Source organism: Parabacteroides sp. HGS0025 (assembly GCF_000969845.1).
In the GTDB taxonomy this organism is placed as follows: Bacteria; Bacteroidota; Bacteroidia; order Bacteroidales; family Tannerellaceae; genus Parabacteroides; species Parabacteroides gordonii.
This window is the reverse complement of sequence record NZ_KQ033902.1, coordinates 1,621,470-1,736,812: the sequence shown is the minus strand read 5'-3', so window position 1 is coordinate 1,736,812 and position 115,343 is coordinate 1,621,470. Positions and strand designations below refer to the sequence as shown.

Below are 115,343 nucleotides of genomic sequence, written 5' to 3'. Positions count from 1 at the left end.
TCTTTCCAGCGTCCATCGGAATAGCGGGGACGGGCATAACCGATACTGGTATCGAATACGTTGGCATAGTTCATGGCCCGTTTCTTGTAACGGTCGGCCACTTCACGGTTTCCGGCCAGCAAGGCGGTGTTGTAAATCGTCCAGTCGTCGTAGGAGTATTCCAGGGTCAGGGATGCTGCACTACCGCTACGCTCAAGGGGGACATATCCTTTTTCCATCAATTCTTTTGTTCCGTCGTAATAAGGGATGGTAGAACTGCTCACCATTGCTTTCAATACTTCTTCCTTATCCAGCGGCAATCCTTTTGCTACGGCATCCGCCAGTACGGAAACAGAATGATAACCGATCATGCACCAGTTCTCGTTTGCCATGTGGCTCCATACGGGAAGCGCCTTGTGTACGCTCTGCTCACAGTGTTTCAACATGGAGCGGGCAATATCCGTATTTACCTGGCGGTTGATGATGTTAAACAACGGATGCAGAGCACGGTAGGTATCCCAGACGGAGAATACCGTATAGTTCGTGAAACCGTCCGCGGTATGAATATTCCCGTCCAACCCGCGATACTGTCCGTCTACATCGGTATATACACAGGGGTTGATCATCGTATGATATAAAGAGGTATAGAGCATGGCCATCTGGTCGTCGCTGCCTTTTGCCTCGATAATGGAAAGTTCTTTGTTCCAGGTATCCGATGCACGGGAAGCCAGCTGGTCGAAATTGTAGCCGGACGCTTCCGCCCGCAGGTTCTTCAGGGCACCGTCGGTACTGACACCGGAAAGGGCCACTTTCACCTCCAGCTCGCCGGAAGAGGCCGGGTCGAAATCGAAATAAGCGACAATCTTCCGGCCGCCTATATCGGGGAAGTTCTCTTTCATATTGAACTTGCCATAGCCACCGCGGTAGTCCACTTTCGCCTTTTCATCGCATCCGTAATGGATAACGGGTTTGGAGAAAGATAGGGCGAAATAGGTATAGTTGGTACGTGCCCAGCCGTTCGTTATGCGGTAGCCGGTGACGAGGGTATCGTTTTCTACACGGATGTTTGTCCACAACACTTTGCCGTCGTAGTTGTAAATGCCATGTATCATATCCAGGATGATACGCTGGTTCTTGCTGTCTTGCGGGAAGGTGTATTTATGGACTCCTACCCGCTTGGTGGTTGTCAGTTGGGCTTTTACCCCATAATCGGCGAGCATCACCTCGTAATAACCGGGACGGGAAATCTCCGTATCGTGTGAGAAACGTGAACGGTAGCCGCCGTCGGGATGGGTGGCTGTTCCGGGATTCAGTTTCAGGCTGCCCGTGGTCGGCATGATCAGGATATCACCCAGATCCGAATGCCCGGTGCCGCTGAAATGCGTATGGCTGAAACCGACAATACTACTGTCTTTATGCTGATAACCGGCACAATATTCATAAGAGCGGGGTTGATACTTTCCATCTACATTATGAGGGATCGTATCCGTATCAGGACTTAACTGTACCAGGCCGAACGGCACACATGCCCCGGGAAAAGTATGTCCCATCCCGTTCGTTCCGATAATCGGATTCACAAGAGATACTTTATCCTGCTGGGCAAATAAATTTCCTCCTGCCAGTAAGGCGGACAGAAGTAAGGTTAAACATGTTGAAGACTTCATATTATATAATGTATTTGTTATTTCTCAAGGAAAGCCTGGTATTCGTTCCACATCCCTTCGATACTGCTGTCTTCGCCGAAGATACTCTTTATCGCTTTGTCGAAACTCCATACCTCCAGGTCGCGGACGGTCAGATGCAGTTTGCGTATCGCGTCGGGGTCTTTGGTGGTGAGCCACTGGAAGAAAAAGCCGGTCGTACGGTAACCGTCCATCCAGTTACCACCGGGTTTACGGGTGCTCCAATCGAAAAAGCCTGCTTCCGCCCTCACAGCGTCGGCCATTCCTTCGATGCATGCCCAGAATTCCTTATTAGTAGAGTAGCTGCCGATGCCTTTCGGTTCGAACTGATAGGCATGAACCAGTTCATGATATAAGACGCCACGTGTTTCAAAGTCGAGCTTATACAATGACTCGTTGGCCGATTTCTCAATATGCTGTGTACTATACACGATGGAGATTACAGGTGGGTTTCCTGATTTAGCAGATACACCGTCATAATCTTTCAGGGTATATTGAATGGTCTGCACATCATTCATCGTATCTTTTGCGGTATAGAAAAGGATTTCCGCCACCTTTTCAGCATGATATTTTATATAGGCATCGGGATCCTGCACCAGGTCGGTATAGATGGATGCCCCTTTTGTCTGCGGATCGAGCACTTCGAAATCGACCGCAGGATAGTTGAACTCTTTCCAGTCTGTCAACAGATTCTTTTCGGAGAAGGAAACATCTCCCAATATCAGTACATCATTGCCGGCGGTAGAAGCTTCCAGCATATACTGTTTATAATTCGAAGGAACAGCTATCGTGCAAAGTATCTCCTGGTAACGTGAGCAGAAACGCTGGTCGTTGCGCTCGTCTATTACCACCCATTTCGTTCCATCGTAGGAGCCTTTCAGCACCCAGCTTACCGGGTCATGGGCAGGGGCTTCGCCGGATGAATAGAGTTTGTAACTTTGGATAGGAATGCTGGATTGAGTATCAAAAACGATTTTATTTACTCCCTGCGCTCCCGTATAATAAGTGGTAGGATCTCCGTCCGATAATTCCGGAACATTTACTGAGATATGATCCCTACAAGCAGAGAATAGGAATAAGAGTAAGCTAACTACTACATTTACATATTTAATACAACACAACTTCATACTGTTTACTCAATTTTGCATTCACTATCCAAAGAAAACAACTCCCTAATATCCCTTTGTCTGAAAATGCCCGACAGACAAAGGTTTGTGATAATTATCGAGTGCAATATTAGCGGTTTCCCTCTTTCGCAGGTTACTACTCAACGACCGGAAGAGTGTCATAATCTACCTGTTGCAGATTATGACACTCTTTTGGTAATTTATGACACTAACAAGAAATCAGCCACTTACTGCTTATTCCGGTACTCCATAGGTGTTTGATTGTACCTGGCTGCAAATTCGCGATAAAAATAGGATTTGTTGGAGATACCTACCTTATAGATGATCTCCTGCACATTCAGGTTGGTGGTCACCAGTAACTGGGCGGCATAAGTCATCCGGTAATCTTTGATGAAATCGGAAGGGGTGAGCGGAGAGATTTTCTTGAACCGGCGGTAGAGCGAACGGGTGTTCATCCCCAGCTTCTCGGCTATCAGTTCGGGACGCAAGGTTTCCTCCTCGAGATTTTCCCTGATAATGGAGATGACTTCATCCATAAATTCTTTATCCTCCTGATGGATCAGTTGACCGCCGGATTGTTCGTAGGCGCTTTCCGGCGAATAGTAGTACTCTTTCAGTTCTTTCTTGCTTGTCATCAGACGGTTCACGACAGAGCGGAGCACGACCGAAGAGAAAGGTTTGGTCAGATAGGCATCCGCACCCAGGTCGAGCCCTTCCGCCTGGTCGCTCTCCGAGATACGGGCCGAGACGACAATCAACGGGATATGGCGGGTAAACTTATCCGACTTGACCCGGCTGATCAGTTCCAGGCCGTCTATGTCCGGCATCATAATGTCCGTAATGATAAGGGCGGGTGTTTGCTTTTCCATCAGGCAGAGAGCTTCTTCCACACTGAAGGCTTCTTCTATTGTATAGGCAGAAGACAACGACTCTTTGATGAGCCAGACAATATCTTTATTATCGTCTACCACAAGGATAGAAGGTTTGTTGCCGGAGGGATCCGCTTCCAACACCACAGACTGATCTGGAGAGGGAGAAGATAAAAGCTGCGACTCTTCGTTTTCATACTCTTCCGTCCTATCGTCTTCATCCAGTTCCAGATAGGGCAAGCGGACGGTAAATTCAGCAAACTGTCCTTCTTCACTCTTTACTTCTATCGTGCCATGAAGGGATTGCACCATGCTATGGCAGATAAACAGGCCCAATCCGTTTCTTGAAGTCGTCTGGGTATAATTGTTTCCATCCAGGTCGCCCAATATACGGTAACGGTCAAAGATCGTTTGCAGGTCTGTTTCCGATATTCCTTTACCTGTATTATACACGCTGAAGATGAGCGATCCGTCCTCTATTGCAGCCGAGATACGTATGCAGCCTGTCTCTTCCGTATATTTAAAGGCATTGGATATCAGGTTGACCAATATCTTCTTCAGGCAGGTCGGATCGGTATTCCAGGTAAGCGACTCCGGCAGGGAGACTGTAAAGTTTATTCCGTTCTGCTCTGCGATAGGGGTAAAAGAGTCGTATTGCCGGCGGATAATATCAGAGACAGAGGTCTTCCGGATACTGAAATAGTTCATGCCCGCTTCCTCTATCTTCCGGAAGTCGAGGATCTCCTGGATCAGTTCGTTGAGGCTTATTACGTTATCCCGCAGGATACGGATATATCTTTTCAGTTTGCTATCGGCTGTATTCTCCGCGTACGTATGAATATAATCCCCTACTCCGTTGATCAGCGTCAGCGGCGTACAAAGCTCATGCGTGATATTGGCAAAGAAGTTGAGTTTTGCCTCATACAGCTTTTCCTTTTGTTCTTCCCTGATCTTCCGGGCAACAAGGGCTTGCTTTTCTGCCATCCGGCGGTTCAGGCGATAAAGGAAGGCTCCGACAAACAGAAGGAATACAAATACATATAATACGATAGCCCAGGTAGAACGGTACCAGGGCGGGAGTACCCTCAAAGGCAACAGGTATTCGCGGGCATTCGAGTCGTACACATCGTTTTTGTAACGTACTTTCAGCATATAGTTGCCATAAGGAAGCTTGGTGAACGATATTTCGTTATTCTTTTGTAGCTCTGTCCAGGTGGTGTTATAGTTCTGCAACAGGTAAGAGTATTCATAGTTTTCCCCATGAATATAGTCTGTTGCGACAAACGAGATGGTGAATGTCGATATATCCGGGGGAATGGTGACCAGAGTTGCTTCTGTTTCCATATAATCATCCAGGCTAACCGTCTCCCCTCCCATCTTCAGTTCAAAGAAATGGAGATCCGGCCGGTAGTTTTCCAACTGGTCGTTCTGGGGATCGATCCAGACCAGACCGTCGATACCTCCGAAGAACAATCGCCCGGTATACTGGCATGTCCAGTACGCATCGTCCGAAAATTCCGTGACCATCAACTCCTGCTGGCCGTAGTTATGGAAAAAGCTGTTGTGGGGGTTGTATTTTGTCAACCCTTTATTGGTGCTTAGCCAGATACATTCGTCCCGGTCTTCCAGTATGCCGTGGATCATGTCGTTGCTGATACCGTCGCTCCTGTCGAACTGCCTTACGTCGCAGGCACCGGACACATTACATTTCATACGGGTCATGCCGGAACTGGCTCCCAGGTAGAAAGTGGAATCGCTGCTGTAATACAGGCTAAGAACGTCCCCGATAGCCTGATTGGAAGAATTGTTCATCGACATAAAATCATATTCTCTTGTAACCAGGTCGAAACGCGCCATTCCATACCCTCCGCGGCTACCCAAGTATATGGTCGATCCTCCATCGTAATACATCGAATAGAATTCGTTACAGACTTTCCCTTCCTTTTCCAATATATAGGATTCGATATATTTAACGACCAACCCAGACTGGCTTTTCTCCAAAACGACTTCTATCAACCCGTCTCCCGTAGTTGCCATCCACAAAGTGGAGTCGTTCACCTCACAGATAGAATGGACATATCTTATTTTCGTATCGATCTTACTTGGGAGTGTATGGACTTTCTCATCTTCATAAGAATAGTAAGACAGGCCGGGGCCATCCGTACCGATCCAGACCAACGAATGGAACCGGCTCTTATAAAAACAATATACACGATTATTGGAGAGCCCGTCAGCGGTTGTGAAACGGGTGATCTTGTCGGAAGGTATCTGCTTGCCTTTAAAAGAGTCGTATTCCTTTATGCGGACAAAGCCATCCCCTTTCGTCCCAAACCATAACGTATTATCTTCGTCCGTGTAGACGGAACGCACCGGGTTTCGCATCACAAACGGCATGTCTTCCAACGACAGACCACCAAAACGATTATGCTTATCGTAAAGCATCCGGACTCCTTGGCCATCGGTTCCGATCCAGAGAATATCCTGCTTCCTGTCTTTAAGCATACTGAAGATACCGATATTCAGGTCGGAAGCTCCTTCCGGATCGGTCATATCCACTAACAGGCCATTCCTGAATGCCAGATATTGCTTGTTCTGAAAAGAAACGATACGGGATACATTACCGTATTTCTCCATCCAAACGGAAAGGTCGGACAAATATCTTTCCGTATTGTCTTCCATCCGGTATTGGTAAAGCTTATTTTCTGTATCGACATAGTAGAGAAGTCCTTCTTCGTAAAAGGCCTGCCCTATTTGCTTATCATGTATTTTGTTTTCGGTTATCTGCAAAGTCAAAGGCAAGGTGGAGTAGTCCGGAACGACCTTCTTCAGAAAACCATCGTATGAAAGGAGATAAAATTCTCCCTGCCGACCGGGAAACAACACCCTGACCGTTTCCGGAGATATCCCCTGTGTATAAATATCCTGGAAAGAGCCGGCACAGGACGTATAGCAGGAAATAAAATTCTTCTGGCTGACCAGCAAAGAGTTTTCCAAAGAGTCCGTAGCGATCAGCCGGCATTCGGGGTATTCCGGATATGATTCCGTTACCTTGCGGTCTTTGAGGGAGAATCTGTTCAGTCCCATCGAGGTGGATATCCATAGATATGCGGGGCCACCATCCGAAATCTTATGTATGATGTTACTGCAAAGCGTATATTTATTATCAGGTTCAAAGCGATAAACATAGGTGTTCTTCCCATTATACAGATTTAGTCCGTCGTAAGTTCCGATCCACATATAGCCATGGACATCCTGGTACATATCAATAATAGCATTATTCGACAAGTCGATATTATTCGCCTTATGCAAAGTAATGGATGCCACTCCCTGAAAAAAAGGGAAAAGCAGGAACAAACCGAATAACAGAAACTTTATAAAAAGCAACCGGATCAGTGTATGTTTATTCTTATTGGTCTGAGTCATTAGTATTCATTTTGTAGTACAATAACCTGATATTCGCCTGATAAAAGCCCGGAATATCGATCAGACGACAAATATAATCCATCTTTTCCGTAATATTAGAACTTTTTAAGCCTAAAGAAATAAAGGATTATTAATAAAGCGATAACTTCGCGTATTCCATGGTAATGACATCGTTTTAACACATAATAATATATGAAAAAGTATCTACCTATTGCTGCCTCTGTACTGCTTCTCGCAGCCTGCAGCGAAAAACCTGGTTACGAAATAACCGGTACAGTTTCAAACGCCGATCTGAATGGACAGTATGTATATCTTTATGAATACGGAAATCCGGACGTCTTACCTTTCGACAGCGCATTGGTAGAAAACAATGCTTTCAAGTTTACGGGTACGCAGAATGGCTCTCTTTTGGCAACGCTCCGGTTCTCGACCGATGTTGTTCCGGAGGAACGTGGTAAACCTAATTTATACCGGACAACGTTCACACTCGAAAACGGAAAGGTCGTTGCAAACCTCGATACATTCTCGGTTGTGACCGGCACTCCGGCCAACGACGCGGAGAAAGCATTGAAAGATCAAATTGCTCCGTTCTACGATGAAATGAGTAAATTAGGTGATGAAATCCGTTCCGAAGATCAGAATATAGTAAAGGCGGCTGAAAAGAAATATGACGAGATCAGCGAAAAGATCACTCAGACGATCTGCAACTATATCCTGGCACATATGGATCAGAAAATGTCTGCCAAATATATGTTCGATAACCGCTACAGCCTGAGCGAAGAACAGCAGAACGAGATCCTGTCGCAGGCAGACTCCACTTTCAAGGCTTTCCCGGGTATCGACAAGATGATGAGCCGCCTGGAGATATTAAAGAATGTAGCCGTAGGCAAGAAGTTTGCCGATTTTGAAATGGCCGACCCGAAAGGCGAAGTTCATAAACTGTCTGAATTCGTCGGCAACGGAAAAGTGGTATTGATCGACTTTTGGGCTTCCTGGTGTCCTCCCTGCCGCAAAGAAACGCCGCATCTGGTTGAGCTTTACAAACAATATAAGAATAAAGGTTTCGAAATTGTCGGTATCTCATTAGACAGCAAGCCGGAAGCATGGGCCAAAGGGGTAAAAGACCTGAACATCACCTGGACGCAACTGTCCGACCTGAAGGGATGGCAGAATGCAGGTGCCGCTTTATATGGCGTCAATAGTATTCCTCATACCGTATTGGTCGATAAAGACGGAACGATCATTGCCAAAAACATTCATGGTGATGAAATCGATGCCAAACTACAGGAAGTACTAAAATAAATAAGGAACGATATGCCTGCTCAAATCACTCTCGACTGGAAAAAGGATTCCACCTTTGAAACCCAGCTGGATGGTCATACAGTGTCTATCGATACCAGCAAAGAAGACGGCGGCACCGACTCAGGTGTCCGCCCGAAAGCTTTGATGCTGGTTGCGATGGCCGGTTGCAGCGGTGTTGACGTGATCTCCCTTTTCAAAAAGATGAGAGTCCGTTTCGAAAAGCTGTCGATCGACGTCAAAGCAGAGACTTCCGATACCATCCCGATGCTTTATACGGCTTTCGACGTAACATATCATGTCACAGGAAACGCCGACGACAGCGCCCGGATAGAAAAAGCGATCCGTCTCTCGCAGGAAAAATACTGCGGTGTAGCGCTTATGATGAAAAAGATAGGTCCTATCACCTACCGGATACTGCTTAACGGCACCGAACTTAATATTCAGTCGACCGACAAATAACGAACTTTGCGTCTTGCATGGCTGGATTAAAAATTTTATCTTTGTGCGGTCTTTTGGAAGGCGATATTACATATAAATTAGCAAAAAGTTTTATTATCACTTTAATATAATAAATTAGCGATTATGATTTATTCACATGAAGTTCAACACATGTGTGTTGTAAAGAAGGGAGCCAACCATCCTTGTGCTCCGATTCCTGAAGAAGGAAAATGGGTTAGATCTACTCAGATCACTGACATTTCAGGTTTGACTCATGGTGTGGGTTGGTGTGCTCCTCAGCAAGGTGCATGTAAACTGACACTGAACGTTAAGGAAGGAATCATTCAGGAAGCACTGGTAGAAACTATCGGATGTTCTGGTATGACTCACTCTGCTGCGATGGCATCAGAAATTCTTCCGGGCAAAACTCTTCTGGAAGCATTAAACACTGACCTTGTTTGCGACGCTATCAACACAGCAATGCGCGAATTATTCCTGCAGATCGTTTACGGACGTACACAGTCTGCTTTCTCTGAAGGCGGTCTGCCTATCGGAGCTGGTCTGGAAGACTTAGGTAAAGGTCTGCGTAGCCAGGTTGGTACTATGTTCGGTACTTTGGCAAAGGGCGTTCGTTACCTGGAAATGGCAGAAGGTTACTGTACTCGTATGGCACTGGATGCTGACGATCAGGTTATCGGATATGAATTCATCCACCTGGGTAAGTTCATGGATATGATAAAGAAAGGTATTGATGCTAACGAAGCACTGGAAAAAGCGAAAAGTTCTTACGGTCGTTTCAAAGAAGCTGTAAAATATATCGATCCTCGTAATGAATAAGAAAACACTGACACGCGTCCTGATTGGGCTGATCATTCTGACTGTTATCGCGACGGTAATCACCTACTTCGTCATGAAGCCGGACCGTCCCTGGATGGCATTCTATATGGCCTGTTGCGGCGGTGTACTTGTTTTCAACTTTCTAATATCTTTATTCCTGGTAAATAAGAATTTAAAAAAGTAAAAATAATATGGCTTTATTTGAAAGTTATGACCGTCGTATTGATACTATCAACGCGGTTTTAAAAGAATATGGTATCAACGGTATCGAAGATGCAAAAACTATCTGCGACGCTAAAGGTATCGATCCTTATACAATGTGTAAGGAAACTCAACCGATCTGTTTCGAAAATGCATGTTGGGCTTACGTTGTAGGTGCTGCCATCGCTATCAAGAAAGGTTGCACAAGCGCTGCTGATGCTGCTGAAGCTATCGGTATCGGTCTGCAGGCATTCTGTATCGCTGGTTCTGTTGCTGACGACCGTAAGGTGGGTATCGGCCACGGTAACCTGGGTGCACGTCTGCTTCGCGAAGAAACAAAATGTTTCGCATTCCTGGCTGGTCACGAATCTTTCGCTGCTGCTGAAGGTGCTATCAAGATCGCTGAAATGGCAAACAAAGTACGTAAAGAACCGCTTCGCGTTATCCTGAACGGTCTGGGTAAAGATGCTGCTATGATCATTTCACGTATCAACGGCTTTACTTATGTTCAGACTCAGTTCGACTACGGAACAGGTGCTTTGAATGTTATCAAAGAAACTCCGTATTCAACAGGTCTTCGTGCAAAAGTAAAATGCTACGGTTGCGACGATGTTCGTGAAGGTGTTGCTGTAATGCGCGCTGAAGGTGTTGACGTATCTATCACAGGTAACTCAACTAACCCGACTCGTTTCCAGCACCCGGTAGCCGGTACATACAAGAAAGAATGTATGGAAAACGGTCACAAATATTTCTCTGTTGCTTCAGGTGGTGGTACAGGCCGTACCCTGCATCCGGATAATATGGCTGCCGGTCCTGCTTCTTATGGTATGACGGACACAATGGGCCGTATGCACGGTGACGCTCAGTTCGCTGGTTCTTCATCCGTTCCTGCTCACGTAGAAATGATGGGATTCCTGGGTATGGGTAACAACCCGATGGTAGGTGCTACTGTTGCTGTAGCGGTTGCTATCGAGGAAGCTATGAAGAAGTAAGTAATTTTTCTTATATAAGAAGCTCCCTCAGTTAATAACTGTTGGGAGCTTTTATTATAAAATCAACTCAAGTAACCTTATGCTCTCTAAAATACTACTCAATTACGAATTCAAATTTATACAAAACTTATCTCCTGAAGCTAATGAAAATGGAGATATAATTGAATTTAGACCTCAGGAATTATTTACTAAAAAAGATATAATACCGCTTCACAAACATGGAAGTGGAACATTTTGTCATTTTTCTATTGACAAGAAATGGAATGGTCTTTCGGGGGTGTATGCTTTTTACATAGATGACCAAATGATTTATATTGGTAAATGTCAAGATTTAGGAAATCGTTTCAACCAGGGATACGGTTGCATTTCTCCCAAAAATTGTTTCCAAGGAGGACAGTCTACTAATTGTAAACTTAATAAAGTAATATTGGAAGCCATAAAGAAACAGCAGACTGTTACTGTATACTTTCATGAAACTCCTAATTTTTCTGTTATTGAATCAGATTTAATTAATTACTATCATCCAATGTATAATATCCAAATTCCAAACAAAGTATCGATGAATAACAAAAATAATATCATTAATAAAACTCCAATGCTTATCAGAATAAAAGAAATAATAGGATATATCAAAAAATATATCTGTAAAGATAAATACATAAAAAGTCAAAACATCATAAAAAAACCTCAAGCAAAAAAAACTAAAAATGCTTCTGTAGAGAATGTAAGAGAATATATCAGAAACAGTATTAATAAAGCCAAGAATTCCGGAGAAAGTGAGATCAAACTCAAATCTGGCGATATTCATAAAGAATTGAAAATGAATAATGCAATGCCAACAGTTTGTAACGCAATGAAAACATTAGGGTATGAATATTCTTTTGAAATACAGCAGCAACCACCTAAGGGTTATGGTTCTAATTTGATTATTATGTATAAAATTCAATAGATTCGTCACCCTTATTAAGAATTGAAATTAGACACGTATTACTGAACTAAATATCAATTATTAACTTATAGTAATCAGACTAATTATCTGTCAATTAAAACAAAGAACATGATCAACTCAACTTATTAATTCTTACAAGTGGTAACATTCTAGAATTATTATTACATTTGTTCCATACAAATTAAATAGCAGGCTATACGGACAGAACTTACATTAATGAATTTCATAGAGAATGGATAGAGAGCACTTGACGGTCAATTGAATTTCGAGAACAGTAGCCTATATCCGTAAAAGATGTAAAGAACTGCAGGAGATGTTGATCAGTAGTAGAAGGCTACAAGAGAAAGCAAGCTGAAAAGCTAAAGTTGTTTGCATCCTCTAACAAATTTTGGATAGATTTCAATAATCCATCTGTTACTTTTATAGCTAAAGGTAGTAATGAAATCTTTTATAATAACAATATTGTAGTATCTAAATAGTAAGTGTAAACAAAAAAAGATGATTTATCAATATGAGAAATAATGGATTTATTTATCATGATATAAACAATTCAGAAGAAATTTACAGTTGGAAACATCTTCTATCAAACTACTCTCTAGAAAAGATTAATAGCTATTTTGAAAATTATAAAACATCTTGTTTATATTATTCGACGAATTTCAGTAGAATTGAACAAGCTGTGAAATTCTTATTCACAATAGAAGTTCAGGGACATGAGTTTTCTCCCAATTTTAAGAATAGCATTTTCCCTGAAAAGAGGACATCCAATATGCCTTATTATTTTTTTAGAATTCGCAAGATAGAGAAAGATACTAACATAAATAATTTACAAGACATCTGGGAAAGACCATCTAATCAAATAACTAATTTTCAACGATTAAGTAAACCTAAACATTCTGTACTATACACGAGTCTTATGCCCTCTACGGCTATGCTAGAAACTAATATACAAAAGGATGATACATTTATCTTAATTGTTTATAAATCCATTAAAACATTTTGCTACAGCGACTGTTGCTCTTTTTTATATTACAACGAATTAACTGAAGAGGAAAACATGAAAAGATATATAATGTTTCAATTACTTCGCAACGAGTTTACACGTATTTTACCATCTTCATATAATGGAGAAAATCAATATTGTGCAGCATATAATATTAGTAATAAATTTTTCATTGCAGAAGACGCCTGTGCAATACAATACCCCTCTACTCGTGGATTAGGACATAAAAACTTTGCATTCCTAAATAATATAAAAGAAAACTTAGAATTTATAGGGTTTAGAGTCTGTTATTTAGAAGAAAAAATAGAGACATTACATAATTGCAAAATAATTACAGATGGATTCTGGGATAATGAACAAAAGCAATTTATCTACTTTACTCCAAATTCAGAGAAAAGCAAATCCATATTTGAAAATTTCTATTTAAAGACTATGATGTCAAAGTAATGTTCAATAGAAGTAATGCAGAATATAACATGAGTTTAAAGTACAGCAACACCATAACAAACTACATGCAGTGGAATAATTTAATTATCAACTATAACATAGCTGCAGTTCCTGCTTCTTATGGTATGACCAACACAATGGATCGCATACACGATAACGCTCAGTTTGCTAGATCTTCATCAGCTCCTGTTCACGTAGAAATGATGGAATCCTGGGCAAGGGTAACAACCCGATGGTAAGCGCTACGGTTGCTATCAAGGAAGCTATGAAGAAGTAATTTAAATTTCACAATTTCATCAAAGCTCTTGTTTCAAGACATGAAGACAAGTGCTTTTTATTAAGAGATAAATACAATTTATAAATTATAATCGAAAACTCATTATTATTTAAAACAACTTCAATTAAATGATTACACAAATATTTGGAACAAACAATGCACTCCTTTATCCTTATGTTCAATTAATACTTAAAGAGAATATTGGTAAAAAATACTTTTTTATCAATGAAGAAGAATGGAAGTTAAGAATGGATGAATCAATCAATCAAGGTAACAAAATTTTCTGGCTAGAACTACTAAATAGAGTTCATTTTTGTTCAATTACAAATTTACTAAGAACTCAAAAATGGATCGATGCACTTACCTTAAGTTTTGAAAATCAGAATCTACTATCTTTTTGCACATCAATGAGAGGACTTATTGAATTTGCAACAGATTCATATTATACATTTGCAGCCATCCCATATCACCTAGCAGATATATTTTCCGAAATTGAATCGATATTTGATACAGAGAAAAAAGAAATCGTCATAAATCAAGCTCTTGAAGATGCTTTGCTTCATTATACATTTGCAGGAAAGCACAGAAAAAAAGATAATCGTTCAAAAATTTATAATGCGAAACAGATAAAAGATTATATTAAATACGCAGATGAAAGTGGTAAAATCCAAGCTTTATATGAACATTTATCTGGATTTACCCATCCTTCAACAGAATCAGTAACATCATTTTTAAAAATACAAAAACATGAAATTGGTGAATATTTAGAAGTCATAGATCAAGATGAAGAAACAATACTTAAACTAGTTAAGAATAATCAAAAATTATTTGATAATATTCTTTGCTTATCTATTTATCCATCACTTTTCAACCTAAAAATATTATCAATGTTTAAAATCGAAAACTTTAAAAGCAAATCTATCAATTCATTAAACTTCGATCAACTTACAATATGGAAGGATATAAAATCAAAAATAAAATAATATAACTAAAAGTTTCCCATTTCTACTACGCATTACAAAAAAGTATCTATTTTGAATAAGACTTATTGTCTCCGTCCCCCATTCCTTCCGCTTGTATTCGATCTGTCATTCGTTTTTGACTGACTGTTTGTTGGATTGGTGTATTGTTCTGTCCGGTTACTTGTTCCGCTGTTTGAGGGGCGGGTTACTTCTGAAGGCTTCGTCTGTGGACGGCTAGTTTCAGGACGACCCGGACGGTTGGATTCAGGACGATTCGACTCCGGACGATTGGATTCAGGGCGGCTGGGTCGGTTCGATTCCGGTCGACTCGGACGATTCGGACGGTTGGGTTTGTTCGGACGATTGGGATGGCTGGGATGATGATCTGGTGGATAAATGTAAATCGGACGGCCATAATCCGGGAATACCATAGGAGGCGCTGCCGGTGGCAGGTAATTTACATCGTCATACAGATACTCGTAACCCGTCAGGTAGTTATCCCAGAACTCCAGGGCATATACTTCATTTCTGCCTGTCCGGTACTCCAACACTTCCTGCACATAACCATCTTTCTTGTTGACAGCCAATACCCGTTCGGGAGGCCCCATAAGGTTCTCCACTTCGGCAATGGTCATCCCGGTAGTCAACATCCCCAAATCGAGATATTTGTAGGCACCACAGGCAACCAACAGGAAAGAGGTCAATATAACCAAACTTAATTTCTTCATGATTACTAAGATATTAAAGACTCCAGATACTCCACGAATTCGGAAGTCATCCAGTTGCCGTCATAGAGTTCTCCGTTAACGAAGAATGTCGGTGTTCCCTGAACATCGTTCTCTATACCGGAGTCGTAATCGTCTTTCACCTTCTGGTAGAAACGATCTTTACCGAAATCCGCTTCAAAATCAGCGGCGCTTATCCCCAATTTCTTCGCATATTCCAATAAGTAATAGTCATCCAACGCATTCTGATGCTCGAAAAGGAGATCATGCATCTCCCAGAATTTGCCGTAGGAACCGGCTATCTCCACAGCGATAGCTGCATGCAACGCATGCGGATGCAATTCTGTCAGAGGGAAATTACGGAACACATATTTAATCTTGCCGCCGAACTTCTTCTGTATCTCTTTGACTATATGATAAGCTTTTCCGCAGTAAGGACACTGGAAATCCGCATACTCAATTATTTCTATCGGTGCATTGACCGAACCTTGAACATGATCGTTCTTATTTACTTCCAAATACATATCTGTTACTATTTGATTTCTAAATAATAACATTGCTACCATTTCTTTTGTTGCTTTATTAGCATTTCATTAACTGATTTGATTTTGTTTTTTATTTACCTTCGCATATATGAAACGAGGTACAGCTGATTTACCATTACACTACGGAACAGTCCCACCCTGGCTGGCTCAACGGATGAGTTTGCTTGGAGGAGCTATCGCCGAAGCGATCGTCATCGAATACGGCCGCCCGGAATTATTACGACGATTAAGCGATCCTTTCTGGTTCCAATCGCTGGGATGTGTACTCGGTATGGACTGGCATTCGTCCGGCATCACGACATCTGTGATGAATGCGTTGAGGAAAGCGATCAATTGCCGGTCGGAAGAACTGGGAGTCTATATTTGCGGAGGAAGAGGTAAGTTTTCGAGGGAGACGCCCAACCAACTTCTGGAAGTAGCCGACAAGACCGGGTTGAATGGAAACGAGTTGGTCAGACACAGCAAACTGGCAGCCAAAGTAGATAATACAGCCGTACAGGATGGTTTCCAACTTTATCTGCATACATTTATCGTTACTAAAGAAGGGGAATGGGCGGTTATACAGCAAGGGATGAACCCGAATGAGCGTATGGCTCGCCGCTATCATTGGCTTTCTTCCTCCCTGCGTTCTTTTATGGAGGAACCTCATACTTCTGTTTGTGGCAGAAATCAGGGATTGATACTCAACCTGACGGATAAGTTGGCTGCTCCTACCAAAGACGGGATTGTGGAATTGACCAAAGAGACACCGGATAAGCTGATGCGCGAGGTATCCATTATTCTGCCTAACCACCATGAGGTGAAAGCGGAAGATGTGAACCTGAAACGACTAGGTGCCGCCTTGCTTCTGGCACACGAGACGAATGTAACTGATATGGAGTCGTTGCTTTTGCTGGAAGGAGTCGGCCCGCGTACGTTGCAATCACTTACGTTGGTCAGTGAAGTGATACATGGGACTCCCTCCCGCTTCTCTGATCCGGCACGTTTCTCGTTTGCTCACGGAGGGAAAGACGGGCATCCGTTTCCGGTTCCGACAAGCGTCTATGATGAGACAGTCGAGGTATTCGATAAAGCGATACGCCAGGCGCGTCTCGGCGATAAAGAGAAATCGGATGCTTTAAAGAATTTATCCAAGATATCCCAGGAGATGGAAAAAGGATATACTCCGAGTAATTACTTCGACGACTGGGTACAGCATGAACGGGATACTTCCTATAAGTATGGTGGAAAGACTGTTTTCGGCGATGCGAAAAAGCCTTTAAAGAAAGAGGATAAAGGAAAGGGAGGAATACAATTAAGTTTATGGGATTGATTATTACTTTTCTCTTGAAAGAAAAGTAACCAAAAGTTCAAGGCTGCACCGGCTTCGCTGCTACGGCAAAAGACTACGCTGTCGTCTGCGAACTCGCTACGCTCAAACAGCGCAGTCTCCCGAACGCTTCGTCTTTCACCTTCGCGGACGCTCACCCGCTGAGGCCTTTCCAAGAACGCTCCGCGTTCTATGGGGATGGCCGATACTACCTGTTCTACAGATACAGCCTGTTCTACCACAGTCCTGTCATCCCGTGCTTGACACGGGATCGCTAAAAAAACAGACGGTGTCGGCAATCCCCACAGAAAGCTTCGCTTTCTAAGAGAGGCCTCAGCTGGTGAGCGTTAAGCGCAGCAGCCGGAGTGAGCGCCCGGAGCATCCGCTGTTTGAGCGAAGCGAGTTCGGAGGCGACAGCGAACGCAGGATGCGGAGTAGCGAGCCAGGTGCAGCCTTGATCTTTTGACTACTTTTGGATCAAGCCAAAAGTAGATTACCTTCTGACTAACGTATATTTATAAGCCGTCTCCGTACAATCCTGGATAAACAATGTATCGCCACTGATTGCTAACGGGTAGGAAGGGTTGGTTGCATAAAAGACATCCATCAGGTAAGCTTCATAGCCGGCACCCGTATCAGACTTTCGCCAGTTCAGGTCGCCGGGTTCGTCTTTGTTGTCTTCCGTCCAGACATATTTATCTCCGTTGAATCGGATAAAAGTGTTTTCAAACTCGCAGGTTTCGCGGGCATTCTGACCACTGACCAACTCCCATTTACCGTCCACCAATTCTTTGATTTCCGGTAATGTTTTATCATAAAGAGTTGTATTAACAGAAGCTTGCGCTTCAAGTTTTACCTCTTTTTGTCCCGATTTGCCTTTGCAACCGGTTGTTCCCAGCAGGCAAAATCCCAGCATGGCTACAATAAAAACACTTTTCACCTTATTCATATCCGGTATTTATTTACAATGTTCTTTTATCAGTCGTTCTGCCAACGGGTCACCCAACTCTTTTGCTTTGTTCAATGCTTCACAAGCTTCGGCTTTCTTTTCCAGACGCACATAACAGATACCTTTCAGACGATAGCAGGCTGCAAAATCGGGAGCTACCTTCAAGGCATTATCGATACTTGCCAATGCGTCGTTATAGTTTTTCATGCGGACATAGACGGAAGCCTCTTCGGCACGATAGTCGGGAACATCCGGACTCAGGCGGATCGCCTCTTTGATATCGGCCAGGGCACCTTCCAGGTCGTCGGAACGGAATTTAGCCTGTTCGCGATAATAGTAGAAGCTGCTGCCCACATCACCATTCATAGCCTTATAATACAAATCGTAGTCGGCAATAGCGGCATCATATTGAGACAGACGAAGTTTCCAGTCGATACGTTCGAGGATATAAGGGCCGGCTTCGGAAGTAAGCGGCAAACCGCATTTATCGATCGCACCGTCCAGAAGGGCAATGATATCACCGATATTGAAGCCTGTAATATTTTCTTTCGCTTTAGCAGCCCAGTAAAAAGAAGTGGGCGATGCCAGATCGCTGTTGTTCACGATCATATATTCATTATATGCCTGCTCGAAATCACGCTGGAAGAAATAGATATCACCGGATAACTGATGATAGACGGGAAGGTCTTCCTCCTCGATCGCTTTCCGGATTGTTTCCTGTGCAGCCTGTACAGACCAGGTTGGATCGGTCAAAGTGGTATCTCCGGCGGCTACGTTATAGATCAGTTTTGCCTGGTTGTAATAGACATCGCCTTTTTTGTCGCTATATTTTGAAGCGGTGTTGATGTCTGCCAGGGCCATATTGAGATATTTTGCCTGTTCAGCCGGTGTGGAAGCCAGTTCTGCACGGCGGCTGGCATAGTGGGAAGCACGGTTCAGGTAGCCGTCTGCCGAATTCGGGAAAGTGGCGATGAAATCATTCAACGTTTCCAGATAACTTTTAGCATCTTGTGTGCTGCCTTTCAGGAATAAAGCGACCTGGGCTTGTTCCACATCGGCGGGCCATGCTTTTTTAATACCTATATTATTATAAACCGTATTCAGGAAATCGGTAGATGCGATAGCCAGGCTATTGACATACGAAGCAGAAACGGCATACGAAACGTCCTTTTTACCGGTAGCGTCCGCCTGTGCCAGTCCGAACACCCGGCCTTCGGCATCCAGGATCGGTGAATTTACCCGGTCATCTTCCAAAGGGATAGACAACTTATAATAGCTGTAAGGATCTTTCAACTTACTGACTTCGGTGATTGCGCCTTGTGCAAAGACTGCGTTTTTAGCCGTATTGTAAGTCAACAAATAGGCTTCCGTCCCCACTGCCAGCGGATCGGAAGCGATCGGCAGGAACTGAACCTTCTTGGGTGTTTCGGCTTTTACTTTTATAACGTCGTATAGCTCGTCGGCACCGATAACGGTTGTCACCGGATATGTTTTGCCTTCCGTATCGGTTGCGGTTGCTTTTTCCGCGCCTTTAAACAGATCGTAAGCGGCAAGGATATCACCCGTTTCAGAAACAAAAAAACCTGTTCCCGAGGTCAGTTTGGCTCCGTCTTTTCCGTATGTAGTGATTAAGACAACGGCTTTTTTACTTTTGTCCATCCATTTAGGGGCGTTTTTCTGTGCTGTTACCGGCAATAGATGGCAACAAATCAAAATAAATAGTAGTAGTGTTCGTTTCATTTCTTTTCTCATGTTATCAGATATGCCGACAAATGTAATACTTTATTGCCTTCGTAGACCTCCAACAGGAGAAAAAGATCGTGTCATGTCATTTCTACTTACATGAATTTATATTTACATCATTTGAAAGTATAATTCTTATTTATAAATTTATATTTTCACTATTCGAAGATATAAATCGATTTTATAGATTTATACATACATCATTTGAAGATATAATTTTATTTATAGAATTTATATTTACACTATTTAATAGTATAAATTCACAAAATGAAATTATACTTTAAACACGTATTGATATAAAAATGTATCTTTGTAACGAATTAATACCCTATAAAGATGAAAAGGAAACCGCAATTTACCGTCCAGCAACTATTCGTACCTCCTTTTACGACCATGCGCCGCTATCACGAAGACGGGACATACGAATACGTTCCGCTGCCGGACACCCGCATCCACACAGGGCTCGATGTGTTCGACGAGATGATCTCCCTCATGAGCCGCCAGGTCTATTCCGCACGGCAACTGGCCGTCAGGCTGGGCGTGAAAGAGCCCGACCTCAGCGGCCTTGTCCGTATCGCGACCGGCCTTTGCCTTTCGGAGTTCGTTGCGGCCTGGCAATTGCTGATGGCGGACGAACTGTTGCGCTACACCGACCTGCGCATGACTGAAATCGCCCGTTATTGCGGCATGGGAAAAGGTGTCAACTTCACGAACCGCATCGTACGTGCCCATAAATGCCCTCCACTGACCCGGCGATGGGAACTGCGCCAAAAGAACGACCTGGGGCGCTTCAAATTACCGTCGTAAAGAAGCTCCCCCGGATCTGCGCAATCAGCGATGCGATTTCCTTATATTATACCGGTATACCAGGCAGGCTAACACGAAATAAACGGCACATTGTATCCATAGCGTAATATATTCCGTATGAATCCCGGCCATCGAAGCGCCCATCGAATTCAGCTTCACATACGCCAAGGTTGCCGGGGCCGCCGGGATGAGATAATGCGACAGTTTCCAATACCAGGGCATCAGTTCCAACGGATAAGACACTCCGGAAAGGAAGATCAGGCCGACGGAGAAGAAGGCGATCATCAGCAGAGGTGCATCCGAGTCTGTAAAGAACAGCGATGCCGTCAGGCCGAAGAAACTGGTAGCCATCAGGAACGGGATAAGCAGCATGATGATATTCCATACATTCCCTATGTCCGGCAGATCGAAGATCAAAGGGATCAGTCCCAATAAGAACAGGGAAAAGACGGCATACAGCAGCATATAGACAAACGTCTTTCCGGCGACAAGCCGCATGGCCTGCCCCAGCGAAGGCGAATAGTTGCGCAAGAAACGGAATTGCCGCTCGTCGCCGCTGACCATACCGATCACCATCAACAATGTCTGGAACATAATGACGATCAGGACAGCCGGGATCAGATAAGTTCCATAGCCTTCCGTATAATTATACAGGGCGGTTCCGACCACATTGATAGGCTGCACAGAAGCCAGTTGCGCGGCATCTTCGGAAGGAAGGAAGACCAGCATTTCCGGGCGGAAACGATCGTTAAGCGCCAGCATGGACGAAGCCGAAGCCTCCTGCATCGCCAGGTAGTAAAGGAAAGCGCTGGTCGTTTCATACATGATAAAGACCGACTCGTCGCCACGGGAAACGCGGTCGGTAAAGTCGTATGGCAAGTAGAGGATACCGGCCGCCTCGTCCATTTTCATCAACTCTTTAGCTTGTACGTTATCCTCGCCCGTAGCGATCACATCTACCTGCGGCGTGGCATTGAGCAAGCGGATATATTCGCGGCTCAGGGCTGTTTTGGAATTATCGACAACAACGACCGGGACGTTACGAACCAGGTCGGGGGCATACATATAATTATATAGCAGCCCGTACATGAATATCCCTCCCATCAGGACAAGCACAATCGCAAAACTACCCGCAATCGTTTTAAACTCTGTCCGGATGATAGAGGATATATCGGCCAGGCCGGCTTTTATGTTATTTAATATTTTCATACTTATGACTTAATATAGCTCTTTTTAAATGTGGCAATATCAGCAATGCCACGAGTATAAAGCAGAACAGGGCGCTGAAGTTCCACCAGGTATAGGCAAACCCGTAATCTCCGTAAAGCAGGTTCTGGTTGATCTCGACAAAATGACGCACCGGAAACAGGAACGAAGCATAATACACCGGGGCATACATGGCCGCAGCCGGGAAAGTAACGCCCGATAAGGTGGCTCCCAGCGAGCCGACCATCGACACGATACTGATGATAATACTGATTGCCGGAAACAAGGAGAACAGAAAGACGGCCAACGCCTGCGTTGCTATCACAAACAGGACGCTCGTCAGGTTCAACGGCCAGAAACCGCAGGAGAAAGGGATATTCATCATGCCGAACATGACGTAATTCCCCAGGATGCTCATCAGGGAGAAGATGACGGTATAGGGCAACAGTTTCCCGAAAAGGGCTGTCACCATATTCATGCCGGCAGTCTGTAACCAGTCGTCGCCGGTACCGAATTTGATTTCGCTACCTACGGCATAGACCGTAACCAGCAGGATAATCACCTGGAAGAAGATGAAGAAGAACGGATTGCTCAGGTAGACGGAGTAATCAAGATCGGGATTGAACAATGGATGGTTCTGTGCTTCGATCGGCACCAGAAAGGTCGTTACCTGCTTCTGGTTGATTCCCATAGCAACGGCCTCTGCAACGATCGGCGACATAGAGAGCGTCCGCAGCACAGTCTCGAAAGCACCTCTTACCTCACCTCCCACACTCAGCAAGGCGTAGTGATAATAGTAGGATAAGGTGGCCTGTCTCCCACCCGTCACATTGGCTTCAAATTGATCGGGGATCACCAGATAGCCATATATCTCCTTTGCCTGTGTCGCTTTACGGGCTGTCTCGGCGTCGACATAATGCCGTGTCACCCGGAAAGTGGGGACAGCCTCCACCTGGCGGATCACCTCACGCGACAAGGCTGTCTGATCCTGATCGACAATGCCCACCGGAATGTTCTCCATCTGCCCGTTTCCGAATATGGTGGACATGAAGAAGATGCAGAACAGAGGCAGCACGATACAGGCTCCGAAATACAGCCGGCGCGAAACCATCCGGCGCAGTTCCCGGTGAAGTACGTTGTAAAAAGGACTATGTTGTTTTTTATTACTACTCATAGACGGCACCGATTACTGTTCTCCCAAGTTAACCAGGACTGACATTCCCGGGCGTAGTCCGTCGACCGGCTTTACGGGAAGGGCATGGATTTCGAATGTCCGCAAGTCGTAGCTTCCGGTTTGTTTAGTCGATTTCCAGGTGGCAAAACTGCCCAGGGGACTGACATAATTAATTTTAAACTCAATATCTTTTGTTGCGATAGCGGGAACATCCGCTTTAAAGGTTCCTCCCATTTTGAATAAGGGAAGGCGGTCTTCACGCACATTCAGTACGACGTGTACATCATCCAGTACGACCAGGTTCATGATAGGCATACCGGCTCCAACCAGTTCACCACGTTTCGGGAAGATAGTGGAGATCTGACCGGACTCGGGAGCTACCAGGCGGGCATCCTGCAAAAGGGCTTCCACTTCGTTTACGGTACCCTGTGCGGCTGTCACCAGCGAACGAGCGCTTTCTTTATCCTGTATCTGTGCACCGTCCAGCGCCATCTGGTATTCATTATAGCACGCCCGCTCGTTGGCGACGGCGGCATTATAGAGGGCTTCCACTTCGTCTTTGCGTTGGGAAGTGACTACACTGTCTTTATAAAGAGCCGTGATACGGTCGTAAGTTGTTTTAGCCAGCTGAAGGTCGGATTTCGATTTGTTCCACAGTTGAAGCACAGAGGCGACGATCTGCTTCCGGGTTCCCTGGTCTATCTTTTGATTCTGGAACCGGGCGATGTTCTCCAATGCATTCACCTGCTGATATTTTGCCATGGCTTCGGGACTATTGATCACGACAAGCGTATCGCCGGCCTTTACATTCTGTCCTTCTTTCACCAGAAAGGTATCGATTCGTCCGGGCAGTTTACCGGATATGCGTATTTCGGTCGCCTCGATCTGGCCTTGCAGGATGACCGGCTTCTTCTTCAACAAAAGCATTCCGACACCGGATATGATTATGACGGCGATCAGCACCACGATAAAGGAGATCGTCAGGTATTTTTTTGTATTATCCATAATTATTATTTGTGTTTAGTTTTATTCGATTTGTTTCATATTATCTCTGTCGTTCCTTCCAGCCGGTACTGATGGAATGCTTCCGGGATACCGCAGATAGACAGCAGGTTGATCAATGCGACATCATACTGGTAATAGGCCAGCAGAAAAGCGGTCTTTACCTTCGACAGCATCACCTCTGCATCCACCACCTCGGTAGAGGTCGCCATTCCTTCCTGAAAAGACTTCTGGCGGATACGAACCAGTTCGTTACTCATTTCGAGCGTTGTATTCAGGGCTTTTACATTATCGAGTGCATTCTGGAGTTGGGTGTAGTACTTGTCTACTCCTACCTTCAGATCCGTCACCGCTTTGTCTTTCCCGATAGCCAGCGTCTGGCTGGTCAGACGGGCTTGGCGGATCTTCTTTTCGCGGTTCAATCCGTCGAATATATTCCAGGTAAAGCCGATACCTATCATTGTGCGGGGCATCAGGTATTTATCCACGCCATGCGAGTAAAGCGTTTGCTTTCCGAACAAAGCGATTTCCGGGAGATAACCGGAACGGCCGATCTTCAGTTCATTCCCTGCTATATTTTCCTGTAGTTTCAATTGGTTGACCAGATAGTTGTTGGCGGGGACTAACTCTTTAAAGTAATCGGCGGAAGGGATGTTCTCGTTTATAAACAGGGAGGTCGTCGTGCTGATTTCTTTTCCTTCCTCCATATTCAGCAGACTTTTCAATGCCTGTGCAGCAACCTCCAGATCCTTGCGGGAAGACTCCAACTCGCGCTTGGCCTCATCCATACTTACCTGGGCAAAGAGACGTTCGGCACGGTTTATCATTCCGTTCTGTTCCAGTTTGAGAGCCTGGTCGTAATGTGTTTTCAGGGAATTGTAAGTGGCTTCCTTCACGGCAACCACCCGTTGGCCGAGACGCAAGCCGAAATAACTTTCAATCAGCAACGATTGCTGATTGGCATTTACCTGTTCACGGTTGACTTCGGCTATATTGACCATCGTCTTTCCGATCTTACTACCCCAAATACGTTTTCCCCCGGTGAAAAGCGGCCAGGTAACATTGGCATCGACGGACGTGATATTCTGTGAGATAAGCGGAAGTGTCAATGTGTTCTGCCCGATCTTATCCAGAATAGAGGAAATAAACTGGTCGTCAGGGATAATGGAATGAACAAAATCTTTTGCAGGGTCGGTGAATTGATCCAGCGGCTGTCTTACCTCCACCGGATTCGACATATGTACAAAGGCACCGGCTGCACTGACGGAAGGATACCAGAAAGAGTTCAGCTTCTGGTGTTCGTTCTTTGCTAACTCCACCTCTTTTCCTGCTATCCGAATGCTCCGGTTCTTCTTTTGAAGCAGCTCCATCGACTGTTCCAGACTCAGGTCGACAGTCTCTGTCTGGGCAAAAGTAACGGCAGGGAAAAAGAGTAGCAAGCCAATACTGAAATGCGTTAAGTTATTAATCATAAATGCGTTTAAATTTAGTTTGTGCGAAATTTATGATTAATAACAAAGCCCTCTCGGGTATTGTTCAGCGGGCTAACTTCCTTTTTTAGAGGCTTTCTTCAAGTCGGGCAAAAACCAGGTGACCAGCCCGATCAACGGCATATAAGCACAAACATTATATACACTTTCAATACCATAATGGTCGGCCAGATTCCCCAATACAGCCGAAGCGATCCCTGCCACGCCAAAAGCAAATCCGAAAAACAATCCGGAAATAAGTCCCAGCTTATAAGGCAGCAACTCTTGTGCATAGACCAGAATAGCCGGAAAAGCAGAAGATAAAGTCAGTCCGACACAAAAACTAAGTACAGCCGTCAGATACAAGCTATGTACATGCGGCATCAATAAAGAAAAAGGTGCCGCCCCCAGGATGGAAGCCCAGATAACATATTTACGTCCCACCTTATCACCGATCGGCCCTCCCATCAGTGTACCAAGCGCAGTCGCTATCAGAAAGATAAATAAGAACAACTGCGAAGACTGAACACTCACACCGAACTTCTCGATCAGATAGAACGTATAGTAACTGTTCAGGCTGGCCATGTAAATATATTTGGAGAAGATCAGGATCAGCAGGATGGAAATGGAAAAAACAGTTTTCCCCAGAGGTAACGGCATTTCGACATGAGACTTTGAAGAACCGACATCCTCGCGCTTAAACCGCAGAAGCAAGCCTTTGTACCAACGTCCTACCGAAGTCATTATCAGAATAGCCACAAAAGCAAGGATAGAAAACAATGCAATATGCTTTCTCCCGTAAGGAGCCACCAGAATAGCCACCAGCAACGGCCCCAACGACCCTCCCAGGTTCCCTCCTACCTGAAACAACGATTGTGCCAGTCCTCTCTTCCCTCCCGAAGCCAACGATGTCAACCGCGACGCTTCCGGATGGAATATCGACGACCCTACCCCGATCAAAGCGACAGAACACAGCACCCAATGTAAGGAGTTGGCAAACGCCAGACTGAGCAAACCGATCAGAGTAAAACTCATCCCGATGGGCAACGACCACGGAGAAGGATGCTTGTCGAAGTACAACCCGGTAAGCGGCTGGAAGACGGAAGCTGCGGATTGATAAACCAGTGTAATCAATCCGATCTGTGCGAAACTCAATGCCAGATCGTCTTTAAATAACGGATAAACTGCTGTAATAACAGATTGTAACGAATCGTTTATACAATGCGATATGCTCAACGCAACTAAAATCCGGAAGGTAATCCCACTTGCCGACTCTACCTTATTTTGTCCCATTTGTAACCTCTATTGCCTATTGAGCCGCAAAAGTACATATAAAATAATGGATAAGGAACCTTCCGTCCGGTATAATTAGACGAAATAGTAAGTCAGAAGTGTTAAAAAGAGGCAGAAATCAATTGTGAAAATATTCCAATTAACATTTAGATTTACTGCAAGAAAGGAGTTCCCAGCTTTGGTTTATAAAGCACTACCTGCATTAACACTGGCTTTTAGCAGAACCTTTCTTTCAGTTCTTTTTGATTCTTTATGTAAACTACTTTGAGCCAAACGGCCTTCCAGTTGTTTTATCGTTGAACAACTAAACAAAAAGCATGAATAATGAGAATTAAACTTTAGAACTGTACCGGAGATGAAAGGAAATCTTGTATCCATCTCTCCCGAAACCTACGCCAATTCCCCCTATCTCCCTTATCGCCCTGATGTAAGAGACTATTTTCACTCCGGTACAGCGTCTAAAGTTTATTTAAAAATCCTCTTCTTCCTCTCCTTCATTTGCCGTATGTAAAATAAAAGTAGTAGCTCCCATAGTAATGATAGCTCCCTCTCCTATTCGTACCTGCTCCTTTTTCCCCAGCAGAACACTCCGGTAGAAAGTACCTGTAAGACTGGGAAAGTCGCGGACGGTATAAATAAATTTGCCTTCTTTGTTCTTTTTCACATTAATAATACAATGCTTACGTCCTACACTGGGATCGGCGGTAATAATCGGAGCGTCTACTCCCTCTGTATCTTTGTTACGACGGCCAATCACATTATCCCCCATCACAAGCGGCAGATCCTGTTTAAAACCAAACGCATTTTCTATCACAGTAATGTAGCCACAAGAGAAATCCGGTTCTTTCACCTCTTTCTCCTGACCAGACTCCGTACGCACGGTCTTTCTTCCCAGCTTTATCTTAAATTGGGAACCGCATTGAGGGCACACAAAAGCCAACACTTGTCCATCCGGATACTTGGTTTCATCAAACGATAACTGATTATCACATTTGGGGCAGAATATTCTTTTCATATCTTTATTTGAAGCATTTACGTTTAAAGGAGTACAAAGATAAGATTTTTCTACGGATACAAAGATCAACATCCCTATAAACGCAAAAAAGGCTATCCATCACGGACAGCCAATCTTCATTGTTAACCTTAAATCTAATACCATGAAAAACACAGTGCAAATATAGAGACTTTATGTTATGTAGCATAATATTTCGCTTGTTTTTCTCATACCTTTAATATGATTTAACAAATATATGCTACATAACATGTTTTTACGGCATATTACTATGCTAAGATTTCACTATTCACACGGATAATATTTTCTAAACTCAAAGCACTGCAGCAATTTTACGCACTTCTGCCAGTCGCTCCATAAATGTTTTGTCTTTACGGGTAGCCTGCATATTGTATTTAAGTTGAAGGCGCATCAACGGTTCTGCATCGACTCCCAAAACGGCCTCAAAAAGTAAAGCTGTCTTTTCTGTGACTGGACGATGCCCGTTCAAGATTTCGTTCAAAACAGAATATGCTAACCCCATTTGTTTCGCCAGCTTACGCTGTGATATTCCCCTATACTCTATCTCATCTTTCAAAATCTCCCCCGGGTGAGTCGGGTATGCGGGAGTAAGATTATTAGCAGTCATTTGGGGATCTCCCCCTTGTCCAATAGCACTCATATCAATTCTTCCTATTTATAATGATTCGACAACTCTGTTATATTACATATCGTAGCGATAATTTCACCATCCAAAGGATACTTTCAATGGATCACCCAGGAAAATGTTTTTACAGCATATTTATACTATAAAAACTCCGGTAGCAATCGGAAAGAAATCCAATTACTACCGGAGAAAAGTTTGGGTTGGCAGAATGATACGATTCTACCGTTTTATCACTTTAACAACCTCACTATCCATGCGGATAAAATAGACTCCGGTAGGATATGTCTGCATCGTGATTGTATTCCGTCCAGTCTGACACTGGATTTTTTCACATACTTTACCTGATACATTTATGATATAAATCGTTTGTGGTTGTTGCAAATCGGCATAAAGATAATCCTTGGTAACAGTAGGATATATGCGGTTGCTGCTATTCACCATTTCTATTGAAGTAGGATCGGACTTGACCGTCACCTCGCACTGATCTGCAAAAACACCGCTAGCCGAAACGACCGTTACCGTAGCCTTTCCCTCTTGCAAGGCAGAAACAACACCATCCTTTACCCCCACTACCGAAGGATCTGACGAATACCAACCGAGCATCGGGTTATCCACCTCTGCCGGAGAAAAAGTAGCTGTCAGTTGTAACTGCTCCCCAACCTCCGCCGAAACCAGATCTTTTTCCAAAGTTAGAGCCGAGACGTTCGTATATTCATTGGCTGTGGAAACCACCTCGATAAAGCCGTAAGATAACGGCGCTTCAACAGTCATACCTTCAAAGGGTTGACCTCCGATAGCTGTCAATAGAATATCGGAAGTAGCTGTTTCTTCTCCTATAAAACTAAAAGTTCCGTCCAGTACTTGGGCTTGAAGAGCGGGAAGAAGAAAGAAGGATGAAATGAAAATTAGTAGATATTTCATGTTATTCATATTTTCTATCTATAATTTTCAGTGTAAAAGGATATTCCTTTAGTATAGTACCATATTTATTCTTTATAAGCATTTTCAGTTCATGAGTTCCTTTCGGTATATTATAAGCAGATATAAGACAGTGATGCCACATTGATGTAGAAGGCAATAGGACATGTTCTCCGTAAGGTTCATCTTCTGTCCCATAACTATCTCCAATCTTAGTTCCAGCGGGCCAATTTTCTATAACAGCATCTAACTCCTGATCTGTTCCATCTAAATATATAATATCCGGTTCAAAACTAAAGTATCCTGTCCCTATTGAATTTGCTTCCTCTTCTATTATATCTCCCCTCAAGACTTTGGTTAGCTCTTCAGCGTCATCATCTGACATAATAACAAATTTTGCAATATTACCGCTACCATTACCGCTTTCACCTCCATTCTCAACCGTTCCGGCTTTTGCCGCATACAACGCATAAGGAACAGGCAACATCTGTGTTGTCGAAACTTTTTCGTAATTACTTCCACCGGTTAAGTCCATGCTTAACTGTAAATAATAGGTATCTGCTCCCCAATCGACGGAAGAGAATGTACCTGTTTTGCGTGTACCTTGACCGATCAGGAGATTGACCGTTCCGGTTTTGCTACTTGTTGGAGAATGCGTTTCGGAGAAAACGACAGTGCCGGTAGTCGAACCTTTCAGAATTTCAACCTGGATGCCTATTGGCTTTTGGGCAACCACTTTACCTTGTGCATCACGTGCTACAGCCTGGTAACTAACTGCTTGCGGCATCTTATCCTGTGCCTGCAAGAAACATGTGGCGAAGAGCCACATACACAATAGAAAAATACTTTTTGTATTCATCTGATTTACATTTAAAATATTAATAACTAGTGACTAGTTCTTATAAATCAGCATATACAAAAAAAGCGCGGGATTCGTCTGTCACTTATCCCGTACCTCAGGCCTTCGCATGCCCAACAAAGAGGATAAGCAACGTTGAAGCCCACGCCGATATGTACAAAAATATACATTCATGCGCCAAAAGACGCATGAAGTATACAATTTCACAAATCACCGCAGACATCTACCGCTGCCCTGTCTTCTCTTTGTTCAAAGTTGCGAAGTTTGAGATACCGAAGACAAGACGTCAATAAACGCCTTTCAAATATATGTCTGCTCCCACCCGTAAAATCGGCGTGAGAACGAGACAAAGATATAGACTTTTTCTTTATTTCCAAGGCTTCCCTGAAAAATAAAACTCCCCGAGTCGAAAAATATCGACCCGGGGAGTAACTTTTAAAATAACATCGTGAACTATTCGATTACCGGTCTGTCGTCCTCACCTCCGGAAGGAGAATCGGATTCTTTAGTATCGTTAGTACTGTCTTTGTCATTGAAATCCATTCTCATCCGCTCCATCATTTCACGTAGTTCCGCACACGGAACAAAACGTAATTTCATCTTTCGGATGGATTCAGCATTTGCATCCTTTTCAACAAGGCTACTCTTGGCATTAAAAGACGGGATAAAACTCCCGAATCCTTCCACCTGCACAGTGTGCCCCTGTTGAATGAAGGTTTTCATGGAAGAAACCAACCCAAATAAGGTTGCTCGCACCATACCTTTGTTAACACCCGATATCAATGCGATTTGCTCGCAAAGATATTCAAATCCCACTGGGGTTGCCCTTTCGGGAACCACCACATACTTCTCGGTCTTCGATTTATCGAAACCGAACGACTTTTTGACACGTCTGAATTTTAGTGCCATATTTTATATAAATAAAATGATTATAATAAGGATCGAAGAGATACTCTACCCCTTTTCTTCCCCCTTCTAGAAGAAAAGTTTCCCTCCCACTTCTTGCAACAGACTTACTTTTGTAAGAGTGGGCAAAATGTTGTCGGCAGAACAACTAGCCGACCGGCTTAATTTAGATTTAAGCCAAAATAAATGCTACTAGTTGCATTTATTAAAATCGATGAAGTCAATCTTTCTTGACAATACAAAGGTAGTATTCTTTTTCTGATATAACAAAATATTTTTGAAGATATTTCAATAAAAAAATGCCGTTCAATCTAAACACAAACCTGCTACTAAACAATGGCTAAGCCTACTTACTAAGTAAGGCGAAATCTACTTAATAAGTAGACTGCAACTTACTTCTTAAGTAACCATACTGCCTACTCGATAAGTAGCTGTCGGTCTACTTATCAAGTAAATAAAATAGGTTATACTCCGAGTATTATATTAGCATCAATATTCAGTTTCCGATTAATTTCCCTGGCAACTTTCAAAGTCGGTTCACATTTACCAGAGATATAATCACTAAGCCGGGAAGGACTTACTCCTATCAGTTTGGATAATGATTTTTGATTAAGTCCCATTTCATACATGCGAAGTTTTAGTACATCCACCAAAGTTGGTTCTCCTAAAGCATAATGCTCCTCTGAGTAATCAGCCACAAGATTAGACAAAAGCTCTAATTCTATGCTATTAGGATCATTCAGTGGAGTATTGTCATCCACTAGTGGAAGAAGTTCCTCTACCCTTTTAACTGCCCATTCATATTGAGCCTGATTTTCTTTCATAATTAGTCCACTTACTCTGTTTTACTATCGTTGTCCATTCTTGAAGAGCGACTCTTGAGTCGGGATACTTTTCTGCATATTCTTTTAATGCCTGTTCCGTAAATATCCCCATTGCTATTTATTTTTTACAAAGGTAGGAATATGGTTCTATATTTCGAAATGAAATTTCATATTTCAAAACCAAAATAAACAAATGTTATTTTGGTAGAACGCAAAAAAGGCTATCCATCACGGATAGCCTTTCTTTACACAAAAGCGTCATGGTATGCAGCATATTTACCGTACCTTTAATATGGTTAACGAAATATACTACATACCATATTTATTATATAGAAATCATCTTTCTCATTGTATGGGTCTATCTATTCCGGCCGGATTCAAGCCGGGACCACCACCTCCTGTATATCCTCGGCTTTCACCTGTTTTCCAGGGAGAAATCCAAAAAGCATACAGGTCACCGTCAGTTACATAGAATTTTATTTTCACGACTTTATCAGTAAGAGAGGACAGGTCTTTTCCGGATTTCCACGTAACCATTTGTTTGGTCGAATTTAAATCCTTCAATACTTCACAGTCATCTTTGGAAAATCCGGAGATTACTTTTCCTTTTTCATCCAATATCTCTACCTGCAAGTTTTTAACCTGTGCATTAACAAAAAAGTACTTACCGTCAAATTTAATATTTCCGGTAGTGAGGAAACCCTGCCCCGGAGTTTGCATGGAAACAAACCCGTCACGACGTAAGGTTGCCATACCCGTGGAAGTAAAACCATCCCACATGACATCGTTTTTCATTCTTCCGCTGGAATACAGATACAGGGAATCACCTACAATCAGCGGTACGCCGATAATCGATTGCATATTTCCCCAGTTCCATGCCCCGTCCGTTTCATTGACACCCATAATCGGTTCATAAGTAGGACGATAAAAATGGAAGCCATCGCGGCTGTATCCCATTCCAATCTCATTCCTCTTTTGAATACCTAATTTATCGCAAACATCATTCTCCGGCCCTTTCCACATAGCATAAAATCCCAACATGACACTCTCATAAGGCATAGCATCAAAGTTATAGATGGCAGGACGTACATCCGGAAATTCAGGATGCACCAACTCCTTATCCGACGGAGTAAACCATAAGACTATATTTTTATCTTTGATACCCGCCGCCAACGAATGTGCCACACTGACAGCCATTTCCGGATCTTCATTTTCCAGATATCCCCTGGAGCGTCCGTCCGCTTTAGCTCCTTGCCGGAGACTCAGTGCCCATTTCCCGGTGAAAGGATTATAGAAAGCTGTAGTACGGTCGCCTACCGGCCCGGATTGAGCCACCCCTTCCGACCAGTGTATGCCATCTTTCGAATATTTCAGGATCACTTTCCAGCCACCCCGGTGCTTCTCCACATTGAAAAGTTTAAAACGCTTTTCCGGATCCGGACATGTTTTATCCAGCCATACCGTAGCAGCATCCCTATCACAAGTATCGACAATATTGGTACCCGGTTCCACATCCATATTAACCTTCTCCCACTGTTTACCGTCAAGCGATTCGGCATAACAGGTGTAAAAACTCTGGCGGTGTTTATGCATAGATCCCGCACCGGCCAGATACCACATTTTGAATTTCCGGTCAGTCTCATCATACCAGATGCCATCGCTGAAAGGAGCTGCATAAGGGGCACGTTCAAACGTATATTCCCATTCCTTATCCGGTGCAAGTACCGGATTTCCTTCGTAAAACGTTGCTTTGTGAGAGACACGCTGCATATCTGTTTCTGCAATGAGAAAATCATCGACAAACAACTGGCGTCCGAGATTAATCGGGATAACAGCCGGTTTGTTTTCAATATACGGCAAAGGCATTTCACGGCAAACGCCATCATCCACCATACCCGGAGGCCAAAGCTCCGGAAGAACTATTCCATTATGCAAAGTTTTGCTATTGCCTTCTACCGGACAATTGTTTTGCGAAGAGACACAACCCGAAAGAAAAGCAGTGCATATCAAATAATAAGCTATTTTCATGTTATCTTTATTTTAATTACCAACCTGGATTATTCTTAATTATATACGGATTACCTTCTACTTCATCGATAGGCAGCGGAATCCACTCATTCTTGTTTTCCTGGAAACCCATATACTGAGCTCTGCTAAACTTCTTAAACAAAGGATCGGAAGCTTCCAACTCACGGAAACGTTCCACCACTTTTCCCCAACGAAGTAAATCAAAAAAGCGAAATCCTTCGTAAGTAAGCTCCAGAATACGTTCATTTTCGATCGTTTCCATATTTGCATCTGCAATATGAGGAACACCGGCCCTGTCACGTACACGATTGATCGCTTCCAACGGGGTTATATTAGCCGTAGCTTTACCTCCCATTACGACTGCTTCAGCATACATCAGCAAGACATCCGAATAACGAATCATTCTCCAGTTGACACCTTGTGCACGGCCATTGAAAAAATGAGCTCCAGCATCGTCTGTTGGAGGCAGTGTCCAATCCATCCATTTTCTGCTACACATCTTATATCCGGCAGCCAGTTCATATTGTTCGCCGAATGTACCGTCTTTGGATCCCATCTCTGCCTCCCAGTTTTTATTTTCCAGGAAAGTCACTTTCATTCCTTCCGGATTAATAATTTCCGGAGCATTATCATTAAAAACAAACGACCCGAACATCCGTGGATCAGTCTTTCCATCAACGGTCTTTGAGGCAACAAATTTGTCATATAACCAATTATGCATCACTTGTGCAGAACTGTTCGAATTTCTGTTTTTATTCATGATACACATTTTACAACGGATATCATTAAACAGGCCGCTATCCACAAAACCGGGATTAAATCCGGTATTCAACACACCGACAAATTGTATTTCAAAAATAGACTCATCGTTATTTTCATGAGTTACGTCGAAGTTCCACGAATAATCGTCTACCAGTCGGTAATTGCCGCAATTTCCATTGATGATCTCAGCAAATGCAGCTGCCGCCTCATCATAATAAGTCGTTTGTGAAGTACCGTATTTAGGCTCTATGCCCGAACGATACAGATAAGCTTTACCCAAAAGGGCACAAGCTGAAGCCCTGGTAACACGGCCTTTGTTTTTTAAGTCCCAATAATCCTTACCCGGGAGCAGGTCTTTCGCTTTAATCAGATCACCTATGATAAAATCCCAGGCCTCTTCCGGTGTTGCCTGCGGTTTATATTCATTTGGGGCTTTTGGTAATTCTTTGATTAAAGGTATGTTCCTGTAATTAATGAATAAGAAAAAGTGCGTGAATGCACGAAGGAAATAAGCTTCACCCAGATAAGCATCATGCTGTTCTTTATTACTAAATTCAAGATCAGTTAGACTTTCTATCATCTGGTTCGCCTGCGATGCAGCCGTATACATCAACTGAAACGGCTGTACCAAAGAATAATACGAGGGAGTAAATTCCTCGTTATAAGCACCGGGTACACCATAATCGGCTACTGAACATCCCTCATCACTACGGGTCAGCATCAACCCGAAGCCACAAGCACCCAGGTTACGCGGAGTAGATATGTAACCATAGATACCCAGAACTCCTTTGTTACAATTTTCCGGTGTAGTATAGAATGAGTTTACATCCAACTGATTCGGATTGACAGACAATTCGTCAAAAATGTCTTCACAAGAAGTCATCATCCCGGTAATTACGAAACCGATGACCCATATTAATATTTTATGCAAACTGTTTTTCATATTCATACGAGTTTTAGAAAGTTAAATTGATACCGATATTATATACTCTGGAGTTCATTGTTGCTTCATGCGGACTCTCCTGCGCCTGCCAGAATCCATCCACTCCTCTGTCGAACAGCGCGTTGGAACTAACTTCCGGATCATACAGCGGATACTTGGTGATAGTGAACAGATTTTGCACACCTGCATAAATCCGCACCAGATCGACATGGAACTTCTGCAACAACTTCCTGTCAAAAGAATAACCGATCTGTAAATTCTTGCATCTGAAATAAGAACCGTCTTCTACATAAAATGTACTTGGTAGCGAGTTGATACCCGAACTATTCTTGCTATTCAGCTTAGGAGCCTCTGCATTCGTATTCTGCGGAGTCCACGAGTTGTAAAAAGCATCTTTCAGAATGGCACTGTTGGCACCGCCGAAATACCAGTCGTACTTCATCAAAGCAAAGACATCATTGCCTTGCGTACCCTGGAAGAAAGCGGTCAGATCCCAGTTCTTATAACCGACATTGATGTTCAACCCATAAGTAAAATCCGGATGAGGATTGCCGATAGCTGTTTTGTCGTTTTCATCGATCTTTCCATCCGGTTTTCCGGTCAATACACCATCTACGCTACCATTATTATCCTGGAAAATAAAGTTTCCGTCAGCATCAAAACCATCGATCACATATCCCCAGAATGTACCGATAGGAAGCCCCGGCTTCGTAATGGTAGGACGGTCGTTGAATGAACCGCTCATCATCACTTCCGCCTTGATAGGTTGTACCCCTTCGCCCAGACTCTTCACATTATTTTTCAATGCCGAAATATTGGCTGTAACACCCAGGCTCCAGTCTTTCCAGTCTTTACGATAACCTACCGTAAATTCAAAGCCTTTGTTCTCTACCGACGCAGAGTTGAAAACAGGTAAATCACCTCCATTTGTCATAATGGTCTGCCCGGATGAAGCCAAAGGCAGCAACGGAGCAAGCAGGTCATTGTTATCTTTCCAGAAGTATTCGGCCGTGAATGATAATTGATTATTCAGAAATGCCATTTCTAATGCGATGTTTTTAGATATAGATTTCTCCCACGTCAGGTTCTCCTGAGCAAATTTAGTAACATAACCGTTCATCACACTTTCCTGTCCGGTTTGATTTTCACCGAACACTGATGGAATAGGGCCGTATGCCGTGGAAAGGAATGAATAAGGATCAATAAAGTTTGCCCCTAATTCTCCATAGCTGGCTCTAATTTTCATTCTGCTGATCCAATCGATATTAAAGAATTCTTCTTCATGTATATTCCAACCAATAGAGACAGAAGGGAAATACCCTACCCGGTTTCCTTTGGCAAATTTTGAAGACTTATCACTACGGATACTTGCAGAAACAAGATAGCGGTCTTTGTAGTCATAGTTTAACCGAGCGAAAAATGAAAGTAAAGCCGAATTATATTCCTCGCTGGTTATATCTCCTTTTCCATTATAGATAGTAATACTGGGGCCTCCCAGATCCGTAGAACCCGAACCGATTCCCATTGTTCTGTAATATTCACGCATCCAGCTGGTACCTATCATTGCGTCGAAAGTATGACCTTCAAAAGTATTCTTATAAGTCAATATATTATCGATCGTATAGTTGAATCGCTGCCCCCGGCTTTCCGACAGGGAGTTGAGCGTCCGGCTGTAATCCGGATCCGGGTCACCATTGGCATCCCAGTTGGAATCGAATGCAATGGAGCGGGAATAATTATTTGTGGAAATATAATCACCACCCAGTACAAGCTTATAGTCCAGCCCCTTAAACAAGTTCAATCCTATGTTTAAGCTACCTGTTACATTGACTGTCTTATTTCTTCTGACGGTATTGGAATAAGAAGCGAAAGGATTCGTCACCTTACTTTCGTTCACGTAAAACTCCCTGCCTGCCGAAACATATCGTCCTTCGGCATCTGTCATCGGCACGGTCGGAATCCCCATGACCATTCTTACTTGTGGTTCTTTATTCGTGAATGCGGCAGAAAGTGTTTCACTGACAGTCAGACGGCCTTTCTTGAAAGTTCCGTTCACACGTGCATTGTACTTCTTGAAACCGGAGAACTCCATAATACCTTGCTGATCGAAATAACCGATACTGGTATTGAAAGTCGAATATTCACCGCCACCGGAAATAGCCGCATTCAGATTATACATAGGTGAGTTTCTTAAATAAGCATCCTGCCAGTCCGTATTGATACCCGGATCAGTCGGATTTACATTTTCCGGGGCCTGGGTCTGATTACTGGAATTAGCGACAAGCTGCTTTGTATATTCACGATGTTCGTTTGCATCCAGGAAATCTAGGTATTTGGAAGGTGTTTGCATAGAGTAGTTTGCGGATATCTCCACTTTCGCCTTCCCCTTCTGACCATGTTTCGTTGTGATCAGAACTACGCCGTTCGCTGCCCGTGAACCATAAATGGCAGCAGCAGAACCATCCTTCAATATTTCCATCGACTCGATATCCGACGGATTCAACGAGTTAAGGCCATTGTTTGAGAATGCACCGTCGATGACATACAGAGGCTCCGTAGCGCCGAATGTACCGGCTCCGCGCACAAGTATCTTTATATCAGCACCTGCTTCCCCTCCTTTTTGCAATACTTCCACACCAGGAGTACGTCCCTGCAGGGCAGATGCCACGGAGTGTCCCACTTGTTTGTTCAACTCCTGGGCAGGAACAGTAGCAACAGAGGCTGTTAAACTGGATTTCTTTTGTGTACCATAACCGACAACAACCACTTCTTCCAGCTGTTCCATATCTTCTTTCAGAGTGATATTGACATTTCTCCTCCCCTCGACATTAACAGAAAGAGTCTGGTAGCCAACAAAACTGACTGACAAGACTGCACCGGAAGACACTTCCAATGTAAATTTACCATCCAGATCTGTTATAGTTCCATTGGTTGTTCCTTTTTCCAATACGGATGCTCCGATTACAGGTTCTCCTCTTTCATCGGTTATCGATCCGGTCACCTTATTTTTGTTTTCAGCAACCACCTGCCTCGAAATAAGGATATGTGATCCCTGTATCGTGAAAGTACAACCGGAGTTCTGCAACAACACTTTCATCAGATCGCCGACAGTTGTTTCCCCCGAAGTTGCAGGAGCCGGACGCGAAGTATCAAGTATTTTCGCATCATAATCTACCGACATCTTTGTTTGTTTCTCTATCTGCTCAAAAGCAGTACGGAGAGAAATATCCGTTCCGGTCAGATGAACCTTTTGATTTTGTGCTTCTACCAATGGTGCAAAAGCCAACAATAGGAATGTAATTAATATACATGAAAAGATTTTAGTCTTTTCTGATTGTATTAGAAAGGTAATTCGCATATCTTTGTGTGTTATTATTAATATGAATACTATTTTAATATTTCTTGAAATGTTTTTGATGGTATTCTATGATTTCAAAATACGGGGAGGAGATTTTGCTGGTCGTTCTCCCCGTCTTTCTTTTATATATGCTGTGGTTCCTCCTTTCTTTTAGTTTATACTGATTGTTTGCCCTATTATCCGGTATCTGAAGTCTTCTATCAGATGTTTTAAAATCAGAAGAGCATCTTCTATACTTTCATCCGGATTGAATTTCACATAATAGGTACGCCCCTTATATTTTTCCGCATTATAATTAATTGTCACGTTATATTTGCGTTCCAAAGCGGCAGTCACTTCTTCAAAGCTGGCATTTTTAAATATCAGGTAACCATCTTTCCAGGCCGAGACTTGTTCAGCATCAACCACATTGATTGTCGCCCGGTGTGTCAAATGGGAGTAGATGAATTGTTCATTGGGCTTTAAAACGGAAGCCGAAGTCATCGAAGGTTTCGTATCCACCTGTATACTTCCTTCCTCCAACGTTGCAATAGTTTCTGTTGCACCGGGATAAGCATCTACACTAAAAACAGTACCCAAAGCTTGAACATCCAGATGTTTCGTACTTACAATGAACGGCTGTTCCGGATTTTTCGCCACCTTGAAACAAGCTTCCCCACTAAGAAAAACGGTACGTGTGGCAGCTGTAAACTCCGAAGGATAAATAAGGACTGACCCGGCATTTACCCACACAACAGAGCCATCGGATAACGTTATCTCCTGCTTATCACCATAAGGAACATAAAATTCGGTTAGCTTCGGAGATACTATTTTAACATCCTGTTCAGAGAAATAACGGGTTGTGAACACTGTCAGTATCCAAACAGCGGCTACTGCTGCATATTTCAACCAGCGCCTGTTGCGTCTCTCCGGTAATGTCACATTCCGTGACTTTGAAATCCTGTCCTGCATTTCCGACAGCCTGCTCCAGGTCTGCTCTGAAATATCAGACGGACTTGTCTCCCAGATTTCCTGCAAGGCATCCTCCTTTTCATCACGATCTTCTTCCGAACGAAACCAATAACGAAAACGCAATTGAACGTCCTTCGAAAACCGTTTTCCAAAAAATAACCTGATTATCTCCTTTATCTCTTTTTCGTGCATAATTATCGCTTTTTATAAATAAGAAAGCGAACTTCGGTTTTACACACAGTCTAAAATTGATTTTTTTACAGAAAACACAGAATTAGTGAAAAAAGAGCAGAATAGAAACCTTAAGCATTTTCCTTAAGTCTGCCAAAGCAACGGTTAAATGATTCTCGACAGTCCGTTTATTTATATTGAGCCGGTTTGCAATTTCCTCATTATTCAAACCTTCCATCCGGCTCATACGAAAAATCTGTCTCCGTTGGGGAGGCATCTGATCGACTCTGAGGTTAATCAATTCCTGTAAGTTGCTGGCAAATAACTGTTCTTCCGGATCATCGGATACCGATGGAGATAAGAATTGCGCCATCCCGTATTTTTCCTGCACCAAAGAATGATCATAATAATTGTATAAGATGTTACGTGCCATCTGATAAAGGTAAGATTGAAACAAACGTATATCCGAAAGCTTGCTTCTGTTATTCCAAAGATTAAAAAAAAGATCCTGGGCTAAGTCCTGCGCGATCTCGTCATCGTGTACAAAGCCTGTAAAGAAATAGACAAGTTTAGGCTGATACCGCAGAAACAATAATTCGAATGCTTTCGAATCACCGTTACTCAGCGCCTTAACATACTCATCTTCCCTGGATGTAATCATAAAAGTAAACCTCCCCTTCATCGATAAGACCGATATCAATCGTACTAAAATTACTTATGTGGATTTTATCAAAGGCAAATATAAAAATAATTGTTTCAGGAAAGTCCAATTGGCAGAAAATAAAAAAGGCTATCCATCACGGACAGCCAATCTTCATTGTTAACCTTAAATCTAATACCATGAAAAACACAGTGCAAATATAGAGGTTTTATGTTATGTAGCATAATATATCATTTGTTTTTCTCACATCTTTAATATGATTTAACAAATATATGCTATAAAACATCTTTTTGCAGCATAATTCAGCTACAAACCTCTATTTCATCCTTGCATCTGCACCCCACATGAGCTTCTCACGGAGCGTCTGATAAAAGGTATGATTATATCTTTTAATCACTTTTGTTGTATAATCCGCTTTCGATACCGTCAGTTGTATACCGGTAGGGAATATTTCCGAACGTCCGTCCAGTGAGATCAGGAAATATTTATTCCGACTCTCGACCCCTAGCGTGATCTTATAAGTATCAGGAATAACCAGAGGGCGAACATTCAGGGAATGAGGGGCAACCGGACTCAATACGATATTGTTACTTTGCGGTATAATGATCGGGCCGTTCACACTCATGGAATAAGCTGTCGAACCGGTCGGTGTTGCGATCAGCAATCCGTCTGCCTGGTATGAAGCCAGATACTCATCATTAAGCGACGTATGGATCGTGATCATTGAAGAGGTGTCGCGCTTCAATATGGCGATCTCATTCAACGCATAGTTATACCCCTTAAAAACACGGCCTTCCGTATTCAGACGCAATAAAGTACGTTCTTCTATTTTATAATAGTTCTTGAATAACTCATCCAACGTGTCCTCGATATCATTACCACCCACATCCGCCAGAAAACCGAGCCGTCCGGTATTAATACCCAGAATAGGAATATCCTGCCGATTCACCCGGGCTGCCGTACGCAGGAAAGTACCGTCACCTCCCACACTGAGAGCCACATCCAGATCGAAATCATCATCTGTCAGCAACCCGGCCACTACAGGCTCAAAATTCAGGACATCTGTCAGGAAGTAGTAGAATTGAGAGTCCACATACACCTCCGCCTCCTGCGAGCGAAGCTTTTCAAACAAACGTTTTATCTGACTCTGTTTCTCTACCTGATATTCACTGCCAAATACACCAACCTTCATAAAACTGTCAATTGATTAAATATTCATATAATGCAACAACTCATCCATCCGCTGCTGCAACAGATCGTCTACCATTCCCTTTTCCATAAAATAATAGAGAACCGTATAATTAAACCGTTCGAAACTACGGATCACCGGTGAAGCATCTTCCAGGTCAATCTTGATGATCAGGTGCAATCTTCCGGTATCTTTATCTGTGTACGAGAGCAAATTCAACACATGCGCATTATTCGATTCGATCAGACGGGCAATATCCGTCAACGAGTAATCCTGTGGCATCACCTCCAGCACAAAAACACTACCGGAGCTCTCGGCATTACACAGTTCCGAAAGAATGTCGATCAGCTTATCCCGTGTAATCGCGCCTTTATACTCCCCTTCCGGACTTACTACCGGAAGCAGGCAAAGCTGGTAACGGGTAATTAAAGCCAGCGCTTCATGGATATGCGTATTTTCAAGCACACTGGGAGCAAACAGAACCGGTTCGCCGATCGTCGCCGTAGGATCAGGCATAGCCAGTAGATCCTTTTCCGAAACCAGGCAACGGTATATCCCTTCGCTTAGCAACGGTAGATGTTTTAACTTAAAATCATCCATTAGTGCTAATGCATACTCCCCTGTGTCAAAACTTTTTAACACCGGAAGTTCCTTCGTTATGAAATCTTTCACCAACATTATTCTGTTAATTCCCTTAATTCTGCTAAATTTGCCGATACTTTTGTGCAAATGTAATGAAAGAAAAAAGATATAACGATATACGATGACAAATTTAAGTGTAAACATTAACAAGGTTGCAACCATCCGTAATGCACGCGGAGGTAACATGCCTGACATTCTAAAAGTCGCACAAGATTGCGAAAATTTCGGTGCACAAGGAATTACGGTTCATCCTCGTCCGGACGAACGTCACATTAAATACAGCGATGTATATGCACTAAAACCTCTTATCAGGACAGAATTTAACATTGAAGGATATCCCTGTAACGATTTTATAGATCTCGTGTTGAAGGTTAAACCTACCCAGGTTACCCTGGTGCCTGATGCTCCCGATGCTATCACTTCGAATGCAGGATGGAACGTAAGTGCGAACTTCGACCTGCTGAGTGAACTGGTAGACACTTTCACCGCACAGGGAATCCGTACATCCATCTTTGTCAGCACCGATCTCGCCAACATCGAACTGGCGGCAAAAACCGGTACCGACCGTATCGAACTGTATACGGAACCTTACGCAACCAATTATCCGGTAAACAAGGAGGAAGCGGTTGCCCCTTTTATTGCTGCGGCTCAACTGGCAAAGAACCTCGGAATGGGTGTCAATGCCGGCCATGACCTGAGCTTGGAGAACCTGGCCTGGTTCAGTCAGAATATACCCTGGCTGGAAGAGGTTTCCATCGGACATGCCTTGATCTGTGACGCTTTATATCACGGATTGCAGGAAACTATTTCTTTATATAAAGCATGCTTACAACAATAAACTAATGAATTAATATTAACGAATAAGTATACAAACCTATGAGTATTTTACTTTCCCTACAGGCAGTAGGGGCACAGACAGCAGAGCAGATGCCGGATCTGACGGCAGTAACAGTCCCCACTGAAGCAGAGATCAACGTGATAGACCTCGCTTTTAAAGGAGGGTGGATTATGGTTGTACTATTGCTGTTATCGCTAATGGCAGGTTATATCTTCATCCAGCGTTTACTGGTTATCCGTCGCGCAGGTAAAGAAGACCAGAATTTCATGAACCGTATCAAAGACTATATCCATGAAGGGAAAGTCGACTCAGCGCTTAACCTGTGCCGCAGTACCAACACACCTTCTGCCCGCATGATTGAAAAAGGGATCAGCCGCCTGGGCCGCCCGATGAACGACGTACTCGTTGCTATCGAAAATGTAGGAAACCTAGAAATTGCCAAGCTGGAAAAAGGCTTCCCGCTGATCGCTACGACAGCCGCCGGCGCCCCGATGCTCGGCTTCCTCGGAACGGTAACAGGTATGGTACGCGCCTTCTTCGATATGGCCAATGCCGGAACAAACGTAGATGTATCCCTCCTTTCGGGTGGTATCTACGAAGCCCTTGTAACAACTGTCGGTGGTCTGGTAGTCGGTATCATCACCTTGTTTGCTTACAACTATCTAGTATCGCAGGTAGATAACGTGGTGAACAAGATGGAAGCCCGTACAATGGAATTTATGGATTTATTGAACGAACCGGCTAATTAAGAAGCGAATGGCACTAAAACGAAGAACAAAAGTAAACGAAGCCTTCAGCATGGCATCCATGACCGACGTCATATTCCTGCTGTTGATCTTCTTTATGGTCACCTCTACGGTAGTCATTCCGAATGCCATCAAGGTAACATTGCCCCAAGCCAAGAAGCAAACGGCAGCCAAACCGCTCACGCGGGTTACCATCGATGCCAACCTGAACTACTACGTAGCCTTCGGTAACCAGCGGGAAACGCAGGTCACGTTCGACGAGATCACCCCGTTCCTACAAGACAGTTATGCAAAAGAGCCCGAAATGTTCGTCGCCCTTTATGCTGACGAGACAGTTCCTTATAAAGAAATCGTAAAGATCCTGAACATAGCGAACGAAAACAAATTCAAGATGGTGCTTGCCACCCGTGCGCAGAAATAACAGATATGAAATTCAACAAAGATGACATATACAGTATAGCCGGTTCAGTTGCTTTCCACCTGGCGATCTTTCTGATCCTGTTGTTCACGGTATTACGGACGGAGATTCCGGACGAAGACGGGGGTGTACTCGTCAACTTCGGGAATGTCAATTCCGCCGCCGGTACCTTCGAACCGAAATATACAGGACAGGAACTGCCACAGGAAACGACCACGCCTCCCCCTCCACCCACTCCGCCGGTAGAAACGCCGAAGGAGGAAGTCATTACGCAGGATATCGAAGAAAGTGTTGCTCTGGCTGAAGCCAAAAAGAAAGAAGAGCAAAAGAAGAAAGAGGAAGAGCGTAAACGGAAAGAGGAAGAGGATCGTCGCAAACGCGAAGAGGCTGAAAAGAAACGTCTGGAAGAAGAGCGTCGCAAAAAGGAACAGGCCATCAGCAACCGCGTTGCCGGAGCATTCGGTATCGGTGGTGCAGAAGGTAACAGCCAGGGCGATGCAGAAACCGGAACAGGTAACCAGGGAAGCCCGTTCGGTAACTCCGACCACGGAGCCAACGAAGGCGTAGGCGGCTACGGTTCATTCAACCTGAACGGCCGCTCCATCGGAGCCGGAGGTTTGCCCCGCCCTGCCTACACGATCCAGGAAGAAGGACGTATTGTTATTAACATTACGGTCGATCCGAAAGGAAATGTAATATTTACAGAAATAGGAAGAGGTACCAACATCGACAACGCTTCCATGCGTAAAAGTGCGTTGGATGCCGCCAAGCGGGCGAAGTTCAACAGCATCAACGGGGCGAACAACCAGAGTGGTACGATTACCTATGTATATAAACTAAAATAAAGGAAGTAATATGAAGAAAGCAATTGTATTCTTAGCCAACGGCTTCGAAGAGATGGAAGCCCTGGGTACAATCGATATCCTGCGCCGTGGAGGTATCGAAGTGACAACTGTTTCCATCACAGCCGATCCTGTTGTAACGGGAGCACATAACGTGCCGGTTACAGCCGATACAACTTTGGAAAAAGCGACTCTGGCTGGTGCCGATGCACTGATCCTTCCCGGAGGTATGCCCGGTGCTGCCAATCTGAATAGTTCAGAACCGGTAAAAGAAGCATTACTGCAACAATATCGCGACGGTAAGATCGTAGCTGCCATCTGCGCTGCTCCGATGGTACTGGGTGGACTGGGATTGCTGAAAGGCCGTAACGCGACTTGTTATCCCGGTTTCGAACCGAAGCTGATCGGCGCGAATGTAACAGGCGAAGCAGTAGAAGTATCCGACAATGTAATAACCGGTAAAGGGCCGGGGTTGGTAATAAACTTCGGTCTTGCTTTGGTGGCTGCCATCAAGAGTCCGGCTGTAGCAGAAGAAGTTGCCGCAGGCTTGTTGGTTTAATCATCTGAAATAATATTTAAGAGCCGTGATATTACCTGATAATATCACGGCTTTTTTGTATGTTTGCAGCCGTTTTAGCAAAAAGAAAAAGAGATGAACAACAACATAAAAGGATTTGCCTACGGTATTTTAACTTCTGCGACATTCGGTTTGATTCCGTTATTTACCCTGCCGCTAATGGCAAAAGGGATGCAGTTCGATTCGATCCTTTTCTACCGTTTTCTTTTTGCAGCCATTGCCCTTACGGGCATCATGACTTACAAGAAGGAGTCTTTTCGCGTAGAAAAAAGGGAGATACCTGTATTAATCCTGCTGGGATTCTTTTATACGGCTTCTGCCATGTTCCTTTTCTGGGGATATAACTTTATGTCCGCAGGGATCGCCACTACGTTACATTTCACCTATCCGATATTCGTTACGCTTATCATGTTATTGTTCTTTCGTGAAAAGACCTCATGGGTCACGCTGCTGGCAATCGGACTGGCGATCTGCGGGGTTGCCAGGTTATCGATCAATGAAGGCGAAATGAAGCTGAGCGCACTCGGGGTATTTATCGTACTCTTGTCGGCCGTCGGATATGCACTTTATATCACTACCGTCAATAAGTCGAGGGTACATACGATGACAGGCAGAAAACTGACCTTCTATGTATTTATAGTCAGCACCTTCCTGTTCGCGATCAAAGCCGGTTCCAACGAAGGGATACAACCTATCCCCGACGTCCTATCGCTAGTCAACCTGATACTCCTGGCCATTGTCCCGACGGTCATTTCAAATATCACGCTGGTACTGGCCGTGCACAATATCGGCGGCACACTGACTGCCGTGTTAGGAGCTATGGAGCCGGTTACCGCCGTTTTCGTAGGAGTTTTAGTGTTCGGCGAACCGTTCACATTCAATCTGGCCATCGGCATCCTGCTTATCATTATCGCCGTCACCATGATCATCCTCTCCAAAAGTATACAAAAAACCCTGCGGGGACTCCGCAGGGTTTTGTTTCATCATTCCGTTAAGAATGGATAACTATTTCTCCTCATTCATAACCTTCAGCAAGTCCTTACCTGCCCTGAACCTGACACTGGTACGGGGAGCGATCAGGCAATTCTCACCGGTACGGGGATTACGTCCTTCACGCGAACTCTGTGCCCAAGGTCTGAAAGTACCGAAGCCTTGCAGGACGATATTGTTTCCGTTGCTCAGCCCTTCCTCCATCGTTACCATCAAGGCATCAAGAACCTTACGACAAGTGACTTCAGGTAAAGAGGTATGGATAGATAATGATTTAACTACATCTGCTTTATTCATATAACACACTATTTATCTTGTACACAACGGATAGACAAAGCATCTGCAACATAGCTCGTTCCAATACTTTCACCCACATCGAAATATAGACTTGATACATTTCCTGAACTCAACAAATTTGAAGACCAATAATGTCCAGTAAAAGCCTGACCAATGTATTCACCATCTTTAGCTGCACGATATCCGAAAGCCGGTATGGCCAGTTTCTTTCCCATATCTCCGGATACCAAGCAGACGCAATCGTCAAATGTTGTTGTACCCGGTCTATCATGCAATTTATCTTTCAAGGCTTCACACTCATTTTTAGTTGGGACACGCCAACCCGACGGACAAGGATCATTTTCACGAGGCCAAAGGGCATCTCCATCACTATTTGTTTTAAACACAGGAGAAAAAGAAATACCACCTGTATTTTTATAATCGCTAAACCAAGATGTTACATTTCCAACAATGAAAGCATCAGCATGTTCATACTCCGTGGCTACACCTTCTGCATAAGTCGGATACGAAACCGGGGTTACAGGTATATCTGATACACCGTATTTAAAAGGAGTTTTACGTCCCCATTGAAACAAATAACCACTTTGATTGAACCAATCATCTTTATTATCTTCTGTCAATTTTATTGCAATTTTTGTCGCTCCCACATTCACCGGAGCCCAGACGACACCATCCAACGAAACCGGTTCCAGTTCCGTCCCCGGATAATAAATAGTCTGTTTCAGGTGGATCGTATCGCGGGCAGTGACATTGGCTGCGTTGCGTATCAGGAGCATGGCACGGCGGGAAGTACCACCGGACAGTTCGGACAGAGAGACGGTGTAAGTACGTTTATAACCCGTTGCCGCTTTCGTTATTTCGGCTTCGGATTGGACAACCTTCACCCACGAAACATCGGTATCCAATGGTTCACCAATTTCGGGAACCACCCTATAATCCGTATCAAACGGGTTCGTCGCATCAAAGGAAAATTCGATCGCATCTTTATATACTTCGACTTGCTTACCGGCATTCGGGGCAAAGCCAGCCGTATAGTTACCCAATTCCGGCACCACCTTTTGTGTAGGCTTCACATTCAACGTATCGACGGCATTCCAGTCCGTTACCTGGATATTGAAAGTAACATCCGTCAGGTCGGGAGCCGGATTGATACGGATCAGGTAACGGTGGTTTCGTTCAATGATGACAGGCTGTTTGTCCTTGTCGACAAACGGAATCACACGGCTGAACGGCGAGTTACGGAACTTACCTTTGATCTCGACCGAAGTGGCTGTAGCTACATCCGCATCATCATTCTCATAGGCATAGAGTTCATGCCAGAGACGTTGTTCCACCGTTCCGGCATCCATCGTGGCATCGGTTTGAATCGGGTTACCGTTTACATCCGTTGTACCGTCGGTCGGCGTACCGTCTTTGCCATCCCGGCTGTATGCCACGATCTTTGCCGGGTCGTTCACTTCAGCCAGGTTGCGTGTCATCAACGGGGCTGTAGTGGCAGCCGGAATCAGATAGCTGCCCGGTTTGGCATTGACGATACGAGCGGAAGTCAACACGAAACCGTCCTCCTGGTTATCCTTGTCGTAGGCACGGTTCGTGATGTCGATACGGGCCGGAAGGCGTTGCATATTGAAATCCATCCCGGTCTCCAATGACTTTTTGATCATCTTTATCTCTTCGGCATACATCACAAGACCATACTGGTTATCCGCCTTTGGATCGGCAGAAGGAACAGACGGCATGGCAGTTGCCTGCAACATTGCTTCCTGCAACTTCTCGTAGGTATTCAGATTGTTCGTTTCGTCGAAATCGTCCGGCAAGTTGGCTAAAGCAACCACACGGCAACTGAAACCGCCACCTTCACGCAGGATAAACGTACAGTCGTATGCTCCTTTAGCCGTTTCAGAGATCTTTACACTGTCTTTTTCCAGCGGAAGCGTTGTCATATCGAAAACATAACGCTGGAAAGGCACCATTTCGCGATCCGCTTCTTTCTCCGGGTAAACATAAAAAGAGAGTTTGGTGATCGTCTTTTCTTCATCGGTGGCACCGAAAGGGTCACCCAACGCACGGGTAACCATACCGTTACGGAAAGATATTTTCAGCATCGCGGCATCGCCTGTCAGGACAGGCCCTTCACCTTTATCGATCTGATCCTCCGTACAGCTACTGAGGAAAATACCGGCCATGATAAAGGCCAGCAGGTATAGATAATGTTTCATAATTCGTCGTTTTATATAAGTTATACATTCACGACGGAGCAAAAAAATCCCCGTCATACATAATTTATGGCGGGGGAAATAGGTTGATTCTTTACTTATTAATATTCCTGAATAAGTACATCTGTCGGTATTTGCAATGACTTATTGAGTTTACGTATCATACTCAATGTTAGTTTCCGTTTCCGGTTAAGAATTTCGCTGACACGACTCTTGAACCCCAGTATACTCTCCAAGTCTTTCGACTTACAATTCAACTGCTCCATACGGAATTTAATAGCCTCTATAGGATCGGGCAAAGCTATCGGAAAATGTTCCTTCTCATAATTGTCGACCAACAACGACAGAAGTTCGAGTTTGTCGCCTTCTTCCGTTCCTTTGCGGGCATCAAACAGGGTTTCCAGTTCCGTCAATGCTGCATTGTATTCACTTTCTGTTTTTATTACCTTGTAAACCATACATTAAATTGTTTCTGCATTTATACGATCATATTCGGCATGTGTACCTATAAAACGGATCCACACAATGCCAAAATCATAATTGATACGGACTATCAAACGGTAGTTATTCCCTTTTATATTGAATACTACACGATTGTCCGCCAGGAAGCTTGCACTTGAATATTCTTTCTTAATATCCTTCGGTGACTGCCATTGGGCTCTTTCTGTTTCCATATACCACGTCTTTAGCTGTTGTTCGCTATCGGAATGAAGTTCCCAGAAATCACGCAATGTCTTTTTAGCTATTACTCTCACATCCTTTCGATTTGAGAACAAAGATATAAAAAGTTCCCCATTTGGTAACCATTCTTAGCTAATTAATTTACAATTAACTTATTTCCCCCACCATGTCAAAGAACGTTATGTTACTTCCTGATTAACTCCGAAGTAACCGAAAGGAAAGCTATAACAGCAAGGCTATTCCTTAACACAACGAACCGGAAAGCCATATGCGAGTCTCTCATGACTCGTATCAGCTTTAGCATCAGGAATACTGCTGATCGGGATGTACAGGCGCGGAGCCATACCCTCTGCATCGAGGGTAGACGACCAAAGAAAACCGTTATCAAGCACATCGGTGAACTCACCAGTCTGGCAGCTACGAAGCCCTCCTGTAAGAATTAAGGCATTATTAGAAGTAGAACACCATTTGCCATCTGTTATTTTGGGATCATCTGCCACTATTTTATCCAATTCTGCCTGAACAGGTACACGCCAGCCTTTAGGACAAGGCTGATTTTCACGAGGCCAGGCATTATCACCAACGGTTACACCTCCCGTCTTATAATCTTTAAACCAGGTATTATCTGCACCAACAAAACCTTTAATGAACTTATTTGCATACTCCCCTTCATTCTTACAGGCATCCTGATAAGCCGGATATTTATTCAATACCGATAAATCGCCAGTATAAAGATCACCGGGAGCTCCGTTGTAAGCAAACGGTACATTACGACCCCACTGATACAAATAACCGTATTTCTCCGCTGTCCATGTAGTTATTGCTTCATCTTTACCTATCGGTTCTGTCGCTCCGCTGTTAAAAGGAGCCCAGACAACGTCATAGGCAGTAACAGCCGCAAACCGCGTATCCGCATAAGCTATATCAGCCCCCTGGAAAATCGTCACCGTATCCATCACTGAACCATTAGCACCATTGGCTATATAGAGATACCCCCGGTTCACCAATGTTGCATCGAGAGCCAGGTTTGCTTTGACAGTAATTTCATACGTACGTGCCAGGGTACTCCCCGCCTTCGTCACCACCGCTTCCGAACGGTTGGTGATTTCCAGCCAGTCGTTGCCGTCGGCGGCGGAAGCATAATCCGCTGTCACCCGCGTATCGAACGGACAGGAAGCCGTGAAACGGATCGTGCCGCCGGTTGCCGGAACAACGATCGTGTCAGGTATACCGGTCGAAGCATCGAAAGTGCCATAAGTCTTTGACGCCTCCGCACACGAATAATTGCTCATCACCGGAACCTGATCCTGGTTCGGCTGTACATTCACCGTGTCGACCGCGTTCCACTCGTCCACCGTCAATTTGTAAGTGATATCCGTCTGGCCGGGAGCCGGGCTGATCTGCACCAAATACCGGTGGTTGCGGACGATGGGGACAGGCTTTTTCGTGGTGCCGTCGGCATCGACAGTTTCAAAAGGTATTTTACGGACAATGGTTGCACCATTCATCTCACCGGTTACTTCAAGATGAGTGGCTGCGTGCTCCACATCGTCGTTCTCGTAGGTGTAGAGGGCGTGCCAGGCGGCTTGTCGGGTGGCATCGCCGGCAGCTTCGGTCGTCTCGTTGTCGGTCGTCACTTCGCCTTTATACAATTTGATCGACAGAGGGTCGAGCTTCCAGTCGCTCACCGTCACCACTTCGGGCGAAGCATACAGATCATGCGGTACAAGATAACTGGCGGGCTTGGCTTGCAGGATACGGGCACCCGTCAGCACAAAGGCGTTCGTTCCTGTGCCGTAAGCCTTGTTGGTAATGTCGATACGCGCCACCAGGCGCTCCATCGCAAAACCGACCTCCGCTTCCTTTTCCTTGTGTAAGGCGACAGAAGCAGAAGCATACATAACAAAGGCATTATTTTTACCGGTTGAATACTCACCCGTACAGAGCGGCATCTTCGTAGTGGCCACCGTCACACTGTCGAGCAGCCCCTGCCAGGTAATGACCTGGCTGTAGTCATAGTCTTCGGGGAGGTTGGCTATGGCGACCACATCGGCATCATAACCGGCACCGGCTGTCAGGTCTACGTTGGCAGTATAGGTGCCGTCTGCGTTATCGGTCAGGTGAACCTTATTCGGTTCGTCCGGATAGACAGATACCGGTGTGGCAGGCGGATAGACCTGCATCCCTTCGGCTTCGGTGTAGACGAAGAAGGCGATGCGATCCACCCGTTTCTCGTCGGTGGTGGCATCCGTCAGCGGATCATTCAGCGCACGGGTCTTCACCCCGTTGCGGACAGTTGCCGAGAGGCGCATTACGCCACCGGGTAACGGATCGGTACCGCGGTCGATCTCCTGCTCGGTACAAGCACAGAGGAGCAGGAACGGAAGCAAAAAAGTGATTATTACATATTTCATTTTCTTTCAGATTAAATGATTAATTAAAAATTCAGGTTGCCGGGAGGCGTGTACCACGGACGAAGTACACGCTGTACGCAACGGCTGGTACGAGGCGTACTACGGGTTAAGTACACAGTGTACCAGTCCCGTAGTACGCGGCGCACATATTTACTCGATCACCGGACGGTCATCTTCTCCTCCACCACTACCGCTGCCGGCTGTGCTCAGCAGGACGGGGTACTTATAGCTACGGGGTTCCTTTACGGTCGAAGAGTGAGCATACTGGGTGGTGACACTGATATAGTAGTCGCCTTCCGGCAAGGTAGCAGGCACCATGACGGTGAGTTGCGAGGGATTGTTATGCACGATCACAGTCGCTTTGACAGGAGTACTGCCATCGGCTGCAGGGATGAAATAGAAGCCGTTGGCTTCGTTCTTACCTGTGATCTTGATATTGTTGCCGCCTACCACGATCGGCATACCGGGGGTAAAGGTTCCGTCGTCCTTGCCTGTCGATGAGTCGGTCAGTCCGCCGATTACCGGGCCTACGGTAGCCTGGCCGTTGGTTACGACTACTGTTTCTTTCAGCTTATTTCTCAACGTCTTACCGGCCGTGTAAGCTACGAAGAGCGTATGCTTGGCCGGATCGAACGGGTCGGTCGGCTTGTCGAAAACGCCTTTGATCTGCGGCAAGTACTGGCCCACGCCGTCTACCACACTCATCCCGCTGGCCAGGCCGATCGACTTCTCCTCGTCGGCCATGGTGAGGATATTCTCGATTGTCTCCGGACGGTATTCCGTACGTTTCTCCACGATGCGGCGTGCAATATCCGCATTATACAATGTTCCGTTGATACGCGGGCGTGCCGTGCAATCGCCCTCTTTTTCTGTTAACGCGTTGTCGTAAAGATCTGCGTATAATTTGATGTCTGACATAATTTATATGTTTTAAAATGTTTATAAACTAAATATCATGACATGTTGGGGGAGGAAATAACAATCGGTTCAATTATTTCAGATATTGTTTATAGCGTCTGATGGTAACTGATTCCCCTCTGGAGAGGGGGCAGGGGGTGTGTTATACTACTCTTCGCTCAATATAATCCAGCAAAACAGCCATCACATTATCAATATCTCCTAACACCTCCTTATCCTCAAAACGCAAAACTTCAATACCCATTTCATTCAGATAGGCTTCTTTCTCTTCATCCTTTTTCATCGTTTCTTCATACTGATGCGATAAACCGTCAAGTTCTATTGCCAGACGCAATTCTTTACAGTAAAAGTCTACGATATAGTTGCCAATAGGCTTCTGCCGGATAAAACGGACTCCTGTCTGTTTAGACTTCAGGTATTTCCATAAACGGATTTCAGATTGAGTACTATCGTTTCTTAATTGGGAAGATAGATGTTTTAGATTGTTGTTGTAATGTATAATCATAGTTTGTTTATTTGGTGATGTGGCAAAGGTAATGAAATATTTGATATGCATGCTATAACACACCCCCTACCCCCTCTCGAGAGGGGAAAAGTTACCTTTTGTCGCTATATAAAAAATCCCCAACATGTCAAAGAACGCATTCAATAAATTAGCCCGAGAGCCTGCGGCACGAGGCTGGCCTCGTATGGCAGTAAGGCTACGGGCTACCTTTAGGGGTACCTGTTTCCGGGGTACCAAGCTTCGGAGCTTCGGGCTTCAGAACACTGGCTTCCGGGGTGCCTGCCTTCCGGCCACGGGCTTTGGGCATTGCTTCGCCGCAGGCCTGGATGGTGATTTCGGTGGCGGCTTGGCGGGCGGTGGGGCCGGGGGTTAGGTTGAAGGAGACCGGGAGGCGGCCGGGGGCAAAGGTGCGCCACAGGTCGGCGGGGCCGATGGTGCCGCGGATGGTGGGCGACCAACGCATCTGCGGGGTGGCGATATGATAGCCTTCGGCCGTTGCTGCGATGCATTCATCCAGGAAGATCGTTACCAGCAAGGCGTATTCCTGGGGAGAGATGGCAAAAGGCAACCGGGAGATACGGGCGATGATATCGCCGATATCCAAACGCCCCAACGAAAGAGCACGCAGGTAGTAAAAAGGGCCTGCGGGCTTCTTCAAAGCGTTGCGGTAGGCATAAACGCGGAGGATTGAGTTCATAAGTATATTTTTATAAGATCAATAGATGTGTCTATGTTAACATTCTTATTATTTGTCAGCACATAATATCTGTTGCTCATCATTATTGTTACAGTTATTCTTATTTAAACTAAACGTATTTATTCTTGAACACATCGAACTGGGATAGCGGAAGATCTAGGTGCTCGACTTAGTTCATAACTTCCTCCTGAGCGTTTAAAATAAAAAGCACCTTGGGTACCATTATCTACTGAATAACTCCAAATTGAAAATTTATCCGGAAACGTGGTTATATCATTCCACGCTACCATATAGAGAATTCCTACATTTTCAGAAAAGACAAGCTCTGAATCAGAAAAAGACAAATTACAATCAGAATTATCCCAAATCCCATCAATATTCGCTTTATCTGCTAATACCTGTAGCTCTTCTTTAGAAGGAACGCGCCATCCTTCCGGACAGGGGTCATATACACCTTTTGTTATGCCATTTCCCCATAAAGTATTATCCGAAGGAGTAAGCCAGTCAGCATCAACTCCACCTCCACCACTTCCATCAATGAGTTTATCTTTAAATCCAAAATTACTTTGCAATTCCTCCATGTTTATCATTCCTGAAACCCTAGGTACTTTATATGTAGGAACAACACCAGACTTTCTTCCCCATTGAAAAAGAAGTCCTCTTTCTTCGACTTTAGTTTGAAGTTCCTCACTATTCAACTCCAGGTCAAAAGTTGAATTATACGCCGTTGTTGGCAACCGTGTCGCCCCTACATTTACCGGTGCCCAAACAATATCCTTTCCTGTAATATTCCCTAATGCTACTGGTTCCAAATCCGTTCCCGGATAAGTAATAGTGTGCTTGATGAAGATAGTATCACATTCCACTTCACTGCCACCGTTATGAACCAGTAACATCGCCTTGCGGGATACTCCGGTATCAAACTTATAGAAAGTTACTTTAAAACTACTTTTATAGCCGGCAATCACTTTTGTGACTGGTGTTTCAGCCGTTTTCTCCACTTTTACCCAATCCCCTTGTGTTGTCCAGGTTTCGTTTTTGTTATCATAATACTTAACCCGTACACCGGCTGAGAAATTACAGGTCGCATCAAACGTCAGTAAGCCATCAACTTTATAATAAACATCATATCTTTTCTCTTTTTCTACATAGACACCATTACAATCCAGTTTCGTAATCTCAGGCACCGCCGTCTGATCCGGCTTCACATTGACCGTATCTACCGCATCCCATTCCGAAACGGCGATGCTATACGAAATATCCGTCTGCCCGGGAGCCTTCACGATACGTACCAGATAACGGTGGTTGCCTTCCACCGGAAAGGCGTTACCGTCTTTATCCACAAAAGGGATCTGCCGTGTGATCTCTGTGCCGCGGAATGTCCCTTTGATCTCCAATGCGGTCGGGGCATGCTCCGTGTCGCTGTTCGGATAGGTGTAAAGGGTGTGCCAGGCGTATTGCAGGCGGGCGGCTTTAGCGTCGTCGGCTGTTGTGACGGCGACTTTCTCCGGCTCCTGCGTAGGGTCGTCGGCAGGGGTTTTGGCGGTCGGCTTGCCGTAGAGGATATCGGTGCCGATACCGGTAATGGCCGGCCAGTCGTTGGTGGTGACTACGTCGGGGGTCACGTCCGGTTTCGGCACCAGGTAGGCGGCGGGCTGGGCGTGCAACAGGCGCGCCGAGGTCAGGAAGAAGCTGTTTTCGGGGCCGGTGGCGGCATTGGCGGGGATGGTGCCCGGGGCGTAGGCTTCGTTGGTGATGTCGATGCGGGCGACCAGGCGCTGGAGCACGAAGGCGAACGCGTTGGTTTCCTCTTTCTTCAGTTCCTTGCGGATATCGCCGTACATGACAAAGGCGTTGCGGTCTGCCTTATTGGTTTCGTCGGAGCCGGGGAGGCAGGCGGGCATCGTGGCGGCATGGAGGGCGACGCTGTCGCAAAGGCCCTGCCAGGTGACGATCTGGTTGTAGTCGTAATCGGCCGGGAGGTTGGCGATGGCGATGATGTCCGCCAGGTAACCGCCGCCGGCTGTCAGGGCGACGGTGGCAGTGTAACCGGTTTCGGGAGTGCCGGAGAGGTAGACGGCGTTCGGATGGCCGGTAGCGGCCAGGTCGGGGTCGGTCACGTCGTCGGGGACGGGCGGGTAGACCTGGAAGCCGTCTTCGGCGGTATGGACGAAGAAAGCGAGACGGTCGATACGTTTCTCTTCCTTGCCGGAAGCGAAGGGGTCGCCCAGGGCACGGGTAGCCACACCCGAGGAGAGGCGCACGGAGAGACGGAGGCCGGAACCGGTGCCCGCAGTGCCGTCGCCGCCGGAGATGTCTTTCTCGGCGCATGCGGCGAGGAAGAGGGATAATAGGAGGAATATGTAATGTTTCATAATTCTTTAATTTGTTGAGTTATAAACTGATGGTATCCGGTTCCCCTCTCGAGAGGGGATAAAGGGGTGTGTTAGAGCCTGTTTCAGGGCGGGATAATAACACACCCCCTGCCCCCTCTCGAGAGGGGAAAAGTTACTCCCGTCGCTGATTATGGGACCACTGGGGCCGGGGTTGCTTCGATGCCGGCCTGGTAGATGGTCAGGACGATGGTCGGGTTGTCGGTTCCCGTCGGGTCGTCCGTGCCGTCTAGCTGATGGTCGCATTTGATTGTGACCGTTGCACTGCGCGGATCGGCACCGGCTCCCACTACACCTCCGGTTTCTGTCTGGGCTTCGGCGGCGATTTTCAGGATCATGCTGCCGGAGCCTCCGGTGATGGCTGTACCTGTAACGTCGGAGGCATTGCTGAAAGAGAGCCAGGTGGCAGGATCGGTTGTCACGCCTGCCCCTACTCCATTCACGGCGGTTACTTTCCAGTTGTCGTTGGTGATGAAACGGACACCCTGGGAGGATTCGGCTGCACTGAAATCGATATGGGTGCCTATCACGTGGGTATCATCCAGGGTAATGACCGGGGTGGTGGCCAGCTTGGTCACTGCGATCGTGTAGTCTTTGTCGCCGATGGTCAGGACGACGTTGCCTGTGCGGACACTGGCACTGTCGTTGGCGGTCGTACCGATCTCGATGATGGCGTCGCCCGTACCGCTCATGACACGTTGGTCGAGTTTGTTCAACGAATAGGCATCCAGCCAGTTACGGTGTTCCGTGTCGGCTACGTCGTGGATACGCCAGTCGCCGTTGGTGGTCAGCTTGATGCGGTAGGGTTCCTTCGTGTAGTTCTCTTTCGGGAAGGTCACCGTGTAATGCCGGTCGTCCCCACCTTGTGCCAAAGCGATGAAACCGGCACCGGTATCTACCGTATAACCCGGATCGGTTTCGATCGTTGCCGTTACGGCTGCTCCCTCCTGCACGACTACCAGGTCGCGGTAGATCGTTTCGTCCTGACGGTCGTAGAGACGGATCGTTCCGGTGCGGCGCACGCTGTCGTTTTTGGCCAGCGATACCTTGAAGGCTTTACACTGTTTGTTCAATACCGGGCCGTCGGTGATGCTGATCCAGGTAGAGTCGATACGGTCGACGGCGAGCGACCATTCCTGTGTGGTGGCGGTACTGTCTACTTCGATTTCGATATCCGTATAGGCTGTATTCGCCAGGAAAGCAGGCGTACCACCACCGTCCAGCATCAGCGTATCCGTTTTTTCGGTCGTACCGACGTTATTGGTCGTTCCATCGGTCGGACGGTTCACCAACAGGTAGGCGGCAGCATCTTTCGCCGACAGTTTACCGATATTCACAGTCGTTGCCGCTCCTGCCTTTTGGGTGACGATCAGGGTCTGCATGATGGACGGGCGTTGCACGTTGCGGAAGACCAGCGTACCGCGGCGTTCCTTATCGTAGGGGTTCGCTTCCTGCGGCTTCACGGTGGTAAGGGTTCCGACAGGCAGGTCGGCGGTGATGTTCGTAGTCGTGTCGATCCATTCGGCGTTGTAGCCTTTCAGCAGTTGCCATTCGCTGATGGCTTCCACTTTCACGTTGACCGAGACGGCAGCGTCGCCACCACGCGCCGCGGGGATATCCAGTTGCCGGCCGGGGCCGGGAGTAATGTCTTTCAAGGGGAATTCCACGCAACTCAGTTCGATCGTTCCTTCCGACATTTCGTAGTCGATGGTGTCGCCGATCAGCCAGTCCTGTACGGTGATGGTCGCCTTCAGCTTCGTAGGGTCGAGATCGTTGATCTTGATCAGGTACTGGTTGTTGGGCTTTACGATGATCGGGTCTTTCGAGGTATCGGCATTGTCCTTGTACATATAGACATTGTAAACCACACTGGCACCTGTTTTCTTCGTCTTGCCGTAGAGGGTGATAAAGAAACGGTCGGCTTCGGCTCCTTCCCCATCGGCACCGCTGCCGTTGTTCAGGTCGGGATAGACATAAAACACGCTGGCGGCACGGCCATTGTTGGCATTCGGGTAGCGGGTGAAGTCGAACTTGTTCATCGTCTCCGTCAGCGGGTCGGCGGTATAGGCGTATTCGCTGTTCTTGGTGGCGTTGAAGTTCTGTACCTTGTTGACCAGGGCCGAAGGATGTACCTTGTTCAGTTCGATCCCTTCGATCACGAGGTCGCTCGTTTCCGCCTGGTTCTCGATATCGAAGCGGGCGACGATACGTTTGAGCTTGATCTCGCGGCCTGTTACGGTGCTACCGATACCGAGGGTGTAGCCGCCTCCGTCGGTGGGGGTCGTTGCCGGGTCTTCCGTGACCTCCACCGAGTCGACCGCCGTCATGATGAGCGGGCAAGCCAGTTGGCCGGAGACAGTCAGCAGGTTGGTTTTCATTTCGAGGAACTGGGCTTCGGTGCTGGTGTTCAGCTTGAGCTGGTCGAGTTCGTGCTGGCCGATGGCGTTGGCCACGAAATAGATCTTTTTCTTACCCAGGCCGCTGAGCTGGATATGGGCGATCTTGTTTGTTCCGTCGGCTGCCAGGGCATCGCCGCCTACCTTGAATTCTTCGGCAAAGATGGTCTTTGTGGAGTCGTAAGGGGTTTCCGTGTTCTGGTTGAAGACGTAGACGGAAAGGCTGTCGAGGGTAGATTCGGCTACCGAGGCCGGGAGCTTGTCGCCGTCGGCTCTCGACAGGGGGACACTTCCTTTGGCAAAATCTTTCAGGGCAAAACCAAAGGCTGTCTTGCCCGCTTCCGGTTGCTGGCCGCTTCCGCCGCCCTGGCCTCCGATTTCATCATCTGTACAGGCTCCGAACAGCAGAGCGATCAGTACGAATAAAAAATACTTTGTTCTCATAACACAATTTGTTTAATAATTAATACTTAGTGTTTATTTAGTAATTCACTGTTTGATTCTTACATCGCCCCTCCGATGGTGCCGCCGTCCTCCCAGTCGCTGACGCCGGTGAAGGAGACGGATATGTTGTCGCCGTCGATCCGGAGGGTGATGGCAAACTCCTGGCGGATGTTCCGGGAAAAGGGGATGCTCATTTCACGGAAGAATTCGGAGAGGTTTACCTCGCGGATCAGCGGGCGGTCGCCTGCCCAGATACGGAAGAGCAGGCGGGTGTTGTCGGTATAGCGGTAAGTCATCAGGTCGCCTGTCAGGGTGCGGTTCGGGCGCATGGTGGCTACCGTATAATGGTCGCAGAGACGGGTGTCGTCGATGCGGGGGATGTTATAGATGGTACCGCCCGACGGGTCGTAGCCCGGAAGGGAGGTGTTGACACGTTCGGCCACGTCGAAACCGGCTGCCGCAGGGATGCCGCGGAGGGTGAAAGTGAAGTCTTTCGTGTTGGACGGGGCGTTGTTGAGCCATTTGGCCGTGACACGCAACAAGGCATGGGCATGGGTGGTGTTGACGCGCTTGCGGATGATGCCGGAGCGGGGGACTTCCAGGATGTCGGTGGCGTAGTAGAGGGGTTCGGTGTTGGGGTGGCTTTGACACACCCCCTGCCCCCTCTCGAGAGGGGAAAGGATACTTTCTGTCGCTATGTCGTTGTGCTCCAGGCGGATTTCCGAGAGACGGGTTTGGCCGATGATGGCGGGGGCGATGCGGCTGCGGCCGTCGAGGTTGCCCCAGCTGACCAGGGTGTAGGTGCCGGGGGAAACCACCAGCTCGTGGGCCAGGAGGCTGTCGCCTTCCAATGACCTGACCTGACGGAGGATGCCGTCGGCGTCGAAGAGGTATTCGTTCATCGTGTCGACGTAATCGGGGATTTCGTTGTCGGTGCCGGTGAAGACGTACCAGTATTCCAGACGGGCGTTGTAGTCGCAGTCGGGAAGCGGGGCGTCGATGTCGCAGGCGGACAGGATAACGATCAATAATATATATGTATAGAGATGGGCGGTCATAAAGAGTCCTCCTCTCTGATAATCAACTCCAACATTACGCTGCGGTTGATGGCGGCGCGGGGATCGGCTTTTACGTCGTCGCGGTCGAGGTAATGGCGGGCGGTTTCGGCGTCGCCGAGCAGGAGGCAGGCGGCGGCTGCGTTGATCTGGGCCACGATGCTTTCCGGGTAGGTTTCGGCAGCGATTACATAGACTTCGCGGTGCTGTTCCGTTGCGGGCGGGTAATAGCGGGCCACGCGGTACATTTCGGCCAGGCTGAGCCGGGCGGGGTCGCTGTATAGCAGGCGGGCGGCTTCGGCATCGCCTACCGGGGGGACTTCGCAGGTCAGGCGCAGTTCGACACGGCGCAGGTAGGGGAAGAAGCTACGCAGCAGTTCGCGGTAGACGCGGCCGCCCTCGAGTTGCATCAGGTAGTTTTCGCGGCCTTCAAAGATACCATAGTTGTCGATGATGAAGCAGACGGCTTCGGCATAGGGTTTACCGGAGACGGCTACCATGCGGCGCAGTTCCTCCCAGTCTTCCGCCACGCTGTTGCAGATCACCGGGCAGCCTTTGGGAAGATACCGGCGGCTGATATAGGCGCGGAACTCCTCGGCACGCTGGCGGGCCAGGGTTTCGTTATGCTGATAGGCCCCTTCGGGCGAGGCATAGCCGGTGACGATCACTTGCCGGAACTGCGAGACACCCACTTCTTTCAGGCGGCGGAACAGGCTGTCGGTATAGGCCAGCTCACCGGGGTTCTTTCCGAACTGCGGGTCTATGCGGACACTGCCCTGGCGGTAGTCGAGGTAGGCAATCTGTGTTTCGGTGCGCAGCTTGACAGGCTCGTCGTCGGGGATCAGGAAACGGATTTCCTTATTGTAACGGTTGTAGATGGCGGCGGCCTGCGGGGTCGGCCCGGCCACCTCTTTCACACAGGGCGGTACCAGAGCGAGGTCGTCCGTCAGCAGATCGTCGGCAAGCACCTGCCCACGGCAGCAGTCGCGGCTGATCTGCCGGAGCCACAGGCCGGCATGACGCATCCAGGAGGTATAGGGCACCCGGACGATATAAGGGATCTCATAGCGTTTTCCCTTTTTCGGGTGTACGAGCCGCGAGAAACAGTCCCCTCCGGGAAGATCGGTTGCCGGATCGACGGTACGGGCACGATCGTCATAACGGGCACGGCGCCGGCCGCTCACCATTACAACCGGCAATGCCAGCCGGTGACCGTCCCCGCCCTGCAACTGAGGTTCCAGTATCAGGCTGCGGGAAGAGGGTACACGGATATCATCGAACACGAAGTGGAGACGCAACGATACGCTGTCGTCCTCCTCTACCTCCGCCCCCCGGAAGGTGATACGGATCGGGACGGCCTGCGGCTGCTTTTTCCCTTTCCCCCAGGCCGGGAAGGAAACGGACAGCAACCCTGCACCGAACAGTATATATATAATGTATAAGCAATGTTTCATGGCGAAGAGCTATTAATGGATAAAAAAGATCAGTGACACACCCGCACGGGTCGGGCCGAAATAGTGACGGCGATAGGTGCCGAGCACCTCCGTGCAATCGTAACAGATATATTTGTCATATTGCATATAGGCATAGCCAACCCCGATAAACGCTTCCAGCCCCCAACGGCGACCGATCACCCAGTGATAACCCCAGGTAAGGCCGCCCCCGTAGAGTTCGCCCCGGTAGTTCGTATCTTTCAATCCGGGGATAAAAGGGATATTCCCCATATTGAAATGGCCGTAGTGCCCGTGAAGCCCGAAGAAAAAGCCCTCGTAGGCCTGGCAGGGCCAATAGCGGAGCTCGGGTTGCACAAGGTAGTGTTTGAGCGACATATCGTTGTTGAACTCCCAAGCGTTGTAGGCACCCCACAGATCAACACTCATTTTCTTACCCAGGCGAAACTCGAAGCCCATGTTCGGCGTAGTTGTTCCCCAGTATAACAGGTTGCTTTTGAGCGACACATGCTGCGCCATAACCGGTACGGCAACGAATAAGCATATGGTTATCAATACGTATGACTTTATTTCTCTCATCTTTTTTCTCCTTCACCCTGATGACCTTATTTACCAAATAAGGTAAATGGCCCCTGTCGGATGGGGAAAAAAAGGTCTGTTACCGGCAAAAAAAGACTCTTTTTAAGCGATTAGAAAGCGAATTTGTACAGACTAACGTAGTGAAAAGGTGTTAAATAGACTGACGCCCCGGAATATTATGCCCTGAAAAAAACGATATAACCTTTTTTAAGTTATTGTAAGAGTTTTACCCTTAAAAAATGTGTTATTAGATCCCGATTGCGTATAACAATCTGCCCCAAAGCAGATTCATGCTTTAGAAAATAGTTAATACTTGCTCTTTCTTTACTTTTATTAGTTATCTTTGCTGCTCAGCAGCCTTTGGAAACCATATTTTCCTGAGTTTTTTGAACAAGTATTACCGCCAATCTACCTTATTTGGTAAATAAGGTTCCCAAGCGATTCTCCCTCACCTGGTATCAGGCCCGTTTCATGATACTGTCGCCTACCTCTTTAGTAACGGCTTCATTGGCTTTATTCAAGACCGACTGGTCGAGTTGAGCCAGATAGATACGGGTCGTCTTTTCCGAAGTATGTCCCAGCGCCTGGCTGATAACAGCCACAGGAATATTCTGCCGGAGCGCTTCGGTAGCCCAGGTATGGCGTGCAAGGTGAAAACTTTTTTGAAAAACGAATAAAAACAAAATAGCGAAACTAAGGCGTAATCTGCTTATAATGAAGTGATATGTATTATTTCGCCAGTTCGTAAAAATACTCAAAATCGCACATTATAGCACAACTTCAGTTACCAAACCGTTAGCCGGGCAGTTACCGAAACAGGAATAGGTAACAAGTGCAAATCACAGCAATCAAACCCGCCTCCTTTGCTTTGGTTTACAATACTTTGCATAACAAAGAACGCTTATAGAATAGGTAATTTTACCAGTTAAATTATAAGCGTATGAAAGTAGAAAAATTCAAGGTTTTGCTCTACCTGAAAAAGAGCGGACTCGATAAATCGGGTAAAGCACCCATCATGGGGAGGATAACTGTAAACAACTCTATTGCGCAGTTCAGTCTGAAGCTATCCTGTACTCCTACTTTATGGAATTCCAGAGAGAGTCGTTTGGACGGTAAAAGTCAAGAAGCGGTTGAGACCAATGGCAAAATAGAAAAACTATTGCTTGCGGTTCATTCGGCATTTGATACACTTGTTGAACGCAAGCAACCTTTCGATGCAACGGCAGTCAAGAATTTGTTTCAAGGCAGTATAGGAACGCAAATTACCCTGTTAAAACTCCTTGACCGCCACATTGAAGAATTGGGCTCACGCGTTGGCATTGACCGGTCAGCGGGAACTCAAACCAAATGGGTATATACGAGGCGTTATCTGAGCGAATTTATAGAACAGAAATTCAAAACCAAAGATCTTGCTTTTGGGCAGTTGAACGAGCAGTTTATTCGTGATTTTCAGGATTTCATTTTGCAAGACAAAGGCTTTGCGATGGATACCCTGCGTCATGATCTGGCAATTCTGAAAAAGATTTGTAAAATAGCTTATAAGGAAGGGCATTCTGAAAAGCATTATTTTTCACATTATAAATTGCCAAAACAAAAAGAGGCTACCCCAAAAGCGTTAAGTCGGGAAGACTTCGAGAAATTGAGAGATCTGGAAATACCCGAAAGGCGACAATCCCATATAATAACGAAAGACTTATTTCTCTTCGCCTGTTATACAGGTACCGCATACGCGGATGTGGTAAGTATAACGGAGGAGAACCTCTTCCATGATGACGAAGGCAACCTGTGGCTCAAATACCGCCGAAAGAAGAATGAACTTCTGGGTCGGGTTAAATTATTGCCGGAAGCGATTGGCTTAATCGAAAAATACAAAGATGAGAGCAGAGAAACCTTATTTCCGGCACAACACTATGCAACCCTCAGAGCGAACATGAAAGCCTTACGAATCATGGCAAATCTTTCGCAAGACCTTGTCTATCACGCCGGAAGGCATTCCTTCGCTTCCCTTATCACGCTTGAAGAGGGCGTTCCGATAGAAACAATCAGCCGGATGCTCGGACACAATAATATCCAGACCACCCAAATATATGCCCGTGTTACTCCGAAGAAATTATTTGAGGATATGGACATATTCATAGAGGCTACCCAAGATTTAGTATTAATTCTATAATATCACACCCAAATGCGAAGTACATTCAAACTATTATTCTACATCAACCGTAATAAGGTAAAAACCGACGGTACCACAGCCGTTATGTGCCGGATAAGTATCGACGGCAAAAATTCCACACTTGCGACCGGTATCTATTGCCGACCCGATGAGTGGAATACGAAAAAAAGCATAATCAAAACGGAGAAGGAGAATTATCTCCTTACGCAACTTCGCGAACGTATGGAACAGACATACATTCGCCTGCTTAAAGAATTGGGAGTTGTCAGCAGTGAACTGCTGAAAAATACAATTGTCGGTGTAAATTCCATCGCAACCAATCTGCTTGAGGCAGGAGAAGTGGAGCGTGAGCGTCTCAGAATCCGTGCCCTCGAAATAAAATCCACATCGACCCACCGTGGTTCAAAGACCACACAAGCCAATCTACGGGATTTTATTCATTCCAGAGGTCTGGAAGATATTGCTTTTACGGACATAACCGAAGAGTTTGCCGAATCTTTCAAGATATTTCTGAAAAGAGATTTGGGGTACAAGCCCGGTCATATCAACCATTGTCTTTGCTGGCTTAACCGACTAATTTATATTGCAGTAGATCAGGAAGTTTTAAGAGCTAACCCAATAGAAGAAGTTTTATACGAGAAAAAAAATCCGCCAAAACTCAAGTATATAAGCCGGAATGATTTGAAACGTATTATGGAAACCCCGATGGAAGACCGCATGTTGGAACTGGCTCGCCGGATGTTTATCTTTTCGAGTTTCACCGCCCTTGCATATGTGGATACGCAGCGGCTATATCCGCACCATATCGGGAAAACAGCGGGAGGCAGGCTCTATATCCGTAAACAACGGGCAAAAACAAATGTAGAGGCATTTATACCATTGCATCCGGTAGCCGAGCAGATACTTTCACTTTACAATACAACCGATGACAGTCAACCCGTATTTCCCCTGCCTGAAAATAGTACTATAATCTGGCGTGAGGTTAACCAGATAGGCATATCAATGGGCTTGAAAGAGAATTTGTCCTATCACATGAGCAGGCATTCAGCAGGGACTTTATTACTTTCGGCAGGAATTTCAATAGAGAGCATTGCTAAAATAATGGGACATGCCAATATTTCCACGACACAGGGTTATGCTATAGTTACGGATACGAAAATATCAAAAGATATGGATAGACTTATGGAACGCAGAAAGAAAAACGACCTGGAAGAGGAAGCGAAAGTAAATGAGTAACAATCACATAATCATGATCATACAAATAACAGCAGGCTCTTACATTAAAAAGCCTGCTGTTATTCAATTTACTGATAGAGAGCATAAATTATTTACCTGTATTTCTCCCGATAATTGTCTTCCAATAGTTGTTTTATATCGGAAGCACGATAAAGAATTTTACCACCCAGCTTGATGTATGGAATACGTCCTTCATCGCGGTAATCCTGCAAACATCTCCTGCTGATCTTCAATTTCTTCGATAATTCCTCATCGGTATAAAAACTCTCTCCGTTAAGTGTCGGTTTCCGGGAAGAAAACAAACGTTCTAACGAAGAAGAGAGACCCTCCAATGAGCGAAAGAATGACTTTATTCTTTCATTTTCAGATGTGATTAATTGATTACTCATATATTTTCCTGTTTACATTTTACTCCAATGCTTCTGAATTATATCTGCTTTCCTTTCTTGACAGCTGCTTTCCGTTTGTCTTCCACCAAAGAGACTATCTTTTCTACATCTTCCGGTTTATAGTAGATTTTATGACTGATCCGGGTAAAGCCTAAATCGCCATCATCCCGTAGAGTCCGCAAAGTCCTTGGAGATATATTAAGTAGCAGACACACATCCTGATTATCCAACCACTGTCCGATACCTTTATCGGCATGTAATTGACAGAGGGCTTCCATGCGACCCACGAAGCTTTCAAATTTTGAAAGCATTCTCTCAAATAGTTCCGCGTCTATATTTACTATATCCATGACAATTCCTTTCCTTTTAATATTTATTTCTGATGCAAACAAAACACAAAAAATAACAAGGTGTATTTGCCTGACGATATGATACATTCCATGTCACCACATGTCATCCGTACTGCGTATTTTGAGTTATTGAAAAGTGCAGAATAAGAATATTTCAACTGATAATAAGAAAAGAAGTGCCTCCTAATAAAACCGGAAATACCCATAGCTACAGGCAAAGGTATCCCGTGTTCTTAACGCCGGAGCAAGGTCAGACCGCTAAAGCGGTTTTCTGGAAAAATCATCCTCGCCTCAGCTCCGGTATTTTTCCGAAAAACCTTGCACCGCCTAAACACTACCTTTTGCAGCCTGTAACTATGGGAACTCCGGCCCCATAAGCCGGTTAATTTAAAAGTAAATCATATGTTACAGACAGGAACAAAAAGGCATGACAATGCAGGAGGCAGCACAACCGACCTGCTTTCTTCCATCTATCAAATTGAGATTCGTAACGAGGAAAAAATATCTGATACAGACAGAATATTTTGTGAGAACCAGCAAGAGACTCTTTACCGGAGCCTTGATGAAATAGACCGTTGGTATAAGATATTTGTAGAAGAAGCTGCCAAATATAAAGACAGCCATAAGATAAGCTATGAACCGAACGGCAAAATTAAATTCCATGAACCATACAATAGCAAATATGATAATGTGGAGATTGATTTTACCAAGTACGAGTTCAAACCGTTTGAAGTTATCGATAAGTTGGTAGAAGAGAACTACAAGGCTATAAATGCATTTGCCAGATCAGTCATAGCCTATTTCAACCGTAACTATGAAGTATCGGTTCCGTATCCTGAAATTGATGAGAAAACACTATCAATGGGATTCCGTCCCTTGTATCAGAGTTATGTGGATTTAGTTATCGAACACCTCGGAGGTAAGAGTTTCCGGGATACGGCAGAGGAAGAACTGATAAATCGTTTTCTCAACGCTGTAAAGCCGAACCGGTGGAGTAAGGTAAAACCTGAATTGAAAAAGGATAAAATCATTTTTCCGGATGTAATCAGCTTTGACAGTTTCTGGGATGATAGAAATAAGATGCACTATAACTATCGCAATGAACTCGAGAACCTTTGTGCAGGAATCGCATTCGGAGCAGATAACTCATTGCAGGGTAGCTCATCCATGATTATTTGGTTCAATGATAACGATGTAGATATCTCAGAACCTTATACGCTGACAACAACCGGTGCCGAAGAAATGAAATTCTTCAAGAACGGACGTGTCGATGTCAGGTTTAAAGATGCGAAAACGGCTGAAGCCTGTTTTTACAAGCTGAAACTCGATACTATTGAATTACAAAATAATGATGACTATTAAATAAGCTACTACTATGTACCAGATAATTCCCCAACAAATACCACAGGACCGGAGAGCTGAAATCAATGAAAAGATTTTATTCTGTATTGATACAGGCAAGAACCTGTTACCTCCCGAAACCATTTACAACTGCTATACTGGCATAGGCGGACTACATAACCTCAAACAGGAGGATTTTGCCAATTATCACGAATATGCCCAGGCAAAAAAAGAATTTGAAATGGGACAGTTTTTTACTCCCCATGATATTTGCCGTGATATGACCGGGCTCATAAAACCCGACCAGTCGGAAATGATACTTGATATGTGCTGTGGTATGGGGAATTTCTTCAACCACCTACCAAACCAGCACAATGCTTACGGTTTCGATATTGACGGGAAAGCTATTTCAGTGGCAAGGTTTCTCTATCCTAATGCTCATATTGAGAAATGCGACATTGTTCAGTACAAACCGGAGCAAAGATTCGATATTGTTATCGGTAATCCTCCATTCAATTTGGAAATCGATCATGAATTATCGCAATTTTATTATATGCGAAAAACATATTCGGTATTGAATCCGGCAGGAATACTGATGGTGATAGTACCCTGTTCATTTCTGCAAAACGAGTTCTGGGAAAAAACGAGAGTCACGGCCATAAACCGTGATTTTTCTTTTATAGGACAGACAATGTTAAATTCCAATGCATTTGCAGCGGTCGGTGTTCATAATTTCAATACCAAGATAATGGTGTTCATGCGTGAATCCCGCCATATCGAAATGACTCCTTACAATGCCGAAGAGTTTGTTTCATGGGAAGAACTGGAAAAACGTATAGAAGCAGCCAAAACACTCAAATCCGGTTTGAAAGTAAGCCTGATGCGGGAAACGCAATCTATTGATAAGGAAGAATTGGATCGCTTTGAGTACAAACTCAGTAAATACCTTTTTGAACTGAAAACCCACAAGCACCTTCATAAGCATTATGACAAAGCGGTTGCATTGGTTACCAAGTTCCGCAACCAGCACCCTCCCGAAGATTGTACCAACGAGCAATTCAAGGAATGGGAAAGGAACAAACTGACCACAACAAAGGTTCTGGGTATAATCCGTAAATATATCATCAACCAATATGTTATACCTCGCAAAGAAGTTGCTTTGGTAAAAAGCAACTACGGTTTTAAACTAAAACAATATGCCCCGAGGTTACTGGACGGAATTAAACACAGGTCAGCCAGTATAAACGATCTGGTACTCGGTAGAGTAAACCTCCCGATTCCACCCGATTATACACCCAAAATAAGAAAGCAGATAAAGGCAGCCGAAAGGCTTATTGGTCGCAAGAGACGGCAATATGAAATCCAAAGCCAGGTATTTTCCGAAATGGATGCCAATCCAGATATTCAGAACTATCTGGATAATGCCACCTTTATTAATAAGGAACACGAAGTCTGCCGTTTTACCAATCTTCAGAAACAAGACCTGAACCTTGTCTTTCAGAAAAGGTATTCTTTACTGAACTGGCAACAGGGTTCGGGAAAAACAGCAGCAGTCTATCATTTTTCAAAGTATCTTTTGAAATACAGGAAAGTGAGAAATGCTATTGTTCTGGCTCCGGCCATCGCTACTAATTTAACATGGGAAACATTCCTGAAAGTAAATAAGGAACAATATTATACACTTCGTAATTACAAAGATTTTCAAAATGTACCGGAAGGAGTTTTTCTTGTAGTCAGTATATCCATGTTAAGTAAACTGAAAAGAAATCTAAGCCGGTTTATAAAGCAGAACTCAAAAAAACTCTGTCTGATATTCGACGAATCGGATGAGATAACAAACCCGATCTCTCAGAGGACAAAAGCTGCACTCAGTATATTCAGACGATTGAACTACAAAGTACTTGATACCGGAACTACCACCCGCAACCATATTACCGAGCTATACAGCCAATTTGAATTGCTCTACAATAATTCTATCAATATGATGTGTTGGTGCGATGAGATTTACCATCAAGATAAAGACGGAGATATTGTAAGTCGGAGAAATGATTATTATGGCGAACCATTTCCGGCATATCAGGGACATAACCTGTTCAAGGCTTGTTTCTGTCCGGGAAAAGCCAGCGTATTCGGTATTGAAAAGCAGAATCAGGATATATACAACAAAGAGGAACTGTTCGACCTAATCGGCAAAACAATAATCACCCGTAAGTTCAAGGATTTTGCCGGAGAGAAATACGAGGTTAAAACCCATACAGTCACACCTGCCGACGGAGAACGGGAGGTTTACAGGGTTATTGTCGAAGAGTTCTGCCGGATATGCGAATTATACTACAACAGTACCGGGGATACAAAAAAAGAGGCTGGGCTGCGTTTGATGCGACAAATTAAGTTACTGATTAAAGCGTGTTCGGTACCTAACCTGATAGACGGCTATTACGGCAATCCATATCCAAACAAGACCAGGTATATTAAAAATATGATAAAGTCAATACCCGGAAAGGTCGCTATTGGATGCACTACACTGGCAGCCCTCGATATGTATGAGCGGTATATTACGGAACAATTTCCTGACAGGCCGATATTTATAATCAAGGGTGATGTAACCTTTAAGAAAAGGCAAAGCATTATCAAAGAATTTGAGGATACCCTGAACGGCATCCTTATTTGTACCCAGCAATCGCTGAAAAGTTCTGCTAATATCCCGACCTGTAACGATGTGATACTCGAATCGCTTCAATGGAATATCCCCAAGATGGAACAATTCTACTTCCGGTTTATCCGGCTCGATTCAAAAGACCAGACACAGGTGCATTTTGTAACCTACGAGGATTCGATAGAGCAGAACTTAATGGCGCTGGTACTCACTAAAGAACGGTTGAATGAATTTATAAAAACCGGAGAGGTGAAAGAACAATCTGAAATCTTCGAGGAATTTGATATTACCATGTCTGTAATTGAAAGCCTGCTTACCAGGGAACAGGACAGCGAAGGAAAATTTCATATCAGTTGGGGAAGCCAGAGATTAGTAAGCTGAAAACGATATGGAGAGAGATGTAAAAGGCTATAGATTTCAGTCCCACAGGCAAAGGTGGTTTCGTGTTCTTAACGCCGGAGCAAGGTCAGGCCGCTAAAGCGGTTTTCAGAAAAATCATCCTCGCTTTGCTCCGGTATTTTTCCGAAAAACCTTGCACCGTCTAAACACGCACCTTTAAAGCCTGTGGACTGAAACTCTACAGCTTCCACATTTTAGTATTAATTAAAATATAGATATAAAATGAAAACAAAAGATTTGCTTAAAAGGATTGAAGAAATTTTCCATGAAAAACTTCAAAGTAAAACAGGATGGGGACGTAATGAAATTACCAGTATCTACCAAGCTTCTATCAATGAGGCATTAATGGAATTGGCTGATTCTATAAATATTTCGTGATTATGAAAGCTAAAAAAACAAAGAATCCAATCTTTAAATTGCTAAAGTTATGAATTTATCAGATTCGGAAGTAGTGGTAACTACTCAAAAAGAAATTGATAACGATACCCATGCAGGAGATTGGTTCCGGTTATCAGATTACGGGGATGCGGGAGAATTTTGGGATGCTTGCTATTCCTATTTTTTCAATGAGAAAAACCCCGTATTCAGATATCCGGCATGGGAAAATATTCCGGACTGCCTCATAAACAAAGAGTGGTTTTGTCCGAATTTCTTCGAAATAAGGGATGCTTTGGAAAGACTGGATGAACCGGAAATAGAACCTTTTATAGCCTGGTGTAATTATTATGGGCATAACATAGCCACAGATGATGCACATATGCTTGTAGCCTATTATCAGGATAACCATACATCCTATCCTGAATTTGAGAATGACACAACGGAAATACCCGATGATACTTTCACTTATCAAAGCATTACCAGTAGCTTTTTTGATATTGAACGATATTCATTCGAGGTTTTTAGTGATAACTATGATTAATAACTTTCGCCATGCAAATAGAATTTTTAGGTCCCATTTACCACACAAGCCAAAGTGCTGTCAATGCATTCGCGGACATAGTGAATCTGATCATCTCATCGGATAATATCATGGAATTGAATAAGAAATTATTGCAAAGAAACCAGATGGGTCAATTATCCGCTTATTTTCTATGGTCGTTTAATAACTATACATTCAGCTTATGGCAACGGACTAGTTATGGATCTGATATATGTTTCGAGCATAAACTGATTGAATTGCAATTTGTAACATTAGTATGTAAAGACCGGCGCAGGCCGAATATAACAACACATTAATTCATACGGTTATGGAATTTAATGAAGATACGAAAATGACAGAAGTCAATAATATGCAAATCGCTAAGATGGCATTCTTCAAATTATACCATGACGGGAATAAAGATGCGGCGCTGAGGCTTGCAAACTGCATTCTCTCTTATGACTGTATAAAACTAAACATCGGTGATATTGACTGGGCGATAGAAATTGCGCTCAACTATTGCGGTGGACATCCAACAGTTGGAAGAAGGTACTTGGCTACGTTCAACTTCAAGGGTAAAACTGAGGTGCCTGAAGAACAGTACGAAAGTCTTATACATGAATTTTACGATTAAATATTATCAAATAACAACATCAGGAAGAGTGGCTGCAAGGTCGCTCTTCTCTCATTTTATATAGTATAGATATGGAAACAAAAAAAGAAATCAGCATGAGTATGGTTGATGGGTTGATGGATGATAACTATTCATTAAGCTATGTGGATTACAGGGAAAGTCTGGATAACAGTCTGGATACTATTGAAAAATGCCTTGAAGCAAAGAGTTGTGATGCCTTGCAGGAAAAGCTTGATGAATGGTATTCCTGGCAGGAAGATGAGACAGTATATAGTATAATGGAAGAATTAAAAAAAGAACTGGTAAAATCCGGCTATAAAAAATGGAAAGCAGAAAAATTCTTTGAAGAGAATGAGGAAGAAATTAAGAATGAAATATATAGTCGGGACAATTCCGACCCACTGAAAGATTTATTGCGCAATACCGATAACATTCCGGTCCGTGTAGAACTGCTTTCCAATTATGACTGTATCAACTCACATTGGCTGGAATCATCCGGAGGATATAGTTACGAAGAATCCTATTTCGGAGATATGGTCGATGCACTGAACCTTAATCCTCATAAGGTAAAGAAAATACTACTTGAGCAAGGAGAAAAGGTAATCGGGCACTTTCCTGACAAACACGCCAGGAATGGTAAAGAGCAGGTTTCCTACGAACAATTCTATGAAGAATTGGAAAATTCCTGTTGCGGAGCAAACCTGCTTACCTATGTAGCAACCGTTGATGTTCAAAAGTTGTATGATGCGAACTTTAACCTCTCGGAAATAATAATACCCAAAGGGAATAAATGCGGTTTGTACAGTTCCATGCAAGGCGGCGGAAGCTTGATGGAAATGGATTTAAAAGAAGATGTGAATATTAAATTATCGAAAGGTAAATATCCTTATTGGCGCCTTGAGGTAGATAAATGGGGCACAGGATATAACTATTCCATTCAGCAAACCTATGGAGTCGATAGCTCTTTTTTCGGCAAACCACTCGACAATATAATACATCAAACAGCATGAAACAGTATGAAGTAAAAACAAGGTTTGTCTTTGAAGGAATATTCAGAGTGAACGCAGAAAACCGCGAAGAAGCACGTAAAGACATCGAGGAGAATTGTGGATTGATTATGGGCGGAAGTATACATACTACGCTCAATGATGAAGACATTGACTGGAATTTTGATACTCATCCCGAACAGAAAATCATAAGTATAAAACAAGTAAGAACGAGAAAAAGTTAGAATAAACATTGCCAATATGGCACATTCAATTATCGACGGAATATGCAGCTCATGCAGTTGTACCCGTAAACAGGCTGAGGAATACCTCGAAGATGAAATCCGGAACCTCCGCGAATTAAGAGACTTGGACGATCTCCGGTCGGGCGATATGGAAGTAGCGTGTGATAATCTTGGATTGGAACATGACTATGTGGAATACTTTATAGAGAATATATAAATCATTTTTTAACAATTTAAAAATTGCAATCATGAACGAATTAATGACAAGAAAGGAAACATTCGATTTTCAAGCAAACAAAGTAGAGATCATGGATCTGCCAACATTGAAACGTACCCACATGGAAGATGATTATGAAGGTAATCCTCTCCGCGGACTTTACCATTTTCAAGCAATTGAAAATGTAATCGACATCTGTAATAAATATAACCTTAATTACGATGTCGAAGAAATATTTGCGGCACACAATAACAGCAAACATCTTCCGGGAGTTACCGTTTTGAAAAAAGAAGAGATTGCCCATGGAGAAAAATCGGTTGTGGCCCACATTCTGAGAAGGATATTTACGACTATCCGGATCAATGATTTTGAGACTGACGAGCTGACCACTACGATTGTACTGACTTATCATCAGGACGGTATTCAAGCTGCAATCGGACCATGTGTAAAAGCCTGCCATAATCAATGCATCCTGAGTGCTGAGCGCATAGTTTCGAATTATGGAAAAAATAAGGTTAGTACAGAACAGTTGTTCAGTACAGTAGACAGATGGCTAAGCCAGTTCGAAACACAGATGACTGAAGACCGTGAACGGATAAGACGTTTGAAAAATACGCGTATTAACGGGCAGGAAGTATATACCTATATAGGACTACTTACAGCATTGCGTGTAGCCCATGACAGTTCGGATGAAACACTTTCGGCTGGAGTAGAAAACTACCCGCTCAATCAATCACAGATTTCAGCATTTACAGAAGATGTACTTAAAAAGATGAAAGGGCGTGATAGTATTTCTGCATGGGATATGTATAATATCGCTACAGAGTACTACAAGCCGGAAAAGACTTCAATACCATCTCTGGTGCATCAGAATGTTGCATTTGTATCTACACTTGATAATTTCTGCCAGTTTAAGGATAAAGAAATTATAGATGCGGAGGCTGTATTAGTTTCCTGATAACAAAAACGATAAGGGAGCCGGAAGGCTCTCTTATCGTTTATAAGATTAAAATCCTAACTCAAAATAATAAAAGAACAATGAATTTCTTCAGTGATATAGACATTGCATGGAAAGGCAAAAAAATAAGAGTGAAAGAAGGCCATCCGAGAGCAAAGGAAACGGCCACATTTTCCCATACGCTCAACGGATACGATGGTTTTGGATTGGTATTTAAGAGTAACGAGGGAAAACAAGACCTCTTTATCCAATCACGGGATTTAGATTTTATTGAAATAACTGACAAAAATAAATTATCATGACTTATTTTTCAAAAATAAACAGTCTTGCAGAGCTGAAAAAGCAGTATCGGAAACTTGCAATCGAGAACCACCCCGATAAAGGCGGCAGTACAGAAGTAATGCAGCAAATAAACCTTGAATTTGAAAAACTGTTTGCCGTATGGAAGAACGATACAAGAACCGTCGAAGCGGCTACAGGCTACGAAAGCGACTATGCCGGAGCATCTGCAAGAGAATATACCGATTACGTTTATAATGAGTATCGCTACCGAGGAAGTAACTATAAAGGTCAATCTCCAGAAGAAGTCGTAAACATACTGCGTGTATGGTTGAAAGAAACTTACCCGCGATATAAGTTTTCTGTAACCAGAAAGCATTATGATTCAATCTATGTTTATTTAATACAGGCAGACTTTGAAGCCTTTTCCAAAGATTCCAACTGCAAATGCTCAAAGCAGCTTAACCATTATCATATCGAAAAAGATAAGGACCTGACGGATCGTGCCCGTGAGGTAATGGACAATGTATATTGCTTTGTCAATTCCTATAATTTTGACGATAGCGATGCCATGACTGATTATTTTCATTGTAATTTCTACCTGAACATGGGTATAGGTACTTGGGAAAAACCATATAAAATGGAAATACCCAAGCTGCAAGCGAAGAAAGGGACATTACCTCCGGTATTCAAACATCCGGAAGGAGTGGCTCATAAAGCCATCAGGCAAGCGCTCGGGAAAGCTCGTTTCGGCTATATTGAGAGTAAAAAATATAACGGAGTCATGATACTTGGAGAAGACCATTATAGTGACAATGGTGAACATCATTTCTGGGGACTATCCTATTCAAGCGAGAAAATGGCGCAGAAAAGAATCGACAAGCTTCAGGCCGCAGGTATTATCTGTAAAACAACAGGATGGAATGGCGGATACATCCAGTTTATCGGTTACACACCCGAAACAGAAACGCAGCTCGATAGAGAAAGACAAGAGTGGATTGAAGCCAAGAAAGTTTGGGATGAAAAACAGAAGGAAAATTTAGTAACAGAGGGAGCCGAAAGGCTCTCTTCTCATTTATAACAGTATCAACTTAAAAATTTAGAGACAATGAGTACTATATGCAGTAAGTGCCATAGCACTAAAGTTTCATGTGAAGCAATAGTAAATCCTAATACAAAAGAATTCATTCATTATACGGATGAATCATTTGATTATGGATGGTGTGATGATTGTGATGAAGGGCAGGTTCTTGTGGACACGGAAGAAATAAAAGCGAATATAGATAAAGCCTTCAATGAATACCTGTCGGATTTTGACAAAGAGCCTTCGTTTGCGTTATGCCATATAAGGCATAAGGGCGACGATGACGGTCCTTTTTACGATATGCTCTTCAAGCTATCTGTAGATATTGGTGCGGACGATGACGAAGTATTTTTTTACTGTAATGGTGTAAAAGAACTAAAATCATTAACAGAACCATCCGCAAACGACTTTATAATAATCGAATTCGTTTCATTCTTAAAATCATAAAATTATGATAATCAAATGCGAAGAAAGATATCAGGAAGCAATGGACCATGCTGCAAAAATAGGCGACAAAACATTGCAGGATTGTTTGGAACGGCTTAAACAATGGGAAGCTAACCAAAATTGTGAAATATTCCTATGTAAGGATTTTGCCCCATTGTCATTCTATTTCGTGATGAATGATAAAAACGGTAACAGAGTAATGAACGGAGGTGTACTTTATCATGGAAATCCGGATAAATCCTATGCCGTTACATTCGATCCAACGAAAGGTTGGCAAATTCATACTTAAAAAAACAGTATTATGGAAACAAAAACAATTATAATCGAAGGTAGGGAATTCAACCTGATTCGTTTTAAAAATAAATGGGTATTCCCTTTTATTACTACTTATGAATGTGGTCTGGGAAGTCCCATTGCCTTTATGTTATATTATTTGGTTGGAGAGTCATTGGAATATTATACTTGTATTACGGTAAATCTCCCTGAATGTAAGCGAAGTGCAGGTTGCCAGTTTATTGACACCAACAATAACGACAGTAATATACTTGATTGGCTGGAAGAAAATAAATTCGGCGAACGGACAAACAGAACCAGCACTTCCGGTTTCTGTACCTATCCGGAATTCGACTTTTACAAAGGGGAAAAATTTCACGAATACAAAAAAATGAGTGAAAACCTTTAAACAAATGAAAGCTATGACACATCAGGATAAAAATACTTTAGAATTAATTACTTCAATTCTGAAAAAGCTATATGACCTCAATTCTCGTGGCTATTTTACCGCATGGTTGGATTGGTCCGGGCATACAAATGGTTTTTATATCAAAATCATCAAAGGAAAATGGGTTGAGGAAAAAAACGTAAAACCTGTATATGAAGCTTTAGTTTGTACAACATTTGGAATCTGGAAAGATGCGTTCTCTGGTCAAACATTTGACGTATCGGAATTTCTCTCCCTTATTCAATCTCTTATGGAATATAAGTCATCGGTAAAAGTGAAATCTCTAAAAATTCCGACATGAAAAAGCATAAGCAGGAAGATGTCAGCGACTGGATGGAAGAAGCCCGGGAACTGGCTAAGGCAGAAAAAGAACTTCAGATTGAAAAATGGGTCATCATTTCAATAGAATATCAAAGTAAGGACTGCCGGCGCGTAGTCCTTTTTCGATATGACTTACCAAGAGAGCTTTACGAAAAGTACAGGTGGGTGATTCGTTGGAGGCAATCGAAATACCAATGCTTATACCCTCGTGAATATATTCAGGTTTATCATTCTTATTATGATAAGAGAACCGGACTCAAAACCGATTTTAATTCTTGTTTATCCCGCCTTGCTTCATCCAAAGCACAGATTACCATTGCCAAAAGAAAGGAACAGGAGTACCTCTCGTACCAAAAGCAGAACAATCTGTTCTTTGATGAAAATACTGACGAAGACCTTGTTAAATTCCGGAAGAAACTTAAAAAGAAAGAAGAAAATTATAACCTGCTTTATCTGAATATCCAAAATGCGGTCAGGGAACATAACGCTCATAAATGTCTTATCGGGTCAGATGCGCAGTCATATTTAACTTAAAAATAGAAACAATGAAAATTTCATCAACACCGACAAATCACATTCTTGTAAGGGCTAACAGCCAAAGTGAATGGGATTGCTGCGACTTTGCTATCATCACTTGTGATAGTAATTGGAAAGGAGCAATCAAAAAAAGATTGGAAGCAGCCGCTTCATTCAATGCTCCGGAGAGCTTTATCTCCTTTAAATTCTACGATAATAGTGTGGATTTCTACCAATCAAAAAATGAAGAGGCAGAGATATTATCAGAAAAAGAATGGAGTTTTGTTATTCTTGAAGGAGAGGAACAAGATTCATTTGAGAAACCTGAAAATCGTTTAGACACGGGCTTACTGATTTTATACAAAGACGGAACCGGATTTTATAAGGCTTATGGAAAACACACAAACGAAGAATTCTATACAGCAGAATTGCCCTTCGGAAAAATATTGGAGAGTATATAAACTTAGAAAAAAATTAGATAACGGCAGGATCTAATTTCCTGCCGTTTCATCGATTTACAATCCACGACCTTTTTTCTGAGCAGGTGGCGTTGGGGATATATGATTTTTATTCCTGATTGATTGTTCCTGTTCTTTCCGTATATTCGGGTAATCACGATTTAATATCTCCTTTGCTTTCTCCCTCATCGCATTTATGACTTTATATTCATGCGTATGACCTGAATAAGACATTGCGATATCGGCTAATTCCTTGAAATCAGCATTATATTTAAAGCCTCCAACACCATGAAGAGCGAGGTTATGGACATAATGATTTTTGCCGGTAGCTATTTCCTGCAAAACACTAATATTAGATGTATCTCCTCGGATAGGTAAAAAATCACCATCTAACAGATGGTTTTCCAACTTGTTTACCTGATCTGAATCCGGTTTCCAACTGAATTTTACTTCCTGAAGACTATATTTCAGCACTTCTGAATCGACAAAGAAACATTGGTTTACAGGAAACTCCGATTGTGGTATCGCCGGAAATTTCCCTGCCAAATCACTCCTTCCCCTTAGACTGCCATTATCACATTCAAGATAATGAAGATTGAAATAAGTATTGTCGCATGCCGGATTAAAGAAATTATCCAGATACTTTTCCAAATGGTTTTGAAATAATTCTTTTCCTTCCTTTGTCCGTGAAAACAGCAATACCCCTTCATCCGTTTCAATGGCATTAAAGCTGTCTAGCCCGTCTTTTTTCAGATGTTCATTCTTCCCATACTCATAAGGTATCTGCCCTTTTAAGGCAGGTGTTTGTTCCGTTCTTATATCCGGATAATCCTTTTTCAATATATCTGAAGCCAATGTTTTCATATCCTGAGCGAGTGTCTTGGCTTCTATACCATCGGAGCATTTTTCCATTTTCTGGGCTAATTCAAGAAATTCACTTTCATACTTAAAATCCGACATTGACCCGCCAAGCAAAACTCTGTTATATGAAATTCCTTTGGCAATCTCCTGTAAGCAGCTTACATTAAATGTATCTCCATGAACCGGAATATGTACGCCAACTACATAGTCTGTTATTTTCTGTATTTGATCCGGTGTAGGTTCCCATCCATTTATTTTCATATCCAGACTACCTTTCAAAACACTTATATCCGTAAAACATTCATCATCTATCGGTATTTTTAATGGTAGATGTTTCTCTGGAAATTTCAGTGCTATGTCACATTTTTCCCTTAATACAGGGTCGCCGGATTCAATATAATGAAGATTAAAGTATGTATTATTACACAAAGGATTATAGAGGTTATCCATAAACAGCTCCATCGTATCGTGAAAAAGTTTAAAGCCCTCTTTTGACCTTGAAAACAGTAGTACTCCTTTATCTATCTCAATAGCATTATAACCACCGTCTCCATTTATCGGATTATCTACTCCCATAATTATTGATTTAAAATTCTGTGGAATACATGCACTCAATACAAGATATTTATCTCTCTATTGAAGTGTATAAGGATAGTAATTAGTGTTGTAGTAACTATGGAGAGAAATAAGCCGGAGCAAAGAAGATACCCCGGATTACGTCCCCTTTGTCATCTTTATTTTTCGTCCTTATTTACCATAATCGTATGGAACACATTAGCAAGGACTTCGCAATCGCAATATCCGCCTTCTTCCCTGAATCCAAGTAGTATCTTTTCGTGATTTTCTCTAACCAGATTATCCGTCAGCCAGCTTTCGGTATACCGCAGGGTATTATTGCATTCTTTTTCGGATAGCTTATCCATCAAATGATTCTGAAGGGCTGTCCGCTGCTTTTTATCCAATTCAGTATTATAAACCGATTCTCCAGAAATAACCGGTGCTTTGCGTACTACGAAATATACATAAGCAAAATACTCTTTATATGTCAGGTAATGTTCTATCTCTTCCTCTATACCGGAAACGAACTCCTTTCCCATTCCTTCCTTCATTGATTTGAAATAGCCGAACCAGCACTCATCAGGCAAGGTAATACGGGTATGCAGTTTGTATCCGGCCTCTTTTATCTGTCCGATGTGATAATCTATACTTTCTATTTCACGATTATGGTAGGCATTGTCTAAATAATCATATAATTCGGAAGGCAGTTCCTTATTTGTTAAAAGGCATAGTTCCGACATAGCCAGATAACCACCGGGCCTGATATATTTTCTCCATTGGTATAAGCGTTTCCCAAAATCTAATTCTTCAAAAGCTCCTTCAGAAAGTATCAGGTCCAGACTTTCTTCTCCAAAAGGTAAGTTCCTTAATGAAGACAACTCCGTTTTTACACGATCCTGAAATCTTGCTTGTTTTGCTTTGCCCATAATAGAATGAAAAAACAAGCCGTCTTCGTCAATAGCCGTAATACGACCATTCTTATAGGCTTTAGCCAGCAATAGAGCTTGCTCCCCTGTGCCGGGACAAATATTTGCAATTTTTGGCTCGGCGCTTTTCAGTTTTATCTGGCGCAATACCTTGGAAGTAATCGCATCGCTTCCAGGACAATGCCGGATAATATTATATTGATTATTTGAATCCATATGAACTGTAAAATTAGTCTTAATTATTTGATTTGCATATTTATTTCCATTTTAAACCGGAACGGATCAGCCACATAATAATAACAATTAGTAGCCCCTCCGGTGGTAACGATAATAGTCCCATAGCCGAAAATACGTCCCATAACGGTTTGCGTTGCGTAAATGCCTTCGCATTTCATGAGAACGAGTTCTATGACCCGACGACTGATAACCCCTGTCTTGATAATCACCCGTTTGTTGGTTACTAAATAAAGAGAACCGATTTTCACTAACACACGCTGAACGAGCGACACCAGCCCCAGAAACAATAAAGTTATTCCCCAATAATGGGTTAGCCTTACAGTATCCAGATAGCACAGGTATCCAATCGCCAGCAATATGGCAGGTTGTAGGAAAAGAAAGATATGTATTCTTGCCCTGTACATTACCACCTCGCCATATTGTAAATAAGTAGTTAAAGATTTCATGCTATTCTTTTTGTTTGAAATTTATTCATTATTGAAAACAGACAACCACACCATTCTATCGGGTTCAGATAGCGTTTGCCTTTCCTTACTTCATAATGTAAATGAGGGCCTGTTGATACTCCTGTGTTGCCCACGCAAGCAATCTGCATAGCTATACTTACCGGATCTCCAATGTTTACCATCGTCTTACTCAAATGTGCATAGAATGAACGAAAACCACCCGCATGTTCAATCTCAATATAATATCCGTAACCGGAGCTATAACCCTTCCGGACTACAACGCCGTTACCTGTGGCATATACGGGAGTATTTATTGCCTTGGGTATATCAATTCCCGTATGGAATTTTCGTTTTTTATAAACCGGATGATAGCGCATCCCGAATCCGGATGAAATCCGGAGTGGCTTTTTAATCGGGAAAATTACAGGATAATCAGATAGATCACTAATAGACATTTGTATAGAATCGGCTATCCGCTGAAATTCCTTTATGGAATAAACCTGTTGCGCACACTTTTCTATTTCCGTCTTTCTATTTGGTTGTCCCCATACAGGCAAATACGCCAAGATGATGAAGAGTGTTATTATATATTTCATGAGCAATTTGTAAATGAAGCGAGTACTCGAACGAATCCGGATACTCGCTTATCCTACATAATCAGTTAATCTTCTTCGTCCTCATCTTCCTCATTATCATTTTCATTGCTGAACGAAAAGGAAAGGGTACACATTTTACCAAAATTATCCAGGAAGTACAAATCTATCACTTGCTGGTCGGACGAACCAGATGTGTAGTACAATCGAAAAGTTTCTTCCGGCATTTCATACAAATCATTCGGTAGAAATACCATTCCGTCTGCGGTTTTCAATTCTCCTTTTCCGGAACTTTGAAAGTATCGTATATAGAATTTAGTATCTTCCCAGGTTCCTGACCTTACTAACTGAAAACGGATTTCTGCGGTTTCACCTTCTTTTATTTTGCTTTGAACAGGGAGGTGAGTAACTTCGAATTCATAATCCTGCTTAATATCAATATCGTCACTACAGGCACATGCTATCACCAACAGTGATAGCGTGTATAAAGTGTATACTATAAATTTTCTCATTTCTCTTGTCTTTTATCTGATTATTATTTTTATTCCTGCACCCGCCTGAAACTGAAAGCGATTAATTGAAGAACCAAACATTACTCTCTCACGGGCACGCACCAGAAATACAATCCTATCCGATAGGTAGGTTTCTATTTCAAACGAAATTGCGCCCCCGTAAATGAAACCGTCTTCATCTTTCAGGCTTGCTCCATCATAAAGAAGGGATTTCCCCCAGTTCAGGGTTTCATATCCGGTTATGGCGCTTGCACCAATAGAGAAGAACAAAGTCTTACTGCCATCCGAAAGGAACTTGAAGTAATGCCCTCCCTCTGCTGTTATCTGTGCTACAGGCAAGTAAACATCGCGGTATTCAAACTGCTTTTGTAGATATTCGGCGCCAAATACCCAGCGGTTACCTTTCTTGGTATAAGTACTCATACTGATATTGCCATAGAAAGCCTGGCCGTCCTGTTTGGATACCTTAAATCCGTTCACGAAGCCTCCGGTAAACTCCAATCCGCTTTGCCCGGGAAGATAACGTTGTGCGCTTGCCGTTCCGATGAACACAAGGGAAACGGCTATGATTAATAGAAATTTCTTCATTATTTTTACTTAACTTTAAGTTCATCAATTACACGGGCACGTATCAAATCGGAATTCTCAATAACAAACTGCTGATGTCGTCCGCCATTCTTTTCGAATAGTTCGATTACCATTTGTTTACCGTTCGGAATCGTTATTTTATCAATCACGAAGACCGTCCTTTCAGTTTTGTTACCTCTCACATTCGCCGCATAATTATATGCCCTGACCGGGTAGATTACTGTTTCCTGAATGGCCGTCCGCTTGGCAACTTTTTTATCGACAATTTTCATCCGGATAAAATCCACATCAAAAGGAACATTCGACTCATTTTTAATCTGGGTATGTAAATAAAGCAAACCATTGTGAGTATAAATCCCCTTCAAAAGATATTGGATGCCGAACCGTTTTGAACCGATATGTTTAACATGGCGTTTATCGTTCTTATAAATGGAATGGTTGATTAAATATACCAGCTTGGGTGATTCGTTGCCCAACTCCCTAAGATAGATTTCAAGAGCATTGTTCGGACGATTGACTGCTTCGCCATCATGCATAAAATCCCGCATTTCCACACTTAGTTTCTCCGGTTCATCCACATACTTTATATTGAATGTATAGAAACTGCCGTCATTGGTGATAACCGCCATATTGGTTTCAGTTTCAAAGCCACGCACAGCTGCCTTTACACGAATCACATTTTCGGAACCGGTTGCTTTCCCTGCCAGGATATTGCTTGAACCAAGATCGACATACGAAATCTCTGCCGGAAAAATGATGTGAACTGTTTTATCAAAAGTTATTTCCAGTCCGTAAGGCGGAATCATGCGGTCGTAGGTTATCTTTTTGGTATAACCCTCGAAGTAATCACCGAAAGAAGGTTTGGGAAGCATGGCTTCCTGAATTTCTTCACTCGTTACTTCTACATCGTTTGTCTGGGCATAAGTCGAAATGCCCACAATTAGCATTGCGAAAAGAATCATTGTCTTTTTCATATCTGAAAATGTTTTTAATTATAAATTGATTAGTTGTTATTGTCGGATAAGAGAAATATCCGGTAATCCGCTTTCAGGCTTACTTTTATCTCTCTCGCCTTTTTTGAAATGTATTGCGAGGTTCCCTGAATAAGGCCTCTCCCTAAATCTGATAGAAGTTGATTTCCGGCACTTTGCTGGGTAATATTTATGCTACTACCTAAGTTCTGACCCATATTTCCGGTAATTTCTTTTACTGCTGTCATCTCCATTGAACCGGGAATATAGATGCCCAATTGACCATCGGAATCATAAGCCAGCATACTTACCGGGATTATATTTCCTTCGTATTCAATGGAAGAAATCTGTATCTCCAGTCTTTCACCCGCTATTCTTCCTACACCTGTAAGAATTGTATTACGGGGAATAATATGTTTTCCCGCCCGCATCGGCTCAATCATACGCAGTTTCACACTTTGCCCGTTTACGAGTGTCTGGTCACCATGTACCACCGCATTAATGGTATTCTTCTCACCCAATGTTTCTTCAGCAGCAGCCGTATTGAAATCAAAGTTGCGCTCCAGGCTGAAATGTTTTACAAAATCCAGATCGCTCATAGGCTGGTTAAGAGAGGAAACTATAGTTTTTTTCACTCTGGATATTGGAACCACTTCCGTTTTTTTACCGGGTTTATTACCCTCATTCACATTGTTGGAATCACTTTCGCCGCCCATATACTTTGCCGCCAGCTCGTAGGATTTTTCAAGTAATGCTACCTGATCGTCATAAGAAGTCGCTACTTTTTGCTGTTCTTCGACCATCGCTTTAAGTTGTTCTATTTCCCCGCGTAGTTCTTCTTTCTCTAAATCTTTTTTCGGCTCTTCGTAGAAATTTCCGAGCGTACGGTTAATATCCATATAAGCAGAATTGGATGATTCAAATGAATTTGCCTGCCTGCTTTTATATCCGCCGTAACTACTCGATTTATTGGAAGTATCCGAAGAAATCTTATTGAGTTGCTCTCCAGATTCCAGTTCGGTTTCCACTTGTTCCTGATAATCTGCCGGATTTTCATTTCTCTCGCCAAGCATAAAAGAATAGTCCTGGAGTGAACGCATCTTTTCTTCCTGTTTCAGGCGTATCTGTTCCTGTTCATAGGCGGTTTTTTTATCATCCACTATTCCCGCTCCTTTAGGATCGGGGATGTCGGCATTAAAGCCGACTCCCTGCTGCTGGGCTTCTTTATCGCTTTTTGAAGGAGCGAAAATCCACCACATGCAGACCCCAAATGCGAGAAACATAATCGTAAACACCAGATACTTCTTAAGTTTCTGTTTTTGTTCTATATTACTCTTCTGTTGTGTCATTTTGTTCTGAATTAAAATGTTCATAAAAAAATCTTCCATTTCTTTTTGGAGTTCATCCGGTTCTTCTTCATTTTCTGAATCCAAATCCGGAATAACTATGGGTAAGCTGATTTGCTCCCGTTGTTTATCTTCACGACCAATATTGTATATAGCCCTGAAAGTGACATAGAAGTTAATAACTGCGAAAACAACTATTAATGTTACTATCACAAAAATCCTTGTGCCGGGACTCATAGGCGCACAAATGCTCCGAAAGCGATCTTCTACCCAATCTTTAATTTTGCTGATTATTTTTTTCATTATTTTTATTTGTTTATCGGTCCAGTACCCTGATATCTCGGTTCTCTAACACCAGAAAACCTTCCAGAATAAATCCGTGGGGATTATTATCGCTCCGGACAGAATTCTGTAATTTTCCGGTAGTGATAAGGATTCGTTCAGTAATGTTCTTTTCCCTTATGATATACTGCCTTGCATAGGTTTTTACATCATAAGGATATACATCGAAGTTGCATGCCACACTGTCAATCTCTATTCGTTGATTGATATTACCCGAAATAAGCCTATTGTAATATCCTTTCTCGGATAAATCCCGGTAATGATTGAAAGCTGTACGGTCTGAGAGGAATAAAGCCCGACCTATATTACTCTCAATAGCACTCTTGTCTGGGGACAAAGTGAAGAATAGTTCATGAAAGCGCCGTACGTGTTCTTTTGCTTCAACCGGACGGTTTTGTGACAAGTCCTGCGAAAGAGCGAGCATCAGGGATTTACCGCCATCTAGGACGTATATCTTTTGCCGTTGAGCTTCTGCGAAACTATATGCTTTCCATACGGAATAACCCATCATTCCGGCACACAGGCAGAGAAAGATGATACTGAACAACCTGAGTTGTTTAAAACTCGATTCGATATTGTTTAATGATTTGAATTCCATTATTACCTGTTTAATTTATCGTTTTAAAAGTCGGCCTGCCACATTGCCAACAGCGGCTCCGGCAGCTCCGGCTACCACTGAACCAGCTTTAGTGGCCGTCGAATTCACATTTTTACCATAGCTACCCATTCCTCCTGCCGATATAATCCAATTAGCGACTGTCGGGATGGTAAAGTACCCCACGATGCCGATAATCATAAAAATGATATAAACTGTATTCGAACCGTCCGGAATGAAAGTCGCGTCTTCCAGTTGTTTAATATCCTGGTCAAGCATCAAAACCTGTATGCGAGCAAGGATACTGCTGAATAAGTCCGATACCGGAAGCCAGAGGTAAACGCTCAGGTATCTTGTTATCCACTGAACCAGGGAAGATTGAAATCCGTCCCAGACGGAAATTGCAAAGGCTATAGGCCCTAAAATGGCTAACACAACGAGGAAGAAGGTCCGAATCGTATCTATCACTAATGCTGCCGCCTGAAACAGAAGTTCCAACAATTCTTTAAACCAATTCTGTATGCCTTTCTTGGCATTATACATGGCTCTGTCGATATACATGCCGCATATTTCAATAGCATCAAAAGCACCCAATTTTTCTAGCTTTTCATCGAAAGTCGGCTTATCTACCAGATAAGCTGTTTCAGGGTTTCGTTTCATGGCTTCATATTCCAGCTTATCCCTCTTCTGACGATGTTCTTCCATACTGAGCGTCTGGGAACCAAGCATATTATTCGTTCCCTTGACAATGGGCGACATAACACTATTGATCGTTCCCAAAACCACAGTTGGGAAAAACATGATACAGAATCCGATTACAAAAGGCCTTAAAAGCGGATATACATCGATGGGTTCAGCGCGGGATAATTGCTGCCAGACACGGTAAGCAACATAGAACAACGCCCCAAGTCCTGCTATACCTTTGGCCACTCCCACCATATCACTGCATAGCGGCATCATTTCCGTATAGAGATTCCGTAGGATTTGATGGAGATTCTCAAAATCGATTGCTAATAACATCATAAGCTTTTAGATTTGATTACCAGTAACGCTCGCTCGGATTCCCATACAATGCCAATACACGGTCCTGATCCTGCTGTTTCTTTGCACGCAAATAGGACACACCAATATTCTTATTGGTATAATATTGCACCAGCCCCCTGAATTCATAAACCTGCTCATAGCATTGGTTGACGATATCCATCCGTTCCTTGTCATTCATAGACAAACTACTTTCGTTCACAATGGATTTAAGGTCAGTCAAAACATTGGAGGATTCTTCCAGAAGAATAGTGTACCCCATCGCAATGGCACTTAGTTCCTCCACGCTGAAATAAGGGTCCGACATCATTTTCTGGAAGCTGTTTACATATATATCCGTGATATCACCCATCATAAGAATTGTTTGTTGGACTTTACGGGCATCACGTACCAAACCTTTCACCTTCTTCAGCGCATCATAATATTCCTTACCTTGCTGATAAATTTTTACGGTTTCCTCAAAGTTTTTAATCATATTGGTTGCCGTCGTGGAAGTTTGTACAATGTTTTTAGTGGCATTGATAATACCTTGGGCAAGATTGCCGGGGTCAGTTACGACCCATTGTGCGTGGGATTTTTGATTAATAAAGAAAATAGCTCCCAGACACAGTATGAAAATTTTAAGTTTCATATCGTTTACATTTTAATTGATTAATATTTTTTTTGCGATTACTCCGACCGTTTGCTTTCGGCCAGTTGTTTGATTGCGAGTTCTATGTTACCACCGAGTTTTTCACTTAGGCGAAACAATTCCAGTTTTTCGGTTTCTTCCGTGGTGTAACAATAATACTCTTCCAAGCTCACTTCTGTGGCGTATACAGCCGATTGAATGCCTCCAAGCCCGATCCAGACTTCTTTATACCGCCTTGACGGATTGTTCGCCATGTTGATAGAAAGAATTTGTGCTTTTTCCTTTTCGGTCAGTCCTAAAAGGGTTTGAATGGAATCGAATTTGTTGACATATTTTCGCTGGTCTAACAGAATTTTGCAATCGGCGTTATTTATGATTGTTTCTTTCACGATGGGAGAAGAAATAATATCCTCAACCTCTTGAGTTACAACCACTGCCTCGCCGAAGAACTTCCTGACGGTTTTAAAGAGATACTTTAAATATTCCGCCATTCCTTCTTTACTGATAGCCTTCCAAGCCTCTTCCAGAAGTATCATCTTACGGATACCTTTCAACCTGCGCATCTTGGTAATGAACGTTTCCATAATGATAATTGTAACAATCGGAAATAACACCTTGTTATCCTTGATATTATCCAGCTCGAATACGATAAATCGCTTGTTCAAAAGGTCAAGCTGCTTGTCGGAATTAAGCAGAAAATCATACTCTCCACCACGATAATAAGGTTCCAACACATTCAGGAAATTATGCACATCAAAATCTTTTTCCCGGGTGTTCTTACTTTTCAGCACCTTTTGATAATCTTTTTGAATAAATTCATAAAAGGTATTGAAAGACGGAACGATTTTCCGGCTCGTTTTGATTTTATCCAGATATAGGTTCACTGCATTGGATAAGGCTACTTCTTCAGCTCTGGTCGGCGGTTCATCATCACGCTTCCAAAGCGTCAGAATCAACGTCTTGATAGATTCCTTTTTTTCAATGTCAAAAATCCCATCATCAGTATAAAACGGATTAAACGAAATCGGATCATCCTCCAGATAGGTCATATAAATTCCATCATCCCCTCCTGTTTTAGCATTGATGAGGTTGCATAATCCCTGATAAGAATTACCGGTGTCGACCAACAGCACATGAGTACCCTGTTCATAGTATTGTCTTACCATGTGGTTGGTAAAAAAAGACTTACCACTCCCCGAAGGTCCTAAGATAAATTTGTTACGATTTGTGACAATACCACGTTTCATGGGTAAATCAGAAATGTCCAGATGCAGCGGTTTACCGGTAAGCCTGTCTACCATCTTTATTCCGAATGGCGATACGGAACTCTTATAGTTGGTTTCTTCCACGAAAAAGCATAAAGCCTGTTCAATGAAAGTATAAAAGCTCTCTTCAGACGGAAAATCTGCTTCATTACCAGGTATACCTGCCCAGAATAATGTCGGGGCATCTACCGTGTTATGTCTCGGTTTACATTCCATCAGTGCCAACTGACTACCGACATCATTCTTAATCCGCTTCATTTCTTCCCGGTCATCCGACCATGCCATCACATTGCAATGGGCGCGGATGGAAGTAAGCCCCAGTGAATGGGCTTCATTCAGGTATTCTTCTATCCACTGCTTGTTAATCTGATTGCTGCGGCTGTACCTCGACAACGAGTGCATATTGCGGGCTTGTTTTTCAAACCGTTTTAGATTTTCCGCACTATCATCAATGAAAAGATACTGATTGTAAACATGATTACAGGTCAACAGAACTCCCACAGGTGCTGCGAAGCAAAGCCTGCAATCGCTTCGGTCGGTAGATAACCGTTCGTAGCGGATATCCGGTTTAACCGTACCCGGCAGATCTTCCGAGTCGGAAAGCGTATGCAGGCACAGGTATTTATCACCGACTTTCATTTCATCCGGACGAAGGTCAATATCCTGTAAGCATGTGGTATCTTCCTGGCTAAGTGAAAAGTATTTTTCAATAATGCCAGCTTCGTTTTCCGTTCCTACAATTTCATCATTCCCGAGCCGGGTAATCGTAATGAAACCACTGTCATTGATTATCCGTTCGAATTGCTCACAGCTTTCAAGGAATTTAATCGCCGTATCTTTATCCTGCATTTCTTTAGGGATAATAAAACCACGGGTAAGCGCATTAAAATTACTTTGCATGCGGCTGCGTTCCTTAGTCGTTTTTGTAAGAAACAAATAACACGAATGGTTCAAAAAAGGACGTTCATTGAAATGTCTTTCAAATGAGCGTGAGAGAAAACTCGTTTCATCCTTTTGAATATCCGGGGTATAATTCTCTTCGATAAACCAGTCCTGCTTGTGAACAACCGAAAAATTGGGAAGTACCTTGACTGCTTTGAGCCATGCCGAATGAATAGCCTCATATTCTGCCGAAGTAACCGTAAAGAGTTCGGGCAGTTCCACACGATAGCCTACGGTAATATCTGCATCTTTGGAAATGATGCAGTCATGTTCTACAGACAAAAGCGGGAACTTACTTTCCAGAGTAGTTGCTTTTAAGATATTCCTCATTCTTGTTTCCTTTTTATGTTACGGGTAAATAATGAAGAGATTCGCTTGCGGTTGATGATGAACCGGGGATGATTACGGATAGCCTGCAATTTGAGCAATCCATACTCTCCGTACTTTTCATTCAAATAGAATGTTCCCCAGACAAGAACCGAAGCAGAAGCAACACCGAAAACAATACAGACTAATTGGCTGATACCGATCATATACATTACCACGAAGATGAAGAATACACCAAGCAACCCTCCGGCAAAGATGAACAGGTACTGGCTTTTCAGCCCCTTGAATTCAGCGTTACGTCCAATCCCTTTGTTAATTGAATATTCTGCCATAATCTTAAAGGAAGAATGAACGAAGGATGGTAGCCGCTACAATGAGAAAAATACAAGCTCCGAACCAGCTGGCCGCTGTTTTACTCGTATCCGGATCGCCTGACGAGAACTTGGAATAGACCTTTACGCCCCCAATGAGGCCGACCACAGCCCCGATAGCATACACCAATTTTGTCGCCGGGTCGAAATACGAACTGACCATGTTCGTAGCCTCAGTTATCCCGGCTGAACCATCGCCTTGGGCAAATGCGCCGAAGGCTGTTAGCAGCAATGCTGCTGAAAATAATACTCTTTTTTTCATTGTCGAAAATCTTTAAAAGTGATACATAAAAAATTATTCGACTGCGAATATATATTGGTTAATTGCTTGATTTGCAAGCGTGACGACCTATTGCATCGTATGACATCACGTGTCATCAGCGGGGATAAAAAAGCTGTTTTTTAGAGCAGTCGATTCGTAATTTTGCGAATTAAAAATCTATTCGTATATTTGCGAACTGAAAATAATAAAGCAATGCAAAAGCAAGAACTTACAAAGGAACAGGAACAGATGGCACGTTTTGCCAAAGCAATGGGGCATCCTATACGGATTGCAATACTTCAGATGCTTGCCAGTCAGACGTGCTGTTTTCACGGAGATATGTCTGAATTACTACCTATTGCCAAAAGCACCTTATCCCAGCATTTGAATGAACTGAAAGATGCGGGATTGATACAGGGAGAGATTACGCCACCGACAGTTAAATATTGTATCAATAGAGAAAATTGGGCTTTGGTAGAAAAGCTGTTAGGAGGATTTATAGAAAGTGTTGCTACTTCAAAAGGTGGCTGCTAACAGCTATTTTTTTGCTTGAGGCATTCGTTGAATTACGAACTACGAACAGAAGATATAAAGTTAAACGATAATTCTAAAAACAATCAACATGAAAAAAAGTATTTTATTCGGATTACTCATTGTATTGCTGACAGCTTGTGGTGGTAATACACAAAAGAACAATCAGCAATCATCCGAACCGGGTGAAACAAAAACACAGCTTACAGATGCTTCTACCGTGAACGTTTACTATTTTCACGGCAAACAGCGTTGCAAAACCTGTATTGCGGTTGGTGATGTAACGGAAAAGACCATTAAGGAACTTTATACAGACAATCCACATGTGAAATTCATTGAAGTAAAGACCGATGAAGAACAAAATGCTTCGCTCATAGAAAAATATGAAGTAACGTGGAATGCTCTCATTGTTGCTAAAGGCGATAACCATATAGAAATTACCAAAGAGGCTTTTGCCAACGCTTTGAATAGCCCCGAAAACCTTACTAACCTTATCAAAACCGAAGTCGATAAAAGGTTATGATGGAGTATTTACAAAACCTTGCTGACGGATCAAATTGGCCGATACTAACAGCGTTTGTATTAGGCTTAATGACTGCCATTAGTCCTTGTCCGTTGGCGACTAACATCACAGCAACCGCCTATTTGAGCAAAGATATAGGTGTGAAACACCGTGTGTTATTCAACGGATTGTTTTATACACTTGGACGGATGTTCACTTATACGGCGCTCGGACTTATATTTTATTTTGGTGCAAGCCAGTTTCAGATAGCACGGCTATTACAAAATATCGGTGGTATGTGGTTGGGTATAGCACTTATAGTAATCGGAATTTTGATGCTTGACGTAATCAAATGGAATATTCCGGGAACGGGGAAGCTCACTTCTAAACTTGAAAAGAAAGAAGGAAAGAAAAACTATCTTGATGCTTTTTTACTCGGATTGTTATTTGCACTTGCCTTTTGCCCATACAGCGGGGTACTTTATTTCGGCGGTCTGATTCCTATAACTATCGCCAGTCCGTCAGGGCTGCTACTTCCTCCTGTATTTGCCATAGCAACAGGATTACCCGTTATCATCATAGCATGGCTATTGGCATACAGCATCAGCAATGTTGGGAAGTTCTACAATAAAATGAATGTCTTTCAAAAATGGTTTAAGCGTATAGTCGCTGCCGTGTTTATCATAGTTGGGATTTATTACGTCATAACAAGTATTTAGGAACAATTTTAATATATCAAGGTATGGAAATCATCGTATTGGGTACGGGTTGTGCCAAATGTAAAACAGCCTATGAAACAGTAAAGAAAGTAATCGAAGAAAACAATCTGGACATAAATCTTACCAAACAGGAAGATATTATGGAAATCATGAAATATAATGTAATGACCTTGCCGGGTATAGTTGTGGACGGCGAAGTAAAAATCAAAGGTCATGTTCCTTCCGAAAGCGAAATCCGCAAGTTATTGGGAGTATAACAACGCTACACATGGAAACTAAAAAAGAGTTGAAAATTCTTCTTTGGATGGTTGTCATTTTTGCCGGAGTATTTTTCCTGCCTTTAGGCAGCGAACGGTTTATGACAGCGATTGAAGCAACCCTCGACCTATCGAAATGGTACGCACAGGAGCACGTTGTTATGTGCCTTCTCCCTGCTTTCTTTATTGCAGGCGTGATAGCCGTTTTTATCAGTCAGGGAGCGGTATTGAAGTATTTTGGAGCCAATGCAAAAAAATGGTTATCATATACGGTGGCAGCGGTATCAGGTTCGATATTGGCTGTATGTTCCTGTACGATATTGCCATTGTTTACGAGTATATATAAACGTGGAGCCGGATTAGGGCCGGCTATTGCGTTCCTCTATTCCGGCCCTGCAATCAGCATACTCTCTATTATTCTTACATGGCGTATTCTCGGCACGGAAATGGGCGTGGCACGTATGATCGGTGCGGTTCTTTTTTCTGTAATTATCGGTTTGGTAATGGCATTTATCTACCGGAAAGAAGAAAAAGCAAAAAAGGAAGAACAAATGAATATTGAAGTTCCTCCGGCGAAACGCCCGATGTCGCAAACCATGTTTCATTTCTTCACTTTAGTGTTGATACTTGTCTTTGCAAATTGGGGTGCTCCGGCTGCCAATGATACTTCAAGTATATGGTTCTACACATTTACTTACAAATGGTATATCACAGGGGTATTGGCTCTTATGCTTGCCTATTCCCTGATAACCATATTAAAAATAAAATGGCAATGGGTACTGGCAAGTGCTTTAGCTACCGGATTATCTGCATTTCTGGCATATCAATTCGTACCGAATCCAAAACTGGTTCCGCTTGTTCCGATGATTGCCGGTATTGTTGCTCTGTCCCTTATTACCTTGTTGGATAAACGTGATCCTGAAAACAAAGAATGGACACTCTCAGCATGGGGATTTGCCAAACAGATAATGCCATTGCTCGCTATCGGAGTGGTTACAGCAGGCTTCCTGCTCGGCTCTACGCACGATGATACTGCGATTGCGGGTGTGATACCCAATGAATGGATTGAATGGGCGGTAGGTGGAAACTCCCTATTGTCAAACTTCTTTGCCAGCTTCACAGGGGCGTTCATGTACTTTGCCACACTGACCGAAGTGCCGATCATTCAGGGGTTGCTTGCTTCCGGCATGGGAAAAGGCCCTGCATTAGCTCTGCTATTGGCAGGCCCTTCGCTTTCCCTGCCGAATATGCTCGTTATACGTGGGGTTATGGGTACGCAAAAGACGGTTGTTTATGTAACTCTGGTAATTATCATGGCAACTATATCAGGTCTTGTTTATGGAACATTTTTTTAAGAATACAACGCAATGAAAATATTGATTTTATGTACAGGGAATAGCTGTCGTAGCCAAATGGCTCACGGCTTCCTGCAATCGTTTGACAAAGGGATTGAGGTTTATTCAGCAGGAACCGAACCTGCAAAGGAAGTAAACCCGATTGCTGTTGAAGTAATGGCTGAAGCCGGAGTGGATATTAGCAACCATACTCCGCATGATGTCAGGGAGTATATCAATCAAGCGTGGGATTATGTAATAACCGTTTGTGATGAAGCCAATGAAACCTGTCCTGTCTTTACTGGCGAGGTAACACATCGCTTGCACTTCGGCTTTCGTGATCCGTCGAAAGCGGAAGGTACACCGGAATTTGTCAAAGACCAGTTTCTCCGAACGAGATTTGAGATTAAAAATAAATTCTCCGAATTTTATATTACACAGATATTAAAGAAAGAAATGCCCAAATGTGCCTGTTCCGGCGAATGGGAATAAATAGTTGGAGTGATTGGATACTCCAAGATAGAATAAATAATCAGTAACTAAATTTTGATAAACTATTGATATTAAGAATGTAATAGCCTCTTGCAATTATCTGTGCATATTTCTCACTCTTTATGTATTAAGATGTTACTAAAATAATTAAAAGGTAATACAATCTACAATAGATGTATTTTCTTCCATCTATTGTAGATTGCTCTGTAATAGAATTGTAACTGATTGCGTCAAAAAATCAGACAAATTTATTAATATCAAATATGTCTAATTCAAGCTTGGACTTTCTTATGGGTAATGGTTTTCCATTATCATCCAGACAATCGCTCATTAGTTTTTCCACATTATCAAGATTGCTTACCTGATTGGTAAAGAATTCAAAGAGGTCGGTATCTTTGATGCTGTGTATCGTCTTTGCCGCTTCAATGATTTGCTTTTCATTATCAGTGGATACGGTCAGTACGCCTATAGCATTTGCCATTTCTTCATAAGTTAGTCCGGTTGAAAAGTCAGGATCGAGTCCAGGAGCCAGATCATCCATTATCTCAAACCGTTCTTTCTCTTCCAATATTTCTTCCGGCTTCTTTGCCTCGGACGATAAATCTGATTCTACATCATCACTGGATATGTCGGGTTCTTCGCCGATAAAATCAGTAGGTTCCAGTTTTTCACTATGTGCCGGAACCTTTGCCGCAAGTTCCGGATCTTCCAGATAAACGATTGTCGTCTTTCCAACCACATCCGGATTCTCCTTTGCCGAAACAACCATGATAACCGGTTCCGGCGTTCCTTTCGGCGGACGGACAGGTATCCGGTTCCATAAGCTGAATATCCGTTCGTTGAACAAGATTACCCAAACCCTGTAAAGGACATAGGCGCATACAGCCAATTTGACCGCAAAATGTAAATAAGTTTCCATTGCTACATTGTTTATAATAGTAAATCCGAATTATTCCGGTACATATCGTTAATCTCATCCTTATATTCTTTCAAGTGGTTCTCCAATACGTTATCAATGAAATTGGGAACACTGATATCTTTGGCGACGATACCCAACAGCTTGGCTATTTTGTCGTATAAATCCGCGCTAACGTAAGTTTGCCGCTTGGTTCCACCGTTTTTCTTTAGAAACAGGGAGTGGTAATCTTTCGGTTCCCGCCGCCGTTTCGACTTTGCCTGCTGGGTTTCTCTCTCCTGAATATTTTCGGGTATATCTTCTACTATCGTTTTTTCTTTCTCCGGTTTCCGCTCCGGAATGACTATTTCTTCCGTAGGTGGTGCGGCAAGGGTACTGCCAAGACGAGGGATATCTCCCGTCATCATGGATTTAATAAGTTCCTCGTCCACATCGACTTCTTTTCTCTTTGCCATAAGATTAGAAATTTAATGTTTTACATAATTCTTCTGTCAACTCATCAATCTCGCTTCCTTTAAGCATTTTGGGAGGAGGAGGAAAAAGTGTACTCCGGAAAAAAGGTTTACCTTTCATAGAAAGTTCCTTATCGAATCTCCGTGACTCGGGAATGACTGTTTTCAACACTTTGAGGTTAAGGCGGTCCATAATTTTTTTGTAAGCATCATAAACCTCTGTGCTGGCGCGGCGGTCCACTTTGTTCCAGAAAAAGAAAAAGTTCTTCAGGGGAATTTCCGGCTTCCCTTTTAGGTAATCGAGGACAGCCGTCGCAAATGACATAGTACTCTGCATCACAATCCTGTCGGCAACAATCGGAGTCAATACATAATCCATATTGATAATGGTTTTGAACACGCCTTCCGAAGACAAGCTGCCCGGAAGGTCAACAAGGATAATATCGAGGTCAGGAGCAGCTTCCAGCAGTTCTCCGATTTTACTTCTTGCCTCAGCCGGAGAGGACTCCACGACCATATAGGCCTTTTTCCCTATCTTCCCCCATTGTGCCATCATCAGTTGTTTGTATTCATCTGTCTTTTCAACCGTTTGCATATCCCTTTTACGCATATGGCTCACACTGTGCTGAAGGGTATCGCAATCGACGATTGCTACATTTTTTCCTTTCACATAATGAAGATAACTTGCCAAGAGGATAGTTACCGTCGATTTGCCAACGCCACCTTTTTGGTTGCTCATGGCGACTAATAATGTTTGTTTCATCTTAAAATTGTTTTTGGTTTTAAAAATAATCTATTTCGTTCGGGCATTGCAGCGATGCAATGTCCTGTCATTGTTTTATTGCAAGATTGCGTTCGCGCATAAATGCGTTGCTGCCTTGTTACTTCATTATATTGAGGCAACATTGCATGGATGCACTATTGTGTCATTATGTCAATACATTATTGCCCTGTTCCAGCCAGGCGTTATTATGTCGTGCACGGATGCAGGGTTGCCCTGCCGCAATAATGCGTTATTGCTTTAATACATTACCACTATACTGCCTCCTTGCCTTAACGCATTCTTACTTACCATGACACATTAAGGCAGTATGGCAACCTTACCCCATTGCATTATCGCTTTAATGAAACAAAGCATCGGCACATTGAAACCCCACTGCGTTATTGCACCGTTGCATTGCTACAAGGCAAATAACGAAGTAATTTCTTATTCTCTCCCCATCCATATACCCAGCTGACGATTTGTGTCACTGTATGTCATCTTGTTACACTATCCAACCTGTTTCAGAGTCAAATAGTTACATCTAATTTTGTCTTTGTAATAACAACAGGTTATGATCATGGTACAATCAATTAGAAATACAAAGGCTTTACATCGTGCGAACCAAAATTTGCTGCAAGCAAATTCGTGTTCAAGCGAACACAGCAAGTTGTGTTTTGTGCAGCACGAAATTCTTCGCGCAGCACAAAACAACTTGCCGCTCGCCTTCGGCTCGGGGGCGATTTACTCCAAAGTCGTAAATCGTGAAAAAAGATCACTAACAGCTAAATATTGCCAGATATGACGGACGAAAGCAGAAACAAAAAGAAAAAAACTGTTGGACGGAAACCGAAAAAAGACCCATCCAAATACCGCTATACCGTTAATCTGAATGAGGAAGAAAACGACAGATTTCGCCTCTCTTTCGAGCAATCGGGAATGGATAATATAAGTCGCTTTATCCATCATGCCCTCTTCGGAAAAGAAATTAAAATCGTAAAAGTCGATAAAGCAACGATGGATTACTACATCCGCCTGACCAATTTTCATCATCAATTTCAGGCTATCGGGAACAATTATAACCAGACGGTAAAAGCCTTGAAGACCAATTTCAGCGAAAAAAGAGCGTTGGCACTTCTCTATAAACTGGAAAAAACAACTATTGAACTCATACTTCTGAGTAAACAAATCATAGCATTAACCAAAGAATTTGAAGAAAAATGGTTGCAAAAATAAACAGGGGAAACTCGCTTTATGGAGCACTTGTTTACAATCAGGAGAAGATAAACGATGCTACTGCAAGAGTAATATCCTCCAACCGGATGATTACCGATCCGGATAATAATCCCGATAGAGCAATCTCACAGGCTATGCTTTCTTTCGAGAATTATCTCCTTTTAAATAAGAATACTGAAAAACCGATTCTCCATATTTCACTTAACCCCGCACCCGAAGATTATCTCTCTGATAAACAATTTGAGGAATTGGCTAAAGACTATATGGACCGGATGGGCTACGGCGACCAACCTTATATAGTATATGTACACGAGGATACGGGCAGGCGACATATTCACATTGTTACTACCTGCGTAGATGAAAACGGAAACAAGATTTCCGACACCTACGAGTGGAACCGTTCAATGAAAGTCTGCCGGGATTTGGAGGTCAAATACGGACTTAAAAATATTACCGATAAGAAGAATGAACTGCTGGAACCTTATCTCAAAAAGGTTGATTACAGCAAAGGGGATATCAAAACCCAAATCTCCAACGTCCTTAAAAGTGTAAAAAACTCCTATCGCTACCAGACTTTCGGGGAATACAGTGCTATGCTTTCCTGCTTTAACATTGAAGCTAAACAAGTCAAAGGAGAACACGAAGGAGAGCCTTTTACCGGAATTGTCTATTCAGTTACGGACGATATGGGTAAACCTGTCAGCGCACCTATCAAATCTTCATTGATCGGCAAAAACTTCGGATTTGACGGACTGAACAAGCGGATGAAGCATAATACCAAAGAATTCAAAGCCGGGAAATGGAAACCCAAAATCCGGAATGAAGTGGTATTGGCGATGCACGGTTCGGGTGGTGACAGGCACAGTTTCATAAATCTGTTGAAAGGACGGGGTATTGATGTTGTTTTCCGTGAGAACGAAGAAAACCGGATATACGGAGTAACATTCATAGACCATAACTCAAAAGAGGTTTACAATGGTTCACGTTTGGGAAAAGAGTTTTCAGCGAATGTATTCAATCGCCTCTTTAACGAGCCTTCGGACGAGCCTCGGCTCCATAACGAGGCGAACGGCTCCAACCTTCAAAGAGACTCCCTTTCGGGAGACACTTCTCAGGTTTCCGAAACAATGGAGTCAGCCATCGAACAGGCATTCGGCATATTCAGCTTCGACCAGCATGGCGACAACTACGAAGAAGAAGCATTTACTCGCCGGATGAAAAAGAAAAAGAAAAAAGGCCGTTCGCGCGGTATATCATAAGTCATTTCTAACCATTTAAAAATAAAGTAATATGCAAAACGAAGACGATTTGAGAGGATTGGCGAAAGTAATGGAATTCATGCGGGCCATATCCATTTTATTTTGTGTAATCCATATCTATTGGTATTGCTATGAGGCGATACAGGATATGGGAGTAAACATCGGAGTTCTTGACAAAATACTCCTGAACTTTCAGAATACAGCCGGGCTATTTAATAATTTGCTGCTTACAAAGATGTTTGCCATAATCTTTTTGGCTCTTAGCTGCCTGGGAACAAAAGGAGTTAAAAACGAAAAGATTACATGGGAAAAAATCTATGCGGCATTACTATTCGGGCTGATATTCTTCTTTATGAATTGGTGGATGCTGGCTTTACCGTTTCCCTCTGTTGTAAACATGGGTTTATATACACTTACACTTACTATCGGATACATATTATTATTGATGGCGGGTGTTTGGGTAAGCCGGATGCTGAAGCACAATCTGATGGAAGATGTTTTTAACGAAGAGAATGAGAGTTTCATGCAGGAAACACGCCTTTTAGAAAACGAATATTCCGTCAACCTACCGACCAGGTTTTACTATAAAGGTAAATGGAACGACGGATGGATTAACGTTGTAAATATTTTTCGTGCGTCCACTGTTATTGGAACTCCAGGCAGTGGGAAGTCTTATGCTGTTGTAAATCAATACATAAAGCAATTAATATCAAAAGGTTTCGCCATCTATATCTACGACTATAAGTTCGATGATTTATCGGTCATCGCCTATAATGAATTATTGAAGAATCTTGATAACTATGAAGTAAAACCACAATTCTACGTGATTAACTTTGATGACCCCCATAAATCACACCGCTGCAATCCGATTGCACCGGAATTTATGACCGATATCAGTGATGCGTATGAGTCAGCCTATACAATTATGTTAAATTTGAATAGGACGTGGATTCAGAAGCAGGGCGATTTCTTTGTGGAATCTCCGATTATCCTACTGGCAGCTATTATATGGTATCTCAAAATATATAAGGATGGTAAATATTGTACTTTCCCGCATGCTATAGAATTATTAAATAAACCGTATGCGGATATTTTTACAATACTTACCTCATATCCGGCTTTAGAGAATTATCTTTCACCCTTTATGGATGCGTGGCGATCAGGTGCTCAAGATCAGCTCCAAGGCCAGATAGCTTCAGCTAAAATCCCTTTATCCAGAATGATAAGCCCTCAGTTGTACTGGGTGATGACTGGAAATGATTTTACACTGGACATTAATAATCCGAAAGAACCCAAGATATTATGCGTCGGAAATAACCCCGACCGCCAGAATATTTATTCAGCGGCATTGGGATTATACAACAGTCGAATTGTGAAGCTAATCAACAAGAAAGGCCAGCTCAAAAGTTCAGTGATTATTGATGAGTTACCTACGATTTATTTTCGAGGCTTGGATAACCTGATCGCAACGGCACGTTCTAATAAAGTGGCAGTCTGTTTAGGCTTTCAGGACTACTCGCAGCTGAATCGTGACTATGGGGATAAAGAAAGTAAAGTAATCCAAAATACTGTGGGGAATATTTTCAGTGGGCAAGTTGTTGGCGAGACAGCTAAAAACCTATCCGAACGATTCGGTAAGGTGCTTCAAAAAAGACAGTCTATATCTATCAACCGGCAAGATACTTCAACCTCAATCAACACGCAAATGGACTCCCTTATACCCGCATCTAAAATAGCGAACCTTTCACAAGGTATGTTTGTAGGCTCAGTGGCAGATAATTTCGGGGAACAGATTGACCAGAAAATCTTTCACGCCATGATTGTGGTAGATAACGAAAAAGTGGCGGCAGAAACAAAAGCGTATAAAAAGATTCCGGTTATAAATGACTTCAAGGATGAAAACGGAAATGATATTATGCAGCAACAGATTGAGCGTAATTACAACCAAATTAAGCGGGATGTAGTAAATATCATCGAAGAGGAAAAGGAACGCATACGCAAAGACCCTGATCTATGTCATTTACTTGGAGAAAAACCGGAAGAAGAAAATTAAGCATTTTCTTGATTTTCAACCAATAAAAATAAGAATAATACAAATAATATTATCTTTACGGGCAGAAACAAATAATAACTATTAAATCATCACAGTTATGAAACGTTTGATATACTTATTTACCATTCTTCTCTGTGTGGCATGTTCCACGGGAAGTTCCCCACTTGAAAAAGCGATTTCGGACTATAAACAAACAGACCCCAAAACGGGTAAACTCTATGAGCTTCACTTCAAAATGATTGAAATAGGAGAAGTGAAGAAAATAACTGTAGCAGACAGTATCAAAATAATGGAAGAGAGTTTCCGGGCAGAAAACAGCAAAAGGATAGAGAATTACAAAGAACAATTATCAACTGCCCAAAAGAACCTTGAGCGGGAGAAAAGTGGTCGTTTTTCGAGTGCTACCATGATTGATGTCCATGAAAAAAACATCAAGGAATATGAAGCAAAAATAGCTGAAGCAGAAAATGTAAAACCCGATTTAAGTAAATATTCTTCCAGAAACCCGGAAGAGATACTTGCACAGGCTATCATTTGTACATATTCAATGGATGACCTTTCCGGTAGAAACTTTACTGAAAAGTCCGAATTTATCTTATCCCCGGATGGTAGTAGCGTATATGAAGCAAGAAGGATAAAGGAATAAAATCGATAATAATAAACACTAAAAACGTCTCAAATTTTGGGACGTTTTTTTTATATAAATACATAATCCCAATAAAATATTACCCACTACATCAATAACACCTCATAGCCCGGCCTCACCTGCCAAGTCCCTTTTGGAAAGATAATATGAATGAAGTTTCATCCACGTTCAGGCCCTCTGGGTTTTAGAGAAAAAATTACGGACGCTTCGCTGTAATTTTTTCCCGTAAAAAACGTTCCTGAACCTCCATTCATATTGATACGTGTCTTGGGACTTAGCATGTGAAGCCGAAACGATGACGCATATTATAATGACGTAAGGGCGTATGGTGGCAATATCTTTGAAAAAATAATCCCAATATCTTTACCTCTGTCAATTCACAGACAAAATCATTTCGGCATCCTATCATATAAGAAATAATAAGTTGGGGGGACCAAAGCTGCTCTCCTCACAAATCTGCATATTATAGTTTTTTTTCTTTTTTCATTAGCGTTTGCACATGGTTTGGCTTTTCTTCATTCCGGCAACTCTTCTCTCCTTTTTTCCTATCCCTATCCTTTTTCCCACTCAAATTTTCACCTACCGATGACACAGGATGACATCTGATGAAACAAATCGTCAGAATATTGAAAATCAGCATTTTATACAAAAACACCGTCTATTTTTGAGCCGGTAATCAATTTTATTCACGCTTAAAAATAGAAAATTATGGCAGAAGAAAACATCCGGGGAGACACCCAACAAAAAACACCACCTATCGAGAATGAACAACTCAGCGACATCATTCTCATTCTCGACAAAATGGAACTGCTGATTCAGGCTGTATCCAAACTCGGTAAGGACGGTAAACACGAAACCGTACCGGCTGATGAAAAGCATAAGAACTCTTTCCTGAAAGTAGACAAGTTTTCAAGTATCGTAGAGAATTTCCTGAAAAACTTCTGGAGTCAGATTAAAGACCCGACTCATTTCGGAATCCTTACCATGAAAATGAACGAAATGGATAAGCCGGAGAACAAGCAGGCAATTAAAGACCTGGCGGAAGGAAAGAAGACAGATGCAGTGGCTGAATTCCTAAAAAAATACGAGATAAAGCCTAAAGATGTCGCAAACGAGCAAAGTAATAATAAAAAAAATGATGAAACAATGGCAAAAAAAACAGCTCAACAAGAACAGACACAGGTTCCGGCTACTCAAAATGACCAGCCTAAATATCGCTATAATGAAGCGATGATTAATTGGGACCAACTTAAGAACTTCGGACTATCCAAAGAGTTCCTTCAGGAAAAAGGTCTTTTGGACCAGATGCTGAAAGGGTACAAAACCAATCAGACCGTGCCGATAACCATGAACTTCGGCTCTGCTGTACTCAGAACGGATGCAAGACTATCCTTCCAGCAATCGGTGGCAGGACCTGTTGTACTTGGCATACATGGTATCCGCCAGCAACCCGAACTTGACAAACCCTATTTCGGTCATATCTTTTCGGAAGAGGATAAGAAAAACCTCAAAGAAACCGGAAATATGGGGCGTGTGGTCGAACTAAAAACACGCACGGGAGAATATGCACCCTCGTTTGTCAGCCTCGATAAAATGACTAATGAAATTGTGGCGATGAAAGTAGAAAACGCGTATATCCCGAACGAAATTAAAGAAGTAAAATTAACTGAACAGGAGAAAAATGACCTCAAAGAAGGGAAGTCTATTTATCTGGAAGGTATGAAGGCTGCCAGTGGAAACGAATTCAATGCCCATGTACAATTCAATGCAGACCGCAGGGGTATCGAATTCCAGTTTGAGACAGATAAGATTTTCAACCGTCAGACACTTGGCGGCGTGGAACTATCTCCTAAGCAAACGGAAGACCTGAACAACGGTAAGGCAATCTTTGTAGAGGATATGGTACGTAAGGACGGTGAGAAATTCTCCGCTTTCGTAAAACTTGATGAAGCAAGCGGAAGACCGTCCTACACCCGCTACAACCCCGATTCGCCCGAAGGTGCAAGGGAAATCTACATTCCCAAAGAAATGAACGGTGTAGTCCTTACCCCTCAAGACAGGGAAGAACTGGGACAAGGGAAAGCCGTATTCCTTGAAAATATGGTAAACCGTAAAGGAGAGGACTTTTCTTCATTCGTCAAACTCGACCTTGAAACCGGACGTCCGAGTTATTCCAGAACGCCCGACGGATTCACCGAAAGGCAAGAGTTTAAGATTCCGCCTGAGGTCTGGGGAGTAACCCTTACCGCCACTCAGCGTGGACAACTACAAGACGGTAAAGCGGTTCTGGTAGAAGGAATGAAAGGCTATGACGGTAAACAATTTTCACAATATGTCAAAGTTAACCAGAATCAGGGAAGACTTGACTACTACAACGAGAACCCCGACCGTAAAAGGGATGCTTCACAACGTAATGTGGTTGCTCAAGGACAGAACCAACAGCAGGATAATAAGAAAGCCCGTGGGAAAAGTCTCGGCTAATACCAAAGGGAATACCCTGACAACCGCTTGTAAACAATTAATTCATAAATATTCAAAAGTAAAATATGAAAACAAATAATAGTGACAACAACACACCTTTTAAGGTGGAAGATGTGAACTGGGATGAACTTTCCGCTATCGGAATCCTAAAGGATGAGTTGGAAATGCAGGGAGAACTTGACACATTGCTCAGTGGAGAAAAAACAAACGTGATACCACTAAGTCTTGTATTACTTGGAGTTGATGTCCTCATGGATGCCACCTTGCAACTGGTAAACAAAGGAAATTCTCCACTTCTTGAGATCGTGGGTATCCAACCCGCAGGACGATAACTATTCATTAACCGACCGTTTCTCTTTCTGGTCTATACGACGAAAGAGGAACGGCTTTAATATTTTAAGAAATCATGATTGCAATCCTAAGTGAAAAACCCTCTGTGGGTATGGATATTGCCCGTATAGTCGGGGCAACAGAAAAACATGACGGCTATATGAGTGGAAACGGATATATGGTTACATGGGCTTTTGGGCATCTTATTTCACTCGCTCTCCCGGTATTTTACGGCTTTCCAAGACCGTCAGCTTCAAACCTTCCCATTATGCCAAATCCATTTCAGTTAACCATACGTCAACAGAAAACAGCTAAGGGAATGGTTACTGATAAGGCAGCCGCAAAACAGTTAAATATCATTGACAATGTTTTCTCTCAGTGCGATAGCCTGATTATGGCAACCGATGCAGGCCGTGAAGGAGAACTTATCAGCCGCTACATCTATACACATCTGGGATATACCAAGCCTTTCAAACGGTTATGGATTTCATCCCTTACCGATGAAGCTATAAAAAAAGGAATGGAAAATCTACATGACGGTCACGAATATGATGGTTTATATATGGCTGCCGATTGCCGGGCAAAGGCAGATTGGCTCATAGGTATTAATACGAGCAGCGCCCTTGGCCTTTCTTCCGGCATGGGAAATAATTCGCTGGGCAGGGTACAGACTCCGACACTTGCTATGATATGCTCCCGTTATCGTGAAAACCGTAGTTTTATTTCCACGAATTATTGGCAATTGCATATCACGCTCGAAAAAGAAGGATTACACCGCCAGTTTCGCTACACGGAAGACCTACAAGATAAAGCGGAAGCGGAAAACTTGTTCTCTCATTTGAAAACCTACCCTTCGGCCGTGATTACAAAAGTGGAACGTAAGAATGTCTATCAAGCACAGCCCCTGCTTTACGACCTGACCACACTCCAGAAAGACTGTAATATTCATCTTGACCTTTCGGCGGAAAAGACATTGGAAATTGCCCAAGGTTTGTATGAGAAAAAGTTGATTTCCTATCCGAGAACCTCTTCCCGTTATATACCGGAAGATGTGTTCCGGGAAATCCCTTCTTTACTTCGTATGGTACTCCGCATGGAGCGGTTCAAGCATTTTACCGAAAAGATAGATACACTCCGGCTCCCGAAGAAATCGGTCAACGATAAAAAGATAACCGACCACCATGCACTTATCATTACCGGAGATTATCCGCAAGAACTATCTACTTTGGAACGGGAAGTATACCATATGATTGCAGGAAGGATGCTCGAAGCCTTCTCTCCCAGGTGTGAAAAAGAATCACTCCTGATGGAAGCTTCATTTGATGATTTACTCTTCCGTTCCAATTCCCAGAAAATACTTTTTCCCGGCTGGAGGGATGTTTTTGGCCATGCGGTGGATAAGGAAGAGGATGAAAAAGAGTTCGACGAAGGATCTGCCGAATTTAAAGAAGGTGAAAATGCTAAAGTAGGCGGTCACAGCCTGGCACAGAAGAAGACAATGCCCAAACCGCTATATACTGAAGCTACACTTTTAACGGCAATGGAAACATGCGGAAAAACTATTAAGGACGAAGCATTGCGCGAAGCGATGAAGGAGCAGGGTTTGGGTACTCCGGCTACACGGGCGCAAATTATATCCACACTTTTCAAAAGAGAATATATCGAACGGTCCGGAAAATCATTAGTACCGACAGAGAAAGGGCTTTTTATTTATGATGCGGTAAAAGATATGCGTATCTCGGACGTGGAAATGACAGGAAGCTGGGAGAAAATGCTCTCCGATATCGAGAAGAAAGTAGTGTCACCCGATACTTTCATCAAAGCAATCGAAGTATATACCCGTCAGGTAACCGAAGAAGTATTATCCTTTAAATTTCCGCAGCTAACCGGTAGCACCATTACGTGTCCCAAATGCGGAACAGGAAAAGTCATAATACGTCATAAACTGGCAAAATGTGATAATGAGAAATGCGGGCTGCTGGTATTCCGCAAGTTCTTGAACAAGGAGCTTACCGACCAACATCTGGAACAACTCTTCTCTTCCGGTTCCACTAAGTTGATTAAAGGGTTTAAGGGAAAAAAAGGAAATACATTTGATGCAATGCTCTCTTTCGACAGTAACCACAATATAACCTTTTCCTTCCCTAAAACAGCGACAAAGGGAGGAAAGAAAAAAGATGCGAAGTCAACGGCACGAGGAAGGCAGCAAAAGAAGAAGTAGTATAGACGATTCATGAAAAGTAAAAGCACAGTAAACAGCTGTGCTTTCTTTTTTTTAAGTAAAAGGAGAGAGGAAGAAAACTTTCTTAGTCGTTCCGATTCCTGGGCAAATATAGTTCCGTGTTCTGATTCCACAAGCAAGGTCGAGCCGCTAAAGCGGTTTTGGAAAAAATCATCCTCGCTTTGCTCCGGTATTTTTCCCAAAAACCTTGCATGCGGGAACACTTCACTGGTCTTGCCCCTGAATCGGGAACGACAAGAAGTTCTCATAAAAAATATGGATATGAAAATAAATAACATCATTCCTCAAAATGGGAAACAGTGGGTTAAGACTATTGCAATCCTAATAGTGGCAGTAATAGGTTTCAGTTATCTCTACAGCCGTGGGATCTCTCCGGTATGGACAGCAGTCTTAATTGTAGTATTCCCGGGATTCTTCCGCTTCATTTATAAAATAGCCTGCTTTCTGGTGGCAGCAGCTATCGTTTTCGCTATCCTGAGTTTTCTAATCTTCTAATTATAAAATTATGAAACCATTACGCATATACAACCTCATGGAAGATGAAATCAGTATGGAATTACTGGATTTTATAGAACAAATAGGAATGAGTGATATATCTGATGTTATACAGGGAGATACAGATATGCTTAATATCGAAGGTAATACGATAAATTTTGTTGAATTTGACACCGATGAAAGCAAATGGATCGTGTACCTGAATTCAGAAACTAAAATCAAACGGGATAGGATTGAAAAAATATTGCTTTCCTTTTTCAGTGACTCGTGGGAAGAATATTTTGAGTTAAGAAAACAATGCTGGTCCGAACTCAAGCATAATTGTATAGCCTATCGGGGTTCACAGGGTGTGTTTTATGAAATATGGAAATTCAAACAAGATTACCATAATAAAATAATGTCTGGCAATATTCGATTCAAAGGACAGCCTATCGAAATAAGAAATCTCAAAAAAAACAGGTCGGAAGAAAGAGTGAGGAATATAAGGTCCTTAGACAAAATATGAACAATTAAAAATGAAAACAATGGAAAGAATGATTTCTACGGGTACACTCGGGGTATTCGTCCCTCCCCCAAAAATTCCGGCAAAAAACATACCGGAAATTGAAATAACAATGCCGGAAAGGGGAACTACCGGACCGGTCAGAATAGGCAAACTATTGGAGCCACTACAACAAATTATCAACCATCCTGACCGTAACAGGTTGATGGCTGAACTTTTTAAGGACTACAAATAAACTGGAAAAATGAAAAATTTAAGGAACACATAGCCGGGTATCTGAAGAGATACTCGGCTATGGCTTTTTATAAACATTAGTATTAATCAATTAAAACATTACAATTATGTTTTTTACACAAATCAATCAAATGATGAATCAGAGTATAGATATTACTCTGGTTATCCGTAAGAAAGAAGGGCAACTGATGGTATCAGCCATGCCAAAATCAAACGGTCTGAAAGACGAGGCACAGAATCATATTGTGCCATTCACAGTTACCGGAACACCGGAAGAACTCGATATGGGATTTATCCAGGCCATCTGCCAGCCCATACAAAAGGCGACAGGACTGCTTACCAACATGAGTAACTTTGAACAACAGGCGGAAAAAGCAGCGGCAAACTCCAAAGCGGCCAAAGAACTGAAAGACAAAGAAGCTAAGGATGCCAAGGAGAAAAAGGAAAAGTTCGACAAGCATATGAAAAGTGCAACGGATTTTGAAGCTGAAAAGAAATATTCCGAAGCATTGGCAAGCCTTCAGCAGGCAAGAACTTTTGCAACGTCGCAGGCTTTAAAATCTGTAGATGAAAAAATCACTGCTCTCAAAATCAAGCAGGGACAGGGAAGCCTATTTGACATGGAGACTGTCGTACAACCACAACAACCGGCACAGGTTAATACAGGTCAACCGATAGTACAACAACAGCCGATGAATGGTTCTGCCATACAAAACAGTCAACCTGTGTATAGTCAACAAGCACCTGTATATGGAAACGGACAGCCTGTGTATCAACAACCGACGCATGGACAGCCACAAGGCGGACAACAGTATTACAACAACCAGCCTTATAATGGACAGGCGACAGCAGATGTCTTACCGGACCCTGAACCGAAGCCGATAATAACAAATGATCCTTCGGCACACAGGGAGGGAGAATACGACCAGTATCCGGACTTTCCGGGACATACAGATAACAGAATGTATAACTATCAAAATGTATAAGCGATGTCACTTGTAGTAAATGGAATGCAAAGATCTTTTACCTTTAAGAAAGGAACAGAGACAATCATGTTAAGCGACCCGAACCCTTCAGATACACCGGAAGCAGTAATGAGCTACTATTCCAATATGTATCCCGAACTGACTACCGCATCGGTGCATGGACCAGAGATAAAGGAAGATAAGGCGGTTTATGAATTAAAAACCACCATAGGGACAAAAGGATAATAGATATGAAACTTGATAAAAAACAGAAATCATGCAAGCAGTTGGAACCATCGCAGCTACATTCGCTGGCACGGTATATCATAGGCCAAACCCAGCGCGACGTTCACAGCGGGGTGAACAAAAGAAAACGGATTACGGCACCCAGCGGTGCCGTAATTCTTTTCTAAAAACAACGTTTCCACCCATAGCGCCACAGGTTATTAAAAGGCAATGGGGAGATGAAGAATATAACTACATTACAAAGGAAAACTATTCCTACCTGTTGGAATCTGCCATGCGGTACGCTTCGCTATTGAATATTGAACTGAAACATAATCCGGGTGGTAGCATAGGGGAAGGTATATCTAATATCTATGATGAGTTGGATAATATCATTGGTGAAATAAACCTCAATATCGAACCCCATGAAGATAAGTTGGAATTTGTATTGTGGAAATACCATCCCTGGGGAGATTATACCTTTTACTGGTTACCTGTAAAGTTCACCGAATCACTTAACCCGAAATTGAGAAAGATTGCCATTTCATTCATCCATAAGTTTATGCACAGTAACGGAATGATAATGACCAATGAAGCTTTTGATGTAGAATGGGTACTGGAATGGGCTAAAGAAGGGCTCAGTGAGTGCGACCCTGATGATATAATAAAAAATACAAAGTTGATAAGTTCTTATGAGTCCGGCAAAGTTCACAGGTTAATGAATCGGATCGATACCAAATGCTACTATAAAAACCTCGTGTCAGCACTAAATAGGTATCAACCAAACAATGAGTTTGAAGAACAATTGGTTGAGTTGTTTAAAGAAGGACTCGCATTTATCGGAAAAGATAAGCCCTCGATAATGTCATACGGCTATGACCCGCTGTATGATGAAGACAGGGACTATCATCCGGTAGATATGGAACGCATGATACGGATTGTATATGATCTGGATGATTTTGTAACCGAATGGATGATGGATTGGGCAAACAACGAGTTGAGGGAATCCTACGATATTTCCCCGGCAACGCAGTTTACCATCGGTCCTGACACTACGGAACTATTCTCTATGGACCGGTATCCGGATAATTTTTTCAAATGGTTTGATAAACTATGTACACTAATATCCTGACAATATGAATAAGTTGACAGAACAATTAAAATCCCTTTACAGGCCGAAGGCGGCACTTATCGCCTATCAGGGAGAAAACTCTGTAAGTAATGAATACTTTCTGGAGCTAAGGCCAATTGACGCAAGTGGAGCGATGGGTGAAGCAATACCTGTTACATATAACTTCATGAATGAGATTGCTGCTAATTTCTCAGAAGCGCACAATGGAATTCCTTCGGGAAAATTACCGGAAAATCTCTTATTCGCAGATACCCGCAAAGGAGCAGAAAAATATATCTGGTCGAATCCGGCAAAGAAAAGAATGATGTATTTTATTCCGAATCTGGGTATTGAAAATGCCGAATATAACGTACCGGGTATCGTTTATGTGGCGAAAGAAAGCGCTCTGGCCGTATATGCCTACAAAGACAAGAAGTTGTCGGATAATACAGAGTTGTTCGCAGCGCCATTCTTCAACACATCAAAGGAAAGTGTATGCCTTGGAGTGGCAAAACTAAAGAAGCCAACTAATCCAACATATACTGAACTATTGGAGTATTGGGAAAAGAAATTCTGGTTGACGGAATTTTCACATCTCGGCAGCAACGGAAATCCTACTAAGAACAATCTGGTACTCGTAACCAAAGCGGCTAAGAATGAGGAGTTCAAGCTTGACGAATTAAAGCCCTTGAATAAAAAACTAAAAGATATACTGAAATGAAAAGAGTGCATTATACAGATAGTTACCTGATAAATCCGCAACATCCGGTAACAGTAAATCTGATCGGAGCAGGAGGAACAGGTTCGCAGGTATTAACCTGCTTGGCAAGACTTGATATTACATTACGGGCATTAGGACATCCGGGGCTATTCGTTACCTTATATGACCCTGATGAGGTAACGGAAGCCAATATCGGACGGCAATTATTCAGCTATTCCGATTTCGGACTGAATAAAGCCGTCTGCCTTGTTTCGCGGATAAACAATTTCTTTGGAAATGACTGGAGAGCAGTACCCCGGTTATTTCCAAGTTCAGTTAAAGACGGGAAAGAGGAAAATATGGCTAACCTAACCATAACTTGTACCGACAACGTGAAATCACGGTTGGATATGTGGAACTTCCTGAAAGCAGTTCGAAATATAGGGAACTATACTGATTATAAAACTCCTCTTTATTGGATGGATTTTGGTAATGCCCAGACCACAGGGCAGGTAATCATGGGAACGGTACAGAAAAAGATACCACAACCCAAATCCAAACAATATAAAACAGTTGAATCTTTAAAAGTTATTACCGAATACGTTAAGTATTCGGCCGTCAAGGTGGAAGAATCCGGCCCGAGTTGCTCATTGGCTGAAGCCCTTCAAAAGCAGGATTTGTTCACAAACTCAACATTGGCGCAACTGGGATGTAACATTTTGTGGAAAATGTTCCGGCAAGGAATGATTGAGCATCAGGGATTGTTTATGAACCTGGATTCAATGAAGGTGAACCCGATACTGGTATAAATAAGTATGAGATAATTTATCTGTATTACCCTACCAGTTTTGTTTTGCTATACCTTATTCCAAATGTTAACGGAATTCTGATGGAAACTACATCTGACTTTTTCGAATCAACTATATTTTTAAAACTTTAATGGTATGGAGTTGTATATCTCAGAAAATATTATTTTCTTTACGACATAATTAATGATAGAAATTATATCCTGTGGAATTATTATTTCAAATAAAAAATATATACAAAGCTTCATATTCGTTTGAAAAGGAGTTTGCAAAGAAATTCAACATGACGATAAATGAAGCGGTGCTATTATGCTGCATGAAAGATGAACAGCCTCATTACGCCAACGAGATTGCAGAATATATAGGTCTTTCTAACTCGCGTGTATCCAGAATTATTATGTCGGTAGAAGAAAAAGGTTGGATAATACGCAAAATAGGAACAACGGATAAACGGAAGATGATTTTCTCTTTGTCGGAAGAGGGCGAAAGAATTATAGAAACAATGAAAAAGCAATCCATATCATTAGATGATATTTTATCTAAGCTGATAAAAGATAAGTAATCGTTTTTTTACCTAATTATTTACTGATAAACAACATTAATAATAAAAACAGTTTGTATATGAAAGTGCTAATTATTGGAGGAGTAGCGGGAGGAGCAACCGCAGCAGCCCGCCTCCGTCGGATGGATGAAAATACCGAAATAATCTTGTTTGAACGTGGAGAATATGTTTCATACGCTAATTGCGGACTTCCTTATTACATAGGGGGAACGATTGCAGAGCGCGACCGGTTGTTTGTTCAAACAGCAGAAGGGTTTATCAATCGCTTTAATATTGATATCCGGTTACAATCAGAAGTTGTCTCTATTTCTCCTGAGGATAAAACCATACAGGTAAAGAAATTGCAAACAGGAGAAGAGTATACTGAATCTTATGACAAACTCATTATTTCCACCGGAGCAGAACCTGTAAAACTGCCATTACCCGGCATTGATAATCCCCGAATATTCACACTGAGAAGTGTGCCGGATACGGATGCCATCAAAAACTATATCGAACAACATAAACCCAAACGGGCGGTAGTAATGGGCGCCGGATTTATCGGCTTGGAAATGGCAGAAAACTTACACGAAGCAGGGTTAGAAGTTAATATCGTTGAGATGAGTGACCAAGTGATGGCACCGCTCGATTTCTCTATGGCCGCCATGGTACATCAACATCTGAAGGAGAAAAAAATTAACCTTTGGCTGAAAGAGCGGGTTACTGGATTTGAAACGACCGGAAATCATTTGAATGTCTTGCTCGATGGCGGAAAACAGATAGAAGCCGATATGGTTATATGTAGTGTCGGTGTCCGACCGGAAAAACAATTAGCCCAATCGGCGGGTTTGAAAATAGGCTCACTTGGAGGCATTTGGGTAGATGAATATATGCAAACATCCGATGCGCATATCTATGCTGTGGGGGATGCTGTTGAGATAACTAATCCGGTAACCGATATGCCTGCGCTGATTCCATTGGCAGGTCCGGCAAACAAACAAGCCCGGATAGTTGCCGATAATATTTTGGAAGGAAATAATCATACATATAAGGGAACAATAGGAACCTCGATAGCCAAAGTGTTTGACCTGACAGTTGCGGCTGCCGGAGTTCCGGGCAAAGTATTGAAAAGACTGAACGTGGACTATCTTTCATCCTATACCCATAGTTCTTCGCATGCCGGATATTATCCCGGCTCACTTCCGCTTTCGATTAAAATAGTTTTTGCTCCTGAAACGGGACAATTGTACGGGGCGCAAGTTGTTGGCTTCGACGGAGTAGACAAACGCATCGAGATGATGGCGCAAATCATACAAAACAAAGGCACTATTTACGACCTGATGGAATTGGAACAGGCTTACGCCCCTCCTTTTTCGT

At 43.2% G+C, this 115,343-nt stretch carries 115 protein-coding genes and 4 pseudogenes (2 of these 119 cut by a window edge); 59 read left to right on the top strand and 60 right to left on the bottom strand.

Annotated features, from left to right (window positions below):
- From HMPREF1212_RS06615 to HMPREF1212_RS06605, 3 genes are all read right to left on the bottom strand, one after another.
- Positions 1 to 1,643, bottom strand: partial view of a GH92 family glycosyl hydrolase gene (locus HMPREF1212_RS06615; RefSeq protein WP_046148834.1) — the 5' portion only. 697 nt of this gene lie to the left of the window's left edge; 1,643 of the gene's 2,340 nt are visible here — the first part of the coding sequence; its start codon is at positions 1,641 to 1,643; the stop codon falls past the left edge of the window.
- A gap of 17 nt (positions 1,644 to 1,660) precedes the next feature.
- Entirely contained in the window at positions 1,661 to 2,788 is a 1,128-nt protein-coding gene (locus tag HMPREF1212_RS06610; protein WP_046148833.1) for a basic secretory protein-like protein, read from the bottom strand.
- A gap of 227 nt (positions 2,789 to 3,015) precedes the next feature.
- Positions 3,016 to 7,080, bottom strand: coding sequence for a hybrid sensor histidine kinase/response regulator transcription factor (locus tag HMPREF1212_RS06605; protein ID WP_198293253.1), 4,065 nt, complete (start codon positions 7,078 to 7,080; stop codon positions 3,016 to 3,018).
- A gap of 192 nt (positions 7,081 to 7,272) precedes the next feature.
- Between HMPREF1212_RS06605 and HMPREF1212_RS06600 the strand changes: the two genes are divergently transcribed.
- The 9 genes and pseudogenes from HMPREF1212_RS06600 to HMPREF1212_RS06560 all read left to right on the top strand — a co-directional run bounded on the left by HMPREF1212_RS06600 (position 7,273) and on the right by HMPREF1212_RS06560 (position 14,509).
- Positions 7,273 to 8,382, top strand: coding sequence for a TlpA disulfide reductase family protein (locus HMPREF1212_RS06600; RefSeq protein WP_046148832.1), 1,110 nt, complete (start codon positions 7,273 to 7,275; stop codon positions 8,380 to 8,382).
- 12 nt (positions 8,383 to 8,394) lie between these two features.
- Positions 8,395 to 8,841 carry an OsmC family protein gene (locus HMPREF1212_RS06595; protein ID WP_046148831.1) on the top strand — a complete coding sequence of 149 codons (447 nt, stop codon included), beginning with the start codon at positions 8,395 to 8,397 and terminating at the stop codon, positions 8,839 to 8,841.
- Between the two features lie 123 nt (positions 8,842 to 8,964).
- A complete protein-coding gene (locus tag HMPREF1212_RS06590) occupies positions 8,965 to 9,657 on the top strand; it encodes an iron-sulfur cluster assembly scaffold protein (RefSeq protein WP_046148830.1) in 693 nt (230 codons plus the stop codon).
- On the top strand, positions 9,650 to 9,841 hold the full coding sequence (locus tag HMPREF1212_RS06585) for a hypothetical protein (protein WP_028727525.1): 192 nt from the start codon (positions 9,650 to 9,652) through the stop codon (positions 9,839 to 9,841). Before HMPREF1212_RS06590 ends, HMPREF1212_RS06585 begins: the two co-directional genes overlap by 8 nt.
- A 7-nt stretch (positions 9,842 to 9,848) precedes the next feature.
- Positions 9,849 to 10,850 (top strand): GGGtGRT protein, encoded by a 1,002-nt coding sequence (locus tag HMPREF1212_RS06580; RefSeq protein WP_046148829.1) that lies wholly within the window; start codon positions 9,849 to 9,851, stop codon positions 10,848 to 10,850.
- Positions 10,851 to 10,929: 79 nt separating this feature from the next.
- Positions 10,930 to 11,799 carry a GIY-YIG nuclease family protein gene (locus HMPREF1212_RS26265; protein WP_052724931.1) on the top strand — a complete coding sequence of 290 codons (870 nt, stop codon included), beginning with the start codon at positions 10,930 to 10,932 and terminating at the stop codon, positions 11,797 to 11,799.
- A 511-nt stretch (positions 11,800 to 12,310) separates the two neighbouring features.
- Positions 12,311 to 13,249 (top strand): hypothetical protein, encoded by a 939-nt coding sequence (locus HMPREF1212_RS06570; protein WP_046148828.1) that lies wholly within the window; start codon positions 12,311 to 12,313, stop codon positions 13,247 to 13,249.
- 95 nt (positions 13,250 to 13,344) lie between these two features.
- A pseudogene (locus tag HMPREF1212_RS06565) lies at positions 13,345 to 13,526 on the top strand (GGGtGRT protein); the annotation flags it as partial.
- Between the two features lie 128 nt (positions 13,527 to 13,654).
- Positions 13,655 to 14,509 (top strand): hypothetical protein, encoded by an 855-nt coding sequence (locus HMPREF1212_RS06560; RefSeq protein WP_046148826.1) that lies wholly within the window; start codon positions 13,655 to 13,657, stop codon positions 14,507 to 14,509.
- A gap of 62 nt (positions 14,510 to 14,571) precedes the next feature.
- Here the strand turns inward: HMPREF1212_RS06560 and HMPREF1212_RS06555 are convergent, their stop codons facing one another.
- Both HMPREF1212_RS06555 and HMPREF1212_RS06550 read right to left on the bottom strand, forming a co-directional pair.
- The gene (locus HMPREF1212_RS06555) at positions 14,572 to 15,216 is read right to left on the bottom strand and encodes a hypothetical protein (protein ID WP_028727523.1); all 645 of its coding nucleotides are present in this window, start codon (positions 15,214 to 15,216) and stop codon (positions 14,572 to 14,574) included.
- 5 nt (positions 15,217 to 15,221) lie between these two features.
- A complete protein-coding gene (locus HMPREF1212_RS06550; RefSeq protein ID WP_232430047.1) occupies positions 15,222 to 15,737 on the bottom strand; it encodes a DsbA family protein in 516 nt (171 codons plus the stop codon).
- 109 nt (positions 15,738 to 15,846) lie between these two features.
- Here HMPREF1212_RS06550 and HMPREF1212_RS06545 point away from each other — a divergent pair, with 109 nt between their 5' ends.
- Positions 15,847 to 17,070: a DUF763 domain-containing protein gene (locus HMPREF1212_RS06545; RefSeq protein ID WP_046148824.1), complete on the top strand. Its 1,224-nt coding sequence runs from the start codon at positions 15,847 to 15,849 to the stop codon at positions 17,068 to 17,070.
- A 490-nt stretch (positions 17,071 to 17,560) separates the two neighbouring features.
- Here the strand turns inward: HMPREF1212_RS06545 and HMPREF1212_RS06540 are convergent, their stop codons facing one another.
- Positions 17,561 to 18,016: a hypothetical protein gene (locus HMPREF1212_RS06540; protein WP_046148823.1), complete on the bottom strand. Its 456-nt coding sequence runs from the start codon at positions 18,014 to 18,016 to the stop codon at positions 17,561 to 17,563.
- 9 nt (positions 18,017 to 18,025) lie between these two features.
- Positions 18,026 to 19,756 (bottom strand): serine protease, encoded by a 1,731-nt coding sequence (locus HMPREF1212_RS06535; RefSeq protein ID WP_028727519.1) that lies wholly within the window; start codon positions 19,754 to 19,756, stop codon positions 18,026 to 18,028.
- A 339-nt stretch (positions 19,757 to 20,095) separates the two neighbouring features.
- Between HMPREF1212_RS06535 and HMPREF1212_RS06530 the strand changes: the two genes are divergently transcribed.
- Positions 20,096 to 20,566 carry a helix-turn-helix transcriptional regulator gene (locus tag HMPREF1212_RS06530; protein ID WP_046148822.1) on the top strand — a complete coding sequence of 157 codons (471 nt, stop codon included), beginning with the start codon at positions 20,096 to 20,098 and terminating at the stop codon, positions 20,564 to 20,566.
- Positions 20,567 to 20,590: 24 nt separating this feature from the next.
- Here HMPREF1212_RS06530 and HMPREF1212_RS06525 read toward each other — a convergent pair whose 3' ends face one another.
- The 19 genes and pseudogenes from HMPREF1212_RS06525 to HMPREF1212_RS06440 form a co-directional block, all read right to left on the bottom strand.
- Positions 20,591 to 21,775, bottom strand: a complete 1,185-nt coding sequence (locus HMPREF1212_RS06525; RefSeq protein WP_046148821.1) for an ABC transporter permease — start codon at positions 21,773 to 21,775, stop codon at positions 20,591 to 20,593.
- Positions 21,759 to 22,946, bottom strand: a complete 1,188-nt coding sequence (locus tag HMPREF1212_RS06520) for an ABC transporter permease (protein WP_046148820.1) — start codon at positions 22,944 to 22,946, stop codon at positions 21,759 to 21,761. Before HMPREF1212_RS06520 ends, HMPREF1212_RS06525 begins: the two co-directional genes overlap by 17 nt.
- 12 nt (positions 22,947 to 22,958) lie before the next feature.
- Positions 22,959 to 23,951: an HlyD family secretion protein gene (locus HMPREF1212_RS06515; RefSeq protein ID WP_046148819.1), complete on the bottom strand. Its 993-nt coding sequence runs from the start codon at positions 23,949 to 23,951 to the stop codon at positions 22,959 to 22,961.
- Between the two features lie 35 nt (positions 23,952 to 23,986).
- Positions 23,987 to 25,420 carry a TolC family protein gene (locus HMPREF1212_RS06510; RefSeq protein WP_046148818.1) on the bottom strand — a complete coding sequence of 478 codons (1,434 nt, stop codon included), beginning with the start codon at positions 25,418 to 25,420 and terminating at the stop codon, positions 23,987 to 23,989.
- Positions 25,421 to 25,492: 72 nt separating this feature from the next.
- Positions 25,493 to 26,710 carry an MFS transporter gene (locus HMPREF1212_RS06505; RefSeq protein WP_046148817.1) on the bottom strand — a complete coding sequence of 406 codons (1,218 nt, stop codon included), beginning with the start codon at positions 26,708 to 26,710 and terminating at the stop codon, positions 25,493 to 25,495.
- A gap of 469 nt (positions 26,711 to 27,179) precedes the next feature.
- A complete protein-coding gene (locus HMPREF1212_RS06500; RefSeq protein WP_028727512.1) occupies positions 27,180 to 27,725 on the bottom strand; it encodes an FHA domain-containing protein in 546 nt (181 codons plus the stop codon).
- A gap of 310 nt (positions 27,726 to 28,035) precedes the next feature.
- A complete protein-coding gene (locus tag HMPREF1212_RS06495) occupies positions 28,036 to 28,383 on the bottom strand; it encodes a HigA family addiction module antitoxin (RefSeq protein WP_028727511.1) in 348 nt (115 codons plus the stop codon).
- A 204-nt stretch (positions 28,384 to 28,587) separates the two neighbouring features.
- Entirely contained in the window at positions 28,588 to 29,289 is a 702-nt protein-coding gene (locus tag HMPREF1212_RS06490) for an Ig-like domain-containing protein (RefSeq protein ID WP_046148816.1), read from the bottom strand.
- Position 29,290: 1 nt separating this feature from the next.
- On the bottom strand, positions 29,291 to 30,145 hold the full coding sequence (locus tag HMPREF1212_RS06485; RefSeq protein WP_046148815.1) for a hypothetical protein: 855 nt from the start codon (positions 30,143 to 30,145) through the stop codon (positions 29,291 to 29,293).
- A gap of 453 nt (positions 30,146 to 30,598) precedes the next feature.
- A complete protein-coding gene (locus HMPREF1212_RS06480) occupies positions 30,599 to 31,054 on the bottom strand; it encodes an HU family DNA-binding protein (protein WP_028727508.1) in 456 nt (151 codons plus the stop codon).
- 461 nt (positions 31,055 to 31,515) lie between these two features.
- Positions 31,516 to 31,875 carry a helix-turn-helix domain-containing protein gene (locus HMPREF1212_RS06475; protein WP_046148814.1) on the bottom strand — a complete coding sequence of 120 codons (360 nt, stop codon included), beginning with the start codon at positions 31,873 to 31,875 and terminating at the stop codon, positions 31,516 to 31,518.
- 7 nt (positions 31,876 to 31,882) lie between these two features.
- Positions 31,883 to 31,987 (bottom strand): annotated as a pseudogene (locus tag HMPREF1212_RS27535) (type II toxin-antitoxin system HigB family toxin); the annotation flags it as partial.
- A 233-nt stretch (positions 31,988 to 32,220) separates the two neighbouring features.
- Complete coding sequence (locus HMPREF1212_RS06470) at positions 32,221 to 33,903, bottom strand: hypothetical protein (RefSeq protein WP_046148813.1); 1,683 nt, start codon at positions 33,901 to 33,903, stop codon at positions 32,221 to 32,223.
- A gap of 16 nt (positions 33,904 to 33,919) precedes the next feature.
- On the bottom strand, positions 33,920 to 35,608 hold the full coding sequence (locus HMPREF1212_RS06465; RefSeq protein WP_046150261.1) for a RagB/SusD family nutrient uptake outer membrane protein: 1,689 nt from the start codon (positions 35,606 to 35,608) through the stop codon (positions 33,920 to 33,922).
- A gap of 13 nt (positions 35,609 to 35,621) precedes the next feature.
- Entirely contained in the window at positions 35,622 to 38,966 is a 3,345-nt protein-coding gene (locus tag HMPREF1212_RS06460; RefSeq protein ID WP_087880886.1) for a SusC/RagA family TonB-linked outer membrane protein, read from the bottom strand.
- Between the two features lie 150 nt (positions 38,967 to 39,116).
- The gene (locus HMPREF1212_RS06455) at positions 39,117 to 40,109 is read right to left on the bottom strand and encodes a FecR family protein (RefSeq protein WP_046148812.1); all 993 of its coding nucleotides are present in this window, start codon (positions 40,107 to 40,109) and stop codon (positions 39,117 to 39,119) included.
- Positions 40,110 to 40,191: 82 nt separating this feature from the next.
- Entirely contained in the window at positions 40,192 to 40,749 is a 558-nt protein-coding gene (locus tag HMPREF1212_RS06450; RefSeq protein ID WP_046148811.1) for an RNA polymerase sigma-70 factor, read from the bottom strand.
- Between the two features lie 316 nt (positions 40,750 to 41,065).
- Complete coding sequence (locus HMPREF1212_RS06445) at positions 41,066 to 41,941, bottom strand: NAD kinase (protein ID WP_007658770.1); 876 nt, start codon at positions 41,939 to 41,941, stop codon at positions 41,066 to 41,068.
- Between the two features lie 15 nt (positions 41,942 to 41,956).
- Positions 41,957 to 42,616, bottom strand: a complete 660-nt coding sequence (locus HMPREF1212_RS06440) for a CBS domain-containing protein (protein WP_028727501.1) — start codon at positions 42,614 to 42,616, stop codon at positions 41,957 to 41,959.
- An 85-nt stretch (positions 42,617 to 42,701) separates the two neighbouring features.
- Here HMPREF1212_RS06440 and HMPREF1212_RS06435 point away from each other — a divergent pair, with 85 nt between their 5' ends.
- The 6 genes from HMPREF1212_RS06435 to HMPREF1212_RS06410 all read left to right on the top strand — a co-directional run bounded on the left by HMPREF1212_RS06435 (position 42,702) and on the right by HMPREF1212_RS06410 (position 47,006).
- The gene (locus HMPREF1212_RS06435) at positions 42,702 to 43,418 is read left to right on the top strand and encodes a pyridoxine 5'-phosphate synthase (protein WP_046148810.1); all 717 of its coding nucleotides are present in this window, start codon (positions 42,702 to 42,704) and stop codon (positions 43,416 to 43,418) included.
- A 38-nt stretch (positions 43,419 to 43,456) separates the two neighbouring features.
- On the top strand, positions 43,457 to 44,167 hold the full coding sequence (locus tag HMPREF1212_RS06430; RefSeq protein WP_046148809.1) for a MotA/TolQ/ExbB proton channel family protein: 711 nt from the start codon (positions 43,457 to 43,459) through the stop codon (positions 44,165 to 44,167).
- Between the two features lie 7 nt (positions 44,168 to 44,174).
- Entirely contained in the window at positions 44,175 to 44,585 is a 411-nt protein-coding gene (locus tag HMPREF1212_RS06425; RefSeq protein ID WP_007658774.1) for an ExbD/TolR family protein, read from the top strand.
- Positions 44,586 to 44,590: 5 nt separating this feature from the next.
- Entirely contained in the window at positions 44,591 to 45,427 is an 837-nt protein-coding gene (locus tag HMPREF1212_RS06420) for an energy transducer TonB family protein (protein ID WP_046148808.1), read from the top strand.
- Between the two features lie 10 nt (positions 45,428 to 45,437).
- Complete coding sequence (locus tag HMPREF1212_RS06415) at positions 45,438 to 45,983, top strand: DJ-1 family glyoxalase III (RefSeq protein ID WP_028727497.1); 546 nt, start codon at positions 45,438 to 45,440, stop codon at positions 45,981 to 45,983.
- A 93-nt stretch (positions 45,984 to 46,076) separates the two neighbouring features.
- On the top strand, positions 46,077 to 47,006 hold the full coding sequence (locus tag HMPREF1212_RS06410; protein WP_046148807.1) for a DMT family transporter: 930 nt from the start codon (positions 46,077 to 46,079) through the stop codon (positions 47,004 to 47,006).
- Here the strand turns inward: HMPREF1212_RS06410 and HMPREF1212_RS06405 are convergent, their stop codons facing one another.
- The 14 genes and pseudogenes from HMPREF1212_RS06405 to HMPREF1212_RS26915 all read right to left on the bottom strand — a co-directional run.
- Positions 47,007 to 47,288 (bottom strand): HU family DNA-binding protein, encoded by a 282-nt coding sequence (locus HMPREF1212_RS06405; RefSeq protein ID WP_046148806.1) that lies wholly within the window; start codon positions 47,286 to 47,288, stop codon positions 47,007 to 47,009.
- Positions 47,289 to 47,296: 8 nt separating this feature from the next.
- On the bottom strand, positions 47,297 to 49,507 hold the full coding sequence (locus tag HMPREF1212_RS06400; protein ID WP_046148805.1) for a fibrobacter succinogenes major paralogous domain-containing protein: 2,211 nt from the start codon (positions 49,505 to 49,507) through the stop codon (positions 47,297 to 47,299).
- Positions 49,508 to 49,605: 98 nt separating this feature from the next.
- Positions 49,606 to 49,962, bottom strand: coding sequence for a helix-turn-helix domain-containing protein (locus tag HMPREF1212_RS06395; protein ID WP_046148804.1), 357 nt, complete (start codon positions 49,960 to 49,962; stop codon positions 49,606 to 49,608).
- 3 nt (positions 49,963 to 49,965) lie between these two features.
- Positions 49,966 to 50,259, bottom strand: a complete 294-nt coding sequence (locus HMPREF1212_RS06390) for a type II toxin-antitoxin system HigB family toxin (RefSeq protein ID WP_046150259.1) — start codon at positions 50,257 to 50,259, stop codon at positions 49,966 to 49,968.
- 162 nt (positions 50,260 to 50,421) lie between these two features.
- Entirely contained in the window at positions 50,422 to 52,599 is a 2,178-nt protein-coding gene (locus HMPREF1212_RS06385) for a fibrobacter succinogenes major paralogous domain-containing protein (protein ID WP_046148803.1), read from the bottom strand.
- Positions 52,600 to 52,749: 150 nt separating this feature from the next.
- Entirely contained in the window at positions 52,750 to 53,517 is a 768-nt protein-coding gene (locus HMPREF1212_RS06380; RefSeq protein ID WP_046148802.1) for a DUF4469 domain-containing protein, read from the bottom strand.
- Between the two features lie 142 nt (positions 53,518 to 53,659).
- Positions 53,660 to 54,022: an endonuclease domain-containing protein gene (locus HMPREF1212_RS06375; RefSeq protein ID WP_046148801.1), complete on the bottom strand. Its 363-nt coding sequence runs from the start codon at positions 54,020 to 54,022 to the stop codon at positions 53,660 to 53,662.
- Positions 54,023 to 54,218: 196 nt separating this feature from the next.
- Positions 54,219 to 54,719: a DNA-binding domain-containing protein gene (locus HMPREF1212_RS06370; protein WP_046148800.1), complete on the bottom strand. Its 501-nt coding sequence runs from the start codon at positions 54,717 to 54,719 to the stop codon at positions 54,219 to 54,221.
- 119 nt (positions 54,720 to 54,838) lie between these two features.
- Positions 54,839 to 57,094, bottom strand: a complete 2,256-nt coding sequence (locus tag HMPREF1212_RS06365; RefSeq protein ID WP_046148799.1) for a fibrobacter succinogenes major paralogous domain-containing protein — start codon at positions 57,092 to 57,094, stop codon at positions 54,839 to 54,841.
- A 149-nt stretch (positions 57,095 to 57,243) separates the two neighbouring features.
- The gene (locus HMPREF1212_RS06360; protein ID WP_046148798.1) at positions 57,244 to 59,952 is read right to left on the bottom strand and encodes a fimbrial protein; all 2,709 of its coding nucleotides are present in this window, start codon (positions 59,950 to 59,952) and stop codon (positions 57,244 to 57,246) included.
- A 59-nt stretch (positions 59,953 to 60,011) separates the two neighbouring features.
- Entirely contained in the window at positions 60,012 to 60,980 is a 969-nt protein-coding gene (locus HMPREF1212_RS06355; protein ID WP_157316954.1) for a FimB/Mfa2 family fimbrial subunit, read from the bottom strand.
- Positions 60,981 to 61,006: 26 nt separating this feature from the next.
- On the bottom strand, positions 61,007 to 62,461 hold the full coding sequence (locus HMPREF1212_RS06350) for an OmpA family protein (RefSeq protein ID WP_046148796.1): 1,455 nt from the start codon (positions 62,459 to 62,461) through the stop codon (positions 61,007 to 61,009).
- A 12-nt stretch (positions 62,462 to 62,473) separates the two neighbouring features.
- Entirely contained in the window at positions 62,474 to 63,037 is a 564-nt protein-coding gene (locus HMPREF1212_RS06345; protein ID WP_046148795.1) for a DUF3575 domain-containing protein, read from the bottom strand.
- Positions 63,038 to 63,495: 458 nt separating this feature from the next.
- A pseudogene (locus tag HMPREF1212_RS26915) lies at positions 63,496 to 63,690 on the bottom strand (tyrosine-type recombinase/integrase); the annotation flags it as partial.
- A 287-nt stretch (positions 63,691 to 63,977) separates the two neighbouring features.
- Between HMPREF1212_RS26915 and HMPREF1212_RS06335 the strand changes: the two are divergent.
- Positions 63,978 to 65,207 (top strand): site-specific integrase, encoded by a 1,230-nt coding sequence (locus HMPREF1212_RS06335; protein WP_002561202.1) that lies wholly within the window; start codon positions 63,978 to 63,980, stop codon positions 65,205 to 65,207.
- A gap of 12 nt (positions 65,208 to 65,219) precedes the next feature.
- Positions 65,220 to 66,443, top strand: coding sequence for a site-specific integrase (locus HMPREF1212_RS06330; protein WP_046148793.1), 1,224 nt, complete (start codon positions 65,220 to 65,222; stop codon positions 66,441 to 66,443).
- Between the two features lie 92 nt (positions 66,444 to 66,535).
- Here HMPREF1212_RS06330 and HMPREF1212_RS06325 read toward each other — a convergent pair whose 3' ends face one another.
- Together HMPREF1212_RS06325 and HMPREF1212_RS06320 are read right to left on the bottom strand one after the other, a co-directional pair.
- Positions 66,536 to 66,832, bottom strand: coding sequence for a helix-turn-helix domain-containing protein (locus tag HMPREF1212_RS06325; protein ID WP_046148792.1), 297 nt, complete (start codon positions 66,830 to 66,832; stop codon positions 66,536 to 66,538).
- A 38-nt stretch (positions 66,833 to 66,870) separates the two neighbouring features.
- Positions 66,871 to 67,182, bottom strand: a complete 312-nt coding sequence (locus HMPREF1212_RS06320; protein WP_046150258.1) for a helix-turn-helix domain-containing protein — start codon at positions 67,180 to 67,182, stop codon at positions 66,871 to 66,873.
- Positions 67,183 to 67,584: 402 nt separating this feature from the next.
- Here HMPREF1212_RS06320 and HMPREF1212_RS06315 point away from each other — a divergent pair, with 402 nt between their 5' ends.
- The 17 genes from HMPREF1212_RS06315 (at position 67,585) to HMPREF1212_RS06235 (ending at position 79,366) form a co-directional block, all read left to right on the top strand.
- Positions 67,585 to 68,544 (top strand): hypothetical protein, encoded by a 960-nt coding sequence (locus tag HMPREF1212_RS06315; protein WP_046148791.1) that lies wholly within the window; start codon positions 67,585 to 67,587, stop codon positions 68,542 to 68,544.
- A gap of 13 nt (positions 68,545 to 68,557) precedes the next feature.
- Positions 68,558 to 71,560, top strand: a complete 3,003-nt coding sequence (locus tag HMPREF1212_RS06310) for an N-6 DNA methylase (protein ID WP_046148790.1) — start codon at positions 68,558 to 68,560, stop codon at positions 71,558 to 71,560.
- A gap of 240 nt (positions 71,561 to 71,800) precedes the next feature.
- Positions 71,801 to 71,956, top strand: coding sequence for a hypothetical protein (locus tag HMPREF1212_RS26910; protein ID WP_157316953.1), 156 nt, complete (start codon positions 71,801 to 71,803; stop codon positions 71,954 to 71,956).
- Between the two features lie 49 nt (positions 71,957 to 72,005).
- Complete coding sequence (locus HMPREF1212_RS06305; RefSeq protein WP_046148789.1) at positions 72,006 to 72,497, top strand: antirepressor; 492 nt, start codon at positions 72,006 to 72,008, stop codon at positions 72,495 to 72,497.
- Positions 72,498 to 72,825: 328 nt separating this feature from the next.
- Positions 72,826 to 73,131: a hypothetical protein gene (locus tag HMPREF1212_RS06295; protein WP_052724930.1), complete on the top strand. Its 306-nt coding sequence runs from the start codon at positions 72,826 to 72,828 to the stop codon at positions 73,129 to 73,131.
- A 71-nt stretch (positions 73,132 to 73,202) separates the two neighbouring features.
- Positions 73,203 to 74,141 carry a hypothetical protein gene (locus HMPREF1212_RS06290; RefSeq protein ID WP_046148787.1) on the top strand — a complete coding sequence of 313 codons (939 nt, stop codon included), beginning with the start codon at positions 73,203 to 73,205 and terminating at the stop codon, positions 74,139 to 74,141.
- A complete protein-coding gene (locus HMPREF1212_RS06285) occupies positions 74,138 to 74,362 on the top strand; it encodes a hypothetical protein (RefSeq protein WP_046148786.1) in 225 nt (74 codons plus the stop codon). Before HMPREF1212_RS06290 ends, HMPREF1212_RS06285 begins: the two co-directional genes overlap by 4 nt.
- Positions 74,363 to 74,378: 16 nt before the next feature.
- A complete protein-coding gene (locus HMPREF1212_RS06280; protein ID WP_046148785.1) occupies positions 74,379 to 74,579 on the top strand; it encodes a hypothetical protein in 201 nt (66 codons plus the stop codon).
- 31 nt (positions 74,580 to 74,610) lie between these two features.
- Positions 74,611 to 75,537 carry a DUF932 domain-containing protein gene (locus tag HMPREF1212_RS06275; protein ID WP_052724929.1) on the top strand — a complete coding sequence of 309 codons (927 nt, stop codon included), beginning with the start codon at positions 74,611 to 74,613 and terminating at the stop codon, positions 75,535 to 75,537.
- Positions 75,538 to 75,617: 80 nt separating this feature from the next.
- The gene (locus HMPREF1212_RS06270; protein ID WP_046148784.1) at positions 75,618 to 75,839 is read left to right on the top strand and encodes a hypothetical protein; all 222 of its coding nucleotides are present in this window, start codon (positions 75,618 to 75,620) and stop codon (positions 75,837 to 75,839) included.
- Positions 75,836 to 76,897 carry an LPD29 domain-containing protein gene (locus tag HMPREF1212_RS06265; RefSeq protein WP_046148783.1) on the top strand — a complete coding sequence of 354 codons (1,062 nt, stop codon included), beginning with the start codon at positions 75,836 to 75,838 and terminating at the stop codon, positions 76,895 to 76,897. Before HMPREF1212_RS06270 ends, HMPREF1212_RS06265 begins: the two co-directional genes overlap by 4 nt.
- A gap of 27 nt (positions 76,898 to 76,924) precedes the next feature.
- Entirely contained in the window at positions 76,925 to 77,347 is a 423-nt protein-coding gene (locus HMPREF1212_RS06260; RefSeq protein WP_046148782.1) for a hypothetical protein, read from the top strand.
- 4 nt (positions 77,348 to 77,351) lie between these two features.
- Entirely contained in the window at positions 77,352 to 77,636 is a 285-nt protein-coding gene (locus HMPREF1212_RS06255) for a DUF4120 family protein (protein WP_046148781.1), read from the top strand.
- A gap of 12 nt (positions 77,637 to 77,648) precedes the next feature.
- Positions 77,649 to 78,029, top strand: coding sequence for a DUF4313 domain-containing protein (locus HMPREF1212_RS06250; RefSeq protein ID WP_046148780.1), 381 nt, complete (start codon positions 77,649 to 77,651; stop codon positions 78,027 to 78,029).
- 4 nt (positions 78,030 to 78,033) lie between these two features.
- Complete coding sequence (locus HMPREF1212_RS06245; RefSeq protein WP_046148779.1) at positions 78,034 to 78,369, top strand: hypothetical protein; 336 nt, start codon at positions 78,034 to 78,036, stop codon at positions 78,367 to 78,369.
- Entirely contained in the window at positions 78,366 to 78,923 is a 558-nt protein-coding gene (locus tag HMPREF1212_RS06240; RefSeq protein ID WP_046148778.1) for a hypothetical protein, read from the top strand. The genes HMPREF1212_RS06245 and HMPREF1212_RS06240 overlap by 4 nt, the downstream gene beginning before the upstream one ends.
- Before the next feature lie 11 nt (positions 78,924 to 78,934).
- Positions 78,935 to 79,366 (top strand): hypothetical protein, encoded by a 432-nt coding sequence (locus HMPREF1212_RS06235; protein WP_046148777.1) that lies wholly within the window; start codon positions 78,935 to 78,937, stop codon positions 79,364 to 79,366.
- Between the two features lie 54 nt (positions 79,367 to 79,420).
- Here the strand turns inward: HMPREF1212_RS06235 and HMPREF1212_RS06230 are convergent, their stop codons facing one another.
- The 15 genes and pseudogenes from HMPREF1212_RS06230 to HMPREF1212_RS06165 all read right to left on the bottom strand — a co-directional run bounded on the left by HMPREF1212_RS06230 (position 79,421) and on the right by HMPREF1212_RS06165 (position 92,177).
- On the bottom strand, positions 79,421 to 80,800 hold the full coding sequence (locus HMPREF1212_RS06230; protein WP_046148776.1) for a DUF6047 family protein: 1,380 nt from the start codon (positions 80,798 to 80,800) through the stop codon (positions 79,421 to 79,423).
- A 158-nt stretch (positions 80,801 to 80,958) separates the two neighbouring features.
- Positions 80,959 to 81,924 (bottom strand): DUF2695 domain-containing protein, encoded by a 966-nt coding sequence (locus HMPREF1212_RS06225; protein WP_046148775.1) that lies wholly within the window; start codon positions 81,922 to 81,924, stop codon positions 80,959 to 80,961.
- A gap of 23 nt (positions 81,925 to 81,947) precedes the next feature.
- Complete coding sequence (locus tag HMPREF1212_RS06220) at positions 81,948 to 82,391, bottom strand: PH domain-containing protein (RefSeq protein ID WP_046148774.1); 444 nt, start codon at positions 82,389 to 82,391, stop codon at positions 81,948 to 81,950.
- Entirely contained in the window at positions 82,388 to 82,987 is a 600-nt protein-coding gene (locus HMPREF1212_RS06215) for a M23 family metallopeptidase (RefSeq protein ID WP_002561232.1), read from the bottom strand. Before HMPREF1212_RS06215 ends, HMPREF1212_RS06220 begins: the two co-directional genes overlap by 4 nt.
- Positions 82,988 to 83,052: 65 nt before the next feature.
- Positions 83,053 to 83,496, bottom strand: coding sequence for a DUF3872 domain-containing protein (locus HMPREF1212_RS06210; RefSeq protein WP_002561233.1), 444 nt, complete (start codon positions 83,494 to 83,496; stop codon positions 83,053 to 83,055).
- 12 nt (positions 83,497 to 83,508) lie between these two features.
- Positions 83,509 to 84,084 carry a conjugal transfer protein TraO gene (locus HMPREF1212_RS06205; RefSeq protein WP_046148773.1) on the bottom strand — a complete coding sequence of 192 codons (576 nt, stop codon included), beginning with the start codon at positions 84,082 to 84,084 and terminating at the stop codon, positions 83,509 to 83,511.
- Between the two features lie 5 nt (positions 84,085 to 84,089).
- The gene (gene traN / locus HMPREF1212_RS06200) at positions 84,090 to 85,058 is read right to left on the bottom strand and encodes a conjugative transposon protein TraN (RefSeq protein ID WP_046148772.1); all 969 of its coding nucleotides are present in this window, start codon (positions 85,056 to 85,058) and stop codon (positions 84,090 to 84,092) included.
- Between the two features lie 29 nt (positions 85,059 to 85,087).
- The gene (gene traM / locus HMPREF1212_RS06195; RefSeq protein ID WP_052725029.1) at positions 85,088 to 86,404 is read right to left on the bottom strand and encodes a conjugative transposon protein TraM; all 1,317 of its coding nucleotides are present in this window, start codon (positions 86,402 to 86,404) and stop codon (positions 85,088 to 85,090) included.
- Between the two features lie 117 nt (positions 86,405 to 86,521).
- A pseudogene (locus HMPREF1212_RS27530) lies at positions 86,522 to 86,704 on the bottom strand (TraL conjugative transposon family protein); the annotation flags it as partial.
- Positions 86,705 to 86,717: 13 nt separating this feature from the next.
- Positions 86,718 to 87,341 (bottom strand): conjugative transposon protein TraK, encoded by a 624-nt coding sequence (gene traK, locus HMPREF1212_RS06190; protein WP_046148771.1) that lies wholly within the window; start codon positions 87,339 to 87,341, stop codon positions 86,718 to 86,720.
- Between the two features lie 15 nt (positions 87,342 to 87,356).
- On the bottom strand, positions 87,357 to 88,361 hold the full coding sequence (traJ, locus tag HMPREF1212_RS06185; protein ID WP_046148770.1) for a conjugative transposon protein TraJ: 1,005 nt from the start codon (positions 88,359 to 88,361) through the stop codon (positions 87,357 to 87,359).
- A gap of 16 nt (positions 88,362 to 88,377) precedes the next feature.
- Positions 88,378 to 89,010, bottom strand: a complete 633-nt coding sequence (locus HMPREF1212_RS06180) for a DUF4141 domain-containing protein (protein ID WP_046148769.1) — start codon at positions 89,008 to 89,010, stop codon at positions 88,378 to 88,380.
- 38 nt (positions 89,011 to 89,048) lie between these two features.
- Positions 89,049 to 91,547 carry a TraG family conjugative transposon ATPase gene (locus HMPREF1212_RS06175; protein WP_046148768.1) on the bottom strand — a complete coding sequence of 833 codons (2,499 nt, stop codon included), beginning with the start codon at positions 91,545 to 91,547 and terminating at the stop codon, positions 89,049 to 89,051.
- The gene (locus HMPREF1212_RS06170; RefSeq protein WP_002561246.1) at positions 91,544 to 91,876 is read right to left on the bottom strand and encodes a DUF4133 domain-containing protein; all 333 of its coding nucleotides are present in this window, start codon (positions 91,874 to 91,876) and stop codon (positions 91,544 to 91,546) included. The genes HMPREF1212_RS06175 and HMPREF1212_RS06170 overlap by 4 nt, the downstream gene beginning before the upstream one ends.
- 4 nt (positions 91,877 to 91,880) lie before the next feature.
- Positions 91,881 to 92,177: a DUF4134 domain-containing protein gene (locus HMPREF1212_RS06165; RefSeq protein WP_002561247.1), complete on the bottom strand. Its 297-nt coding sequence runs from the start codon at positions 92,175 to 92,177 to the stop codon at positions 91,881 to 91,883.
- 213 nt (positions 92,178 to 92,390) lie between these two features.
- Here HMPREF1212_RS06165 and HMPREF1212_RS06160 point away from each other — a divergent pair, with 213 nt between their 5' ends.
- From HMPREF1212_RS06160 to HMPREF1212_RS06135, 6 genes are all read left to right on the top strand, one after another.
- Entirely contained in the window at positions 92,391 to 92,711 is a 321-nt protein-coding gene (locus tag HMPREF1212_RS06160; RefSeq protein ID WP_002561248.1) for an ArsR/SmtB family transcription factor, read from the top strand.
- Between the two features lie 88 nt (positions 92,712 to 92,799).
- Complete coding sequence (locus tag HMPREF1212_RS06155) at positions 92,800 to 93,231, top strand: nitrophenyl compound nitroreductase subunit ArsF family protein (protein ID WP_046148767.1); 432 nt, start codon at positions 92,800 to 92,802, stop codon at positions 93,229 to 93,231.
- Positions 93,231 to 93,929, top strand: coding sequence for an aromatic aminobenezylarsenical efflux permease ArsG family transporter (locus HMPREF1212_RS06150; protein WP_046150254.1), 699 nt, complete (start codon positions 93,231 to 93,233; stop codon positions 93,927 to 93,929). The genes HMPREF1212_RS06155 and HMPREF1212_RS06150 overlap by 1 nt, the downstream gene beginning before the upstream one ends.
- Positions 93,930 to 93,952: 23 nt before the next feature.
- Positions 93,953 to 94,186, top strand: coding sequence for a thioredoxin family protein (locus tag HMPREF1212_RS06145; protein WP_002561251.1), 234 nt, complete (start codon positions 93,953 to 93,955; stop codon positions 94,184 to 94,186).
- A gap of 11 nt (positions 94,187 to 94,197) precedes the next feature.
- Positions 94,198 to 95,541, top strand: a complete 1,344-nt coding sequence (locus tag HMPREF1212_RS06140) for a permease (protein WP_046148766.1) — start codon at positions 94,198 to 94,200, stop codon at positions 95,539 to 95,541.
- A 12-nt stretch (positions 95,542 to 95,553) separates the two neighbouring features.
- Positions 95,554 to 96,012, top strand: a complete 459-nt coding sequence (locus HMPREF1212_RS06135) for an arsenate reductase ArsC (protein WP_046148765.1) — start codon at positions 95,554 to 95,556, stop codon at positions 96,010 to 96,012.
- Between the two features lie 238 nt (positions 96,013 to 96,250).
- Here the strand turns inward: HMPREF1212_RS06135 and HMPREF1212_RS06130 are convergent, their stop codons facing one another.
- Genes HMPREF1212_RS06130 through HMPREF1212_RS06120 form a run of 3 tightly spaced genes read right to left on the bottom strand, consistent with a single transcriptional unit; the run spans position 96,251 to position 98,143 of the window.
- Positions 96,251 to 96,931: a DUF4122 family protein gene (locus HMPREF1212_RS06130; RefSeq protein WP_046148764.1), complete on the bottom strand. Its 681-nt coding sequence runs from the start codon at positions 96,929 to 96,931 to the stop codon at positions 96,251 to 96,253.
- Positions 96,932 to 96,942: 11 nt separating this feature from the next.
- A complete protein-coding gene (locus HMPREF1212_RS06125) occupies positions 96,943 to 97,383 on the bottom strand; it encodes a DUF3408 domain-containing protein (RefSeq protein ID WP_002561255.1) in 441 nt (146 codons plus the stop codon).
- Between the two features lie 4 nt (positions 97,384 to 97,387).
- Entirely contained in the window at positions 97,388 to 98,143 is a 756-nt protein-coding gene (locus HMPREF1212_RS06120; RefSeq protein ID WP_046148763.1) for a ParA family protein, read from the bottom strand.
- Positions 98,144 to 98,941: 798 nt separating this feature from the next.
- Here HMPREF1212_RS06120 and mobA point away from each other — a divergent pair.
- The 17 genes from mobA to HMPREF1212_RS06030 all read left to right on the top strand — a co-directional run.
- Positions 98,942 to 99,376 (top strand): conjugal transfer protein MobA, encoded by a 435-nt coding sequence (mobA, locus tag HMPREF1212_RS06110; protein ID WP_046148761.1) that lies wholly within the window; start codon positions 98,942 to 98,944, stop codon positions 99,374 to 99,376.
- Complete coding sequence (mobB, locus tag HMPREF1212_RS06105) at positions 99,361 to 100,635, top strand: conjugal transfer protein MobB (RefSeq protein ID WP_046148760.1); 1,275 nt, start codon at positions 99,361 to 99,363, stop codon at positions 100,633 to 100,635. The genes mobA and mobB overlap by 16 nt, the downstream gene beginning before the upstream one ends.
- Before the next feature lie 31 nt (positions 100,636 to 100,666).
- Positions 100,667 to 102,688 carry a conjugal transfer protein MobC gene (gene mobC / locus HMPREF1212_RS06100; protein ID WP_046148759.1) on the top strand — a complete coding sequence of 674 codons (2,022 nt, stop codon included), beginning with the start codon at positions 100,667 to 100,669 and terminating at the stop codon, positions 102,686 to 102,688.
- 97 nt (positions 102,689 to 102,785) lie between these two features.
- A complete protein-coding gene (locus HMPREF1212_RS06095; protein ID WP_002561261.1) occupies positions 102,786 to 103,334 on the top strand; it encodes a hypothetical protein in 549 nt (182 codons plus the stop codon).
- Between the two features lie 708 nt (positions 103,335 to 104,042).
- The gene (locus HMPREF1212_RS06090; protein ID WP_046148758.1) at positions 104,043 to 105,815 is read left to right on the top strand and encodes a DUF3945 domain-containing protein; all 1,773 of its coding nucleotides are present in this window, start codon (positions 104,043 to 104,045) and stop codon (positions 105,813 to 105,815) included.
- A gap of 65 nt (positions 105,816 to 105,880) precedes the next feature.
- Positions 105,881 to 106,147 carry a DUF4099 domain-containing protein gene (locus HMPREF1212_RS06085; RefSeq protein ID WP_002561264.1) on the top strand — a complete coding sequence of 89 codons (267 nt, stop codon included), beginning with the start codon at positions 105,881 to 105,883 and terminating at the stop codon, positions 106,145 to 106,147.
- A 74-nt stretch (positions 106,148 to 106,221) separates the two neighbouring features.
- Positions 106,222 to 108,366 carry a type IA DNA topoisomerase gene (locus HMPREF1212_RS06080; RefSeq protein WP_046148757.1) on the top strand — a complete coding sequence of 715 codons (2,145 nt, stop codon included), beginning with the start codon at positions 106,222 to 106,224 and terminating at the stop codon, positions 108,364 to 108,366.
- A 282-nt stretch (positions 108,367 to 108,648) separates the two neighbouring features.
- Positions 108,649 to 108,882, top strand: coding sequence for a hypothetical protein (locus HMPREF1212_RS06075; RefSeq protein WP_002561266.1), 234 nt, complete (start codon positions 108,649 to 108,651; stop codon positions 108,880 to 108,882).
- A 10-nt stretch (positions 108,883 to 108,892) separates the two neighbouring features.
- Positions 108,893 to 109,387 carry a hypothetical protein gene (locus HMPREF1212_RS06070; RefSeq protein ID WP_002561267.1) on the top strand — a complete coding sequence of 165 codons (495 nt, stop codon included), beginning with the start codon at positions 108,893 to 108,895 and terminating at the stop codon, positions 109,385 to 109,387.
- A 19-nt stretch (positions 109,388 to 109,406) separates the two neighbouring features.
- A complete protein-coding gene (locus HMPREF1212_RS06065) occupies positions 109,407 to 109,619 on the top strand; it encodes a hypothetical protein (protein WP_002561268.1) in 213 nt (70 codons plus the stop codon).
- Between the two features lie 106 nt (positions 109,620 to 109,725).
- Entirely contained in the window at positions 109,726 to 110,604 is an 879-nt protein-coding gene (locus tag HMPREF1212_RS06060) for a PRTRC system protein E (RefSeq protein ID WP_002561269.1), read from the top strand.
- 3 nt (positions 110,605 to 110,607) lie between these two features.
- Complete coding sequence (locus tag HMPREF1212_RS06055; protein WP_002561270.1) at positions 110,608 to 110,829, top strand: PRTRC system protein C; 222 nt, start codon at positions 110,608 to 110,610, stop codon at positions 110,827 to 110,829.
- A 31-nt stretch (positions 110,830 to 110,860) separates the two neighbouring features.
- Positions 110,861 to 111,940 (top strand): hypothetical protein, encoded by a 1,080-nt coding sequence (locus HMPREF1212_RS06050; RefSeq protein ID WP_046148756.1) that lies wholly within the window; start codon positions 110,861 to 110,863, stop codon positions 111,938 to 111,940.
- A gap of 4 nt (positions 111,941 to 111,944) precedes the next feature.
- Positions 111,945 to 112,640, top strand: a complete 696-nt coding sequence (locus HMPREF1212_RS06045; RefSeq protein ID WP_002561272.1) for a PRTRC system protein B — start codon at positions 111,945 to 111,947, stop codon at positions 112,638 to 112,640.
- Complete coding sequence (locus HMPREF1212_RS06040; protein WP_046148755.1) at positions 112,637 to 113,428, top strand: PRTRC system ThiF family protein; 792 nt, start codon at positions 112,637 to 112,639, stop codon at positions 113,426 to 113,428. Before HMPREF1212_RS06045 ends, HMPREF1212_RS06040 begins: the two co-directional genes overlap by 4 nt.
- Positions 113,429 to 113,630: 202 nt before the next feature.
- Entirely contained in the window at positions 113,631 to 113,987 is a 357-nt protein-coding gene (locus HMPREF1212_RS06035) for a MarR family winged helix-turn-helix transcriptional regulator (protein WP_002561275.1), read from the top strand.
- 59 nt (positions 113,988 to 114,046) lie between these two features.
- A protein-coding gene (locus tag HMPREF1212_RS06030) for an FAD-dependent oxidoreductase (protein WP_046148754.1) crosses the window boundary here: on the top strand, positions 114,047 to 115,343 show its 5' portion. It continues 1,148 nt past the right edge of the window; the window shows 1,297 of its 2,445 coding nt (coding positions 1-1,297); the start codon lies at positions 114,047 to 114,049; its stop codon lies off the right edge, out of view.

Excerpts from the sequence above, each read along its gene's own strand:
- HMPREF1212_RS06610 (WP_046148833.1), bottom strand. The coding sequence starts at position 2,788 with ATGAAGTTGTGTTGTATTAAATATGTAAATGTAGTAGTTAGCTTACTC.
- HMPREF1212_RS06605 (WP_198293253.1), bottom strand. The coding sequence starts at position 7,080 with ATGACTCAGACCAATAAGAATAAACATACACTGATCCGGTTGCTTTTT.
- HMPREF1212_RS06600 (WP_046148832.1), top strand. The coding sequence starts at position 7,273 with ATGAAAAAGTATCTACCTATTGCTGCCTCTGTACTGCTTCTCGCAGCC.
- HMPREF1212_RS06595 (WP_046148831.1), top strand. The coding sequence starts at position 8,395 with ATGCCTGCTCAAATCACTCTCGACTGGAAAAAGGATTCCACCTTTGAA.
- HMPREF1212_RS06590 (WP_046148830.1), top strand. The coding sequence starts at position 8,965 with ATGATTTATTCACATGAAGTTCAACACATGTGTGTTGTAAAGAAGGGA.
- HMPREF1212_RS06585 (WP_028727525.1), top strand. The coding sequence starts at position 9,650 with ATGAATAAGAAAACACTGACACGCGTCCTGATTGGGCTGATCATTCTG.
- HMPREF1212_RS06580 (WP_046148829.1), top strand. The coding sequence starts at position 9,849 with ATGGCTTTATTTGAAAGTTATGACCGTCGTATTGATACTATCAACGCG.
- HMPREF1212_RS26265 (WP_052724931.1), top strand. The coding sequence starts at position 10,930 with ATGCTCTCTAAAATACTACTCAATTACGAATTCAAATTTATACAAAAC.
- HMPREF1212_RS06570 (WP_046148828.1), top strand. The coding sequence starts at position 12,311 with ATGAGAAATAATGGATTTATTTATCATGATATAAACAATTCAGAAGAA.
- HMPREF1212_RS06560 (WP_046148826.1), top strand. The coding sequence starts at position 13,655 with ATGATTACACAAATATTTGGAACAAACAATGCACTCCTTTATCCTTAT.
- HMPREF1212_RS06555 (WP_028727523.1), bottom strand. The coding sequence starts at position 15,216 with ATGAAGAAATTAAGTTTGGTTATATTGACCTCTTTCCTGTTGGTTGCC.
- HMPREF1212_RS06550 (WP_232430047.1), bottom strand. The coding sequence starts at position 15,737 with ATGTATTTGGAAGTAAATAAGAACGATCATGTTCAAGGTTCGGTCAAT.
- HMPREF1212_RS06545 (WP_046148824.1), top strand. The coding sequence starts at position 15,847 with ATGAAACGAGGTACAGCTGATTTACCATTACACTACGGAACAGTCCCA.
- HMPREF1212_RS06540 (WP_046148823.1), bottom strand. The coding sequence starts at position 18,016 with ATGAATAAGGTGAAAAGTGTTTTTATTGTAGCCATGCTGGGATTTTGC.
- HMPREF1212_RS06535 (WP_028727519.1), bottom strand. The coding sequence starts at position 19,756 with ATGAAACGAACACTACTACTATTTATTTTGATTTGTTGCCATCTATTG.
- HMPREF1212_RS06530 (WP_046148822.1), top strand. The coding sequence starts at position 20,096 with ATGAAAAGGAAACCGCAATTTACCGTCCAGCAACTATTCGTACCTCCT.
- HMPREF1212_RS06525 (WP_046148821.1), bottom strand. The coding sequence starts at position 21,775 with ATGAAAATATTAAATAACATAAAAGCCGGCCTGGCCGATATATCCTCT.
- HMPREF1212_RS06520 (WP_046148820.1), bottom strand. The coding sequence starts at position 22,946 with ATGAGTAGTAATAAAAAACAACATAGTCCTTTTTACAACGTACTTCAC.
- HMPREF1212_RS06515 (WP_046148819.1), bottom strand. The coding sequence starts at position 23,951 with ATGGATAATACAAAAAAATACCTGACGATCTCCTTTATCGTGGTGCTG.
- HMPREF1212_RS06510 (WP_046148818.1), bottom strand. The coding sequence starts at position 25,420 with ATGATTAATAACTTAACGCATTTCAGTATTGGCTTGCTACTCTTTTTC.
- HMPREF1212_RS06505 (WP_046148817.1), bottom strand. The coding sequence starts at position 26,710 with ATGGGACAAAATAAGGTAGAGTCGGCAAGTGGGATTACCTTCCGGATT.
- HMPREF1212_RS06500 (WP_028727512.1), bottom strand. The coding sequence starts at position 27,725 with ATGAAAAGAATATTCTGCCCCAAATGTGATAATCAGTTATCGTTTGAT.
- HMPREF1212_RS06495 (WP_028727511.1), bottom strand. The coding sequence starts at position 28,383 with ATGAGTGCTATTGGACAAGGGGGAGATCCCCAAATGACTGCTAATAAT.
- HMPREF1212_RS06490 (WP_046148816.1), bottom strand. The coding sequence starts at position 29,289 with ATGAAATATCTACTAATTTTCATTTCATCCTTCTTTCTTCTTCCCGCT.
- HMPREF1212_RS06485 (WP_046148815.1), bottom strand. The coding sequence starts at position 30,145 with ATGAATACAAAAAGTATTTTTCTATTGTGTATGTGGCTCTTCGCCACA.
- HMPREF1212_RS06480 (WP_028727508.1), bottom strand. The coding sequence starts at position 31,054 with ATGGCACTAAAATTCAGACGTGTCAAAAAGTCGTTCGGTTTCGATAAA.
- HMPREF1212_RS06475 (WP_046148814.1), bottom strand. The coding sequence starts at position 31,875 with ATGAAAGAAAATCAGGCTCAATATGAATGGGCAGTTAAAAGGGTAGAG.
- HMPREF1212_RS06470 (WP_046148813.1), bottom strand. The coding sequence starts at position 33,903 with ATGAAAATAGCTTATTATTTGATATGCACTGCTTTTCTTTCGGGTTGT.
- HMPREF1212_RS06465 (WP_046150261.1), bottom strand. The coding sequence starts at position 35,608 with ATGAAAAACAGTTTGCATAAAATATTAATATGGGTCATCGGTTTCGTA.
- HMPREF1212_RS06460 (WP_087880886.1), bottom strand. The coding sequence starts at position 38,966 with ATGCGAATTACCTTTCTAATACAATCAGAAAAGACTAAAATCTTTTCA.
- HMPREF1212_RS06455 (WP_046148812.1), bottom strand. The coding sequence starts at position 40,109 with ATGCACGAAAAAGAGATAAAGGAGATAATCAGGTTATTTTTTGGAAAA.
- HMPREF1212_RS06450 (WP_046148811.1), bottom strand. The coding sequence starts at position 40,749 with ATGATTACATCCAGGGAAGATGAGTATGTTAAGGCGCTGAGTAACGGT.
- HMPREF1212_RS06445 (WP_007658770.1), bottom strand. The coding sequence starts at position 41,941 with ATGAAGGTTGGTGTATTTGGCAGTGAATATCAGGTAGAGAAACAGAGT.
- HMPREF1212_RS06440 (WP_028727501.1), bottom strand. The coding sequence starts at position 42,616 with ATGTTGGTGAAAGATTTCATAACGAAGGAACTTCCGGTGTTAAAAAGT.
- HMPREF1212_RS06435 (WP_046148810.1), top strand. The coding sequence starts at position 42,702 with ATGACAAATTTAAGTGTAAACATTAACAAGGTTGCAACCATCCGTAAT.
- HMPREF1212_RS06430 (WP_046148809.1), top strand. The coding sequence starts at position 43,457 with ATGAGTATTTTACTTTCCCTACAGGCAGTAGGGGCACAGACAGCAGAG.
- HMPREF1212_RS06425 (WP_007658774.1), top strand. The coding sequence starts at position 44,175 with ATGGCACTAAAACGAAGAACAAAAGTAAACGAAGCCTTCAGCATGGCA.
- HMPREF1212_RS06420 (WP_046148808.1), top strand. The coding sequence starts at position 44,591 with ATGAAATTCAACAAAGATGACATATACAGTATAGCCGGTTCAGTTGCT.
- HMPREF1212_RS06415 (WP_028727497.1), top strand. The coding sequence starts at position 45,438 with ATGAAGAAAGCAATTGTATTCTTAGCCAACGGCTTCGAAGAGATGGAA.
- HMPREF1212_RS06410 (WP_046148807.1), top strand. The coding sequence starts at position 46,077 with ATGAACAACAACATAAAAGGATTTGCCTACGGTATTTTAACTTCTGCG.
- HMPREF1212_RS06405 (WP_046148806.1), bottom strand. The coding sequence starts at position 47,288 with ATGAATAAAGCAGATGTAGTTAAATCATTATCTATCCATACCTCTTTA.
- HMPREF1212_RS06400 (WP_046148805.1), bottom strand. The coding sequence starts at position 49,507 with ATGAAACATTATCTATACCTGCTGGCCTTTATCATGGCCGGTATTTTC.
- HMPREF1212_RS06395 (WP_046148804.1), bottom strand. The coding sequence starts at position 49,962 with ATGGTTTACAAGGTAATAAAAACAGAAAGTGAATACAATGCAGCATTG.
- HMPREF1212_RS06385 (WP_046148803.1), bottom strand. The coding sequence starts at position 52,599 with ATGAAATATGTAATAATCACTTTTTTGCTTCCGTTCCTGCTCCTCTGT.
- HMPREF1212_RS06380 (WP_046148802.1), bottom strand. The coding sequence starts at position 53,517 with ATGTCAGACATCAAATTATACGCAGATCTTTACGACAACGCGTTAACA.
- HMPREF1212_RS06375 (WP_046148801.1), bottom strand. The coding sequence starts at position 54,022 with ATGATTATACATTACAACAACAATCTAAAACATCTATCTTCCCAATTA.
- HMPREF1212_RS06370 (WP_046148800.1), bottom strand. The coding sequence starts at position 54,719 with ATGAACTCAATCCTCCGCGTTTATGCCTACCGCAACGCTTTGAAGAAG.
- HMPREF1212_RS06365 (WP_046148799.1), bottom strand. The coding sequence starts at position 57,094 with ATGAAACATTACATATTCCTCCTATTATCCCTCTTCCTCGCCGCATGC.
- HMPREF1212_RS06360 (WP_046148798.1), bottom strand. The coding sequence starts at position 59,952 with ATGAGAACAAAGTATTTTTTATTCGTACTGATCGCTCTGCTGTTCGGA.
- HMPREF1212_RS06350 (WP_046148796.1), bottom strand. The coding sequence starts at position 62,461 with ATGAAACATTGCTTATACATTATATATATACTGTTCGGTGCAGGGTTG.
- HMPREF1212_RS06345 (WP_046148795.1), bottom strand. The coding sequence starts at position 63,037 with ATGAGAGAAATAAAGTCATACGTATTGATAACCATATGCTTATTCGTT.
- HMPREF1212_RS06335 (WP_002561202.1), top strand. The coding sequence starts at position 63,978 with ATGAAAGTAGAAAAATTCAAGGTTTTGCTCTACCTGAAAAAGAGCGGA.
- HMPREF1212_RS06330 (WP_046148793.1), top strand. The coding sequence starts at position 65,220 with ATGCGAAGTACATTCAAACTATTATTCTACATCAACCGTAATAAGGTA.
- HMPREF1212_RS06325 (WP_046148792.1), bottom strand. The coding sequence starts at position 66,832 with ATGAGTAATCAATTAATCACATCTGAAAATGAAAGAATAAAGTCATTC.
- HMPREF1212_RS06320 (WP_046150258.1), bottom strand. The coding sequence starts at position 67,182 with ATGGATATAGTAAATATAGACGCGGAACTATTTGAGAGAATGCTTTCA.
- HMPREF1212_RS06315 (WP_046148791.1), top strand. The coding sequence starts at position 67,585 with ATGTTACAGACAGGAACAAAAAGGCATGACAATGCAGGAGGCAGCACA.
- HMPREF1212_RS06310 (WP_046148790.1), top strand. The coding sequence starts at position 68,558 with ATGTACCAGATAATTCCCCAACAAATACCACAGGACCGGAGAGCTGAA.
- HMPREF1212_RS26910 (WP_157316953.1), top strand. The coding sequence starts at position 71,801 with ATGAAAACAAAAGATTTGCTTAAAAGGATTGAAGAAATTTTCCATGAA.
- HMPREF1212_RS06305 (WP_046148789.1), top strand. The coding sequence starts at position 72,006 with ATGAATTTATCAGATTCGGAAGTAGTGGTAACTACTCAAAAAGAAATT.
- HMPREF1212_RS06295 (WP_052724930.1), top strand. The coding sequence starts at position 72,826 with ATGGAATTTAATGAAGATACGAAAATGACAGAAGTCAATAATATGCAA.
- HMPREF1212_RS06290 (WP_046148787.1), top strand. The coding sequence starts at position 73,203 with ATGGAAACAAAAAAAGAAATCAGCATGAGTATGGTTGATGGGTTGATG.
- HMPREF1212_RS06285 (WP_046148786.1), top strand. The coding sequence starts at position 74,138 with ATGAAACAGTATGAAGTAAAAACAAGGTTTGTCTTTGAAGGAATATTC.
- HMPREF1212_RS06280 (WP_046148785.1), top strand. The coding sequence starts at position 74,379 with ATGGCACATTCAATTATCGACGGAATATGCAGCTCATGCAGTTGTACC.
- HMPREF1212_RS06275 (WP_052724929.1), top strand. The coding sequence starts at position 74,611 with ATGAACGAATTAATGACAAGAAAGGAAACATTCGATTTTCAAGCAAAC.
- HMPREF1212_RS06270 (WP_046148784.1), top strand. The coding sequence starts at position 75,618 with ATGAATTTCTTCAGTGATATAGACATTGCATGGAAAGGCAAAAAAATA.
- HMPREF1212_RS06265 (WP_046148783.1), top strand. The coding sequence starts at position 75,836 with ATGACTTATTTTTCAAAAATAAACAGTCTTGCAGAGCTGAAAAAGCAG.
- HMPREF1212_RS06260 (WP_046148782.1), top strand. The coding sequence starts at position 76,925 with ATGAGTACTATATGCAGTAAGTGCCATAGCACTAAAGTTTCATGTGAA.
- HMPREF1212_RS06255 (WP_046148781.1), top strand. The coding sequence starts at position 77,352 with ATGATAATCAAATGCGAAGAAAGATATCAGGAAGCAATGGACCATGCT.
- HMPREF1212_RS06250 (WP_046148780.1), top strand. The coding sequence starts at position 77,649 with ATGGAAACAAAAACAATTATAATCGAAGGTAGGGAATTCAACCTGATT.
- HMPREF1212_RS06245 (WP_046148779.1), top strand. The coding sequence starts at position 78,034 with ATGAAAGCTATGACACATCAGGATAAAAATACTTTAGAATTAATTACT.
- HMPREF1212_RS06240 (WP_046148778.1), top strand. The coding sequence starts at position 78,366 with ATGAAAAAGCATAAGCAGGAAGATGTCAGCGACTGGATGGAAGAAGCC.
- HMPREF1212_RS06235 (WP_046148777.1), top strand. The coding sequence starts at position 78,935 with ATGAAAATTTCATCAACACCGACAAATCACATTCTTGTAAGGGCTAAC.
- HMPREF1212_RS06230 (WP_046148776.1), bottom strand. The coding sequence starts at position 80,800 with ATGGGAGTAGATAATCCGATAAATGGAGACGGTGGTTATAATGCTATT.
- HMPREF1212_RS06225 (WP_046148775.1), bottom strand. The coding sequence starts at position 81,924 with ATGGATTCAAATAATCAATATAATATTATCCGGCATTGTCCTGGAAGC.
- HMPREF1212_RS06220 (WP_046148774.1), bottom strand. The coding sequence starts at position 82,391 with ATGAAATCTTTAACTACTTATTTACAATATGGCGAGGTGGTAATGTAC.
- HMPREF1212_RS06215 (WP_002561232.1), bottom strand. The coding sequence starts at position 82,987 with ATGAAATATATAATAACACTCTTCATCATCTTGGCGTATTTGCCTGTA.
- HMPREF1212_RS06210 (WP_002561233.1), bottom strand. The coding sequence starts at position 83,496 with ATGAGAAAATTTATAGTATACACTTTATACACGCTATCACTGTTGGTG.
- HMPREF1212_RS06205 (WP_046148773.1), bottom strand. The coding sequence starts at position 84,084 with ATGAAGAAATTTCTATTAATCATAGCCGTTTCCCTTGTGTTCATCGGA.
- traN (WP_046148772.1), bottom strand. The coding sequence starts at position 85,058 with ATGAAAAAGACAATGATTCTTTTCGCAATGCTAATTGTGGGCATTTCG.
- traM (WP_052725029.1), bottom strand. The coding sequence starts at position 86,404 with ATGACACAACAGAAGAGTAATATAGAACAAAAACAGAAACTTAAGAAG.
- traK (WP_046148771.1), bottom strand. The coding sequence starts at position 87,341 with ATGGAATTCAAATCATTAAACAATATCGAATCGAGTTTTAAACAACTC.
- traJ (WP_046148770.1), bottom strand. The coding sequence starts at position 88,361 with ATGATGTTATTAGCAATCGATTTTGAGAATCTCCATCAAATCCTACGG.
- HMPREF1212_RS06180 (WP_046148769.1), bottom strand. The coding sequence starts at position 89,010 with ATGAAACTTAAAATTTTCATACTGTGTCTGGGAGCTATTTTCTTTATT.
- HMPREF1212_RS06175 (WP_046148768.1), bottom strand. The coding sequence starts at position 91,547 with ATGAGGAATATCTTAAAAGCAACTACTCTGGAAAGTAAGTTCCCGCTT.
- HMPREF1212_RS06170 (WP_002561246.1), bottom strand. The coding sequence starts at position 91,876 with ATGGCAGAATATTCAATTAACAAAGGGATTGGACGTAACGCTGAATTC.
- HMPREF1212_RS06165 (WP_002561247.1), bottom strand. The coding sequence starts at position 92,177 with ATGAAAAAAAGAGTATTATTTTCAGCAGCATTGCTGCTAACAGCCTTC.
- HMPREF1212_RS06160 (WP_002561248.1), top strand. The coding sequence starts at position 92,391 with ATGCAAAAGCAAGAACTTACAAAGGAACAGGAACAGATGGCACGTTTT.
- HMPREF1212_RS06155 (WP_046148767.1), top strand. The coding sequence starts at position 92,800 with ATGAAAAAAAGTATTTTATTCGGATTACTCATTGTATTGCTGACAGCT.
- HMPREF1212_RS06150 (WP_046150254.1), top strand. The coding sequence starts at position 93,231 with ATGGAGTATTTACAAAACCTTGCTGACGGATCAAATTGGCCGATACTA.
- HMPREF1212_RS06145 (WP_002561251.1), top strand. The coding sequence starts at position 93,953 with ATGGAAATCATCGTATTGGGTACGGGTTGTGCCAAATGTAAAACAGCC.
- HMPREF1212_RS06140 (WP_046148766.1), top strand. The coding sequence starts at position 94,198 with ATGGAAACTAAAAAAGAGTTGAAAATTCTTCTTTGGATGGTTGTCATT.
- HMPREF1212_RS06135 (WP_046148765.1), top strand. The coding sequence starts at position 95,554 with ATGAAAATATTGATTTTATGTACAGGGAATAGCTGTCGTAGCCAAATG.
- HMPREF1212_RS06130 (WP_046148764.1), bottom strand. The coding sequence starts at position 96,931 with ATGGAAACTTATTTACATTTTGCGGTCAAATTGGCTGTATGCGCCTAT.
- HMPREF1212_RS06125 (WP_002561255.1), bottom strand. The coding sequence starts at position 97,383 with ATGGCAAAGAGAAAAGAAGTCGATGTGGACGAGGAACTTATTAAATCC.
- HMPREF1212_RS06120 (WP_046148763.1), bottom strand. The coding sequence starts at position 98,143 with ATGAAACAAACATTATTAGTCGCCATGAGCAACCAAAAAGGTGGCGTT.
- mobA (WP_046148761.1), top strand. The coding sequence starts at position 98,942 with ATGACGGACGAAAGCAGAAACAAAAAGAAAAAAACTGTTGGACGGAAA.
- mobB (WP_046148760.1), top strand. The coding sequence starts at position 99,361 with ATGGTTGCAAAAATAAACAGGGGAAACTCGCTTTATGGAGCACTTGTT.
- mobC (WP_046148759.1), top strand. The coding sequence starts at position 100,667 with ATGCAAAACGAAGACGATTTGAGAGGATTGGCGAAAGTAATGGAATTC.
- HMPREF1212_RS06095 (WP_002561261.1), top strand. The coding sequence starts at position 102,786 with ATGAAACGTTTGATATACTTATTTACCATTCTTCTCTGTGTGGCATGT.
- HMPREF1212_RS06090 (WP_046148758.1), top strand. The coding sequence starts at position 104,043 with ATGGCAGAAGAAAACATCCGGGGAGACACCCAACAAAAAACACCACCT.
- HMPREF1212_RS06085 (WP_002561264.1), top strand. The coding sequence starts at position 105,881 with ATGAAAACAAATAATAGTGACAACAACACACCTTTTAAGGTGGAAGAT.
- HMPREF1212_RS06080 (WP_046148757.1), top strand. The coding sequence starts at position 106,222 with ATGATTGCAATCCTAAGTGAAAAACCCTCTGTGGGTATGGATATTGCC.
- HMPREF1212_RS06075 (WP_002561266.1), top strand. The coding sequence starts at position 108,649 with ATGAAAATAAATAACATCATTCCTCAAAATGGGAAACAGTGGGTTAAG.
- HMPREF1212_RS06070 (WP_002561267.1), top strand. The coding sequence starts at position 108,893 with ATGAAACCATTACGCATATACAACCTCATGGAAGATGAAATCAGTATG.
- HMPREF1212_RS06065 (WP_002561268.1), top strand. The coding sequence starts at position 109,407 with ATGGAAAGAATGATTTCTACGGGTACACTCGGGGTATTCGTCCCTCCC.
- HMPREF1212_RS06060 (WP_002561269.1), top strand. The coding sequence starts at position 109,726 with ATGTTTTTTACACAAATCAATCAAATGATGAATCAGAGTATAGATATT.
- HMPREF1212_RS06055 (WP_002561270.1), top strand. The coding sequence starts at position 110,608 with ATGTCACTTGTAGTAAATGGAATGCAAAGATCTTTTACCTTTAAGAAA.
- HMPREF1212_RS06050 (WP_046148756.1), top strand. The coding sequence starts at position 110,861 with ATGCAAGCAGTTGGAACCATCGCAGCTACATTCGCTGGCACGGTATAT.
- HMPREF1212_RS06045 (WP_002561272.1), top strand. The coding sequence starts at position 111,945 with ATGAATAAGTTGACAGAACAATTAAAATCCCTTTACAGGCCGAAGGCG.
- HMPREF1212_RS06040 (WP_046148755.1), top strand. The coding sequence starts at position 112,637 with ATGAAAAGAGTGCATTATACAGATAGTTACCTGATAAATCCGCAACAT.